107 protein-coding genes, 1 tRNA gene and 2 pseudogenes are annotated in these 105,486 nt (G+C 66.9%); 75 read left to right on the forward strand and 35 right to left on the reverse strand.

The annotated features are described in order from the left end of the window. From K1Y73_RS02715 to K1Y73_RS02775, 13 genes and pseudogenes are all read left to right on the forward strand, one after another. Window positions 1–615, forward strand: a pseudogene (locus K1Y73_RS02715) (hypothetical protein); the annotation flags it as partial. A gap of 147 nt (window positions 616–762) precedes the next feature. Then, the gene (locus K1Y73_RS02720) at window positions 763–1,794 is read left to right on the forward strand and encodes an MBL fold metallo-hydrolase (RefSeq protein ID WP_225026384.1); all 1,032 of its coding nucleotides are present in this window, start codon (window positions 763–765) and stop codon (window positions 1,792–1,794) included. A 2-nt stretch (window positions 1,795–1,796) separates the two neighbouring features. Beyond that, window positions 1,797–2,261 carry a DUF6173 family protein gene (locus K1Y73_RS02725; RefSeq protein WP_225026385.1) on the forward strand — a complete coding sequence of 155 codons (465 nt, stop codon included), beginning with the start codon at window positions 1,797–1,799 and terminating at the stop codon, window positions 2,259–2,261. 113 nt (window positions 2,262–2,374) lie between these two features. Continuing rightward, entirely contained in the window at window positions 2,375–2,524 is a 150-nt protein-coding gene (locus K1Y73_RS02730; RefSeq protein ID WP_225026386.1) for an aa3-type cytochrome c oxidase subunit IV, read from the forward strand. A gap of 45 nt (window positions 2,525–2,569) precedes the next feature. Then, window positions 2,570–3,193: a hypothetical protein gene (locus tag K1Y73_RS02735; RefSeq protein WP_225026387.1), complete on the forward strand. Its 624-nt coding sequence runs from the start codon at window positions 2,570–2,572 to the stop codon at window positions 3,191–3,193. A 50-nt stretch (window positions 3,194–3,243) separates the two neighbouring features. Next, window positions 3,244–3,843: a molybdenum cofactor guanylyltransferase MobA gene (gene mobA, locus K1Y73_RS02740; protein ID WP_225026388.1), complete on the forward strand. Its 600-nt coding sequence runs from the start codon at window positions 3,244–3,246 to the stop codon at window positions 3,841–3,843. Next, window positions 3,840–4,340, forward strand: coding sequence for a molybdopterin-guanine dinucleotide biosynthesis protein B (mobB, locus tag K1Y73_RS02745; RefSeq protein WP_225026389.1), 501 nt, complete (start codon window positions 3,840–3,842; stop codon window positions 4,338–4,340). The genes mobA and mobB overlap by 4 nt, the downstream gene beginning before the upstream one ends. After that, entirely contained in the window at window positions 4,330–5,238 is a 909-nt protein-coding gene (locus K1Y73_RS02750; RefSeq protein WP_225026390.1) for a molybdopterin guanine dinucleotide synthesis, read from the forward strand. The genes mobB and K1Y73_RS02750 overlap by 11 nt, the downstream gene beginning before the upstream one ends. Further along, window positions 5,226–5,816: a GNAT family N-acetyltransferase gene (locus K1Y73_RS02755; RefSeq protein ID WP_225026391.1), complete on the forward strand. Its 591-nt coding sequence runs from the start codon at window positions 5,226–5,228 to the stop codon at window positions 5,814–5,816. The genes K1Y73_RS02750 and K1Y73_RS02755 overlap by 13 nt, the downstream gene beginning before the upstream one ends. A 75-nt stretch (window positions 5,817–5,891) precedes the next feature. Next, a complete protein-coding gene (locus tag K1Y73_RS02760; RefSeq protein ID WP_225026392.1) occupies window positions 5,892–6,227 on the forward strand; it encodes a hypothetical protein in 336 nt (111 codons plus the stop codon). Next, window positions 6,224–6,748 (forward strand): HPP family protein, encoded by a 525-nt coding sequence (locus tag K1Y73_RS02765; RefSeq protein ID WP_225026393.1) that lies wholly within the window; start codon window positions 6,224–6,226, stop codon window positions 6,746–6,748. Before K1Y73_RS02760 ends, K1Y73_RS02765 begins: the two co-directional genes overlap by 4 nt. 4 nt (window positions 6,749–6,752) lie before the next feature. Then, window positions 6,753–7,199, forward strand: coding sequence for a GAF domain-containing protein (locus tag K1Y73_RS02770; RefSeq protein WP_225026394.1), 447 nt, complete (start codon window positions 6,753–6,755; stop codon window positions 7,197–7,199). Between the two features lie 4 nt (window positions 7,200–7,203). Next, window positions 7,204–8,106 (forward strand): LysR substrate-binding domain-containing protein, encoded by a 903-nt coding sequence (locus K1Y73_RS02775; protein WP_225026395.1) that lies wholly within the window; start codon window positions 7,204–7,206, stop codon window positions 8,104–8,106. 12 nt (window positions 8,107–8,118) lie between these two features. Here K1Y73_RS02775 and K1Y73_RS02780 read toward each other — a convergent pair whose 3' ends face one another. Then, a complete protein-coding gene (locus K1Y73_RS02780; RefSeq protein ID WP_225026396.1) occupies window positions 8,119–8,568 on the reverse strand; it encodes a CAP domain-containing protein in 450 nt (149 codons plus the stop codon). A 223-nt stretch (window positions 8,569–8,791) separates the two neighbouring features. Here K1Y73_RS02780 and K1Y73_RS02785 point away from each other — a divergent pair, with 223 nt between their 5' ends. The 5 genes from K1Y73_RS02785 (at window position 8,792) to K1Y73_RS02805 (ending at window position 14,313) form a co-directional block, all read left to right on the forward strand. Further along, complete coding sequence (locus K1Y73_RS02785; RefSeq protein WP_225026397.1) at window positions 8,792–9,958, forward strand: ABC transporter substrate-binding protein; 1,167 nt, start codon at window positions 8,792–8,794, stop codon at window positions 9,956–9,958. Window positions 9,959–10,061: 103 nt separating this feature from the next. After that, entirely contained in the window at window positions 10,062–11,051 is a 990-nt protein-coding gene (locus K1Y73_RS02790) for an ABC transporter ATP-binding protein (RefSeq protein WP_225026398.1), read from the forward strand. Window positions 11,052–11,124: 73 nt separating this feature from the next. Continuing rightward, window positions 11,125–12,060: an ABC transporter permease gene (locus K1Y73_RS02795; protein ID WP_225026399.1), complete on the forward strand. Its 936-nt coding sequence runs from the start codon at window positions 11,125–11,127 to the stop codon at window positions 12,058–12,060. Further along, entirely contained in the window at window positions 12,050–12,859 is an 810-nt protein-coding gene (locus tag K1Y73_RS02800; protein ID WP_225026400.1) for an ABC transporter permease, read from the forward strand. The genes K1Y73_RS02795 and K1Y73_RS02800 overlap by 11 nt, the downstream gene beginning before the upstream one ends. Before the next feature lie 29 nt (window positions 12,860–12,888). Continuing rightward, the gene (locus K1Y73_RS02805) at window positions 12,889–14,313 is read left to right on the forward strand and encodes a gamma-aminobutyraldehyde dehydrogenase (protein WP_404819054.1); all 1,425 of its coding nucleotides are present in this window, start codon (window positions 12,889–12,891) and stop codon (window positions 14,311–14,313) included. 47 nt (window positions 14,314–14,360) lie between these two features. Here the strand turns inward: K1Y73_RS02805 and K1Y73_RS02810 are convergent, their stop codons facing one another. The 5 genes from K1Y73_RS02810 to K1Y73_RS02830 all read right to left on the reverse strand — a co-directional run bounded on the left by K1Y73_RS02810 (window position 14,361) and on the right by K1Y73_RS02830 (window position 16,581). Further along, window positions 14,361–14,534, reverse strand: a complete 174-nt coding sequence (locus K1Y73_RS02810; RefSeq protein ID WP_263626499.1) for a DUF2513 domain-containing protein — start codon at window positions 14,532–14,534, stop codon at window positions 14,361–14,363. Window positions 14,535–14,723: 189 nt separating this feature from the next. Next, window positions 14,724–15,056 (reverse strand): type II toxin-antitoxin system HicB family antitoxin, encoded by a 333-nt coding sequence (locus K1Y73_RS02815; protein WP_225026403.1) that lies wholly within the window; start codon window positions 15,054–15,056, stop codon window positions 14,724–14,726. Next, a complete protein-coding gene (locus K1Y73_RS02820) occupies window positions 15,053–15,307 on the reverse strand; it encodes a type II toxin-antitoxin system HicA family toxin (protein ID WP_225026404.1) in 255 nt (84 codons plus the stop codon). The genes K1Y73_RS02815 and K1Y73_RS02820 overlap by 4 nt, the downstream gene beginning before the upstream one ends. A gap of 143 nt (window positions 15,308–15,450) precedes the next feature. After that, a complete protein-coding gene (locus K1Y73_RS02825; protein WP_225026405.1) occupies window positions 15,451–15,660 on the reverse strand; it encodes a hypothetical protein in 210 nt (69 codons plus the stop codon). 162 nt (window positions 15,661–15,822) lie between these two features. After that, entirely contained in the window at window positions 15,823–16,581 is a 759-nt protein-coding gene (locus K1Y73_RS02830) for a DUF1013 domain-containing protein (RefSeq protein WP_225026406.1), read from the reverse strand. A 124-nt stretch (window positions 16,582–16,705) separates the two neighbouring features. Between K1Y73_RS02830 and K1Y73_RS02835 the strand changes: the two genes are divergently transcribed. After that, complete coding sequence (locus tag K1Y73_RS02835) at window positions 16,706–17,347, forward strand: ribonuclease T2 family protein (RefSeq protein ID WP_225026407.1); 642 nt, start codon at window positions 16,706–16,708, stop codon at window positions 17,345–17,347. A gap of 15 nt (window positions 17,348–17,362) precedes the next feature. Here the strand turns inward: K1Y73_RS02835 and K1Y73_RS02840 are convergent, their stop codons facing one another. Both K1Y73_RS02840 and K1Y73_RS02845 read right to left on the reverse strand, forming a co-directional pair. Continuing rightward, window positions 17,363–18,355, reverse strand: coding sequence for an NAD(P)H-quinone oxidoreductase (locus tag K1Y73_RS02840; RefSeq protein ID WP_225026408.1), 993 nt, complete (start codon window positions 18,353–18,355; stop codon window positions 17,363–17,365). A gap of 21 nt (window positions 18,356–18,376) precedes the next feature. After that, on the reverse strand, window positions 18,377–19,087 hold the full coding sequence (locus tag K1Y73_RS02845; RefSeq protein ID WP_225026409.1) for a COQ9 family protein: 711 nt from the start codon (window positions 19,085–19,087) through the stop codon (window positions 18,377–18,379). Window positions 19,088–19,197: 110 nt separating this feature from the next. On the opposite strand from K1Y73_RS02845, the gene rpsU reads away from it, so the two are divergent. Further along, the gene (gene rpsU / locus K1Y73_RS02850; protein WP_023666753.1) at window positions 19,198–19,404 is read left to right on the forward strand and encodes a 30S ribosomal protein S21; all 207 of its coding nucleotides are present in this window, start codon (window positions 19,198–19,200) and stop codon (window positions 19,402–19,404) included. A 129-nt stretch (window positions 19,405–19,533) separates the two neighbouring features. Here rpsU and K1Y73_RS02855 read toward each other — a convergent pair whose 3' ends face one another. Further along, window positions 19,534–19,998 carry an Lrp/AsnC family transcriptional regulator gene (locus K1Y73_RS02855; protein WP_225026410.1) on the reverse strand — a complete coding sequence of 155 codons (465 nt, stop codon included), beginning with the start codon at window positions 19,996–19,998 and terminating at the stop codon, window positions 19,534–19,536. Between the two features lie 152 nt (window positions 19,999–20,150). Between K1Y73_RS02855 and ald the strand changes: the two genes are divergently transcribed. Beyond that, window positions 20,151–21,269 carry an alanine dehydrogenase gene (ald, locus tag K1Y73_RS02860; RefSeq protein ID WP_225026411.1) on the forward strand — a complete coding sequence of 373 codons (1,119 nt, stop codon included), beginning with the start codon at window positions 20,151–20,153 and terminating at the stop codon, window positions 21,267–21,269. Between the two features lie 89 nt (window positions 21,270–21,358). Beyond that, complete coding sequence (locus K1Y73_RS02865; protein ID WP_225026412.1) at window positions 21,359–21,964, forward strand: protein-methionine-sulfoxide reductase heme-binding subunit MsrQ; 606 nt, start codon at window positions 21,359–21,361, stop codon at window positions 21,962–21,964. Window positions 21,965–22,016: 52 nt separating this feature from the next. Here K1Y73_RS02865 and mscL read toward each other — a convergent pair whose 3' ends face one another. Then, window positions 22,017–22,388 carry a large conductance mechanosensitive channel protein MscL gene (mscL, locus tag K1Y73_RS02870; protein ID WP_225026413.1) on the reverse strand — a complete coding sequence of 124 codons (372 nt, stop codon included), beginning with the start codon at window positions 22,386–22,388 and terminating at the stop codon, window positions 22,017–22,019. Between the two features lie 158 nt (window positions 22,389–22,546). Here mscL and K1Y73_RS02875 point away from each other — a divergent pair, with 158 nt between their 5' ends. Next, window positions 22,547–23,242, forward strand: a complete 696-nt coding sequence (locus K1Y73_RS02875; protein ID WP_225026414.1) for a glutathione S-transferase N-terminal domain-containing protein — start codon at window positions 22,547–22,549, stop codon at window positions 23,240–23,242. Window positions 23,243–23,282: 40 nt separating this feature from the next. Here K1Y73_RS02875 and K1Y73_RS02880 read toward each other — a convergent pair whose 3' ends face one another. Further along, window positions 23,283–24,230 (reverse strand): L-threonylcarbamoyladenylate synthase, encoded by a 948-nt coding sequence (locus K1Y73_RS02880; RefSeq protein ID WP_225026415.1) that lies wholly within the window; start codon window positions 24,228–24,230, stop codon window positions 23,283–23,285. 104 nt (window positions 24,231–24,334) lie between these two features. Between K1Y73_RS02880 and K1Y73_RS02885 the strand changes: the two genes are divergently transcribed. Next, the gene (locus K1Y73_RS02885) at window positions 24,335–26,029 is read left to right on the forward strand and encodes an acyl-CoA dehydrogenase (RefSeq protein ID WP_225026416.1); all 1,695 of its coding nucleotides are present in this window, start codon (window positions 24,335–24,337) and stop codon (window positions 26,027–26,029) included. A gap of 10 nt (window positions 26,030–26,039) precedes the next feature. Here K1Y73_RS02885 and holA read toward each other — a convergent pair whose 3' ends face one another. From holA to K1Y73_RS02905, 4 genes are all read right to left on the reverse strand, one after another. Beyond that, window positions 26,040–27,053 carry a DNA polymerase III subunit delta gene (gene holA / locus K1Y73_RS02890; RefSeq protein WP_225026417.1) on the reverse strand — a complete coding sequence of 338 codons (1,014 nt, stop codon included), beginning with the start codon at window positions 27,051–27,053 and terminating at the stop codon, window positions 26,040–26,042. Beyond that, window positions 27,050–27,547 carry an LPS assembly lipoprotein LptE gene (gene lptE, locus K1Y73_RS02895; RefSeq protein ID WP_225026418.1) on the reverse strand — a complete coding sequence of 166 codons (498 nt, stop codon included), beginning with the start codon at window positions 27,545–27,547 and terminating at the stop codon, window positions 27,050–27,052. Before lptE ends, holA begins: the two co-directional genes overlap by 4 nt. Beyond that, window positions 27,534–30,167 carry a leucine--tRNA ligase gene (gene leuS, locus K1Y73_RS02900; RefSeq protein WP_225026419.1) on the reverse strand — a complete coding sequence of 878 codons (2,634 nt, stop codon included), beginning with the start codon at window positions 30,165–30,167 and terminating at the stop codon, window positions 27,534–27,536. The genes lptE and leuS overlap by 14 nt, the downstream gene beginning before the upstream one ends. A 162-nt stretch (window positions 30,168–30,329) precedes the next feature. After that, complete coding sequence (locus K1Y73_RS02905) at window positions 30,330–30,887, reverse strand: DUF3576 domain-containing protein (protein ID WP_225026420.1); 558 nt, start codon at window positions 30,885–30,887, stop codon at window positions 30,330–30,332. Between the two features lie 343 nt (window positions 30,888–31,230). On the opposite strand from K1Y73_RS02905, the gene K1Y73_RS02910 reads away from it, so the two are divergent. The 3 genes from K1Y73_RS02910 (at window position 31,231) to K1Y73_RS02920 (ending at window position 35,160) form a co-directional block, all read left to right on the forward strand. Next, complete coding sequence (locus K1Y73_RS02910) at window positions 31,231–32,148, forward strand: porin (protein ID WP_225026421.1); 918 nt, start codon at window positions 31,231–31,233, stop codon at window positions 32,146–32,148. Between the two features lie 161 nt (window positions 32,149–32,309). Continuing rightward, the gene (locus K1Y73_RS02915; RefSeq protein WP_225026422.1) at window positions 32,310–34,490 is read left to right on the forward strand and encodes a tetratricopeptide repeat-containing sulfotransferase family protein; all 2,181 of its coding nucleotides are present in this window, start codon (window positions 32,310–32,312) and stop codon (window positions 34,488–34,490) included. Between the two features lie 4 nt (window positions 34,491–34,494). Next, a complete protein-coding gene (locus K1Y73_RS02920) occupies window positions 34,495–35,160 on the forward strand; it encodes a YggS family pyridoxal phosphate-dependent enzyme (RefSeq protein ID WP_225026423.1) in 666 nt (221 codons plus the stop codon). On the opposite strand, the gene K1Y73_RS02925 is transcribed toward K1Y73_RS02920, so the two are convergent. After that, on the reverse strand, window positions 35,157–35,741 hold the full coding sequence (locus K1Y73_RS02925) for a transglycosylase SLT domain-containing protein (protein ID WP_225026424.1): 585 nt from the start codon (window positions 35,739–35,741) through the stop codon (window positions 35,157–35,159). The genes K1Y73_RS02920 and K1Y73_RS02925 overlap by 4 nt on opposite strands. Window positions 35,742–36,048: 307 nt before the next feature. Here K1Y73_RS02925 and hspQ point away from each other — a divergent pair, with 307 nt between their 5' ends. The 9 genes from hspQ to K1Y73_RS02975 all read left to right on the forward strand — a co-directional run bounded on the left by hspQ (window position 36,049) and on the right by K1Y73_RS02975 (window position 43,777). Continuing rightward, complete coding sequence (gene hspQ / locus K1Y73_RS02930) at window positions 36,049–36,375, forward strand: heat shock protein HspQ (protein ID WP_225026425.1); 327 nt, start codon at window positions 36,049–36,051, stop codon at window positions 36,373–36,375. 99 nt (window positions 36,376–36,474) lie between these two features. After that, window positions 36,475–36,810 carry an STAS domain-containing protein gene (locus tag K1Y73_RS02935; RefSeq protein WP_225026426.1) on the forward strand — a complete coding sequence of 112 codons (336 nt, stop codon included), beginning with the start codon at window positions 36,475–36,477 and terminating at the stop codon, window positions 36,808–36,810. 72 nt (window positions 36,811–36,882) lie between these two features. Next, a complete protein-coding gene (locus tag K1Y73_RS02940) occupies window positions 36,883–37,305 on the forward strand; it encodes an ATP-binding protein (protein WP_225026427.1) in 423 nt (140 codons plus the stop codon). A gap of 305 nt (window positions 37,306–37,610) precedes the next feature. Further along, complete coding sequence (locus tag K1Y73_RS02945) at window positions 37,611–39,185, forward strand: gamma-glutamyltransferase family protein (RefSeq protein ID WP_225026428.1); 1,575 nt, start codon at window positions 37,611–37,613, stop codon at window positions 39,183–39,185. Between the two features lie 15 nt (window positions 39,186–39,200). After that, window positions 39,201–39,653 carry a GAF domain-containing protein gene (locus K1Y73_RS02950; RefSeq protein WP_225026429.1) on the forward strand — a complete coding sequence of 151 codons (453 nt, stop codon included), beginning with the start codon at window positions 39,201–39,203 and terminating at the stop codon, window positions 39,651–39,653. Continuing rightward, the gene (locus K1Y73_RS22095; protein WP_318248214.1) at window positions 39,653–40,441 is read left to right on the forward strand and encodes a GFA family protein; all 789 of its coding nucleotides are present in this window, start codon (window positions 39,653–39,655) and stop codon (window positions 40,439–40,441) included. The genes K1Y73_RS02950 and K1Y73_RS22095 overlap by 1 nt, the downstream gene beginning before the upstream one ends. Before the next feature lie 68 nt (window positions 40,442–40,509). Next, on the forward strand, window positions 40,510–41,409 hold the full coding sequence (locus tag K1Y73_RS02965; protein ID WP_225026430.1) for a homocysteine S-methyltransferase family protein: 900 nt from the start codon (window positions 40,510–40,512) through the stop codon (window positions 41,407–41,409). Continuing rightward, on the forward strand, window positions 41,406–42,059 hold the full coding sequence (locus tag K1Y73_RS02970) for an RluA family pseudouridine synthase (RefSeq protein ID WP_225026431.1): 654 nt from the start codon (window positions 41,406–41,408) through the stop codon (window positions 42,057–42,059). Before K1Y73_RS02965 ends, K1Y73_RS02970 begins: the two co-directional genes overlap by 4 nt. Window positions 42,060–42,148: 89 nt before the next feature. Next, complete coding sequence (locus K1Y73_RS02975; protein ID WP_404819053.1) at window positions 42,149–43,777, forward strand: FMN-binding glutamate synthase family protein; 1,629 nt, start codon at window positions 42,149–42,151, stop codon at window positions 43,775–43,777. 106 nt (window positions 43,778–43,883) lie between these two features. Here K1Y73_RS02975 and K1Y73_RS02980 read toward each other — a convergent pair whose 3' ends face one another. Beyond that, complete coding sequence (locus K1Y73_RS02980; protein ID WP_225026432.1) at window positions 43,884–44,645, reverse strand: DeoR/GlpR family DNA-binding transcription regulator; 762 nt, start codon at window positions 44,643–44,645, stop codon at window positions 43,884–43,886. A 194-nt stretch (window positions 44,646–44,839) separates the two neighbouring features. Between K1Y73_RS02980 and K1Y73_RS02985 the strand changes: the two genes are divergently transcribed. The 5 genes from K1Y73_RS02985 to K1Y73_RS03005 all read left to right on the forward strand — a co-directional run bounded on the left by K1Y73_RS02985 (window position 44,840) and on the right by K1Y73_RS03005 (window position 52,276). Continuing rightward, window positions 44,840–45,796: an ABC transporter substrate-binding protein gene (locus K1Y73_RS02985; RefSeq protein WP_225026433.1), complete on the forward strand. Its 957-nt coding sequence runs from the start codon at window positions 44,840–44,842 to the stop codon at window positions 45,794–45,796. A 79-nt stretch (window positions 45,797–45,875) separates the two neighbouring features. Further along, window positions 45,876–46,889 (forward strand): quaternary amine ABC transporter ATP-binding protein, encoded by a 1,014-nt coding sequence (locus tag K1Y73_RS02990; RefSeq protein WP_225026434.1) that lies wholly within the window; start codon window positions 45,876–45,878, stop codon window positions 46,887–46,889. 8 nt (window positions 46,890–46,897) lie between these two features. Next, window positions 46,898–48,868 carry an ABC transporter permease gene (locus tag K1Y73_RS02995; RefSeq protein WP_225026435.1) on the forward strand — a complete coding sequence of 657 codons (1,971 nt, stop codon included), beginning with the start codon at window positions 46,898–46,900 and terminating at the stop codon, window positions 48,866–48,868. Between the two features lie 94 nt (window positions 48,869–48,962). After that, a complete protein-coding gene (locus K1Y73_RS03000) occupies window positions 48,963–49,835 on the forward strand; it encodes a phosphotransferase (RefSeq protein WP_225026436.1) in 873 nt (290 codons plus the stop codon). Then, complete coding sequence (locus K1Y73_RS03005) at window positions 49,835–52,276, forward strand: GcvT family protein (RefSeq protein ID WP_225026437.1); 2,442 nt, start codon at window positions 49,835–49,837, stop codon at window positions 52,274–52,276. The genes K1Y73_RS03000 and K1Y73_RS03005 overlap by 1 nt, the downstream gene beginning before the upstream one ends. Before the next feature lie 60 nt (window positions 52,277–52,336). On the opposite strand, the gene K1Y73_RS03010 is transcribed toward K1Y73_RS03005, so the two are convergent. Then, window positions 52,337–52,885 (reverse strand): NADPH-dependent FMN reductase, encoded by a 549-nt coding sequence (locus K1Y73_RS03010; RefSeq protein WP_225026438.1) that lies wholly within the window; start codon window positions 52,883–52,885, stop codon window positions 52,337–52,339. Between the two features lie 101 nt (window positions 52,886–52,986). Between K1Y73_RS03010 and K1Y73_RS03015 the strand changes: the two genes are divergently transcribed. Beyond that, complete coding sequence (locus K1Y73_RS03015) at window positions 52,987–54,645, forward strand: thiamine pyrophosphate-binding protein (RefSeq protein WP_225026439.1); 1,659 nt, start codon at window positions 52,987–52,989, stop codon at window positions 54,643–54,645. Here K1Y73_RS03015 and K1Y73_RS03020 read toward each other — a convergent pair. From K1Y73_RS03020 to K1Y73_RS03035, 4 genes are read right to left on the reverse strand one after another with little or no spacing between them, the layout of a single operon-like run. Next, window positions 54,632–55,336 (reverse strand): LrgB family protein, encoded by a 705-nt coding sequence (locus K1Y73_RS03020; RefSeq protein WP_225026440.1) that lies wholly within the window; start codon window positions 55,334–55,336, stop codon window positions 54,632–54,634. The genes K1Y73_RS03015 and K1Y73_RS03020 overlap by 14 nt on opposite strands. Next, window positions 55,333–55,695: a CidA/LrgA family protein gene (locus K1Y73_RS03025; RefSeq protein ID WP_225026441.1), complete on the reverse strand. Its 363-nt coding sequence runs from the start codon at window positions 55,693–55,695 to the stop codon at window positions 55,333–55,335. Before K1Y73_RS03025 ends, K1Y73_RS03020 begins: the two co-directional genes overlap by 4 nt. Then, complete coding sequence (locus K1Y73_RS03030; RefSeq protein WP_225026442.1) at window positions 55,692–56,162, reverse strand: GNAT family N-acetyltransferase; 471 nt, start codon at window positions 56,160–56,162, stop codon at window positions 55,692–55,694. Before K1Y73_RS03030 ends, K1Y73_RS03025 begins: the two co-directional genes overlap by 4 nt. Then, window positions 56,159–56,545, reverse strand: a complete 387-nt coding sequence (locus K1Y73_RS03035) for a GFA family protein (protein WP_225026443.1) — start codon at window positions 56,543–56,545, stop codon at window positions 56,159–56,161. The genes K1Y73_RS03030 and K1Y73_RS03035 overlap by 4 nt, the downstream gene beginning before the upstream one ends. A 169-nt stretch (window positions 56,546–56,714) precedes the next feature. Between K1Y73_RS03035 and K1Y73_RS03040 the strand changes: the two genes are divergently transcribed. Next, window positions 56,715–60,170 (forward strand): chromosome segregation SMC family protein, encoded by a 3,456-nt coding sequence (locus K1Y73_RS03040; protein WP_225026444.1) that lies wholly within the window; start codon window positions 56,715–56,717, stop codon window positions 60,168–60,170. A gap of 368 nt (window positions 60,171–60,538) precedes the next feature. Here K1Y73_RS03040 and K1Y73_RS03045 read toward each other — a convergent pair whose 3' ends face one another. From K1Y73_RS03045 to cbiB, 4 genes are read right to left on the reverse strand one after another with little or no spacing between them, the layout of a single operon-like run. Next, a complete protein-coding gene (locus K1Y73_RS03045) occupies window positions 60,539–61,093 on the reverse strand; it encodes an MOSC domain-containing protein (RefSeq protein ID WP_225026445.1) in 555 nt (184 codons plus the stop codon). A 33-nt stretch (window positions 61,094–61,126) separates the two neighbouring features. Then, entirely contained in the window at window positions 61,127–62,011 is an 885-nt protein-coding gene (locus tag K1Y73_RS03050; protein WP_225026446.1) for a glycosyltransferase family 2 protein, read from the reverse strand. Then, window positions 62,008–63,168, reverse strand: a complete 1,161-nt coding sequence (locus tag K1Y73_RS03055) for a lytic murein transglycosylase (RefSeq protein ID WP_225026447.1) — start codon at window positions 63,166–63,168, stop codon at window positions 62,008–62,010. Before K1Y73_RS03055 ends, K1Y73_RS03050 begins: the two co-directional genes overlap by 4 nt. Beyond that, window positions 63,147–64,073, reverse strand: a complete 927-nt coding sequence (gene cbiB, locus K1Y73_RS03060) for an adenosylcobinamide-phosphate synthase CbiB (protein WP_225026448.1) — start codon at window positions 64,071–64,073, stop codon at window positions 63,147–63,149. Before cbiB ends, K1Y73_RS03055 begins: the two co-directional genes overlap by 22 nt. Window positions 64,074–64,265: 192 nt before the next feature. On the opposite strand from cbiB, the gene K1Y73_RS03065 reads away from it, so the two are divergent. Then, on the forward strand, window positions 64,266–64,619 hold the full coding sequence (locus K1Y73_RS03065; RefSeq protein WP_225026449.1) for a hypothetical protein: 354 nt from the start codon (window positions 64,266–64,268) through the stop codon (window positions 64,617–64,619). Window positions 64,620–64,695: 76 nt separating this feature from the next. Here K1Y73_RS03065 and K1Y73_RS03070 read toward each other — a convergent pair whose 3' ends face one another. Continuing rightward, the gene (locus K1Y73_RS03070; RefSeq protein WP_225026450.1) at window positions 64,696–66,294 is read right to left on the reverse strand and encodes a phosphoenolpyruvate carboxykinase; all 1,599 of its coding nucleotides are present in this window, start codon (window positions 66,292–66,294) and stop codon (window positions 64,696–64,698) included. Between the two features lie 351 nt (window positions 66,295–66,645). On the opposite strand from K1Y73_RS03070, the gene K1Y73_RS03075 reads away from it, so the two are divergent. The 7 genes from K1Y73_RS03075 to K1Y73_RS03105 all read left to right on the forward strand — a co-directional run bounded on the left by K1Y73_RS03075 (window position 66,646) and on the right by K1Y73_RS03105 (window position 72,132). Continuing rightward, window positions 66,646–67,347, forward strand: coding sequence for a response regulator transcription factor (locus tag K1Y73_RS03075; protein WP_225026451.1), 702 nt, complete (start codon window positions 66,646–66,648; stop codon window positions 67,345–67,347). Window positions 67,348–67,363: 16 nt separating this feature from the next. Further along, a complete protein-coding gene (locus K1Y73_RS03080) occupies window positions 67,364–69,058 on the forward strand; it encodes a sensor histidine kinase (protein WP_225026452.1) in 1,695 nt (564 codons plus the stop codon). Between the two features lie 110 nt (window positions 69,059–69,168). Beyond that, the gene (locus tag K1Y73_RS03085; RefSeq protein WP_225026453.1) at window positions 69,169–69,606 is read left to right on the forward strand and encodes an HPr kinase/phosphorylase; all 438 of its coding nucleotides are present in this window, start codon (window positions 69,169–69,171) and stop codon (window positions 69,604–69,606) included. Between the two features lie 4 nt (window positions 69,607–69,610). Next, on the forward strand, window positions 69,611–70,519 hold the full coding sequence (gene rapZ / locus K1Y73_RS03090) for an RNase adapter RapZ (protein WP_225026454.1): 909 nt from the start codon (window positions 69,611–69,613) through the stop codon (window positions 70,517–70,519). Then, window positions 70,516–70,911 carry a PTS sugar transporter subunit IIA gene (locus K1Y73_RS03095; protein WP_225026455.1) on the forward strand — a complete coding sequence of 132 codons (396 nt, stop codon included), beginning with the start codon at window positions 70,516–70,518 and terminating at the stop codon, window positions 70,909–70,911. The genes rapZ and K1Y73_RS03095 overlap by 4 nt, the downstream gene beginning before the upstream one ends. Window positions 70,912–70,931: 20 nt before the next feature. Then, window positions 70,932–71,201 carry an HPr family phosphocarrier protein gene (locus tag K1Y73_RS03100; RefSeq protein WP_225026456.1) on the forward strand — a complete coding sequence of 90 codons (270 nt, stop codon included), beginning with the start codon at window positions 70,932–70,934 and terminating at the stop codon, window positions 71,199–71,201. A gap of 58 nt (window positions 71,202–71,259) precedes the next feature. After that, window positions 71,260–72,132, forward strand: a complete 873-nt coding sequence (locus K1Y73_RS03105; protein ID WP_318248215.1) for a lysophospholipid acyltransferase family protein — start codon at window positions 71,260–71,262, stop codon at window positions 72,130–72,132. 41 nt (window positions 72,133–72,173) lie between these two features. On the opposite strand, the gene K1Y73_RS03110 is transcribed toward K1Y73_RS03105, so the two are convergent. Beyond that, window positions 72,174–73,049, reverse strand: a complete 876-nt coding sequence (locus tag K1Y73_RS03110) for a 3-hydroxybutyryl-CoA dehydrogenase (protein ID WP_225026457.1) — start codon at window positions 73,047–73,049, stop codon at window positions 72,174–72,176. A gap of 166 nt (window positions 73,050–73,215) precedes the next feature. Between K1Y73_RS03110 and K1Y73_RS03115 the strand changes: the two genes are divergently transcribed. After that, window positions 73,216–74,037, forward strand: coding sequence for a DUF6473 family protein (locus K1Y73_RS03115; RefSeq protein ID WP_225026458.1), 822 nt, complete (start codon window positions 73,216–73,218; stop codon window positions 74,035–74,037). A 90-nt stretch (window positions 74,038–74,127) separates the two neighbouring features. Here the strand turns inward: K1Y73_RS03115 and K1Y73_RS03120 are convergent, their stop codons facing one another. The 6 genes from K1Y73_RS03120 to K1Y73_RS03145 all read right to left on the reverse strand — a co-directional run bounded on the left by K1Y73_RS03120 (window position 74,128) and on the right by K1Y73_RS03145 (window position 78,392). Further along, window positions 74,128–75,039, reverse strand: a complete 912-nt coding sequence (locus K1Y73_RS03120; RefSeq protein ID WP_225026459.1) for an electron transfer flavoprotein subunit alpha/FixB family protein — start codon at window positions 75,037–75,039, stop codon at window positions 74,128–74,130. Next, window positions 75,039–75,800, reverse strand: a complete 762-nt coding sequence (locus K1Y73_RS03125) for an electron transfer flavoprotein subunit beta/FixA family protein (RefSeq protein WP_225026460.1) — start codon at window positions 75,798–75,800, stop codon at window positions 75,039–75,041. The genes K1Y73_RS03120 and K1Y73_RS03125 overlap by 1 nt, the downstream gene beginning before the upstream one ends. 138 nt (window positions 75,801–75,938) lie before the next feature. After that, a complete protein-coding gene (locus K1Y73_RS03130) occupies window positions 75,939–76,520 on the reverse strand; it encodes a cob(I)yrinic acid a,c-diamide adenosyltransferase (RefSeq protein ID WP_225026461.1) in 582 nt (193 codons plus the stop codon). A 2-nt stretch (window positions 76,521–76,522) separates the two neighbouring features. Next, on the reverse strand, window positions 76,523–76,726 hold the full coding sequence (locus K1Y73_RS03135) for a twin transmembrane helix small protein (RefSeq protein WP_225026527.1): 204 nt from the start codon (window positions 76,724–76,726) through the stop codon (window positions 76,523–76,525). A 139-nt stretch (window positions 76,727–76,865) separates the two neighbouring features. Beyond that, a complete protein-coding gene (locus K1Y73_RS03140; RefSeq protein ID WP_225026462.1) occupies window positions 76,866–77,693 on the reverse strand; it encodes an SDR family NAD(P)-dependent oxidoreductase in 828 nt (275 codons plus the stop codon). A gap of 75 nt (window positions 77,694–77,768) precedes the next feature. Beyond that, window positions 77,769–78,392 (reverse strand): SH3 domain-containing protein, encoded by a 624-nt coding sequence (locus K1Y73_RS03145; RefSeq protein ID WP_225026463.1) that lies wholly within the window; start codon window positions 78,390–78,392, stop codon window positions 77,769–77,771. A 187-nt stretch (window positions 78,393–78,579) separates the two neighbouring features. Here K1Y73_RS03145 and K1Y73_RS03150 point away from each other — a divergent pair, with 187 nt between their 5' ends. Further along, window positions 78,580–80,883, forward strand: coding sequence for a DNA topoisomerase IV subunit A (locus tag K1Y73_RS03150; protein WP_225026528.1), 2,304 nt, complete (start codon window positions 78,580–78,582; stop codon window positions 80,881–80,883). Window positions 80,884–81,075: 192 nt separating this feature from the next. Here the strand turns inward: K1Y73_RS03150 and K1Y73_RS03155 are convergent, their stop codons facing one another. Then, window positions 81,076–82,437: a cytochrome P450 gene (locus K1Y73_RS03155; RefSeq protein WP_225026464.1), complete on the reverse strand. Its 1,362-nt coding sequence runs from the start codon at window positions 82,435–82,437 to the stop codon at window positions 81,076–81,078. A 140-nt stretch (window positions 82,438–82,577) separates the two neighbouring features. Between K1Y73_RS03155 and K1Y73_RS03160 the strand changes: the two genes are divergently transcribed. The 22 genes and pseudogenes from K1Y73_RS03160 to rpsL all read left to right on the forward strand — a co-directional run. After that, on the forward strand, window positions 82,578–83,273 hold the full coding sequence (locus tag K1Y73_RS03160) for a hypothetical protein (protein ID WP_225026465.1): 696 nt from the start codon (window positions 82,578–82,580) through the stop codon (window positions 83,271–83,273). A gap of 112 nt (window positions 83,274–83,385) precedes the next feature. Continuing rightward, complete coding sequence (tuf, locus tag K1Y73_RS03165) at window positions 83,386–84,561, forward strand: elongation factor Tu (RefSeq protein WP_225026466.1); 1,176 nt, start codon at window positions 83,386–83,388, stop codon at window positions 84,559–84,561. A gap of 166 nt (window positions 84,562–84,727) precedes the next feature. After that, on the forward strand, window positions 84,728–85,402 hold the full coding sequence (locus K1Y73_RS03170; RefSeq protein ID WP_225026467.1) for a CatB-related O-acetyltransferase: 675 nt from the start codon (window positions 84,728–84,730) through the stop codon (window positions 85,400–85,402). 409 nt (window positions 85,403–85,811) lie between these two features. Next, window positions 85,812–86,039, forward strand: a complete 228-nt coding sequence (locus K1Y73_RS03175; RefSeq protein ID WP_225026468.1) for a hypothetical protein — start codon at window positions 85,812–85,814, stop codon at window positions 86,037–86,039. A gap of 143 nt (window positions 86,040–86,182) precedes the next feature. Continuing rightward, window positions 86,183–86,413 (forward strand): hypothetical protein, encoded by a 231-nt coding sequence (locus tag K1Y73_RS03180; RefSeq protein ID WP_225026469.1) that lies wholly within the window; start codon window positions 86,183–86,185, stop codon window positions 86,411–86,413. A 114-nt stretch (window positions 86,414–86,527) separates the two neighbouring features. Next, window positions 86,528–86,603: transfer RNA gene (locus tag K1Y73_RS03185), tRNA-Trp, on the forward strand. A 159-nt stretch (window positions 86,604–86,762) separates the two neighbouring features. Beyond that, window positions 86,763–86,954, forward strand: a complete 192-nt coding sequence (secE, locus tag K1Y73_RS03190; protein ID WP_225026470.1) for a preprotein translocase subunit SecE — start codon at window positions 86,763–86,765, stop codon at window positions 86,952–86,954. Window positions 86,955–87,131: 177 nt separating this feature from the next. Continuing rightward, window positions 87,132–87,665: a transcription termination/antitermination protein NusG gene (gene nusG / locus K1Y73_RS03195; protein ID WP_225026471.1), complete on the forward strand. Its 534-nt coding sequence runs from the start codon at window positions 87,132–87,134 to the stop codon at window positions 87,663–87,665. A 99-nt stretch (window positions 87,666–87,764) separates the two neighbouring features. Further along, window positions 87,765–88,217, forward strand: coding sequence for a 50S ribosomal protein L11 (rplK, locus tag K1Y73_RS03200; RefSeq protein ID WP_225026472.1), 453 nt, complete (start codon window positions 87,765–87,767; stop codon window positions 88,215–88,217). Between the two features lie 5 nt (window positions 88,218–88,222). Further along, the gene (gene rplA, locus K1Y73_RS03205) at window positions 88,223–88,921 is read left to right on the forward strand and encodes a 50S ribosomal protein L1 (RefSeq protein WP_225026473.1); all 699 of its coding nucleotides are present in this window, start codon (window positions 88,223–88,225) and stop codon (window positions 88,919–88,921) included. A gap of 236 nt (window positions 88,922–89,157) precedes the next feature. Next, the gene (gene rplJ, locus K1Y73_RS03210) at window positions 89,158–89,673 is read left to right on the forward strand and encodes a 50S ribosomal protein L10 (protein ID WP_225026474.1); all 516 of its coding nucleotides are present in this window, start codon (window positions 89,158–89,160) and stop codon (window positions 89,671–89,673) included. 81 nt (window positions 89,674–89,754) lie between these two features. Then, entirely contained in the window at window positions 89,755–90,132 is a 378-nt protein-coding gene (rplL, locus tag K1Y73_RS03215; protein ID WP_225026475.1) for a 50S ribosomal protein L7/L12, read from the forward strand. Between the two features lie 252 nt (window positions 90,133–90,384). Further along, window positions 90,385–94,521 carry a DNA-directed RNA polymerase subunit beta gene (rpoB, locus tag K1Y73_RS03220; protein WP_225026476.1) on the forward strand — a complete coding sequence of 1,379 codons (4,137 nt, stop codon included), beginning with the start codon at window positions 90,385–90,387 and terminating at the stop codon, window positions 94,519–94,521. A 94-nt stretch (window positions 94,522–94,615) separates the two neighbouring features. Further along, window positions 94,616–98,854, forward strand: a complete 4,239-nt coding sequence (rpoC, locus tag K1Y73_RS03225) for a DNA-directed RNA polymerase subunit beta' (RefSeq protein ID WP_225026477.1) — start codon at window positions 94,616–94,618, stop codon at window positions 98,852–98,854. A 115-nt stretch (window positions 98,855–98,969) separates the two neighbouring features. Beyond that, the gene (locus K1Y73_RS03230; protein ID WP_225026478.1) at window positions 98,970–99,380 is read left to right on the forward strand and encodes a hypothetical protein; all 411 of its coding nucleotides are present in this window, start codon (window positions 98,970–98,972) and stop codon (window positions 99,378–99,380) included. Between the two features lie 374 nt (window positions 99,381–99,754). Beyond that, the gene (locus K1Y73_RS03235; protein WP_225026479.1) at window positions 99,755–101,002 is read left to right on the forward strand and encodes a flavin-containing monooxygenase; all 1,248 of its coding nucleotides are present in this window, start codon (window positions 99,755–99,757) and stop codon (window positions 101,000–101,002) included. Window positions 101,003–101,066: 64 nt separating this feature from the next. Next, window positions 101,067–101,957, forward strand: coding sequence for a DMT family transporter (locus K1Y73_RS03240; protein WP_225026480.1), 891 nt, complete (start codon window positions 101,067–101,069; stop codon window positions 101,955–101,957). A 49-nt stretch (window positions 101,958–102,006) separates the two neighbouring features. Next, a complete protein-coding gene (locus K1Y73_RS03245; RefSeq protein ID WP_225026481.1) occupies window positions 102,007–102,735 on the forward strand; it encodes a glycosyltransferase family 2 protein in 729 nt (242 codons plus the stop codon). Beyond that, window positions 102,735–103,043, forward strand: coding sequence for a lipid-A-disaccharide synthase N-terminal domain-containing protein (locus K1Y73_RS03250; RefSeq protein ID WP_225026482.1), 309 nt, complete (start codon window positions 102,735–102,737; stop codon window positions 103,041–103,043). Before K1Y73_RS03245 ends, K1Y73_RS03250 begins: the two co-directional genes overlap by 1 nt. Further along, window positions 103,033–104,466, forward strand: a complete 1,434-nt coding sequence (locus K1Y73_RS03255) for an ArnT family glycosyltransferase (protein WP_225026483.1) — start codon at window positions 103,033–103,035, stop codon at window positions 104,464–104,466. Before K1Y73_RS03250 ends, K1Y73_RS03255 begins: the two co-directional genes overlap by 11 nt. After that, entirely contained in the window at window positions 104,450–105,199 is a 750-nt protein-coding gene (locus tag K1Y73_RS03260) for a phosphatase PAP2 family protein (RefSeq protein ID WP_225026484.1), read from the forward strand. Before K1Y73_RS03255 ends, K1Y73_RS03260 begins: the two co-directional genes overlap by 17 nt. Window positions 105,200–105,413: 214 nt before the next feature. Next, a pseudogene (gene rpsL, locus K1Y73_RS03265) lies at window positions 105,414–105,486 on the forward strand (30S ribosomal protein S12); the annotation flags it as partial.

Consider the following 105,486-nt stretch of genomic DNA (forward strand, 5'->3'; position numbering starts at 1 on the left):
CCGGCGACCTTCACCTCGCGCCGCGATGCCGGGCTTACCCAGCCTTCGGCCGATCGCCGGGCAACGCTCGCCGCGCCGCGCCCCGATCCCGAGGCCGAGCAGCCCGCCCTGGCCCTGGGCACGCCCGCCGATGCCGAACGCCCGCCGCTGCCGGTCGATGCCTTCATCCGCGCGCTGCAATTCCCCGAAACGCCCGAGGACAAGGAAGGCTTCCGCGCCCTGCGCCTGGCGCTGGAAGACCGCGAGGTCGCCAGGTTGATCCGCGCCGCCCAGGATGTGCTGACCCTTCTCAGCCAGGAGGGGATCTATATGGACGACCTGCAGCCCGAACTGGCGCGGCCCGACCTGTGGCGCCGCTTTGCCGCCGGCGAACGCGGCCGGCCGATCGCCGCGGTGGGCGGGATCCGCGACCGCGCCTCGCTGGCGCTGACCGCCAGCCGCATGCGCGAAGACACGATCTTCCGCGACGCCGCGCATCACTTCCTGCGGACTTTCGACAAGGTCTTCCAGGCCTTCGAAAAGACCGCCAGCGATGCCGAGATCATTGATCTGGCCGATACCCGCACCGCGCGGTCCTTCATGCTGATCGGCCGCGTCGCCGGCGTCTTCGACTAGGGCGCGGCATCCGTCTCGGCCTGCCTTCCTCTCTGTCCAAATATCCCGGGGGTCCGGGGGCAGCGCCCCCGGCCTCTCTGCCGCCCGCCCCGCCTTCCGGCCGTTTCTGGGCTTGTCCTCACCGCGGCTCTCGCCCAGGACTGGGGCATGCAAGCCCCCATCCACCACCCTTTCCCCGAACCGCCGCCCGAAGGCGAGGCGCGCGAGGTTGCGCCTGGCCTGATGTGGATGCGCCTGCCGCTGCCGATGGCGCTGGACCATGTGAACGTCTATGCGCTGGACACGCCCGAGGGCTGGGTGCTTCTGGATACCGGCTTTGACAGCCGCCGCAGCCGGGCGATCTGGGAGCGGCTTCTGGCCGGGCCGCTGGCCGGCCGTCCGGTGGTGCGGGTGATCGTCAGCCATCACCATCCCGACCATGTCGGCCTGGCCGGCTGGTTCCAGGCCCGCGGCGCCGAGCTGATGATGACCCAGACCGCCTGGCTGTTCGCCCGCATGCTGGTGCTGGACGTGCAACCCACGCCCACGCCCCAGGCGATGGCGTTCTGGCGCCGCGGCGGCCTGTCGGCCGAGGCGCTGGCGCGGCGGGCGGCCGAGCGGCCGTTCAACTTCGCCGACATGGTCCATCCGATGCCGCCGGGCTTCACCCGCCTGGCCGAGGGGCAGCGCCTGACCCTGGCGGGGCGCGACTGGCAGATCCGCATCGGCCATGGCCATGCGCCGCATCATGCCACCCTCTGGTCCGAGGGGCCGGAGCCGATCGTACTTGGTGGCGACCAGCTTCTGCCCGGGATCTCGGCCAATATCGGCGTCTACCCGACCGAGCCCGAGGCCGATCCGCTGGCCGAATGGCTGGCCTCGTGCCGGGCGCTGGCCGTTCACGCAAGCGCCGACCAGCTGGTGCTGCCCGGCCACAAGCTGCCCTTCACCGGCCTGCCCTTCCGGCTGCGCCAGATGATCGAGAATCACGAAAACGCGCTGGCCCGCCTGCTCGAGGCGCTTGTCCGCCCCAAGACCGCGGTCGACTGTTTCCCGCTGCTGTTCAAGCGCCCGATCGGCCCCGCCGAAGAGGGGCTTGCCCTGGCCGAATCCATCGCGCATCTGAACCATCTGTGGCATCGCGGGCTTGTCCGCCGTGCTGCTGCCCCTTCGGGCGCCTGGCTTTGGGAAAGGATCTGATCATGGCGAAAGCCCCCGCTTCCCCCGCCGCGCCGGCCAAGTCAAAGACGAAGACGCCGGCTGCGAAGACGCCTGCCAAAACGGCGGCCAAATCCCGCAGCGCCAAGGCGCAGGCGGCCCAGAAAAGCCCGGCCGAATGGGCGCATGACCGGCTGGTGCTGTATATCCGCAACTTCGAAACCCAGCTGGATTCCGCGCAGGAAATCGCCATGGGCTTTGCCGGCAGCGAGGCGGGGGTTCTGCGCATCGAGGGGATCGGCTGGTTCGACCCCGATCTGCTGGCCTTCTACGGCCGCGACGAGGACGGGCTGAAGACCCAGCTGATCCAGCATGTCAGCCAGCTGTCGGTGATCCTGCGCGCCGTGCCGAAGACCCTGCCCGAGGAACCGCCGCGCCGCATCGGCTTTGCCCTGCAGCAGGGCGGCTGGGATGGCGGCGAATCCGGCGACGGCTCGGCCAGCGTCTGACGGCATGCGAGGGCGGGCCATGCGAGGGGGGGCCTTGCGGCGCTTGCCCCCGTGACAGGCCGGGATGAATCGGGTAAGGCTCTGCCAAACCACGCGATAACAGGGATTGCGCAATGGCCGACCACGCGACCACCGAATACAAGCCGGGCTCGATGGACATCCGCGAACAGGAAAAGACCTTCGCGGGCTTCGTGCGCATGTCGATCTGGACGGTTGCCGTCGTGATCGTGATCCTGGTGTTCATGGCGCTGGCCAATTCCTGATCCGGCCGGCTGATCCCGGCCCCGCCCCTGCAAGGAGCCCCCGTGATGCTGCGCCTTCTGGCCGCGCTGGCCTGCCTTCTGACGCTTGCCGCCTGCGGCGCCGACCGGACCTGGGCGCCTGATGACAAGGTGGCCGCCGCGCATTACGTGGCGGGGCCGCCGGCCTCGATCACGCTGATCACGGTGATCAATGACCGCAACGGCTCGGGTGCGCATTCGGGGCTGATCATCAATGGCGCGGAACGGGTGCTGTTCGACCCGGCGGGCACCTTCTACCACCCCTCGATGCCGATCCGGAACGATGTGCATTACGGGCTGACCGACCGGATGCTGGCCTTCTATCTGGACTATCACACCCGCGACAGCGCCGACGAGAAGTTCCACGTCATCGAAAGCACCAAGATCGTCTCGCCCGAAGTGGCGGCGCTGGTGATGCAGCGGGCCAAGGATTACGGCGCCGTGCCCAAGGCCTATTGCGCCAGCTCGATCTCGTCGATCCTGCGCGGGGTGCCGGGGTTCGAGGGCCTGTCGGCATCGATGTTCCCCAAGGCGCTGGGCCGGTCCTTCGACACGCTGCCGGGCGTTACCTCGCGCGTCATCACCCAACAGACCGATATCGGCCATCACGGCGTGAAGATGGTCGATGATGACGGCAAGCCGGTGAACTAGGCCTTGCCGCGGCCCCGGGCCGGGCTCAGTCTGGCCAGAGGGAGGGCCCGTTGCATATCGCTGCTGTGATCCTGGCCGGAGGAGAGGGCCGCCGCATGGGGGGCGCCGACAAGGCGCTGATCCGGCTGGCGGGCCGGCCGCTGGCGGCGCATCTGGCGGCAGCCTTAGGCCCGCAGGTGCAGGCGCTGGCGATCTCGGCCAATGGCGATCCGGCGCGTTTCGCGGATCTGGGCCTGCCGGTTCTGGCCGATGCGGCGCCGATGGGGCCGCTGTCGGGCATTCTGGCCGGGCTGCTCTGGGCCGCGGGGCAGGGGGCGCAGGCGCTGGTCTCGGCCCCGGTCGATACGCCCTTCCTGCCCGCCGATCTGGTCGCGCGTCTGGCCGCGCCCGGCCCTGCCGTCCCCGCATTGGCGCAGGCCGGCGGGCGGCTGCATCCAGCGGTGGCGCTGTGGCCGGTGGGGCTGGCCGCGCCGCTGGCGGCCTTCCTTGCCTCCGGCGCCAAACCGCGGGTCACCGATTTCGCCTTTGCCCAGGGCGCGCAGGCGGTTGAATTTCCCGATCCGGCCGCTTTCGACAATCTGAACACGCCCGAAGACCTGGCCGCAGCCGAGGCCCGGCTTGCGGCGCCCGCAGGCGAGGGCCGCGGATGAGGGTCTATGGCGTCATCGGCTGGAAGAACGCCGGCAAGACCGGGCTGATGGAGCGGCTGGTGGCCGAGATCACCGGGCGCGGCCTGACCGTGTCGACCGTCAAGCATGTGCATCACGATGTCGATCTGGACCAGCCCGGCAAGGATACCTACCGCCACCGCCAGGCCGGGGCGTCGGAAGTCGTGCTGGCCTCGGCCCATCGCTTCGCGCTGATGCGCGAACATCGCGGGCCCGAGCCGGATCTGGCGCAGGTTCTGGCCCGGCTGGCGCCGGTCGATCTGGTGCTGGTCGAGGGCTACAAGCGCGACGCCCACCCGAAGATCGAGGTCTGGCGGGCCGAGACCGGCCATCCGCTGATCCAGCCCGTCGATCCGCTGGTGCGGGCCATTGCCACCGATGCCGCCCTGCCGCAGCCGGTTGCCGTGCCGGTGCTGGACCTGAACGATACCGCCGCGATTGCCGATTTCATCCTGCGGGAGGCGGGGCTTGCGCTTTGACCGCGTCATCGTGGCCGATTGGTCGGCGGCCAACCTGCCCACCTCGGCCCGCCATCGCGCCAATGCGATCTGGATCGGCTGCCATGACGCCGAAGGCGGCGCCGAATGGCATCACCGCACCCGCGCCGAGGGCGAGGCGCAGCTGGGCGCGCTGATCGATGCGGCGCGGGCGGCGGGGCAGCGGCTGCTGTTGGGGTTGGATTTCGCCTTCGGCTATCCCCGCGGTTTCGCCGCGGCGCTGACGGGCGAGGCCCGCGCGCCCGCCGTCTGGCGCTGGCTGGCCGCGGCGATCGAGGATGGCCCCGACAACCGCAACAACCGCTTCGCCGTGGCCGCGCAGATCAACGCGCTGATCCCGGGCGGGCCCGGCCCGTTCTGGAGCCATCCGTCCAAGCAATCCTGGCCCGGCCTGCCGCCGCGGCGCGAGGGCATCGACCTTGCGGCGCTGGGCCTGGCCGCGACCCGGGTGACCGAGGCGCTGGCGCCGCCGGCGAAATCGCCCTTCATGCTGTTCAACCCGGGCGCCGTCGGCTCGCAATCCCTGCTGGGCCAGCCGATGCTGCACCGGCTGTCGCAGCGCCCGGGCGTGGCGGTCTGGCCCTTCGATCCGGTCGAGGAGGCGCCGGTGGTCGTGGCCGAGGTCTACCCCTCGCTTCTGGCCGGGCCGGTGGCGCGGCTGGCGCTGGCCGAAGAGATCCCGGCCGATCAGGCGCAGGTGCGGCTTCTGTCGCGGGCGCTGTGGCGGCTGGGGCAGGAGGGGCGGCTGGCGGCTCTGTGGCAGGCCCCGGATCCGGCCCCGGAAGAGGGTTGGATCCTGGGCTGCGGTCAGGCGGCGCTGCTGGCCTCGGCCCTGGCCGAGCCCGCCGTCGCGGTGGAGGCCGGACCATGCCCAGCCTGATCCGCGGCTTTCCCGAAGCGCAGCGCGACCAGGCGGCGCGGCTGTACTGGGAGGCGTTCGGTGGCAAGCTGGGCACGGTTCTGGGCCCCGAGCCGCGGGCGCTGGCCTTCCTTGGCCGCATCCTGCGCGCGGATCACTGTTTTTCGGTGCTGGATGACGACGGGCAGCTGATCGGCATCGCGGGGTACAAATCGCCCCAGGGCGGCTTTGCGGCGGGTGGGTTCCCCCAGATGCGCGCGGCCTATGGCGGTTTCGGCGCGCTGTGGCGCAGCCTGGCCCTGTGGACGCTGAGCCACGAGGTCGACAATGAACGCTTCCTGATCGACGGCATCGCGGTGACCCGCCGCGCCCGCGGCCTGGGCGTCGGCACCGCGCTGATCGAGGCGCTGTGTGCCGAGGCGCGGCAGCGTGGCTACAAGGCGATCCGGCTGGAGGTGATCGACAGCAATATCCGCGCCCGGGCGCTGTATGCGCGGCTGGGATTCGTGCCGCTGCGCACCGACCGGCTGGGGCCCTTGGCGCTGCTGTTCGGCTTCCGCGCCGCAACGACGATGGTTCGCGGGCTTGACGAAGATTGACCCGCACGTCACGGAGGGCCATGGCTTGACGCCGCCGACCCCGGGCGCGACTGTGGCGCCAGACAGGACAGACCGATGACAGGCAAGCAGAAAAACTCTGGCGTCGAAGGCTTTCTCGCCCCGCTTTCCGCGCGTCTGGCGCGGCTGCGCGGGCTTGAGGCGGCCGTGTTCTGGGAAAGCGGCGGCTGGCCCGACGCGCCGGCCGAGATCCTGGAACCGGAAGAGATCGTCTTCTATCTGGAAGGCCTGGTTGAGGAAGGCTTCTGCCTGGAATGGCGGCTGGTCGGCCTGGCCGATGCGCCCGCGCAGCCCGATCATCTGCGGATCTATGTCTGGGAAAATGGCGCCGCACCGCCGGGCCCCGAGGCCGAGAGCCTGGTGGTGATCGCGGTGCAAAGGCAGGACGGATGAAATTTCTGCGCGGTTTCGGCCCGGTCCATCCGCAGATGAGCCTGCGCGAAGTGGTGCTGGCGGCGCTGGGCGCGGGGGTCTTGCTGGTGGTGACCGCGCTTGGCCTGTCGCTGACCGCCGGCAAGGCCGCGACGCTGGCCCTGCTGGCGCCCTTTGGCGGGACGGCGCTGGTCCTGGTGGCGCTGCCGGAAAGCCCGCAGGCGCAGCCCTGGCCGGTGGTGCTGGGCCTGTTCCTGTCGGCCCTGTCGGCCGAGATCGTGATCCACCTTGCCCCCTCGCCCCTGCCGCTATGGGGTCTGCCGCTGACGGTGATGCTGGCGACGCTGCTGATGGCGGTGACCCGGTCGCTGCATGCGCCGGGCGGGGCCATGGCGCTGTGCGTGGGGCTGATGGGGGCGGAAGGCCGGAAGGCCGATTTCCTGTTTCCCTTCCTGCAGGCCGGGGCGGGCGCTGCGATGCTGGTCGCGCTGGCGATCTTCTGGCACTGGCTTATGAACAACCGCTATCCCGGCAAGGGCTGATCCGATGACCGACCCCAAGGCCTTTTCCGATCTGCACGCCGCCTGCGCGGCCGAGGGCACGATCCTGTTCACCCTCTCGATCCTCGATCCGGCCGCCGGCGTCTCGCGCCGCGCCTATACCTCGCATCCGGTGGAATATCCGGTGCAGGGCACCAAGCCGATGGAGCGGGACGCCTGGTTCATCGACTGTGTCGAGGGCCGCAACACCTTTGTCGCCAACACGCCCGAGGGCTTTCGCGACCATTTCTTCGACCATGCGCTGATCGAAAGCATGGGCCTTGGCTCGGCGGTGAATATCCCGCTGGCGGCCAGCGCACAGGCGCCGGTGACGGCGACGGTCAACCTGCTGGCGGGGCCGGGCCATTTTAGCGCCGAAAAGCTGGCGCGCTATGCGGCGCTGACCGAAGCCCACCGCCCGGCCATTCTGGCCGCGCTGTCGGACCTGACCTAGGCCCATGGCCTTCACGCTGCGGCAGCTGCAATTCTTCGTGGCCGCAGCCGAGGCCGGATCGGTAACCGGCGCCGCCCGCGCCCTGTCGATCAGCCAATCCTCGATCACCGAGGCGATCCGCGCGCTGGAAGACGATCTGGGTGTCTTGCTGTTTGACCGCCAGGCCCGGGGACTGCTGATCACCCAGAAGGGCAGCGCCTTCCTGCGCCATGCCCGCACCATTCTGGCCGATGTGGCCGCCGCCCGGTCAGCCTTTCGCGACGAGACCGAACAGCCGCCCGGCCGGCTGGCGCTGGGGGTCACCTCGCTGGTCGCGGGCTATGTGCTGTCGGATATCCTGTCGCGCTACCGCCGCGCCTTTCCGCGGGTCGAGCTGAACGTGACCGAGGACAATGGCGATTACCTGCAGCATCTGCTGATCGGCGGAGAGCTGGATGTTGCGGTGCTGCTGACCTCGTCGGTCAAGGATCGCATGGCGCTGAATGTGGAAACGCTGGTCGTTTCGCCCTATCGGCTGTGGCTGCCGCTGGGCCATCCCCTGGCCGATCAGGAATCGATCGCGCTGGAGGACATGGCGGGCCAGCCGCTGATCCAGCTGATGGTGGACGAGATCGAGGAATCGACCCGCCGGCTTACCGCCGCCCTGCCGGTGAAGCCGCAGATCGCCTTCCGCACCCGCAGCGTCGAGGCGGTGCGCAGCCTGGTCGCCACGGGCGCGGGCCTGGCGATCCTGCCCAGCCTGGTCTACCGGCCCTGGTCCCTGGAAGGCGACCGGATCGAGATCCGCGATGTCTCGGGCGACCTGCCCTCGGTGCAGGTCGGACTGGCCTGGCGCCGGGGCGCGCCGCTGTCGCGCCCGGCGCATGATTTCATTCGCTCGGCCCAGGGGGCCATTGCCGAACGCTAGAAGGCCAAGGCCTTAGCGGGATCCGGCCATGAACACGTAATAGGTCCGCCCGCCGGCCGTGGCCGTGCCCAGCCCCATGCTGCGCGCACCGCTGTTCAGGATATTCTCCCAATGCTTGGACGACCCCTTCCAGATCCGCACCGGGGCCGAGGCCGAGCTTTCGGTCGACCGGGCGACATTCTCGACGCCCGATCCGAAGCCCGCGCCCCTTAGGCGCGACGGGAAGCCCGCATGCGACAGTTTCGCATCCGCCGCCATCTTGCAGGCATGCTTTGCCGCCGCCGCGCCCAGATCGGCATTCACCGACAGCCGGGGCAGGCCCTTCTTGGCGCGTTCGCCATTGATCCAATCGGCCAGGCTGGCCTCGATCGCGGCCGCATCCTTCGGCTTCGAACAGGCCAGGGCAGCCCCGCCCAGTGTCACTCCCAGCACAGCGGCGGCCAGCGCCAATCGGATTCGCATCGTTTCAACTCCCTCACCAAGCCTTGGGTCTTGCCGCACCATAGCGCGCTCGCCCGGGGACGGAACGCCCGGTTGGGGCAGATGGTTCCTGCCATCGGTTTTTCCGAATGCAGGCTTCCGGGTTTTGTTATTGCGAAACGCGGCGGCGCGGAAGAGGCTTGCGGCATGACCGGATCACCGGCGCCCCGCCCGTTGCGGCGGGTTATCCAGCAGGGAGCCCCAGATGACGATCTCGAAGACCATGAAGCTGATGGCCGGCACCGCGCTTTCTGCGCTGACCGGCCTTACCCCCGTTCTGGCCCAGGTGAGCGAACTTGGCACCGGCGAAGGCGCGGTGAACATCGTCGCCTGGCCCGGCTATATCGAGCGCGGCGAAACCGACAAGGCCTTCGACTGGGTGACCAAGTTCGAAACCGCGACCGGCTGCAAGGTCAACGTCAAGACGGCGAACACCTCGGACGAGATGGTGGCGCTGATGAACGAAGGCGGCTTCGACCTGGTCACCGCCTCGGGCGATGCCTCGCTGCGGCTGGTGGCCGGCAAGCGGGTGCAGCCGATCAACACCGATCTGATCCCCTCGTGGTCGAAGGTGGATGACCGGCTGAAGGATGCCGGCTGGCATACGGTTGGTGGCGTGCATTACGGCGTACCCTACATGTGGGGGCCGAACGTGCTGATGTACAATACCGAAGTGTTCAAGGAACCGCCGACCTCGTGGAAGGTGGTGTTCGAGAAGATGGACCTGCCCGATGGCAAGTCGAACCAGGGCCGGGTGCAGGCCTATGACGGGCCGATCCACATTGCCGATGCCGCGCAATATCTGATGGCGCACAAGCCCGAACTGGGCATCACCAACCCCTATGAGCTGAACGAAGACCAATATGCCGCGGCGCTGGATCTCTTGCGGGCGCAGCGCGAACTGGTGGCGCGCTACTGGCATGACGCCTTCATCCAGATGGATGATTTCAAGAATGAGGGCGTGGTCGCCTCGGGCTCCTGGCCGTTCCAGGTCGGGCTGCTGAAATCCGAGGGTCAGCCGGTCGCCTCGACCATCCCGGAAGAGGGGGTGACGGGCTGGGCCGACACCACGATGATGCATGTCGATGCCGAACATCCGACCTGCGCCTATCTGTGGATGGAACATTCGCTGTCCTCGAACCTGCAATCCGACCTGGCGGTCTGGTTCGGCGCCAACCCCTCGGTGCCGACCGCCTGCACCGACGGCTCGGGCATGTCGACGGCTGAAAGCTGCCATGCGAACGGCATGGACGATTTCGACAAGGTCCGGTTCTGGACCACGCCGGTTGCGAATTGCAGCCAGGGCGAAGGCGCCTGCGTGCCTTATTACCGCTGGGTCAGCGACTATATCGGCGTGATCGGCGGCCGCTGAGCGGCGGTCGCCCCCCCTGACCCCGGGGCCCGTCTGCGGCCCCGGGGCGGATCCAAAGCCCGGCGCTTCCGCCGGGGCCCCTTCCTGTTGCCTGGACCTCAGCATGACCTCAGCCGTCGAATTCCGCAGCGTCTCACGCCATTTCGGCCCGGTCAGGGCCGTGGACGGGGTGGATCTGACCATCGCGGAAGGGTCTTTCTTCGCGATGCTCGGCCCCTCGGGTTCGGGCAAGACCACCTGCCTGCGGCTGATCTCGGGCTTTGAACAGCCCAGCGCCGGGGCGATCCGCATCTTCGGCGAGGATGTGTCGCGCGTGCCGCCGCATCTGCGCAACGTGAATACGGTGTTTCAGGATTACGCGCTGTTCCCGCATCTGAACGTGCGCGACAATGTGGCCTACGGGCTGATGGTCAAGGGCGTGGGGCGCGGGCCGCGCCATGCCCAGGCCGAAGAGATGCTGGCGCTGGTCAAGCTGGACGGCTACGGCGACCGGAAACCCGCGCAATTGTCGGGCGGGCAACGGCAGCGGGTGGCGCTGGCGCGCGCGCTGGTGAACCGGCCGCGGGTGCTTCTCTTGGACGAACCCCTGGGCGCGCTGGATCTGAAACTGCGCGAGGCGATGCAGGATGAGTTGAAGGCCCTGCAGCACCGGCTGGGCCTGACCTTCGTCTTCGTCACCCATGACCAGCATGAGGCGCTGTCGATGGCCGACCACCTGGCGGTCTTCAACGAGGGGAAAATCGCCCAGATCGGCACGCCGCAAGACATCTACGACCGCCCCGCCACCCGCTTCGTCGCCGATTTCGTCGGGTCTTCCAACGTCCTGCCCCCGGCGCTGACCCGGGCGCTGGGCGGGCCCGAGGCCTGGGCCTCGCTGCGCCCCGAGGCGGTGCGCCTGGCGGCCGCGGGGCCGGTCACCGGCCCGGTGACGGCGCTGCGCTATCTGGGCGTCGGCACCCGCGTGGCGGTAAGGCTGGGCGAGACCGAAGTCGCCGCCCTGATCCCGGCCGGCCAGCCCCTGCCCGCCGAGGGCGAGATCGTGGCGCTGGCCTTCGACCCGTCGGCCCTGCATGTGATGGAGGGCGCCCGATGATCCGACCCTGCACCTGGCCCAACCGGCAGAGGGGGGCTCTGCCCCCTGCGTCCTTGGCTCTGGGGGAAGCGGCATGAGCGGCGCGGTCCTTCCCGCCCGCGGCCCGGGCGACCGGCTGACCGGCCTGTTCTGGCGCCGGCCCTGGCTGCTTCTGCTGCTGCTGATCGCGCCGCCGCTGCTGTGGCTGGGCGTGGTCTATATGGGATCGCTGGCCGCGCTTTTGCTGCAAAGCTTCTATTCCATCGACGAGTTTTCCGGCATCGTCGTGCCGGAATTCACTCTGAAAACCTATGCCGAGCTGTTCCGGGCGCAGAACCTGGACATCATCCTGCGCACCGTCACCATGGCGGCGGCGGTGACGCTGGCCTGCGCGGCGCTGGCCTTCCCGATCGCCTATTTCGCCGCCCGCTATGCCAAGGGGCCCTGGAAGGCCGCCTTCTATCTGGGCGTCATGCTGCCCTTGTGGTCCAGTTACCTGGTCAAGGTCTATGCCTGGAAGCTGATCCTTGCCAAGGAAGGCATCCTCGGCTGGGCCGCCGAGCGCACGCATACCGGCTTCGTCATCGACGGGCTGCTGTCGATCCCGGGTCTGCAGGGATCCAGCCTGTCGACCTCGCCCATCGGCACGTTTCTGGTCTTCGTCTATATCTGGCTGCCCTACATGATCCTGCCGATGCAGGCGGCCCTCGAACGCGTGCCGCAATCGATGCTGGAAGCCTCGGCCGATCTGGGCGCCACCTCGCGCCAGACCTTCCGCTCGGTGATCCTGCCCCTGGCGCTGCCGGGGGTGGTCGCGGGATCGATCTTCACCTTCTCGCTGACGCTGGGCGACTACATCATCCCGCAGATCATTGGCAATTCGGCGAATTTCATCGGCATGGCGGTTTATCAGCTGCAGGGCACGGCGGGGAACATCCCCTTGGCCGCTGCCTTCGCCGTGGTGCCGATCGGGATCATGCTGGTCTATCTGTGGCTTGCCAAACGCGCGGGGGCTTTCGATGCGCTCTGACCGATCCCCGCTGGCGCTGAAACTGGCGGCCTTTGGCGGCTTGCTGTTCCTGCATCTGCCTATCCTCTTGATCTTCCTCTACGCCTTCACCACCGAGGAGCGCAGCTATCAGTTCCCGCCGCCAGGGCTGACCACGAAATGGTTTGCGGTGGCCTGGTTCGACCGGCCCGACATCTGGCCGCCGCTTTACCTGTCGCTGAAGGTCGCGGCGATTTCCACCGTGATGGCGTTGATCCTGGGCACGTTCTGCGCCGCGGCCATGAGCCGGGCCCGGTTCTTCGGCCGCGACCAGATCACCTTGCTGGTCCTTCTGCCCATCGCGCTTCCGGGCGTGATCACCGGCATGTCGCTGCGTTCGGCCTTTGGGGTGATGGACATCCCCTTCTCGACCTGGACCATCGTTCTGGGCCACGCCACCTTCTGCATCGTCATCGTCTACAACAATGCCGTGGCGCGGTTCCGCCGCCTGTCGGGCGGGATTCTTGAGGCGAGCGCCGATCTGGGCGCCAACAGTTTCCAGACCTTCCGCCATGTGCTGCTGCCCAATCTGGGCTCGGCCCTGCTGGCGGGCGGCATGCTGGCCTTCGCGCTGTCCTTCGACGAGGTCATCGTCACCACCTTCACCGCCGGCCAGCAATCGACCCTGCCGATCTGGATGCTGAACGAACTGGTCCGCCCGCGCCAGCGCCCGGTCACCAATGTGGTGGCGATCGTCGTCTTCGCCGCGACCTTCCTGCCGATCCTGGCCGCCTATTACCTGACCCGCGGCGGGTCCGAGACCGCTGGCATGGGGAAATGAGGGAGACATTCATGGACACGCTTGCCACCATCGACACCGCCCTGCTGATCGGTTCCGCCTTCGAGCCGGGGCAGGAAGCGGCAGAGCCGATCCTGAACCCGCGCACGGGCGGGCTGATCCTGGATGTGGCCGAAGCCTCGACCGGGCAGATCGACCGTGCCGTCGCCGCCGCGCGCGTGGCCTTCGAGACCTGGTCGCGCACCACGCCCGCCGAACGCTCGGCCGCGCTGTTGCGCATCGCCGACCGGATCGAGGCCGAGGCGCAGGGCTTTGCCGCGCTGGAGGCGCTGAACTGCGGCAAGCCGATCAATGCCGCGCTGAATGATGAACTGCCTGCCGTGGTCGATTGCTTCCGCTTCTTCGCGGGCGCCGTGCGCACCCAGCAGGGCCAGGTGGCAGGCGAATATCTGGCGGGCCATACCAGCATGATCCGCCGCGATGCGGTGGGCGTGGTGGCCAGCATCGCGCCCTGGAATTACCCGTTGATGATGATGGCCTGGAAGCTGGCCCCGGCCCTGGGGGCCGGCAATACGGTGGTGTTCAAACCTTCGGAACAGACGCCGCTCAGCGCCTTGAAACTGGCGCGCATCCTGGCCGAGGAATTGCCGGAAGGCGTGGTCTCGGTGCTGACGGGGCGGGGCCAGACCGTGGGCAATTACCTGATCCACCATCCGGGCATCGACATGATCAGCCTGACCGGCGATGTGGCGACCGGCCGCAAGATGCTGGATGCGGCCGCCAAGACGGTGAAGCGGACGCATCTGGAACTGGGCGGCAAGGCGCCGGTCCTGGTCTTTGACGATGCCGACATCCCCGCGGTGGTCGAGGGGCTGCGGGCGTTTTCCTTCTACAATGCCGGGCAGGATTGCACCGCCGCCTGCCGGGTCTATGCCGGGCGCAAGGTCTATGACCGGCTGGTCGCCGATCTGACCGCCGCGGCGGGCGCCATCCCGCTGGGCGAGGCAGACGATACGCTGAACGAGATCGGCCCGCTGATTTCCCAGCGCCAGCGCGACCGCGTGGCCAGTTTCGTGAACCGCGCCCGCGAGTTGAACCATGTCGAGGTGACGACGGGCGGCGAGGCGATGGAGCAGGGCTTCTATTACCGCCCCACTGTGGTGGCCGGCGCCCGCCAGGAAGACGAGATCGTGCGGCGCGAGGTTTTCGGGCCGGTCGTTTCCGTGACGCCGTTTTCCGACGTGGATCAGGCGGTGGTCTGGGCGAATGACAGCGATTATGGGCTGGCGTCCAGCGTCTGGACGCGTGACGTGGGCCGCGCGATGGCAACCGCGGCGCGGCTGCGCTACGGCTGCACCTGGATCAACACCCATTTCATGCTGGTCAACGAAATGCCGCATGGCGGGCTGAAACAGTCGGGCTATGGCAAGGACATGTCCAGCTACGCGCTGGAGGATTATTCCGTGGTGCGGCATGTGATGGTGAAGCACGGGTGATGGGCCCGCGAATGTGCATGTCGCGCTTCTTAACTGGGTGGTCAGGTTTAACCTAGTGAAATGCCAAGCTTGGCGGCGGTCTCCTGCTTCAAATATGCAACGGCCAGGTCTTTGAGCATTCCAAGTGTCATGCCTCCGACCGCGGCGGCGCCGCTCTTTGCCTTATTCCAAACGGTATCATTGCGGATTGCGTCGAGAAAGTCGTGCCCTTTCGCTGTCATGCGCATGGTCCCGCGGCCGACTTCCGTCTACATGCCTTCGTCCGCCAACAGAAGCATATGGTACCTGCGTCTACGCTCCTCCTCTGATGAGCTATGTGTCGTGCCTGGCACAAGGATCAGCCAATCGTCTTGCTTTTCGAACTCGAAAAGCAGAGTGCGAATAAGATCGTCATCTCGTTTCATGACTATTCACCCCGCCGCCTTCTCCAGCACCTCTTCCGCCCAGGCATTCAGGCTTTTGCCCGCCAGTTCCGCGGCCAGTGCCGCCTTGCGATGCACTTCCGGGTCCACGCGGAACATCATCTGGCCGGAATAGGCCTTTTGCGGCTCTTTCCCGATCTTTGCACAGGTTTCGAGATAATCATCCACCGCTTCGCGAAATGCCTCGCGCAGGCCTTCTACCGTGTCGGCATGAAATCCTACCCCATCGCGGATGCCGGCAAGCTTTCCGGTGAAGATGCCGTCTTCGTCATCGTATTCGATTCGGGCTGAATAGCCCTTGTAGCTCATCGCATTGCTCATGGTTTCACCCCGATGCGCTCCAGAAAATCTCGCGCTGCCCGCACCTGATAGCGCTTCGCCTCTTTCGCCGGATGCGGCCGGTGAAACGTCTCGACCTCGGCCCCACACAGGAAGCGCACCCGCGATCCGCGGCCTTCCACCAGTTCCGCCCCCGACCAGATCAGCAAGCTTTCGATATCGGCCCAGACAAGAGTGCCCGAGACCGGATCGGTGAAAACAGCCTCTAGCGTGCGGCGATGCTTGCTGTTCATGCTTGCAAGATAGCAAAGCTTGCAGTTTTTGCAAGCGCAAGGTGGGGCGAAGCCCTCGACGCGCCGTTTCGAGAAATGAAAACCCCCGGTCCGGGGAGGGCGGACCGGGGGTGGTTTCGGCTGACCGACAGGGGGGGGATATGTCAGCCGGTGACGCGGCGGATCAGGCTTTCGCCCAGGAACAGCGGGACCAAAGTCGCATGCGCAGCCGCGATCACGAAAAGCGCCGCCCCCGTCCCGACCCCGCAGCGCCCGGTCTGGCGGGCCAGACCGAAGGCGCCGGCGGCAAGGCGGCCGGGAAAATCCGCCGGGGCAGACCAATTGCCGGTGTTGGCGGAACGGGGGGCAGTCATCGTCATCTCCAAGGAATTCAGTATGTTGCGATCAATCTTGATGGGATGACTATGGCCCGGCCCGATGGGCGGGTCCAATGACAAAGCCTGTCATCCGGGCGGGAATGCAAAAGACCCCGGCCGCGGGGCCGGGGTCTTTGCCAGATCCGAAAGATCAGGGCCTCAGCGGCGGTGATCGTCGTCTTCATCCTCGTCATCGGCACCGCCGGCGGGCAGGTTGAAGAAGCTGTCGGCATCCGAGAAATCGGCCGGCGAGGCCTCTTTCTCGTCGGCGCCGAACACTTCCAGCCCGGTCAGCGCATCGGGCATCTTCGGCTCGTCCGCCGACATGCCCAGCGAGGTTTCGGTCGACACCAGCTTGCGCCGCTCGTCATCCGACATGACCGAACCCTCGGCCGCCTTCTTGCGCGCCGCGGCCTGCACGGCGGCATCCAGTTCCGACTGCCGGCACAGGCCCAGGGCGACCGGGTCGATGGGCGTCATGCTTTGGATGTTCCAATGCGTGCGCTCGCGGATCGACTGGATCGTCGGCTTGGTGGTGCCAACCAGCTTGCCGATCGCGCCGTCGGACAGTTCGGGATGGAACTTCACCAGCCACAGGATGGCATTCGGCCGGTCCTGGCGCTTGGACAAGGGCGTGTAGCGCGGCCCGCGGCGCTTGTCTTCGCCCACGGCGGCGGCGTTGTATTTCAGCTTCAGCCGGTACAGCGGATCGGCCTGGCCGCGCTCGATCTCGCCCGGATCCAGCTGGTTGTTGGCGATCGGATCAAAGCCCTTGACCCCGCCGCCCACGTCGCCATCGGCAATGCCCTGCACTTCCAGCTCATGCATGCCGCAGAAATCGGCGATCTGCTTGAAGGTCAGCGTCGTATTGTCCACGAGCCAAACGGCAGTGGCGCGCGCCATGATCGGCTTGTTCATCATCCGGCTCCTTTACAAATCTCTCCCGTGCCGGGAAAACGGCTGCGGACCTGGCCCGCGGTTCTCCTGATGTCGGGGAATTGGGCGCCCATATAGACGGTTTCACAGCCCAGGGGAAGTGAAAATGACGCGAGCCCTGGTGGCGCTTCTGACCCTTGTCCTGCTGTCGGGCCCGCTGCGGGCCGAGGGCGAAAGGGCGGGCGATTTCGACTATTACGTGATGTCGCTCAGCTGGTCTGCGGGCTGGTGCGCGCTGGAAGGCGATGGGCGCGACGATCCGCAATGCGACCCGGGCCGCGGGCTGACCTTCGTGCTGCACGGGCTTTGGCCGCAGCACGACCAGGGCTGGCCCAGCTATTGCCGCACGCCTGAGCGCGATCCGACCCGCGCCGAAACCGCCGCCATGGCCGATATCATGGGCGGGGCGGGGCTGGCCTTCTATCAGTGGAAAAAGCATGGCCGCTGTTCGGGCCTGACCGCACCGGCCTATTACGCCAAGGCGCGGGCGGCCTATCGCAGCATCACCCTGCCGCCGGTCTTCGCCAGGATGACCAAGACGCTGAAAGTCCCGGCCGAGGTGATCGAGGGCGCGTTTCTTGAGGCGAATCCAGGGCTTGCCCGCGACCAGATCACTGTGACCTGCAAGGCCGGCCGGATCGAGGAGGTGCGCATCTGCCTGACCAAGGACCTGCAGCCGCGGCGCTGCGGCGCCGATGCGATCCGCGATTGCCGGCTGAAGGACGCGGTGCTGGATGCGGTGCGGTAAGGGCGGCCTGCGGGCTTAATCCTCGACCTTCAGCACGATCTTGCCGACATGGCCCGGCGTCTCGATCCGCCAATGGGCCGAAGGCGCCTCGGCCAGCGGATATTCGCTGTCCATCACCACCTTGAACGCCCCGCGTTCGATCATCGGCCAGACATGGGTCTCCACCGCCGCGGCGATCCGGGCCTTTTCATTCTCGGATTGCGGCCGCAGCGTCGATCCGGTGATCGTCAGCCGCCGCATCATCACTTCGGCAAAGCTGACCTCGGCCCGGGCGCCCTGCAGGAAGGCGATCTGCACCAGCCGGCCATCATCGGCCAGGGCCTTGATGTTCTTCTCGATATAGGGCCCGCCCACCATGTCGAGGATCACATCGGCCCCGCCCTGGCCGCGGATGATCTTCGACCAGTCCTGACTGCGGTAGTTCAGCGCCAGATCGGCGCCCAGATCGGTGCAGACCTGGCATTTCTCATCGGTGCCGGCGGTGGCAAAGACCCGCGCGCCCAGGGCTTTGGCGATCTGGATCGCGGTTGTGCCGATGCCCGAGGTTCCGCCATGGACCAGAAAGGTCTGCCCCGCCTTCAGTTTGCCGCGCATTACCATGTTCGACCAGACGGTGAAGCAGGTCTCGGGCAGGCAGGCGGCTTCGCGCAGGGGCACGCCCTGCGGGATCGGCAGGGCATGCGCCTCGGGACAGGTGGCATATTCCGAATAGCCGCCGCCCGGCAGCAAGGCGCAGACCTTGTCGCCGATCGCCCAGCGCGTGACGCCCGGCCCGCATTCGACCACCGTGCCCGAACATTCCAGCCCCGGAATGGGCGAGGCATCGGGCGGCGGGGCATAGGCGCCGGCGCGTTGCAGCGCATCGGGGCGGTTCACGCCGGCCCAGGCGATGCGGATCACGATCTGGCCATGGCCCGGCACCGGCACCGGCACCGAGACCGGCTTCAGCACGTCGGGCCCGCCGGGGGCGCTGATTTCCATCGCCAGCATCGAATGCGAAAGCGTCATCGCGGTGTCTCTTTCCTGATCTCAGAACGCGCGCGGGCCCGTATCGCGAACAGGGTCGCGCGGGGCTTGGCGGCCGGGAAGGTCGTCGGGCTGTTTTGGCGCCCGAATCCTTTCCATGATCTTTAGCGGCCCCGCAAGCAGGGCCTTTCCCAGCGGATTGCCCAGAAAAGCGGCCTTCGCCTTTTCAAAGGCCATCACCCCCTCGATCCGGCGATCCAGGAAATCCCAGGTCGCCTGGTGGTCGGGGCTGTCATCGCCCAGCCAGTACAACACGGTCGAGCCATAGACCGCCGCCAGGCTGGCGCGTTTGGTGTACCAGTTCAGATCGTCCGAGCTGTCGCCCAGCGCGCGCCAGATCGCATCGGCACTGGCCCAGACCGCCGCCGCGCCTTCGGCCGCATGCTGGGGCAGGGCGAACAGCGTGGCGCCGCGGCGCACCAGCTCGCGATCGGCCAGATCCAGCCGCAGCCGCACCGCCCGCGCGATCCTGTCGCGAAAGCGCAAGCCGGACAGGTCTTCGCCCGCCAGCGCCGCTTCCATCGCCCGGTCGCCGGCGCGGTGATAGGCCATGGCCAGATCCACCCCGCCGCGCGGAAACAGCGCCCGCGCCAAAGCCGGGTCGGCGCCCGAATCGGCAATCGCGGCCAGAAACGTGGCTTCGGACCAGCCTTCAAAGGGTACATGCGGCAGGGCGGCCGCCAGAATCCGGGATTTCACGTCGTCATCTTGCATTTCGGCCTCCGTTTCGGCGCCACAGGTGGACAAGCGGGCGCCCGGCTGCTATGGGCTGCCCCGCCTGCACATGTCGTGCAACTCTAGCTTAGGAAGGTGGTGACAACCACATGCAGGTCAGCGTCCGCGACAATAACGTCGAACAGGCCCTTCGGGCCCTGAAGAAAAAGCTCCAGCGCGAAGGCGTGTTCCGCGAAATGAAGCTCAAGCAGCATTTCGAAAAGCCTTCGGTCAAGAAGGCGCGCGAACAAGCCGAAGCGGTCCGCCGTGCGCGTAAACTCGCACGCAAGAAGGCTCAGCGCGAAGGCGCGCTCTGATTTCTGGCGGAACGGCGCTTTTCATGGCGTCACGTCCGAACACTGGGGCCGCAAGGCCCGTCAAGGTCAGCCCCCGTCCCGCAAGGCCGGGGGTTTTCCATTTCCGCTAAAGCGGCTTTTCGATCTCCGCTAAAGCGGCAGGGCGGTGGTCTTGACCACGGTTTTCAGCGCGAAGCTGGACTGCATCTTGGCGACGCCGGGCAGCCGCGCCAGCGCGCTGCGATGCAGCCGGGCGAAATCCTCGGTATCGCCGACCGCGATCTTCAGCAGGTAATCGGCCGTGCCCGCCGTCAGATGGCATTCCAGGATCTGCGGCACTTTCGCCACCGCGCGTTCGAAGGCATCCAGCAGCTCTTCGGCCTGCGAATCCAGCGTGATTTCGACAAAGACCGTGCTGGGCAGGCCCAGCCGCCGCGGATCCAGCAGCGCCACATAGCCGGCGATGAACCCGTCTTCTTCCAGCCGCTGCACCCTGCGGTGACAGGCCGAGGGTGACAGGTTCACCCTTTCGGCCAGATCGGCATTGGTGATGCGGCCATCCTGCTGCAATGCAGCAAGAATCCGGCGGTCGGTTGCGTCCAGATCGGAGTTCACGGAAGACTCCTTCACGCCTGAGCGATTTCTTCGAAGATTATTCGAAGGGCAGGCCCGCGCGCCAGCGAGATTTCAAAGCATCGCCGGCGATTTCGCGTCACGCTGCGGGCCTGGGGCCGCTGCGGCTGCGGCCCGCCACAGGGAGAGAGACGATGAAGATCGGATGTCCGAAAGAAATCAAACCGCAGGAGTTCCGCGTGGGCATGACCCCCGACGCCGTGCGCGAGGCGGTGGGTCATGGTCACGCGGTTCTGGTCGAAACCGGCGCCGGCCTGGGCGCGGGGTTCAGCGATGCCGATTACCAGGCGGCGGGCGCGCAGATCGCGGCAAGCGCGGCCGAAATCTTTGCCGCGGCCGAGATGGTGGTGAAGGTGAAAGAGCCGCAGCCGGCGGAACGGCGGATGCTGCGGCCGGGGCAGGTGCTGTTCACCTATCTGCATCTTGCCCCCGATCCCGACCAGACCCGCGACCTTCTGGCCTCGGGCGCGACCTGCATCGCCTATGAAACGGTGACCGACGATCGCGGCGGCCTGCCGCTGCTGGCGCCGATGTCCGAGGTCGCGGGGCGGCTGGCGCCGCAGGTCGGGGCCTGGACGCTGCAGAAGGCCAATGGCGGGCGCGGGGTTCTGCTGGGCGGCGTGCCGGGGGTTCTGCCGGCCAAGGTGCTGGTGATCGGCGGCGGCGTCGTGGGCACGCATGCGGCGCGGGTCGCGGCTGGCATGGGTGCCGATGTCACGGTGATCGACCGCTCGATCGCCCGGCTGAAATATCTGGACGATGTGTTCGCAGGCCAGTTCCGCAACGCCTTTGCCAGCGCCGCGACCACGCTTGCGCTGGCGCGTGAGGCCGATCTGATCATCGGTGCGGTGCTGATCCCCGGCGCCGCGGCGCCGAAGCTGATCAGCCGGGCGCAATTGGCGCAGCTGAAGCCCGGGGCGGCATTGGTGGATGTGGCCATCGACCAGGGCGGCTGCTTCGAAACCTCTCGCCCGACCACCCATCAGGACCCGATCTATACGGTCGATGGCATTCTGCATTACTGTGTGGCGAACATGCCCGGCGCGGTGGCGCGCACCTCGACCCAGGCTTTGGGCAATGCGACGCTGCCCTTCCTGCTGGCGCTGGCCGACAAGGGCTGGAAGCGCGCCTGCGCCGAGGATCGCCATCTGCTGGCCGGGCTGAACGTGCATGCCGGCCGGCTGACCTATGCCGCGGTCGGCACGGCGCTGGGCCTGCCGGTGACCGATCCGGCCGAGGCGCTGGCGCTGTAGCCCGCGACAGGGCGTCGCAGCGGGTCGCGCCGGCAACGGAGCGGCCCGGTTCCCGGCGTATCACGGGCAGCCAAGCAAAAGGGTGCGCCATGCGACTGCTCAGCCAGAAACCTTCGACCCTGATCCTCTGGATCGTCCTTGCCCTGCCAGGGGTGACCATGCTGCCGGCGCTGTTCGGCGAGGATGCCAAGGCTTTTCACCGCTTGCTGCATCCGACCGGCGAATTCGCCGCGCGCTTCATGATCATCGGCATGATGGCTTCGGGGCTGGTGCTGCTGTTCCGCGGCTGGCGCGGGCCGCGCTGGCTGCTGCATCACCGGCGCGACATCGAGGTGGCGGCATTCGCCTATGCCGCGCTGCATACGCTGGTCTATCTGATCGACCGCGGCACGCTTGACCGCGTTCTTGCCGCCCTGCCGCATGTGGAGATCTGGACCGGCTGGCTGGCGATGCTGATCTTCGTGCCGCTGGCGATCACTTCGAACGACGCGTCGCAACGCTGGCTGCGCCGGGGCTGGAAGGGCCTGCAGAAACTGGCCTATCCGGCGGCGGTTCTGGTGTTGATCCATTGGGCGGCGCTGCACAACTGGGGCAGCTGGCCGGTGGCGGCGGTGCATTTCGGACCGCTGATCGGGCTGTGGGCCTATCGCGCCTGGTATTGGTATCTCAGGCCGCGGAACGCGGCGGCGGCCTGAGAGGTGAAGCCTGGCGGCAACGGGGGGCGGGCGCGGGCCTGCCCCCTTTGGCCTATTTGCTTTTCAGCTCGGCCAGGATTTCCTTCAGCAGGTCGGTCTCGCTGGGCCCGGGAGGGGCCGCCGGCGCCTCGGCCTTCTTCGGGACCAGCCGGTTGACCGCCTTGACCAGAAGGAAGACCACCCAGGCGATGATCAGGAACTTGATCACGGCATTGATGAAATTGCCGATCATGAACTGGGCCTCGCCCAGGCCGACGCTGATCGAGCTGAAGTCGATCCCGCCGATCACCAGCCCCAGAAGCGGATTGACCAGATCGTCGACCAGCGAGGTGACGATGGCGGTGAAGGCCGCCCCGATGATGATCCCGACGGCAAGGTCAAGAACATTGCCCTTCGCGATGAAGGCCTTGAACTCATTTAGCATTATTTGCCCCTTCTGCGGCCCGGAACCACCCCCGGGCATTCCCAAAACGCGCCTGCACAGGCGTGAGGCGACTATCGCACAGAGAAGTCTGCTTCTTCACGGGGAATTTCTGCTTATGTGAGAATGAGATCAGCCCGAATCCAGCCGCGGAGGCCCCGATGTCCGACCTTGCCGATTTTCCGATCACCCGCCGCTGGCCGCCGCGCAGGCCCGACGCGATCCAGCTGTATTCCCTGCCGACGCCGAACGGCATCAAAGTGTCGCTGATGCTGGAAGAGACCGGGCTGCCTTACGACGCGCATCTGGTGAACTTTGCCAGCAATGACCAGTTCAGCCCGGAATTCCTGTCGCTGAACCCCAACAACAAGATCCCGGCGATTCTGGATCCGCAGGGCCCGGGCGGCAAGCCGCTGGCGCTGTTCGAAAGCGGGGCGATCCTTCTGTATCTGGCCGAGAAGTCGGGGCAGTTCCTGCCCGAGGCGCAGCGCTGGGAGGTGATCCAGTGGCTGATGTTCCAGATGGGCGGGATCGGGCCGATTTTCGGCCAGCTGGGGTATTTCCACCATTTCGCCGGCAAGGAGATCGAAGATCCGCGCCCGAAGGAACGCTTCCGCGCCGAGGTGGAGCGGCTGTTGAAAGTGCTGGATGGCGCGCTTGAGGGGCGCGACTGGATCGCGGGCGACTATTCCATCGCCGATATGGCGATCGGGCCCTGGCTGCGCGGCTTGCGCGATTTCTACAAGGCGGCGGATATCGCGGGCTGGGGCAGTCTGAAGAATGTTCCGCTTTATCTGGATCGCTTCCTGGCCCGCCCGGCGGTGCAGCGCGCGATCAACATTCCCGCCCGCGGCTGACCGCTGGGGCGCGATCCTTCGACGAAGGATCGCAGCGCCCCTAACGGGGCGCCGCCGCCCGGCGCAGCCGGTCGTTGATCGCCCGGCCCAGCCCCTTCTCGGGGATCGGTGCAAAGGCGATGCGGCCCTCGGGCCCGGCCAGCGCGTCGGCCTCGCGCAGGATGTGGAACAGGCTCGCCGCGGCCTCGACCAGATCGCCGCTGGCCGACAGGGTCAGATCGCCCTTCACCGGGCCGAACCCCACCAGGATCTCGCCGGTCTCGGCCGCATGCGCGCCCAGCCGCACCGGCGCGCCGGGCGCGTAATGCGAGGCAAGCTGGCCGGGCGCATTGGGCGCCGTTTCGCTGCCGCCGGCCGGCAGGGGCTGACGCAGCGCCGCCTCCAGCGCTTCGGCCGGCACCCCGCCCGGGCGCAGAAGCCGCGGCTCGGGCCCCAGGCTGACGATGGTGCTTTCCACCCCCACCGCGCAGGCCCCGCCATCCAGCACCGCGGCGATCCGGCCCGACAGGCCCGCCCGCACATGGTCGGCCCGCGTGGGCGAGACCCGGCCCGACGGATTGGCCGAGGGCGCCGCCAGCGGCCCGCCAAAGGCGCGCAGCAGCGCGCTTGCCACCGGATGGGCGGGCAGGCGCACGGCAAGCGTGTCATGCCCGGCGGTGACCAGGGCCGAGATCCCGGCCTCGGGCCGCAGCGGCAGCACCAGCGTCAGCGGCCCGGGCCAGAAGGCCTGCGCCAGCGCCCGCGCCTGGGCATCGAAGACCGCCAGCGTCTCGGCCATCTCAAGATCGGCGACATGGGCGATCAGCGGGTTGAAGCGCGGCCGGCCCTTGGCCTCGAAAATCCGCGCCACCGCCTGATCGTTCCGCGCATCGCCCCCCAGCCCGTAGACCGTCTCGGTCGGGAAGGCGACAAGCTGCCCCGCGCGCAGCAAAGCGGCGGCCCGGGCGATCCCGGCATCGTCGGCGGAAAGGGTCTCGGTCGGTTCCATGTGACGCAGCGTCCGGCGGGCCGGGCGGTGATAAGGGGGTTGCGAAGGCGGCCCGGCTTGGTCCTAGTCGAGCCGACCTGCCTTAACAAGCCGGAGGAATTGCCATGCCCGCCCCCGCCCGTGACCAGCGCTTCATCCTTGACCATGTCGTGGGCTTTGCCGAAGTGGCCGCGACCCCGCGTTTCGCCGAGGCAAGCGCCGATATGGTGACCGCGATCCTGGCCGAGGCGGCGCGGATGTGCGACGACGTGGTCGCGCCGGTGAACCGCGCGGGCGATCTGACGCCGGCGCGGCTTGAAAACGGGGTCGTGCGGTCCTCGCCCGGGTTCGACAAGGCCTATCAGGCGATCGCCACCGGCGGCTGGATCGGCGTTTCGGCCAACCCGGACCATGGCGGCATGGGCCTGCCGCATGTTCTGGCGACCTGCGTGAACGAGATGCTGGCCGGGGCCTGCCTGTCCTTGCAGCTGAACCCCCTGCTGACCCAGGGCCAGATCGAGGCGCTGGACCACCATGCCAGCGACGATCTGAAGGCGCTGTATCTGCCCAAGCTGATCTCGGGCGAATGGTCGGGCACGATGAACCTGACCGAGCCGCAGGCCGGGTCGGATGTGGGGGCGCTGAAATCGCGGGCCGAGCCGCTGGGCGACGGCACCTATGCGGTGACGGGGCAGAAGATCTTCATCACCTGGGGCGACAATGACCTTGTGTCGAATGTCTGCCATCTGGTCCTGGCGCGGCTGCCCGACGGGGCGGCGGGAACGCGGGGGATCTCGTTGTTCCTGGTGCCGAAATTCCTGCCTGACGATCAGGGCAATCCCGGCGTGGCCAACAGCCTGAAAGTGGTCAGCCTGGAACACAAGCTGGGCATCCATGGCAGCCCGACCTGCGTGATGCAGTTCGACGGCGCCAAGGGCTGGCTGGTGGGCGCGCCGCACAAGGGGATGGCCGCGATGTTCACCATGATGAACAATGCCCGGCTGGGCGTGGGCGTGCAGGGCGTGGGCGTGGCCGAAGCGGCGCTGCAAAAGGCCGTTGCCTTCGCGCAGGACCGCGTGCAGGGCCCGACGCCGGAAGGCGTGGCGGGGATCATCGGCCATGCCGATGTGCGCCGCATGCTGGCCGAGGCGCGGGCCGAGGTTTTCACCGCGCGCGCCATCGCCTTGGCCTGCGCGAAGGCCATCGACATGGCCACCGCGACAGGCGCCCCGGAATGGCAGGCCCGCGCGGCGCTGCTGACGCCGATCGCCAAGGCCTATGGCACCGATGTCGGCATCCGCGTCGCCGATACGGGCGTGCAGGTCCATGGCGGCATGGGCTTCATCGAGGAAACGGGTGCCGCGCAATATCTGCGCGATGCGCGGATCACCGCGATCTATGAAGGCACCAACGGCATTCAGGCGATGGATCTGGTTGGGCGCAAGCTGGCCGATGGCGGCGAGGCGGCGTTCCGGCTGATCGGCGAGATCGAGGCGGATGCGAAATCCGCCCGCGACGCGCTGCCCGATCTGGCCGGCGATCTGTGGCAGGCGGCCGAATCGCTGCGCGAGACGACCGAGGCGCTGCTGGCGCTGGCGCCGAATGACAGATTCGCAGGGGCCGTGCCCTATCTGACCGCCTTCGCGCTGGTTCTGGGCGGGCAGGCGCATCTGAAAGCGGCGCTGGCCGATGCGGCACGGCTGCCCTTGGCGCGGGTCATGATCCGCCGGTTGCTGCCCCGCCATGCACCCCTGCTGACCGAAGCCCGCGAAGGCGCCGAGGGGCTGTATGCGCTGACGCCCGAGGCTTTGGCGGGCTAAGGTCCGGGCCTTAGCGCCGGGTCATCGCGATGCGGATCAGCGCGCGTTCCATCACCGCGTAAAGCGGCGCGCGCGACGAAGATCGCAGCGTCAGATCCGCCTCGACCAGCTGCTGCAGCGCCGATTCCAGCGCGCGCAGCGGCCATTGTCCGACCTGGCGCTGCATCCGGTCGCGCCTTGGCCCGAAGACGCGCGCCTTCATCAGCCCGGCCTGCAGCCCGCCCGGGTCGATCTTGGCGGTGTGCAGCGCCCGGAAATGCCGCGTCGCCTGGATGCACAGCCCCACCGGCTGCACGCCCTGACCTTCCAGCCGCCGCATCAAAAGCCCGATCGCGGGCGTGTCGCGCTCGGCCACCGCATGCAGCAATTCATCGGTTTCCGCCTCGATCGAGGCCGGCGCCATCGCCGCCACTTCGGCCGGCGTCAGCGGGCTGTCATCCTGCCATTTGTACAGCGCGATCTTCTGCAGCGTCTGGCGGAAATCGCCCGGATCCAGCGCACGGGCCAGGGTGGCCAGATCCGCCATCGTCTCGGGCGGGATGCGCGACAGGCCGGCACGGGCCAGCTCGGCCTCGATGTCCTCGCGGCTTGGCGGCTCGTCATAAAGCCCGATGCACACGGCGTTCGAGTGTTTCTCGAACAGGGTTTTCAGCGCCGATTTGCCGGTCAGTGCGCCGGCCGTGACCACGATCGTCGCATCGCCCGGCACCCAGGCCGCCAGCGCCGCGGCAATCGGCGGGGCAAGCCCGTCGGTCGCATCCTCGGCAAAGGCCACGCGCGGGCCCGGGAAGAAACCGATCTCCTTGATCGCATCGGTCAGAAGCGAGGGCGTGCGTCGCAGATCGCCGGCACTGATCCGCGACAGGCGCATCTCGGCCTCGCCTTCGGGCCCGACCAGCGCCAGGATCGCATCCTGCCGCTTCAGCGCGACCCGCATCGCATTTTCGCCGAAGATCAGCAGACCGGCGCGGGCAGGGTCGGGCTTGGCGAGAAAGCGGTTCGCCTCGGCCCCGCGCAGGATCATGGCCCCGCCGCCGTCTCTGCCGCCATCGCCGCCACCAGTCGCGCCACGATCTGATCGGCCAGAATGCGCATCAGCCGCGTGCCGGCATCTTCCTCGGCCGCCAGCCCCGCCACGGTCGATCCGGTCGAGGCCCAGGCGGTGAAGCTGTGCACCCGGCCCGAGGCCACGGTCTTGCCCGTCTCGCGCTGCACAAGCGCATAGTCGATGGCGCCCTTCAGGTTGTAGCGGGTGATCTTGCTGTCCGAGGTCAGGCCGACGCCCACCGTTTCGGTCTGGATGCGATAGGTCAGGTCATAGACCGTCGCATGCGGCCGGCCGAGCCGTTCCTCGATCCGTTCGACGAAATCGAATCCGTTGCGGTCGGTCGGGTCGGCGGCGCGTACCGTGCCGGTCAGCGCCGTCGCCGGCCCGCCCGGCGCATAGGCCGGAGTGAAGCCGCAGGCGGCCAGCGCCAGCGGCGACAGAAGAAAAAGGCGGCGGTTACACGACGACATTCACGATCCGGCCCGGCACGACGATGATCTTCTTCACCGGCTGCCCGGCAAGGAACTTGATCACATCCTCATTCGCCAGCGCGCGTTTTTCAACCTCGGGCGCGGCCATGTCCTTCGGAACCACGATTTCGCCGCGCCGCTTGCCGTTGATCTGGATCGGCAGCGTCACGCTGTCATCGACCAGCAGCGCCGGATCGGCCTTGGGCCAGGGCGCCTGGGCGCAAAGCCCGGCACCGCCCTGATAGGACCAGATCGATTCGGCGATATGCGGCACCATCGGCGACATCAGCTTGGCCAGGGTGCGCATCGCTTCCTTCATCGCCGGCGTCGAGGCATTGGCCCGCGCCAGCGTGTTGGTAAAGGCGTAAAGCGAGGCGATGGCCTTGTTGAAGGCAAAGCCTTCGATGCCCTTGGTGATCTCGTCGATGGCGCGCGCGGTCGCCCGTGCCAATTCGTCATCGCCCGTGCCGGTGTGATCGGCCGGCATTTCGCCGATGCGCGAACACAGGCCCCAGACCCGCGACAGATGCTTGTAGGCGGCTTCGGCGCCCGAGGCCGTCCATTCCACGTCCCGCTCGGGCGGCGAATCGGACATCACGAACCAGCGCGCCGTATCGGCGCCGAACTGGGCGATGATGTTCATCGGATCGACGACATTCTTCTTCGATTTCGACATCTTGGCCGAGGGGATCACCTCGACCAGCGACCCGGCATCGGCAAGTTCCTGCAGCCAGGCATCGACATCGGCGATCAATTCGGGGTCCGGCGGCGGCACGTCGCCCAGAACCACGACCCGCCGGTCGCCCAGCGTGAACGAAGTCACGTCCTCGGGCAGGTGATAGACCGGCCGGCCGCGTTCGTCGGTGGTCTTGTAGATCTCATGCGTGACCATGCCCTGCGTGAACAGCGCATTGAACGGCTCGATCGCCTTCTGCGGCAGATGGCCGGTCGCATGCATCGCCCGGGCGAAGAAGCGGCTGTACAGCAGATGCAGAATCGCATGCTCGATGCCGCCGATATACTGGTCGACATTCATCCAGTACTCGACCTCGGCCTTGTCGGTCGGCGTGGCCGCGCGGGGCGAGGTGAAGCGGGCATAGTACCAGGACGAATCGACGAAGGTGTCCATCGTATCCGTCTCGCGCCGGGCCGGGGCGCCGCAGGCGGGGCAGGGCACGTCGCGCCAGGTCGGGTGACGGTCCAGCGGATTGCCCGGCTTGTCGAAACTCACGTCATCGGGCAGGCGGACGGGCAGGTTTTCCTTCTTCTCCGGCACGACGCCGCATTTGGCGCAATGCACGACCGGAATCGGGCAGCCCCAATAGCGCTGGCGGGAAAGCCCCCAGTCGCGCAGCCGGAACTTGGTGACGCCCCGGCCATAGCCCTGCGCCTCGGCATGGGCGATGGCAGCAGCCACGCCCTCGTCGCCGGTCTGGGTCTCTACCCCCGCGAAGCCGCGGATATAGCGGACCTTCTCCGACTTCATCGGCACGAAGGCCGCGTCCAGTACGGCGTCCTCGGCGCCTTCCGCCACGAAGACCGGCCGGATCGGCAGCCCGTATTTGGTGGCGAAGTCGAAGTCGCGCTGGTCATGCGCCGGGCAGCCGAAGATGGCGCCGGTGCCGTAATCCATCAGGATGAAATTCGCGATCCAGACCGGCAATTCCCAGGCCGGATCCAGCGGATGCTTCACCTTGATGCCGGTGTCATAGCCGATCTTTTCCGCCGTCTCGATTTCCTCGGCCGAGGTGCCGCCCTTGCGGCATTCGGCGATGAAGGCGGCCACGGCCGGATCCTTCTCCAGCTCTTTGGCCAGCGGGTGATCCGGGCTGATCGCGGCGAAGGACGCCCCCATCAGCGTATCGGGCCGCGTTGTATAGACCTCAAGCTTGTCAAAGCCTTGCGGCGCGCCGGCCGTTTCAAAGCCGAATTGCATCCCGCGCGAGCGGCCGATCCAGTTGGCCTGCATCAGCCGCACCTTCTCGGGCCAGTCCTTCAGCCCGTCCAGCGCGGTCAGCAGCTCTTCGGAATAATCCGAGATCTTGAAGAACCATTGCACCAGCTCGCGCCGTTCGACCGCCGCGCCGGACCGCCAGCCCTTGCCGTCGATCACCTGTTCGTTCGCCAGCACGGTCATGTCGACCGGGTCCCAGTTCACCACCGCGGCCTTGCGATAGACCAGGCCCTTTTCCAGCATGTCCAGGAACATCGCCTGCTGCTGGCCGTAATAGTCGGGGTCGCAGGTGGCAAATTCGCGCGACCAGTCGATCGACAGGCCCAGGGGCTTCATCTGCGCCTTCATGTCGGCGATATTGGCGTAGGTCCAATCCTTCGGATGGCCGCCCCGCTCCATCGCGGCATTCTCGGCCGGCATGCCGAAGGCGTCCCAGCCCATCGGATGCAGCACCGAATGGCCCTTGGCGGCCATGAAGCGCGCCACGACATCGCCCATCGTGTAATTGCGCACATGGCCCATATGGATGCGCCCCGACGGATAGGGGAACATCTCAAGCACGTAATATTTCGGCTTCGAGGGATCGTGCCGCGCGGTGAAGGCCCCCGCTTCGTCCCAGGCCTTCTGCCATCTGGGCTCGATCACCGAAGGGTCATAGCGCGACATTCAGGACACCTCATTCTCAGTCAGGCGCGGGATACACCCGGCCAAGGCCCAAGGTAAAGCCACCCCGGCTCGGGCGGCCTTCCTCTCTGTGCAAATATCCCGGGTTCCGGGGCAGAGCCCCGGCGGTCGGCCAGGGGGCGCGATGGCCCGAAGGGTCAGGGCCTAAAGCTTGGAATCGCGCAGACGCAGTTGGCGGGCGCGGGTCAGGATCGCATCCTCGACCGCCCGCGTCGTCTCGGGCGAGACGGCACCGCCGCCCTTGGTCTGCAGCGCGATCTTCAGGCTGCGCGCATCAAGCGCCGGATCCTGCACATAGATCGTGGCGCGATAGGCGCGGCCGCCGCCCGGAGGCGCGCCATAGCCGGTGACGATCACCCCGGTGAACGGGTCCACCGTCTCGATCGGCAGGAAGTTCAGCACTTCCAGGCTGGCCTGCCAGATATACTTGTTCACCTCGACCGTGGTGTTGGGATTGTCCGAATTGCTGAACAGATCCCAGATCGTGCCATTGCTGCGCTTGCCATCGGCGCCCAGCTTTTCCATCGCCGCGCGCTTGTCATCGGCCGCCTGGCGCGAGGCCATTTCGTCCGCGGTCACCACGCCATCGCGGGCACCGCGCCCGAACAGGCCGGAATCGCCGCCGCAGCCGGCCAGGAACAGTGGAAGGCTTGCGGCAAGAACAAGGCGCGCAAAGGCGGGCGCGGTCAGGGTCGGGGGCATCAGGCTCTCCGGTCGGTCACAGGGGTTCTCTATCCGAGCCCCCGGGGCGGAACAAGGATTTTCCCCGCGGGCCTGCGCGCTTCCGCCCGCGGGACGCGCGAAAATCCTTGCAGCACACGGGTCTGGCCCGGGGCGGGGCGGCAAGGCGTCGCGGCCCGTCTTTGGCCTTGGTGGGGCGCCGGGGCGGAAAACCCGACTGTGGCATAGCTGCACCATCGCCACAGGCTTTGCCCGATCCTGCCCCGGAAACGTTGCAATTGAGGCCGCAAGGACCGAAACACAGCCCATACCCAATTCGGATTCCCCTGAGTTGGGCCATCCTTGAGTCAAACGAGGGAAAACGATGAAAAAGATTCTTCTTGCCACCACCATGCTGGCTGGCACCGCGGGTCTCGCCGCCGCCGAAGTGACGGTGAAGGGCGAAGCCGAAATGGGTATCTGGTCGAACGCGGCTGGCGACGTTGCCTTCTGGCAAGACGTCGAAGTCAAGTTCTCGATGTCGGGCACCACCGATGGCGGCCTGGAATTCGGCGCCGCGATCGACCTGGACGAAGGCAACGTTGCCCTGAATGACGACTCGGGCACCACTGTCTACATCTCGGGCGCCTTCGGCAAGCTGACCCTGGGCGACACCGATGGTGCGCTGGACTGGGCTCTGGCCGACATGGACAGCGGCATGACCTCGATCGCCGACGACCACACCACGCACGTGGCTTGGTTCGGTGGCAATGACATGGACGGCTCCAGCAACGGTGCTGGCGATGGCCAAATCCTGCGCTACGAAAACACCTTCGGCCAGTTCGGCTTCGCGGTGTCGTTGGAGCAAGGCGACGATGGCGTCGGCGTTGAAGACGACATCTATGGCGTCGGTATCAAGTACACCGCGAACCTGGGTGGCACCGACGTGAACCTGGGTCTGGCCTACCAAGACGCCGGCGACAATGGCTCGGCCATCGGTGTGTCGGCTGCTGCGACCTTCGGCGGCGCGTTCACCGGCAAGATCGGCTATATCTCGTTCGACGACGACTGGGACAACCGCGACAACAAGATCGGTGCTGAACTGACCTACGTGTCGGGCCCGATCGGCGTGGGCGTCAACTACGGTAAGGTTGAGCAAGTCGTTGGCGACTCGTTCGACTCCTTCGGTGTGGTCGCCAACTATGACCTGGGCGGCGGCGCCAAGGTCGAGTTCGGCTACGGCTCGGACGTCGATGGCCTGGACAACGACCAATGGTCGCTGGGTATCGGGATGTCGTTCTAATCGAACGATCCTCTGATCAGGGAAGGGCGGGCCAATGGCCCGCCCTTTTCCTTTGGCGGCCCCCCTGCGGCATCGCTTTCTCCTTGCCCTTCCTTCCCTTCCGCCGCCCCGGCCGCTAGTGTCGGCGCGACGATTGCGAAGATGATCAGCCGGAGATCCCCATGGCCAGCCCGACGGCGCCCGCTGCGACAGATGCGAAAGCCGCCTATGCCCGCGCCATGACCGCGCTGCAGGCCGGACGCTTTGCCGAGGCGCTGGACCTGTTCCGCGCCCTGCATGAGGCCAATCCGAGGATTGCCGAGGTCGAATATCAGATCGCCCGCATCTTCACCCGTTTCGACCGCTTCGACCGCGCGCTGTTCCATGCCCAGGCCGCGGCACAGCTGGCCCCTTCCCAACCCGCCGTCTGGACCGCCTGGGCCGATGCCGCCGCGCTGGACGGCAGCCCCGCCGCCCGCCGTGCCTTCACTGCCGCGCTGAAATCGTCGCCGCTGCCGTCCGAGGCGAAGCAGCCGCTCTTGGCCCGCTTCGGCGCCCATTCCGGCATGAACCGGCCCGCAACCGGCGGCGTTCCGGCCGATCAGCTGAAAGCGCTGCTGGCGCTGGAAACCTCGGGCCGCCACGCCGAAGCCGAATTGCTGGCCAAGCGGCTGCTGACCGCCCATCGCGGTGCGGCGCTGGTGGCCAATGTTCTGGGCTCGGCCCTGGCCGCCCAGGGCAAGCTGGACGAGGCGCTGCAGGCCTATCGCGCCGCCCAGGCCGCCGATCCGCGCTATGCCGAGGCGCTGGCGAACATGGCGCCGGTGCTGCTGCGGCTGGGCCGCGCCGACGAGGCGCGCCAGGCTTTCCGCGCCGCGATCGCGCTGGCGCCCGATCTGCTGCCGGCCCTGGCCGGGCTGGGCAATCTGGCCTTGGCCGAGGGGCAGGCCAAGGCCGCGCTGCTTTGGCTGGACCGCGCCGCCACCCTGGCGCCGACGCGCGCCGATCTGCAATTGGCCCGCGGCAATGCGCTGACCCTGCTGCGCGATTACGAGGCCGCGCGCCAGGCCTTTGCCGCCGCGGTGAAAAGCGCCGGTGGCAAGGATGCGCTGCCGCTGATGATGCTGGCCCAGGCCGAGGCGCATCTGGGCCAGGATGCCGAGGCCGAGGCGCATTTTGCCGCCGCCCTGGCGCTTGCGCCGGGCCATGCGTCGATCCTGGGCGCAAGGGGCGTCTTCCTGCAGGGCTTGGGCCGCTTTGCCGAGGCCGAGGCGGATTTCCTGCAGGCCATCGAGGCCGATCCCGCCACGGGTGAGCCCTACCGGCTGTATTACGCCTCGCACAAGGCCAAGCCGGGTGAGCCGTTGATCGCCGAGATGCAACGCCGCTTTGCCGACCCCGGCGCCAGCGACCGCGACCGGATGGCGCTGGGCTTCGCGCTGGCCAAGGCGCTGGAGGATGCGAAGGACTATGGCCGGGTCTTCGACTATCTCGATCCCGCCAATGCGCTGATGCGCAAGGCCAATCCCTATGACATCGCCGAACGCGAGGATCAGGTTGCCCGGCTGATGGAGGCGATGGCCGGCATGGATTGGCAGGGCGCGACGATCCCCGGCGCCACCGAGGCCGCGCCGATCTTTGTCACCGGCATGCCGCGGTCGGGCACGACGCTGGTGGAACAGATCATCGCCAGCCATTCCAGCGTGACCGGGGCGGGGGAACTGGCCGACGGCACCGTCTCGGCGCTAAGGCTGCTGTTCGGCGGCAAGGGCGGCGGCTTCCGTCCGGCGCTGTCGATCGCCCCGGCCGAATTCGCGGCGCTGGGCCAGGATTATGCCGCGATGATCCGCAGCCGCTTTCCCGATGCCGAGCGGATCACCGACAAGTCGATCCAGACCTATCTGACGTTGGGACTGGCCAAGCTGGCCATGCCGAAGGCACGGTTCATCGTGGTGCGCCGCGATCCGCGCGACACGCTTTTGTCGATCTACAAGAATGTCTTCCCGGCCGGCACCCATTTGTACGGCTATGACCAGGTCGATCTGGCGCGCCATTACACGACCTTCGTCAGGATGATCGACTTCTGGCGCAGCCTGGTTCCCGACTGGTTCCACGAGATCCAGTACGAGGATCTGGTCGCCGACCCCGAACCGCAAAGCCGCGCCCTGATCGCGGCCTGCGGGCTGGACTGGCAGGATGCCTGCCTGAATTTCCACCAGAACACCCGCAAGGTCGAAACGCTCAGCGTCTTCCAGGTGCGCCAGCCGATCTCGACCGGATCGGTCAAGGCCTGGGCGCGCTATGGCGACCGGCTGAAGCCGATGCTCGACCAGCTGCGTGCCGACGGACATATCAAGGACTGAGACGATGGGACTTGTCGAAATCACGGCGCGGCTGCGCGCGGCGGAACGGGCGGCCGGCCGGGCCGAAGGCGCGGTGACGCTGATCGCGGTGTCGAAAATTCAGCCGGCCGAGCGGGTTCTGGCGGTGCTGGATCAGGGCCAGCGCGTCTTTGGCGAGAATTACGTGCAGGAAGCGGCGGGGAAATGGCCGGCCTGGCGCCAGGCCTATCCCGGGGTCGATCTGCATATGATCGGGCCCTTGCAGACCAATAAGGCCAAAGTCGCGGTGGAATTGTTCGACGCGATCCACACCGTCGACCGGCCCTCGCTGGCCGAGAAGCTGGCGCGTCTGGCCCAGGGGCGCGGCACCAGCCCGCAGCTGTTCGTGCAGGTCAATACCGGGGCCGAGCCGCAGAAGGCTGGCGTCCTGCCCGAGCAGCTGGATGATTTCGTCGCCGCCTGCCGGATGATGGACCTGCCGGTGGCGGGGCTGATGTGCATCCCGCCCGAGGCCGAAGCGCCGGGCCCGCATTTCGCCCTGCTGCGCGACATGGCGGGCCGCAACGGCCTGGCGGGTCTGTCGATGGGCATGAGCGCCGATTTCGAAGCGGCGGTGGCGGCGGGCGCCACCCATATCCGCGTCGGCAGCGCGATCTTCGGCGACCGGGTCAAGCCGCCGGCGGCCGGCTAACGCCGGCAGCCCGACAGCTGGACGCGGTACATCTCGGCCCGGGTGCCGACGCGCGCCGCGACCTCGACCAGCCAGGGCTTGGCCAGATGGCTTTTGTTGACAAAGCCGGTCCGGCCTTCGTGATAGGCAAGATACTGGTTCTCGGCATCGTTCAGCGCGATGCCCAGATTCATGTTGGTCTGGTTGAAGTACCAGCCCATGAAATCGGTCGCGGCGCGAATGTCGTCGCGCTTGGCGCCGCGCCCGCCTTCGGCCTTCTGATATTCCTCCCAGGTGCCGTTCAGCGCCTGGCTGTAGCCATAGGCGGTGCTTTGCCGGCCCATCGGGATCACCCCAAGCGCGAAGCGATGCGGGGTCTGGGCATTGCCGATGAATTTCGATTCCTGATGGATCACCGCCATCTGAACCCAGACCGGCACGCCCCATTTCCGCTCGGTCGCGCGCATCGCCGCGCGATATTGCGGCCTTTCGCGCAGAATCTCGCAGGCGTCATCCAGCTGCCGCGGCGCCGAATAGCGCCCGCCTCCGCCGCATGACGCAAGGAAAAGCAGCACCAAAGCTGCCCGAAAATACCTGCTCATCTGCCCCTCGATTGCCTGGTGGGCTTTTTCTTTGCCGAAACCATAGCGCATCCCGGGCGCGGGGAAAACCGGGGAAACCGGGCCGAACCGCCTGAGGCGGATCAGAAATCCGCGAGGCCCGGCGAAAGCCTGCCGCCCGAGCCCGGCGCCGCTGGTCGCCGCCGGGCATCACCGGGCGCGGCGCAGGGGGTAGAACACTGTGACTCAGCAGACCACAGTTTGTTTCCCTGATTCGCCGCTGCCGCAGCGCAAGGCCGGTAGACATCCGGCCTTTTCTGGCAATATGACGGAACGGGGGCCAGACGCCATGCTTACGACACACGCGAAATATCATATCGGCCAGGTTCTGCGGCACCGGAAGCATCCGTTCCGCGGCGTGGTCTTTGACGTCGATGCGATGTTTTCGAACACCGATGAATGGTACGAAAACATTCCCGAAGAAAGCCGGCCCTCGAAGGACCAGCCCTTCTACCACCTGCTGGCCGAGAACGACCAAAGCTATTACGTCGCCTATGTGTCCGAGCAGAATCTGGTCCCGGACGAGACCGGAGAGCCGGTCGATCACCCCGATCTGGGCGATCTGTTCGGCGATTTCGAGGATGGGCGCTATCCGCTGCAGTTCCAGCTGAACTAGCGCGGCGGCCGAAAAATCCCCTTTGCGGCGTCAGGCGGTTACGGCTTGCTAACCCTTCGCCCCTAGTCTCGGACCAGCGAGAAACCGGGGATGAAACCAATGCCGCTGAAAGCCTCGATGCAAGGGACGACGCTTGTCATCCGCGCGCTGGATGACCGGATCGATGCCGCCGGCGCGATCCAGTTCAAGGAACAGATGCGCGATCTGACCGCCACGCCATCGGCGCGGGTGATCCTGGATCTGTCAAATGTGCAATTCCTTGATTCCTCGGGGCTTGGCGCCGTGGTCGCGGTGATGAAGCTTCTGGCACCGCAGCGGAAGCTGGAACTTGCCGGGCTGACGCCCACGGTGGAAAAGGTGTTCCGGCTGACGCGCATGGACACGGTCTTTACCATCCATGCCGGCGTGGATCAGGGGCTTCGGCAGGTCGGCTGACGGCCGGCCGGCGGGGGCGCCTGGGTCGGGCGCCCCGGGGCAGGACGTCCGGGGCAGGACGGGGGCAGAAAGGTGACCGGCGCCGCGATGATCGAGATGACGGGAGAGCCGAGTTCGGTGCGCGACGGGTTGCGCCGCGCCATGCACAGCCCGCCGCTGGTGGCGCTGGCACAGGAAGACCGCTCGACCGCCGAAATCGTTCTGGCCGAGATTCTGAACAACATCGCCGAACATGCCTATTCCGCGGGCGAGGGGCCGATCCGGCTTTGGCTGGGCTGGGCCGAGGGGCGGCTGTCCTGCCGGATCGAGGATGAGGGTCTGCCCATGCCCGGCGGCAGCCCGCCCGTGGGCCGCCCGCCCCGGCCCGAAGACCTGGCCGAGGGCGGATTCGGCTGGCACTTGATTCGCAGCCTTGCGGCGGATCTGGCCTATGAACGCGCGCGCGGGGTGAACCGGCTGTGCTTCACCCTTCCGGCGGAACAATCCGTGGGCTGAGCGGGGATCGTTTCGAATTCATCCGAATTGACGCGATCATGCCCCATTTCCCCCTAAATTCTGCCAGTTCCGGGCGCCATACAGGACTTGTAGCTGCTAAAGGCTTCACCTCGGCGCCAGGATCAACAGCCCCCACCCAGTCCTGGCGCCGAGGTTCCATTCCCCCAGAAATCGCGACGGATCCGGCCGCCCGCACCCTTGGGGCCTGCGCCGCCCGCGGGTCCAACCTGCTGCCCCGCCTTCGGGCCAAGCCACCTTGGCAGCTTCGCCGCATCGCCCTAGGCTTCTGCACAAAGGAGCCCTGCATGCGCGATTTTCACCTTCCCGGCCGCTCGGCGGTTCATGCGACCAATGGCATGGCCGCGACCTCGCATCCTCTGGCCGCGCTGACGGCGATCGAGGTGCTGAAGGCGGGGGGCAATGCCGCCGATGCCGCCATCGCCGCCGCCATGGTGCTGAACGTGGCCGAGCCGCAGATGTGCGGGCTGGGCGGCGATTGTTTCGTGCTGCTGAAGCCGCCGGGCGACGAAAGGGTGATCGCGCTGAACGGCTCGGGCCGGGCGCCTTTGGGCCTTGATGCCGATCAGATCCGCGCCGAAGGCCATGCCACCGTGCCGATCCATGGCATCCATTCCGTCACCCTGCCCGGCGCGGTCGACGCCTTCTGCCGGCTGAATGCCGATTGGGGGCTTCTGGGCCTGGACCAGTTGCTGGCCCCGGCGATCCATTATGCCGATGCGGGCATCCCGGTCAGTCCGCGCACGGCCTTTGACTGGGCCACCGACATTGCCGATCTGCAGGGCGACGCGCTGGAATTCTACAGTCTGGGCGGCAAGGCGCCGGTGGCGGGGCAGCTTTTCCGTGCCCCCGGCCTGGCCGAGGTGATGCGCCGGATCGCTGCCGAAGGGCGCCAGGGCTTTTACGACGGCGAAGTGGCCGAGGACATGATCGCCTCGCTGCAGGCGCTGGGGGGGCGCCACACGCAGGAAGACCTGGCCGTCACCCGCTGCGATCTGGCCGCGCCGATCGAGGGCAGTTATGGCGGCGTCGACCTGCTGGAGCATCCGCCGAACGGCCAGGGCGCGACGGCGATCCTGATGCTGAACATCCTGGCGCAGTTCGACCTGAAATCGCTTGATCCGCTTGGGGCGGCCCGCGCGCATCTTGAAGCCGAGGCCGCGAAACTGGCCTATGACGCGCGCAACCGCTTCATCGCCGACCGCACGGCGCGGCTGGACCATATGCTGTCGGTCGAGACGGCGCAGCGTCTGGCCGCGCTGATCGACCCGAAACGCGCGATGCCCGATGCGCATCCGGTCTCGGAAGCCGTCCACAAGGACACGGTCTATCTGACCGTCGTCGACCGTGACCGCATGGCGGTGTCGCTGATCTATTCGGTGTTCTGGGGCTTCGGCTCGGGTCTGGCCTCGCGCAAGTTCGGCATCAATTTCCAGAACCGCGGCGCGGGCTTCACGCTGGAGCGTGGCCATCCGAACGAGGCCGGGCCCGGCAAGCGGCCGATGCACACGATCATTCCGGCCATGCTGCGGCAGGGCGGGCGGGTGATCATGCCCTTCGGCGTGATGGGCGGCGCCTATCAGCCCAACGGCCATGCGCGCGTGGTGTCGAACCTGACCGATTACGGGATGGAGCTGCAAGAGGCGCTGGATGCCCCGCGCTGTTTCGCGGCCGGCGAGGAGGGGATGCAGGTCGAACGCGGCTATTCCAATGCGGTGCGGGCCGAACTGGCGGAGATGGGCCATCCGGTGACGCTGCCCGACACGCCGATCGGTGGCGCTCAGGCCATCGTGATCGGGCAGGACGGGGTGCTGACCGGCGCCTCGGACCCGCGCAAGGATGGCTGCGCGCTGGGCTATTGAAGGCGGAAACAGACAATGAATTACGATGAGGCGACCCAGGCGATCCTGGCGCTGACGCATGGCGAAACCGATGCCGTGGCGCTGATGGCGACGCTGGCCTGCGAGATCCACGCCCGCCATCCGCTGTCGGACTGGACCGGGTTCTACCGCGTGGTCGCGCCCGAATTGCTGAAGATCGGCCCCTATCAGGGCGGCCATGGCTGTCTGGTGATCCCCTTCGCGCGCGGGGTCTGCGGCGCCTGCGCGCGCACGGGCGAGATCCAGAACGTGCCCGATGTCGATGCCTTCCCCGACCATATCGCCTGCGCCTCGTCCACACGGTCGGAACTGGTTCTGCCGGTCTGGAACGGGCAGGGGCGGCTTCTGGGCGTGCTGGATCTGGACAGCGACACGCCCGCCGCCTTCACCAAGGCCGATGAAGACTGGCTGGTGCCGCTTCTGGCGCAGGTCTTCCGGGATGCGGCGTGATGCGTGGCGCCTGCCTGTGCGGCGCGGTGGCTTTTGAGGTCGACCCGCCGCTGCGCGATGTGGTCGCCTGCCATTGCCGGCAATGCCGCAAGACCTCGGGCCATTACTGGGCGGCATCGGCCGTGCCGCTGGCGCGGTTCCGGCTGATCCGGGCGCAGGGGCTGCGCTGGTTTCGGTCGTCCGACAGCGCCTCGCGCGGGTTCTGTGTCGGCTGCGGGGCCAGCCTGTTCTGGCAGCCGCATGGCCGCGACCAGATGTCTTTCGCGGCGGGCGCGCTGGAGGGCCCGACCGGGTTGAAGACCCTGGCGCATATCCTGACCGAGTTTGCCGGCGACTATTACCGCGCCGAAGGCCCGCCGCCCGATCCATCCGGCCGCGCGGCGCAGCTGCAGGGCGGCTGTCTGTGCGGGGCGAACCGCTTCACACTGCCGGGGCCGATGGGAGAGGTCGGCGCCTGCCATTGCACGCAATGCCGCAAGCTGTCGGGCCATTACTCCGCCAGTTTCGATGCCGCGGAATCCGATCTGGCCTGGTCCGCCCGGCATCTGGCGGAATATGTCACCCCGGGCGGCGGGCGGCGCGGCTTCTGCCCGGATTGCGGATCCTCGCTGTTCTTCCGGGCGGCCGATGGCGGCTTCTCGGTCGAGGCCGGCTGCATCGACAGCCCGACCGGCGGGCAGCTGCGCAGCCATATCTTCGTGGCCGACAAGGGCGATTACTACGACATCGACGACGGCCTGCCGCAATTCCCCGCCTGGGACCGCGCCGAGGGCTGGCGCGGGGACTGACCCGGGCCTGACCCTTGCGCCCCGCCGCCCCGGGGCTTACCTCGGGCGGCGGCACACAGGAGCGACAGATGACCGAAATCACCCTTCTCGACGGCGGCATGGGCCAGGAACTGGTCGCGCGCAGCGGCGGCACCGATCCGGGCCCGCTTTGGGCGACGCGGGTGATGATCGACCATCCCGGCATGGTGGGCGCGATCCATGACGATTACTTCGCCGCCGGCGCCTCGGTCGCCACCACCAACACCTATGCGATCCTGCATGACCGGCTGGTCCGCGACGGGATGGATGCCTATTACCACGCCCTGCATCTGCGCGCCCTGGCCGAGGCGCATGAGGCCCGCGCGCGCGCCGGCCGCGGCATCATCGCGGGCTCCATGGGCCCCTTGGGCGACAGCTACCGCCCCGACCTGACCCCCGGCGTCGATGTCTCGGCCCCGCTTTACGCCGAAAAGGCCGCGCTGATGGCGCCGCATGTCGACGTGATCCTGATCGAGACCATGTCCTCGCTGGATCTGGCCCGCGGGGCGCTGAAGGGTGCGCAGGCGGCGGGCAAGCCGGTCTGGCTGTCGGTCTCGGTGCATGACCGCGATGGCACCCGGCTGCGCTCGGGCGAGCCGCTGGCCGATCTGCGCGGCGTGCTGGACGCGGCGCCGGCAGCGGCGGTTCTGGCCAATTGCTCGATGCCCGAGGCGATGGAAGCGGCCATGGGCGTTCTGGCGACGCTGGGCCTGCCCTTCGGCGCCTATGCCAACGGCTTCTCGGAAATCTCGCATCTGCCGCTGCCCGAAGACGGCACGGCGCCGGCCTATTGCGCCCGCCACGACCTGACGCCCCAACGCTATGCCGAATTCGCGCTGCGCTGGGTGGGGCAGGGCGCAACCATTGTCGGCGGCTGCTGCGAGGTGGGCCCGGCCCATATCCGCCATCTGGCCGACCGGCTGCGGGCCGAGGGCCACACGATCGCATGATCGCCGATTTCGACTATCGCCCCCCGGATGTGCCGCTGAAGATCCTGTTCGAGGATGCGCATCTTCTGGTGCTGGACAAGCCCGCGGGCCTGTTGTCGGTGCCGGGCAAGCTGGAGGGGCGGCAGGATTGTCTGCTGTCGCGGCTGCAGGCGGCGCGCTGGGACGCGCTGCTGGTGCATCGGCTGGATTGCGACACGTCCGGGGTGATGATCTTTGCCCGCACGAAACAGGCCCAGGGGTTCCTGAGCCAGGAATTCGAAAAGCGGCGGGCGCAGAAGACCTATATCGCGCGGGTGGCGGGCGAGATGGCCGAAGACAGCGGCCATGTCGACCTGCCGCTTTGCGCCGATTGGCCGAACCGGCCGCGCCAGATGGTCAGCCCCGAAGGCCGCCCGGCCCAGACCGACTGGCAGGTGATCGGCCGCGCGCCGGGCGAAACCCGGCTGCGGCTGACGCCCCATACCGGCCGCAGCCACCAGCTGCGCGTGCATATGCTGGCGCTGGGCCATCCGATCCTGGGCGATCCGATCTATGCGACCGGCCCCGCCCGCGACGGCCATCCCCGCCTGATGCTGCATGCGGAAACCCTGTCGCTCCACCATCCCGCAACCGGCCAGCGCGTCGAATTCGCAGCACCCGTGCCGTTCTGATGCGGCGGCCCCGCGCGGGCTCGCACAGTTTTTAACGCATCCGACAAGAAAGCCGGTTAATCCTGCGCCAAACCGCCCAAGGAGGCTTCATGCTTTCCGCCGCCTTCCAGACCCGTTTCGCCCTGATCACCTGGCCCGCCATCGCCCTTCCGGTTCTGGGGGTGGTGATGCTGATCTTCCCGGGGCAGGACTGGTGGCTGATCCCCCTGGCGCTGCTGTGCCTGGGGCTGGTCCTTCTGGGCATTCACGACCTGCGCCAGACCCGCCATGCGGTGTTGCGCAACTATCCGGTCGCGGCGCATCTGCGCTTCATCCTGGAAGGCATCCGCCCCGAGATGCGGCAGTATTTCTTCGAAGGCGACAAGGACGGCGCGCCCTTCCCGCGCGACCAGCGCGCCATCGTCTACCAGCGCGCCAAGCACGAGCTGGAAACCCGGCCCTTCGGCACGCAATACAATGTCTATCAGGAACAATATGAATGGCTGCACCATTCGATCGCGCCGAAGCCGGCCCTGCCGCATGACCACATGCGCGTGACGGTGGGCGCCGAGACCAAACAGCCCTATTCCGCCTCGCTGCTGAACATCTCGGCCATGAGCTACGGCTCGCTCTCGGCCAATGCGATCCGGGCGCTGAACAAGGGCGCGGCGCAGGGCGGCTTCTTCCATGACACGGGCGAGGGCGGGGTCTCGCCCTATCACCGCGAGGCGGGCGGCGATCTGGTCTGGGAAATCGGCTCGGGCTATTTCTCGTGCCGCGCCAAGGATGGCAGTTTCGATCCGGCGCTGTTTGCCGATGTGGCCGCCGATCCGCAGATCCGCATGGTCGAATTGAAGCTTAGCCAGGGTGCCAAGCCCGGCCATGGCGGCGTCTTGCCGGCGGCGAAGATCACCGAGGAAATCAGCCGGATTCGCGGCGTGCCGATGGGGCAGGATTGCGTCTCGCCGCCCTTCCATTCCTGCTTCTCCACCCCGCGCGGCCTGTTGGAACAGGTGGCGCGGATGCGCGATCTGTCGGGCGGCAAGCCGGCCGGGTTCAAGCTGTGCATCGGCCATCCGTGGGAGTTTCTGGCGATCTGCAAGGCCATGGTCGAGACCGGCATCACCCCCGATTTCATCGTGGTCGACGGCAAGGAAGGCGGCACGGGCGCGGCACCGCTGGAATTCATGGACCATATCGGCATGCCTTTGCGCGACGGCCTGACCTTCGTTCACAATGCGCTGGTGGGCGTGGGCCTGCGCGAGCGGGTGAAGATCGGCGCCTCGGGCAAGATCACCTCGGCCTTCGACATGGCCAAGGTGCTGGGTCTGGGCGCCGATTGGTGCAATGCCGCGCGCGGCTTCATGTTCGCGATCGGCTGCATTCAGGCGCAAAGCTGCCATACCGGCACCTGCCCCACCGGCGTCGCCACCCAGGATCCGCTGCGCCAACGCGCGGTCGTGGTGCCCGACAAGGCGATGCGGGTGGCGCAATTCCATCGCGGCACGCTGCATGCTTTGGCCGAGCTGACCGCCGCCGCCGGCCTTGCCCATCCCTCCGACCTGCGCCCACACCATTTCCTGCGCCGCACCGACAGCGACCGCGTGCTGTCCTTCGCCGAATTGTATGAACAACTGGCCCCCGGCCAGCTTCTGGCCGACCCCGCCTCGTCGCCGCTTTACGGCAAGGCCTGGGCCCATGCCAGCGCCGACAGCTTCGCCCGGGTCGAAGCCGCCTGAGCCCGCGCCTTCCGCCGCCGCCTTCCTCTCTGCAAAAATATCCTGCGGGGGTCCGGGGGTGCAAAACCCCCGGCGGCCGGCCCCGCGGCGCTCAGCCCGGGGCCATCTAATCCGCCAGCACCAGCGCCACCCCTGCACTCTCCAGCGCCTCGGCCAGCGGCGGCGGGGGCGGCTGATCGGTGACCAGATGGGTGAAACGGCCGGTCGGCCCGATGGCAATCGGCGCCGTGCGGCCGAATTTCGACGCATCCGCCGCAACGATCCGCGTCTCGGCCCGGTCCAGCAGGGCCCGGCTGAATTCGGCCTCGCGCAGGTCCTGCAGCAGAAACCCGTCGCGCGGGTCGATCGCCGCCACCGAAAACACCGCATGGCTGACCCGGAACTGCTGCACGAAGGCCAGAGCCTCGGCCCCGAACGCCCCGCCGTCATGGCTGCGCAATTCGCCCCCCGCCATGAACACCCGATTGCCGTTCACCCCGGTCAGCGCCTGCGCCACCGCCAGCGAATTCGTCACCACCAGCAGGTCCCGCCGGATCCGCAGCGCCTGCGCCACATAGGCGGTGGTGGAGCCCACATCCAGAAAGACCGAGGCGCCATCGGGCACCAGCCCCGCCACCGCCTGGGCGATCCGCCGCTTGGCGCCGGGGTTCTGCACCATGCGCTGGGCGAAACTGGCCTCGGGTCCCCAATCCTTCAGCACCACCCCGCCATGCACCCGGGTGACCAGACCCTGCGCCTCAAGCCGCTTCAGATTGCGCCGGATCGTTTCATCCGTCACGCCCAGCCGGTTGGCCAGCGCCTCGACCCGGGCCGAGCCGTGATCCTGCAAAAGCTCAAGAATTGCGCGCTCGCGCTGGCTGGACAACATGGCATGAGGGCTTGTCGTGGTTTCCCACAAAGCCTGCGTGGAAAACCACAGAAACTCAACCAAAACCCACAAAACCCCACAAATGTTTTGACAGGGGCAGGGATTCGGCCGCAGCCTTGCAGCCCAGAAGCGCGCCAATCCCGCAGCCCGGACCAACCGGGCGCGGCGGGCGCCGGACAGGAGAGGATGACGAAATGAAGAAGGTTTTCGGGACTTCCTGCGTTCTTGGTTCGGCGGCGGCCTTGGCGCTGCTGGCCGGCGCCGCCACGGCCGAGGTGGAATCGACCGATCCGATCAAGCTGACGCTGCATGACTGGACCGGCCAGCTGATCACGACGAACATCATGGCCGCCGTGCTGGAAGAGGCGGGCTATAATGTCGAACTGGTCCAGGCCGATTATCTGGCGCAGTTCGCCGGGCTTGAAACCGGCGATCTGGACGTGGCGATGGAAATCTGGGCCACCACGGGCCAGGAGGCCATGGATGCCGCCGTCGCCACCGGCAAGGTGGTGAACCTGGGCGAGACCGGAATGGTCGCCAAGGAAGAATGGTGGTACCCGCTTTACATGAAGGAAAAATGCCCCGGTCTGCCCGACTGGAAGGCGCTGAACGACTGCGCCGCGGCCTTCGCCACCCCCGACACCGCGCCCAAGGGCCGCTATCTGGGCGGGCCCGTCACCTGGGGCGGCTTCGACGAGGAACGCATCGACGCGCTGGGCCTGAATTTCGAAGTGATCCATGCCGGCACCGATGCCGCCATGTTCGCCGAGCTGGAATCGGCCTATCAGCGCCAGGACCCGATCCTGCTGTGGATCTATGCGCCGCATTGGGCGCCGCAGAAATACCAGGGCGAATGGGTCGAATTCCCCGCCTACGAGCCGGCCTGCTACACCGACCCGGCTTGGGGCGGCAATCCCGACAAGACCCATGATTGCGGCAAGCCCTTCGGGCCGATCTGGAAAGTGGGCTGGGCCGGGCTGGAAGGCAAATGGCCGGGCGCTGCCAAGGCGGTCAAGGCCTTCACCATCGACAATGCCACCATGGGCGACATGATCACCAAGGTCGATCTTGACGGCCAGTCGATCGACGATGTGGTCGACGAATGGATGGACAAGAACGAGCCGGTCTGGTCGGCCTGGATCGCTCCCTAAGCCCTTGCGGCCTTTTGCGGCATCGGGCCGGGCTGCAGGGCCCGGGCCGGTCCCCGCGCCGAACAGATCCGAATCCCCCATGACCCGACCCGTCAAACTGGCCTGCCGCGCCGTCTGGAAACTTTACGGCCCGCATCCGGCCCGCCTGCTGCAAAGCGGTGCCCCCACGCTGGATGCGATCCGCGCCTCGGGCCATGTCGGCGCGGTGCGCGATGTCTCGCTTGAGGTGGGCGAGGGCGAGATCTTCGTGATCATGGGCCTGTCGGGGTCTGGCAAATCCACGCTGGTGCGCTGCCTGTCGCGGCTGATCGAGCCGACGGCGGGCGAGATCCTGTATGATGGCGAGGATCTGCTGAAGGCCAGCCCGGCCCGGATGATCGAGATCCGCCGCCACCGCATGGGCATGGTCTTCCAGCATTTCGCCCTGCTGCCGCATCTGACCGTGCTGGAAAACGTGGGCTTCCCGCTGGAGGTTCAGGGCGTGGCGCGCCCCGCGCGTGAGGCAAGGGCGCGTGAGGTGATCGCGCTGGTCGGCCTTCAGGGCCGCGAGGGCCATTATCCGCGGCAATTGTCGGGCGGCCAGCAGCAGCGGGTGGGCATCGCGCGGTCGCTGGCGGTCGAGCCCGACCTGTGGTTCCTGGACGAACCCTTCTCGGCCCTGGACCCGCTGATCCGGCGCGAGATGCAGGAGGAATTCCTGCGCATCCAGCGCCAGCTGAAAAAGACCATCGTCTTCATCACCCATGATTTCGACGAGGCGATCCGCCTGGCCGACCGGATCGCGATCATGAAGGATGGCGCGCTGGTGCAGGTGGCCACGCCCGAGGATCTGGTTCTGGCCCCGGCCGATGATTACGTGCGCGCCTTCACCGCCCATGTCGCCCGCGCCAAAGTGGTGACGCTGGGCCGCATCGCAGCACCCCTGTCGGGCCCCGCGCCGGATCTGGCCCTGCCGGCCGAGATGCGGGTGGACGAGGCGGCCGAGCGGATCGTGACCGAGAACCGGCCTGTCGCCGTCACGCGCGACGGCCAGATCCTGGGCGAGGTCACCCCGCAGGCGGTGATCGCGGTCCTGATCGGGCGGCAGCCATGAGCGGGGGCATGACTGGCGCGATGCGCGGCCTCTCGGCCCTGGCCTTCCTGGCCTTGGCGCTGCTGCTGGCCCGTGCCTCGGCCGATCTGCCGCCGGGGCTTTTGTGGCCGCCCGAGGCGCTGCATCTGCCGATGGCGGGCTGGATCAGCGCCGCCATGGCCTGGTTGACCGACAGCGCCCATCTGGGCCCGGTCAGCTTCAAGGACCTGACCCGCGGCTTTGCCGCGCTGGTCGAGGCGCCCTATCAGGCGCTGCGCGTCCTGCTGGTTGAAGGCATCACCGAAGGCCGCGGCCGCCGCGCCACGGTGATCGTGCCGCCCTTGTCCTGGCTGGCCGTCACCGTCGCGGCGGTGGCGCTGGGCCATTACGCCAGGAACCTGGGCCTTGGCCTGATCGCCGGGGCCCTGATGTTGTACCTGGCCGTCTTCGGCCAATGGGAAAGCGCGATGGTGACGCTGTCGTCCATCGCCATCGCGGTGCCCTTGGGCGTGGCGGGCGGGTTGGCGCTGGGCATCGCCGCCTGGCGCTGGCGCGGAGTGGAGCGCGCTTTGGCCCCGCTGCTGGACCTGATGCAGACCGTGCCGACCTTCGCCTATCTGGTGCCGGTTCTGGTGCTGTTCGGCTTCGGCCCGGTCGCGGCTTTGCTGGCAACCGTGATCTACGCCATGCCGCCCATGGTGCGGGTCACGCTGCTGGCGCTGCGCGCCGTGCCTTCGGAGATCATGGATTTCGCCGCCATGGCCGGCTGCACGCCCGGGCAGAGGCTGCGCAAGGTGATGCTGCCGGTCGCGCTGCCCGATCTGATGGTGGGGGTGAACCAGGTCATCATGCTGAGCCTGAACATGGTGATCATCGCCTCGATGATCGGGGCGGGGGGCCTGGGGTTCGACGTGCTGAACGCGCTCAGGCGGCTGGATATCGGCGGCGGGATCGAGGCCGGAATCGCCATCACCGCCCTGGCCGTGGTGCTGGACCGGCTGGGCCAGGCGCTGGCGGCACGGCCGGGCGGGCAGCTGCGGGCCGTCGGCCCCTGGTGGCGGCGCCATCCCCGCACCGCGCTGGTTCTGGCGGTGATCCTGGCCACCACGGCGCTGGGCTATCTGATCCCGGCGCTGCAGATCTATCCGAAGGACTGGCAGCTGACGACCCGCACCTTCTGGGCCGATCTGATGAAAGCGATCAATGTCAATTACTTCGACCAGCTTGAGGCGCTGCGCGCCTGGCTTTTGGAATATCTGATGATCCCGGTGAAGAGGTTCTTCCTGGCGCTGCCCTGGCCCTTCGTGCTGGGCCTTGCGACCCTGGCCGGCTGGCGGCTGGGCGGCCTGCGGCTGGCCGCGCTGGCGCTGGCGCTGACCGGCTTTCTGGCCGCGACCGGGCTTTGGGAACAGGCGATGACCACGCTGTATCTGTGCGGGCTGGGCGTGGTTCTGGCCATGCTGATCGGCGTGCCGCTGGGCGTGCTTGCGGCTTCGTCCGAGGCGGCGGGCAAGGCGATTGGCGCGGTGATCGACACGCTGCAGACCCTGCCCTCTTTCGTCTATCTGATCCCGGTGGTGATGCTGTTCCGGGTCGGTGATTTCTCGGCTTTGATCGCGGTGGTGCTTTATGCGCTGGTGCCGGCGGTGCGCTATACCGCGCATGGGCTGCGCGGCGTGGCGCCGGAACTGGTCGAGGCGGCGGTGGTCTGCGGCTGCACGCGGGGGCAGATCCTGCGCAAGGTGCGGCTGCCTCTGGCGGTGCCGATGGTGCTTCTGGGGCTGAACCAGACCATCCTTCTGGCCCTGTCGATGCTGGTGATCACCGCGCTGGTCGGCACGCGCGACCTGGGCCAAGAGGTCTATATCGCGCTGACCAAGGCCGATATCGGCCGCGGCATCGTGGCCGGCCTGGCGGTGGCGGCGATTGCCATTCTGGCCGACCGGCTGATCGGTGCCGCCGCGCAGGGCGCGCGGGCAAGGCTGGAGGGCGCGGCATGAGCGGGGCCGATTTCTTCGAAGAAATCGGACCGGAGCCTTCAAAGGCTCCGGCGCGGAGTTTTCGAAAACTCCGCCACCCCCGGGAGGGCGCGCAATGACCCCCGAAGACCGCGTTCACCGCCTGCCGATCTGGTCGGGTCCGATCCGGATCGAGCCGCTGGGCGGCGGCATCACCAACCGCAACTTTCTGGTGCAGGACAGCGCCCGCCGTGCCGTGGTGCGGATCGGCGACGATATTCCCGTGCATCAGATCATGCGCTTCAACGAATTGGCGGCCAGTCGCGCCGCCCATGCGGCCGGCGTGTCGCCGGCGGTGCTGCATCATGAACCCGGCGCGCTGGTGATCGACTTCGTCGAGGGCCGCACGCTGGCCGCCGAAGATCTGCAAAGCCGGCCGATGCTGGAACAGGCCTTGGCGCTGGTGGCGCGGGCGCACCGCGAGATCCCGCGGCATCTGCGCGGGCCGGCGCTGGCCTTCTGGGTCTTCCACGTCCTGCGCGACTATGCCGCCACGCTGCGCGACGGCGCCAGCCCCCATGCGCCGCTTCTGCCCGGGCTTCTGGCCCAGGCGCAGCGGCTGGAAGCGGCCGTGGGCCCGGTCGATCTGGTCTTCGGCCACAATGACCTTCTGCCCGCGAATTTCCTGCATGACGGGGCGCGGCTCTGGCTGATCGACTGGGATTATGCCGGCTTCAATTCGCCGCTGTTCGATCTGGGCGGGCTGGCGGCCAATAACGGGCTCAGCGCCGCCGATGAGGGCTGGCTGCTGCAGGCCTATTTCGGCCAGCGCCCCGATGCCGATCTGTGGCGGCGCTATCGCGCGATGAAGGCCGCAAGCGCCCTGCGTGAGGCGCTGTGGTCGATGGTGTCGGAACTGCATTCCGATCTCGATTTCGACTTCGCGGCCTATACGGCGGCCAATCTGGAAACCTGGCATGCGGCGCTGGCCGCTTTTGAGGCTTTGTGATGGTGGACCTTCCCCAAACCGCGAAGGCGGTGATCATCGGCGGCGGCATCGTCGGCTGTTCGGTGGCCTATCATCTGGGCAAGCTGGGCTGGACCGATACGGTGCTGCTGGAGCGCAAGAAGCTGACCTCGGGCACGACCTTCCATGCGGCCGGGCTGGTGGGCCAGCTGCGCACCAGCGCCAATATCACTCAGCTTCTGGGCCATTCGGTGGCGCTGTATCGCAGTCTGGAGCAGGAAACCGGGCTGCAGACCGGCTGGAAGATGAATGGCGGCCTGCGGCTCGCCTGCAATGCCGAGCGCTGGACCGAGGTCAAGCGCCAGGCCACCACCGCGCATAGTTTCGGGCTGGAGATGCATCTCTTGACCCCGCGCGAGGCGCAGGATCTGTGGCCCCTGATGACGATCGACGATCTGGTCGGCGCGGCCTATCTGCCGACCGACGGGCAGGCCAACCCCTCTGACATCACCCAAAGCCTGGCCCGCGGCGCCCGCATGGCCGGGGTGAAGATTTTTGAAGATACGCCAGTGACGCGCATCCTGGTCGAAGATGGCCGCATCCGGGGCGTGGAAACCCCCTTCGGAACGGTGGAATGTGAAAAACTGGTGCTGTGTGCCGGGCAATGGACCCGCACGCTGGCCGCGACCGTGGGGGTGAACGTGCCCCTGGTCTCGGTCGAGCATCAATATATGATCACCGAGCGGATCGAGGGCGTAACGCCGGGCCTGCCGACGCTGCGCGACCCCGACCGGCTGACCTATTGGAAGGAAGAGGTCGGCGGGCTGGTCTGGGGCGGATACGAGCCGAACCCCAAGCCCTGGGCGGTGGAGGGCATTCCCGAGGGCTTCCATTTCGAGACCCTGACCCCCGATTTCGACCATTACGAGCAGTTCATGGACAATGCCATCGCCCGGGTGCCGGCGCTGGCCACGGCCGGTGTGAAGCAGCTGTTGAACGGGCCGGAGAGTTTCACCCCCGACGGCAATTTCATTCTGGGCGAGGCGCCCGAATTGCGGAACCTGTTCGTCGGCGCGGGCTTCAACGCCTTCGGCATCGCGAGCGGAGGCGGGGCGGGCATGGCGCTGGCGGAATGGGTCGCCAAGGGCGAGCCGCCCTTCGACCTTTGGCCGGTCGACATCCGCCGCTTCGGCCGCGTCCACCGCGCGACCGACTGGGTGCGCAACCGTACGATGGAGGCTTACGGCAAGCATTACACCATCGCCTGGCCGGCCGAGGAAATGCGCAGCTGCCGGCCCACGCGCCGCAGCCCGCTTTACGCGCATCTGACGGCGGCGGGGGCCTGTTTCGGCGAGAAACTGGGCTGGGAACGGCCGAACTGGTTTGCCGATCTGGCGGCGGGCGAGGCGCCGGTCGACCGCTATTCCTATCAGCGGCCGGGCTGGTGGGCTGCTGTGCGGCGCGAACATCAGGCGGCGCGCGAGGCGGCGGTGCTGATCGACCAAAGCTCTTTCGCCAAGTTCCTGCTGACCGGGCCGGGGGCGGCGGCGGCGATGTCGCATATCGCGGCGGGGCGGGTCGAACGCGCGCCGGGCGCGCTGACCTATACCCAGCTTCTGAACCGCAAGGGCGGGATCGAGGCGGATGTGACCGTGGCGCGGCTGGCCGAGACAGAATTCTACATCACCACCGGCACCGGCTTTGCCACCCATGATTTCGACTGGATCCGCCGCAACCTGACCGGCGATTGCCAGCTGGTCGATGTGACCTCGGCCTATGCGGTTCTGTCGCTGATGGGCCCCGAGGCGCGGGAAATCCTGTCGCGGATCTGCCCCGACGATCTGTCGAATGCCGGCTTCCCCTTCGGCACGGTGCGGCAGATTTCGGTGGCCTCCTGCCCGGTCACCGCCTTGCGGGTGACTTATGTGGGCGAGCTGGGCTGGGAATTGCACATGCCCGTGGATGTGGCGGTGACGGTCTACGAGGCGCTGATGGCGGCGGGTGCGCCGCTGGGCCTGGCGAATGCGGGCTACCGCGCCATCGAGACGCTGCGGCTGGAAAAGGGCTATCGCGCCTGGGGGGCCGAGATCGGGCCGGATCACAGTCCGGTCGAGGCGGGGCTGGCCTGGGCGGTGAAGGTGAAATCCAATGCCGATTTCATCGGCCGCGCCGCGATCGAGGCGCAGCTGGCGGGCGGGGTGAAGAAGCGCATGGCCAGCTTCACCGCCGCGCCCGACGTGGTTCTGCTGGGCCGCGAGACGATTTATCGCGACGGGCAGCGGGTGGGCTGGCTGTCCTCGGGCGGCTATGGCCATACGGTCGAAAAGGCGATCGGCATGGGCTATGTGCGCGATCCGGCCGGCGTGACCGAGGATTTCGTCTTGTCGGGGCGGTATGAGCTGGAAGTCGCCTCGGAACGCGTGCCGGCCGAAGTGCATCTGGCGCCGCTTTACGATCCGAGCGGCGCGCGGGTGAAGATCTGAGGACCGGGGGCGCTTCGCCCCCCGGACCCCCAGAGGATATTTTTGCAGAGAGGAAGGCTGTCAGGCCTTTTTGTGCAATTCCGCTTCGCTGCGCAGAAGCTGCATCATCTCGTCCAGCGCCTTCTGGTAACGCGCGTCCTTCAGCTTGCCATCGGCATCGAAGGCGTTGGAACTGTCGGCCACCATCACCTCGGGCCCGGTCAAGAGCAGCGGCTGGAACGGCGTCAGCATCAGCCGCAGCGCGAATTGCGACCGGTCGCCGCCGCCGCGCCCGCCAGCGGCGGAAATGATCGCGACCGGCTTGCCCTTCCAGGGATTGCCCTTGGTGCGGCTGACCCAGTCGAGCGCGTTTTTCAGCACGCCGGGCGGGGCCTTGTTGTATTCGGGGGTGGAAATGACGATGGCATCCGCCGCGGCGATCTGATCGGCCAGGCTCTGCACCTCGGCCGGAATGCCTTGTTCGCTTTCCAGATCGCCATCGTAAAGCGGCAGGCGCAGGTCGGCCTCGGTCTGTTTGGCCTTGCCGAAGGCGATCCGGGCCTGGGCCAAGAGAAGCCGGTTGGTCGAGCCCTGGCGCAGCGCACCGGGAATGCCAAGAAGGGTAAGCATGGGCGAGGTTCCTTGTTTTCCGTTACCTTCCCCAACCGCGCGGTCTTGTGCAAGGTTCCATGACCCGGCAGGAAGGAGCCAGGGCTGGTGCGGAGGCGGACATGCGGCAGGGCGGGCGGATTCTGGCGGATCATCTGGCGGCTTACGGGGTGGACCGGGTGTTCTCAGTGCCCGGCGAAAGCTTTCTGGCGGCGCTGGACGGGCTGTATGAACGCGGGATCCCCAATATCGTCTGCCGGCATGAGGGCGGGGCCGCGATGATGGCCGAGGCGACGGGCAAGCTGACCGGGCGGCCGGGCGTGGCCTTCGTGACGCGCGGGCCCGGGGCCACCAATGCGGCGGCGGGCGTACATGTCGCGCGGCAGGATTCGACGCCGATGATCCTGTTCGTGGGCCAGATCGCACGGGGGCATCGCGACCGCGAGGCGTTTCAGGAAATCGACTACCGGCAGGTCTTTGGCGGGCTGGCGAAATGGGCAACCGAGATCGACCAGGTCGAACGTCTGCCGGAATATATCAGCCGCGCTTTTCATGTCGCCATGTCGGGCCGGCCCGGGCCGGTGGTGCTGGCCTTGCCGGAAGACATGCTGACCGACCTGGCCGATGTGCCCGACCTGCCGCCGCCGGCCTTGCCGGCAAGCCAGGTGGCGCCGGCGCAGGCCGAGGCGGTGGCGGCGCTGCTGCGCGGGGCCGAGCGGCCCCTGGTCGTCGTGGGCGGGCCGCATTGGGATGCGGCGGCCGCGGCCGAGTTGCAGGGCTTTGCCGAAAGCTGGGGCCTGCCGGTCGCGGTGTCGTTCCGGCGGCAGGACCGGCTGGACAACCGGCTGTCCTGCTATGTGGGCGATCTGGGCGTGGGCGGCAATCCGAAGCTGCAGGCGCGGTTGAAAGCGGCCGATCTGATCCTGGCGATCGGCACGCGCTTTGGCGATATCGTCACTGGCGGCTATGAGATCGTCGATCCGGCGCATCCTCCGCGGCTGGTGCATGTCCATGCCGATGCGGGCGAGCTGGGCCGGGTGTTCCGGCCCGAACTGGCGGTTCAGGCGACGGCCCCGGCGATGGTGGCGGCGCTGGCCGCGCTGACGCCGCCAAATGCGCGGCCCTGGGCCGAGTGGGCCGCGCAGGCGCGGGCCGAGTATCAGGCCTGGCAGAAGCCGGTGGCGACCCCGGGCGCGGTGCGGATGGAAGAGGTGATCGGGTATCTGGCCGAGACCCTGCCCGATGACGCGGTGGTGACGAATGGCGCGGGCAATTACGCGGCCTTCCTGCACCGCTATTACCGCTATCGCCGCCCCGGCACCCAGCTGGCGCCGACCTCGGGAAGCATGGGTTACGGCTTTCCGGCGGCGATTGCGGCCAAGCTGCATGATCCGGCGAAGGTGGTTGTCTGTCTGGCCGGTGACGGCTGTTTCCAGATGACGCTGAATGAGATGTCGACCGCCCGCCAGCATGGCGCTGCGGTGATCACCATCGTTGCGAATAATGGCCGCTACGGCACGATCCGCATGCATCAGGAGCGGGAATATCCGGGCCGCGTGTCGGGCACCGATCTGTTCAACCCCGATTATGCCGCGCTGGCCCGCGCCTATGGCGGCCATGGCGAGACAGTCACGGCACAGGACGAATTGCCCGCGGCCTTTGCCCGGGCGCAGGCTTCGGGCCTGCCGGCGGTGATCGAATTGCGGCTGGATCCGCAGATGCTGACCACCGGGCAGACCGTCGATCAGGTGCGGGCGGCGGCCCTGGCTAGAAAAGCCTGAGCAGGATCGGCGCCAGGATCGCGGTCATCATCGCATTCAGCCCCATGCCAAGCCCGGCAAAGGCCCCGGCGGTGGGGTGAACCTGAAAGGCGCGCGCCGTGCCAAACCCATGCGCGGCCACGCCCACGGCAAAGCCGCGCGCCCGCCAGTCGCGAATGCCCAGCAGGTTCAGCAAGGGCGTCGCCACCATGGCGCCGGTCAGCCCGGTCATCATCACCATCATCGCGGTCAGCGTGGGCGAGCCGCCCAATTGCTCCGACACGCCGATGGCGACCGCGGCCGTGGCCGATTTCGGCGCCATCGAAGCCAGGATCGCCGGGGCCAGGCCAAAGGCCTTGCCGATGGCCAGGACGGCGACGATCCCGGTGACCGCGCCGACCAGCAATGCGGCAAGCAGGGGCAGCGCCGCCTGCCGGACCTTGGGCAGATTGTCGTACAAGGGCAGCGCCAGGCAGACCGTGGCGGGGCCCAGCAGGAAATGCACGAATTGCGCGCCTTCGAAATAGGTGGCGAAAGGCGTGCCGGTTACCGCCAGAAGCACGGCCAGCAACCCCATCGCGATCAGCGAGGGATTGGCAAAGGGGCTTTGCCCCGCGGCCCGAAACAGCGCCATCCCGATCAAGAACGCCGCCAGCGTTGCCGTCAGCCACAGCAGCGGCTGCTGCGCCAGATAGGACCAGATCTCGGTCATGGGCCTTCCTCGGGCCGCAGGCCGCTGAGCGCGGCCACCGCCTTGAAGGCCAGCGCCCCGGCGATGATCGCAAGCACCGTCGATCCGGCCACCGCCAGAACGACCGGCAGGGTGTTGGCGCCCAGCGTCACCAGATGCCCTGCCGCCCCCACGCCCGCCGGCACGAACAGCAGAAGCAGGTTGCGCAGGATGCCCTCGGCCACCGGGCGCACCGTCTGGCGCAGCCAGGGCGACAGGCGCAGGCCCAGAAGCATCAGGGCCATGCCCAGGACCGGGCCGGGAATGGGCAGGCCGGTGGTCCGGCTGAAGACCTCGCCGGCAAGCTGGCAGGCCAGGATGATCAGGAAGGCTGCGATCATGGCGCGGTCGAAAGCCCCTTTCGGTAGGTGATCGAGGTGGGCCGGTCATAGCCCGGATGCGCGGTCCGGCCGGTTTCACGAAAGCCCAGCGCCGCCCAGGCGGCCTGGTTTTCCACCAACTCCACCCGGGTCTGCAATTCCAGCGCCGGCAGCGACAGGGCCTGCGCGCGGCGTTCGGCCAGGGCGATCAGCGCCGCCGCCAGCCCCTTGCGGCGGTGGCTTAGGGCCACGGCCAGCTTGCCGATATACAGCGCCCCCGGCTTTGGCGTGAAGAAGACACAGGCCAGCGGCGGATCGCCGATCGCCCAGACCTCGCCCGCTTGGGCCTGCGCAAGAATATCGGCCTCGGTCAGCCGGGCCAGCGACGAGGGCGGATCGACCCGCCCCTCCATATAGGCGAATTCGGCGCGCAGCAGCGCCAGGATCGCCGCGGCGTCGAAGGGCGGAAGGCAGCGCCGGGGGGTCATCGCTGCGCCAGCCCGTCGGCCAGATGGATCCAGGGCAGGGCCTCGGCGCTGTGGTAATGGACGCTGGGCAGATACTCCTCGGGGCGGTCCAGCGTGGCGGCGTAGAAATGCGTCTCGCCCGGAAAACGGTCGGCGCGGAAGGCCATCTGCGTGCCGCAGGTCGGGCAGAAGCTGCGCGTCACCCCGGGGCTGGAGGCATAGGTGGCGGGGGCGCTTCCGGTCCAGGCCCAGGCGCCATCCCTGACACCCAGAAACGAGGTCATGGGCGAGGCCGTCGCACGCCTGCAGCTTTCGCAATGGCAATGGCCCTGCCACAAAGGCGGCTCGGTACAGCGGAAGGTCACGGCACCGCACAGGCAGCGGCCGGTGAAGGGCGGGGTCATGGGGCACCTCTTTTCCACATCCGGCGCCGGATTTCGATCGGATGCAAGAGCCCTGCGTGCCCCAAGATGTTGTGGATAATCCAGCCGATTCAGCCATGGATTGAAGCCCGCTGATTGACTCGGGCCCCGAATCCCCGACCATGGGCCGAATGCGAGTCGAGAGGCACAGGTGCGCTTCACCAAACTGCGGCTGAACGGGTTCAAATCCTTTGTGGACCCGACGGATCTGGTGATCCATGAGGGGCTGACCGGCGTGGTCGGCCCGAACGGCTGTGGCAAATCGAACCTTCTGGAAGCGCTGCGCTGGGTCATGGGCGAGAACCGCCCCACCGCCATGCGCGGTGGCGGCATGGAAGACGTGATCTTCAACGGCGCCGCCACCCGCACCGCGCGCAACTTCGCCGAAGTGTCGCTGGTGATCGACAATCAGGACCGGCTGGCGCCCTCGGGCTTCAACGATGCCGACCAGATCGAGATCATCCGGCGCATCACCCGCGATGCGGGATCCGCCTACAAGGCGAATGCCCGCGATGTGCGGGCGCGCGACGTGCAGATGCTGTTCGCCGATGCCTCGACCGGGGCGCATTCGCCGGCTTTGGTGCGGCAGGGGCAGATTTCGGAACTGATCAACGCCAAACCCAAGAACCGCCGGCGGATTCTGGAAGAGGCGGCGGGGATCTCGGGCCTTTACGCGCGGCGGCACGAGGCCGAGTTGAAACTGGCGGGGACGGAACAGAACCTGACCCGCGTCGATGACGTGCTGGAACAGCTGGCGCAGCAATTGTCGGTGCTGACCCGGCAGGCCAAGCAGGCGGCGCGCTACCGCGAATTGTCGGAAGATCTGCGCCGGGCCGAGGGCACGCTGCTGTACCGGCGCTGGCGCGAGGCGGATGAGGCGCGGGCGGCGGCCGAAGCGGTGCTGCGCGAAAGGCTGATCGAGGCGGGCCGGGCCGAAGGCGCCTCGCGCGCAGGCACCAAGGCGCGGGAGGCGGCGGAAGATGCGCTGCCGCCCCGGCGCGAGGAAGAGGCGATCGCGGCGGCGGTGCTGCAGCGGCTGATCCTGCAGCGCGACGCGCTGGGCGACCAAGAGGCGCGGGCGCTGGCGCTGATTGAAACGCTGCGCGGCAGGATCAACCAGCTGGGCGCCGATATGGAGCGCGAGGCCGGGCTGAACCGCGATGCGGGCGAGGTGATCGCCCGGTTGGATTGGGAAATCGCCCAGATCGCCCGCGCGCATGAAGGCCATGACGACCGGCTGGCCGAGGCGGTCGAGGCGGCGAAAGTGGCGGGCGCCATCCTGACCGACCGCGAGACGCTGCTGTCGGAAGCCACCGAGGATGCGGCGCGGCTGGCGGCAAGGCACCAGTCGGCCGCGCGGCTTCTGGCCGAAACCCAGTCCGGGCTGGACCGGGCCTTGGCCGAGGCCGACCGTGCCCGGGCTGCCGTGGAAGCTGCGGATGAAGCGGTCGAGCGGATGGACGAAGGCTTTGCCGCGGCGGAAGAGGCGCGCGAGGCGGCGGCCATGCTGACCGAACGCACCGAAGAGGCGCTGGAGGCGGCGGAAACCGCCCGGGCCGAGGCGCAGATCCGCGAATCCGACGCCCGCGCCGCCCGCAGCGAGGCCGAGGGCGAGGCCTCGGCGCTGCGGGCCGAGATGCAGGCGCTGGCGCGTCTTGTCGACCGCGAGGCGCAGGCGGGGCATCAGATCCTGGACCGGCTGACGGTGGCGCCGGGCTATGAAAAGGCGCTGGGCGCGGCTTTGGCCGACGATCTGCGCGCGCCTGAGGCGGGCGAGGGCGACCGCTCGGGCTGGGGCCTTTTGGAACCCTATCTGTCGCCCCAGCCCCTGCCCGCCGGGGTCACGCCGATCAGCGCCCATGTCGAGGCGCCCGATGTGTTGGCGCGGCGGCTGTCGCAGATCGGGCTTGTTGCCCGTGAAAAGGGTTTCCAGCTGCAGGATGCGCTGCTGCCGGGTCAGCGGCTGGTCTCGGTCGAGGGCGATCTGTGGCGCTGGGATGGCTATCGCGCCGGGGCGGAAGATGCGCCCTCGGCCGCGGCGCTGCGGCTGCAGCAGCTGAACCGGCTGCAGCAGCTGAAGGGCGATCTGTCGCAGGCCGAGGCGCAGGCCGCGGGCGCGCGCGCGGCGCATGAGGCGCTGCAGGGGCGGCTGGCTGATCTGGCGCGTGCCGATCAGCTGGCGCGCGAGGCGCGGCGTTCGGCCGACCAGCGCCTGGCCGAGGCCGACCGGGCCCTGTCGCGGGCCGAGGCGGACCGCACGCTGGCCCAGGGCAAGCGCGAGGCCGCGCAGGCCTCGGTCGCGCGCTTCGAGGACGAGGTCCTGTCGGCCAAGGCCCGCGCGCGTGAGGCCGAGGCGGCGGCCAAGGATCTGCCCGATCTCGATCAGGCGCGCAGTGCGGTGGAAGCCGCGAAGATCACCGTCGAGGCGGCGCGGATCGCCATGCTGACCCGCCGCTCGGCCCATGACGAGGTGCGCCGTGAGGGCGAGGCGCGCACCCGGCGCCGGCAGGAGGCGCTGAAGGAACTGTCGGGCTGGAAGCACCGGCTGGACACGGCGGAAAAGCGCAGCGCCGAACTGGCCGAGCGCCGGGCCGAGGCCGAGGCCGAGCTGGACGATGCCAGCGCCGCGCCCGAGGAAATCGCCGCCAAGCGCGAGGAACTGGCCGATGCCATCGCCGAGGCCGAGACCCGCCGCGCCGCGGCTGCCGAGACATTGGCCCGGGCCGAACTGACCCTGCGCGAAGCCGCCATGGCCGAACGCGAGGCCGAACGCCTTGCCGGCGAGGCGCGCGAGGCCAAGGCGCGGGCCGAGGCGCGTCTGGATGCGGCGCGCGAAGCCGTCAGCCTGGCGGCCGAGCGGATCGCCGAAGAGGATGACCGGACCCCGCAGGATCTGCTGGCCTCCTTGCGCACCGATCCCGACAAGATGCCCGATGCCGAGGCGCTGGAAATCGAGGTCGCGCGGCTGAAGCGCGGGCGCGAGGCGCTGGGTGCGGTCAACCTGCGCGCCGAGGAAGACGCCAAGACCGTGGCCGAGGAACATGACGCCCTGGCCAAGGAAAAGAACGATCTGGAAGAGGCGGTGCGCAAGCTGCGCGCCGGAATTGCCGGGCTGAACAAGGAAGGCCGCGAGCGGCTTTTGACCGCCTTCGAGCAGGTCAATACGAATTTCGGCGCGCTGTTCACCCATCTGTTCGGCGGCGGCGAGGCGCGGCTGGTGCTGGTCGAATCCGATGACCCGCTGGAAGCGGGGCTGGAAATCATGTGCCAACCGCCGGGCAAGCGTCTGGCCACGCTGTCGCTTCTGTCGGGTGGCGAGCAGACGCTGACTGCGCTGGCGCTGATCTTCGGCGTCTTCCTGGCCAATCCGGCACCGATCTGCGTGCTGGACGAGGTCGACGCGCCGCTGGACGACGCGAACGTCACCCGCTTTTGCGACATGATGGACGAGATGACCCGCCGCACCGAAACGCGCTTTCTGGTCATCACCCACCATGCCGTGACCATGGCGCGGATGGACCGGCTGTTCGGCGTGACGATGCAGGAACAGGGCGTCAGCCAGCTGGTCTCGGTCGACCTGAAACGCGCCGAGGCGCTGGTGGCCTGACCCGGTCGCGGGGCGTTGCGGCCGGGACGCGCGGGTTACACTTCCGCCCAGATCGTTAAGACTTTAGTGAAATCTGTCCAGCTAGGCTGCCCCCGCCGCGATCCTTCGCGGTGAAAGGGAGTGAGCGGCTTGAGCGACTGGGAATACCGGAAGTGGATGGTGGCCTTGGCAGTGGCGACACTGATCCTGGGCATCATCCGGCTCTGGATCGGGCTGTAGCCCGCAAAAGAGAAGACCCGGCGGAGAGGCACCTCCGCCGGGTCACTTTGGGAATGAGTATGCTTGAGCAGCAATACCGGATGGCCAGAATGATGGGGATTTCCTAACAAAAAGTAAAGACTCGGCGGGGGACGGCCAAGAACCTGACCTTAATCTCCGGGCCGGGCCAGAACCCGCAGCGTGTCGCCCCGCTGCACCTCGCCATCCTGCACCACCGCGCACAGAATGCCGCGCAGGCGCAGTTCGGGGTGGCCGGGCGCGGTGATCCAGTCTTTCGCGGCCTGGCCATAGCGGACCTTCCACTTCACGCAGGCATCGTTGAACACCGACGACACCCGCAGCCGCGCCGTGCCGGCCTGCAGCAGCGTGCCCGGCGGCAGGTTTGCCAGCCCGCAATCCAGATCGGCGACGATCGTATCGCCCGGATGCGGCTGGCTGCGATCCTGCCAGACCAGATCCATCACCCGCAGCGGCAGGATCGAGACCTGAATGTCAGGATCGGGCCGGCCATCGGGCAGCTTCAGCCAGGGCGCGGTCAGCCAGCGCTCGCCCGGGACGCCCTCGGCCACGGTCAGGCGCAGCCGGTCGGGATGCTGGCGCTGGCCATAGCCCGGCCGGAAGGTCAGATGGTCGATCAGGGTTGAATCCTTCGGCGCGGCCAGAACGCCGGGAAGAGCCTGGGCCAATGCCTCAGCGGTGATCATCTTGCGCCTTTCTGCAGCCGCGCTGCGCCGGGGTCAGAACAGGGTGGCAACCTTTTCGCGCAGGGCAAGCCGGGCCTGGATCAGCCGGCCTTCGCTGCGCAGCAATTCGCTTTTCTGCGGCGTCAGGCACTGGGTTTCGTCATAGAAGGCGGCGATCTCGCCGGGCGAGGCCGCGCTTAGAAAATCCTGCAGGGCGGGGTGATACTGATAGGCGCCGCGGGTCAGGCGGAAGGGCAGGGCGCTTTCCCAGGCGCCGCGGTCCTGGGCATGGAAATGCAACAGCGCCAGCCCGGGCTGGAAGGCGGGGCCGTCCAGCCGCTGGCCATCGCGGAAGGCACCATGCAGGCGGGGTTGCAGCCCGGGCACGCCGGTGCGGAAGAAGGATTTGCCATTGGCATGGCTGAGCATCGCCTCGGGCAGCACGCCGGCAAACCGGCCCAGCACCGGCACCCGCAGCGCGGCATGGCGCGGCTTCAGCGCGCCGCGAAAGGCGGTGGCGGTATAGATGTCATCGGGCAGGCGCGGGTCATGCATCGCCTCGAACGGCTCGGCCCGGCACAGGATCTGGTCGGGCATCAGCCCCTCCAGCATTTCGGCGATGCGCCGGTCGGGCCAGAGGAATTCATCCACGTCGATATGCGCCAGCCAATCCACCCCGGCGCGGCGATAGACCATCGCGGCGTTCTTGGACTGGCGGTTCTGATGCCGGTCGGGCCGCCCGCCCAGGGCCTGCCAATGCGCGGCATCGCAGCGGATGCGGGTTATGCGCGGATGGTCCAGCTGGGCGAAGGCCGGGTCGTCGGGTTCATCGAAGCACAGCCAGATCCGCGCCGCGCCCTGGGACAGATGCCAGGCGGCAAAGGCCCAAAGCTTGCCGATGGGCGCCCTGGCGGTGGCGACAATGCCCCAGCTGGTCACAGCAAAGCCAGCAATTCGGCCGTGGGCCAGGCATCGGCGGGCAGGCCCAGGCGGATCTGTTCCTTCTGCACCGCGTCGCGGGTGCCGGCGCCCAGGATCCCGTCGATCTGGCCCACATCATAGCCGCGCGCCGCCAGCTTTTCCTGCAGGGCCTTCATCTGATCCAGGCTCAGCGCCGGGTCGGGCTGGCCCGCCGCATAGGGCGCGGCCCCGTCGATGCGGGTGGCGAAATAGGCGGCGGTCAGCACATAGGTGAAGCTCTGGTTCCAGTCGAACAAGACGCGGAAATTCGGATAGGCCAGGAAGGCCGGGCCCTTGCGGCCCTGCGGCAGCAGGATGAAGGCGCCATCCATGGCAGGCAGCCCGCCTGCGCGGGCGGTCACGCCCAGGGCCGCCCAGTCGGCGGTGGACTTCTCGGTCCCCAGCCCGGTCAGCGCCCAGTCGAAATCGGCGGGCAGGGTGATCTCGGTCAGCCAGGGCTGGCCCGCCTGCCAGCCGTGATGGCGCAGCAGGTTGGCGCCTGACAGCAGCGCATCGGCGGCCGAGGTCTTCAGCCGCACATGGCCGTCACCGTCGCCATCGACGCCGCGTTCCAGAATGTCGTGCGGCAGCATCTGCACCTGGCCGATCTCGCCCGCCCAAGCGCCGGTGGTGGCCGGGTCGAAATCGCCCTGCGCGTAAAGCCGGGCGGCGGCGAGCAACTGCGGCTGGAACATCTCGGGCCGACGACAGTCATGGGACAGCGTGGCCAGCGCATCGCGGGTGTTGAAATCGCCCTGGACCTTGCCGAGATCGGTCTCGAAGGTCCAGAAGGCCAGCAGCACCCCGCGCGGCACGCCATAGTCGGCCTCGGCGCGGGTGAAGATCGCGTCCAGCTCGGCCGATTTGGCGCGGGCGGCGGAAAGCCGGGCCTTCGAGATCAGCGATTGCGAGAAATCCAGAAAGGTCTTGCGGAAGACGCCCTGCGCCCGGTCAGCCTTCAACACTTTCGGATCCTGCCGGGCGCCGCCGATAAAACCCTGCGCGGCTTCTGGCGGCACGCCCGCGGCCACCGCCTCGGCCACCATCGCCTGCAGGAACGCCTCGAAATCGCCGCCACAGGGGGCGGCAGCGGCGGGGCCGGACAGGGCCAAGGTCAGAAGAACAGCGGCACGCATGCAGGCGAGACTAGGGTGAGAAGGCAGACCAGGGCAAGCATCAGCCCCCATGCGCGCCACAGCGCACGGGCGGCGGCCTCGATCTCGGCGGGGCCGGGGTCGCGCCGGCCTTCGGGCCAGACCCAGGGGTAATCGGTCATCACGCCCTCATAGCTGCGCGGCCCGGCCAGCGAGACATTCAGGATCGGCGCCAGCACCGATTCCGGCCATCCGGCATTGGGGCTGCGATGCTTGGGCGCATCGCGCAGCACCGGGCGCGGATCCAGCCAGCCATGGCTTGCCGCCAGCAAAAGCGCGGTCAGCCGGGCCGGGATCAGGTTCAGCAGATCGTCCCAGCGCGCCGAGGCCCAGCCGAAGTCGCGATAGCGCGGGGTCATATGGCCGACCGTGCTGTCGGCCGTGTTGGCGATCTTGTAGATCAACAGCCCCGGCAGCCCGCCGACCAGATACCAGAAGGCCGGCGCGATCACCCCGTCCGACAGGTTCTCGGCCGCGCTTTCGATTGCGGCGCGCGCCACATCGGCCTGGCCCATCGGCGCGGTGTCGCGCCCGACGATCATCGCCACGGCGCGCTTGCCCTGATCCAGCGACTGGCGCAGGCCGCGCGCAACGGCCAGCACATGATCCGACAGGCTGCGCTGCGCCAGCAGCACTGCAACGAAAAGCGTTTCCAGAATGCCGTGGTCGGGGATCAGATGGATCAGCCAGCCCAGAAGCCCCGCCCCCAGCGCCAGCCCCACGGTCATCACCACGCCAGCCGCCTTGCGCGACGGGCCGCGATTCATCCGCGCCTCCAGCGCCCCGATCAGCCGGCCCATCAGCACGGCGGGATGCGGCAGGCGCGACCACAGCCAGGCGGGCTCGCCAAAGGCGGCATCCAGCAGCAAAGCGAGAATCAGGATCACGTCAGGCTCCGTTCCGGCGGGCAGGCGCAAGGGTTGGACCGGAAGCCGCGCCCCGGCGCAAGGGGCGTGCGCGTGCCGGGGCGCGGCAAAGACGCAACGCTGCGGTTACATCTGGGTGATAAGCGTATCGCATCAAAGGCCTGCCTTGATTTTGGCCGGATCGTGGCGAGAGTGAAAGACAGGAGGTCGATCATGCTGGAACATCTGCCGAATGAGATACGCGAGGGGCTTGAGGCGGCGCGGCTGCGCGAGCTGAAGAAACGCGCCAAGCTGCGGGTGCAGGTTGGAGAGGCGGTCTTTCCGGTGCTGCGCTTCTGGCATGACGGCTTCGCGCTGGATGCCTCGCTGGCGCCGGGCAAGCTGCGTGGGCTGGTCGACATCTATGACGGGCCGCGCCATGTGTTCCAATGCCTGATCGTGGCCTCGGCCATCGAGCGGGGCGAACTGGTCTGCGATTTCAAGCGCGTCACCGCGGTGTCGGACCGCGCGGCGCTGGATTACTGGCGCGCCGAAGATGCGCCGGTGGGCTATCTGCCCCGCAGCTGACCTTCTTTGAAAACCGTTTCCGCCAAATGAAAACGCCCGGGAAATTCCCGGGCGTTCTGCTGTGGGGTGGGCCGGCTCAGCCGATGGCTGCGGCCTTCACGTCCTCGTCGATATAGGGGACGTATTGGGCGAAGTTCTTCGAGAACATGTCGACCAGCTTCTTCGCCTGGGCGTCGAAGGCGGCCTTGTCGGCCCAGGTGTCGCGCGGGTTCAGAAGCTTGCTGTCGACATCATGCACCGCGACCGGCACTTGGAAGCCGAAGAACGGGTCCTTGCGGAACTCGGCCTTTTCCAGCGAGCCGTCCAGCGCCCCGGTCAGCAGCGCGCGGGTGGCCTTGATCGGCATCCGCTTGCCGGTGCCATAGGCGCCGCCGGTCCAACCGGTGTTCACCAGCCAGCACGAGGCGCCGGTGGCCAGGATCTTTTCCTGCAACAGCTTGCCATAGACTTCCGGCCGGCGCGGCATGAAGGGCGCGCCGAAGCAGGTCGAGAACGTGGGCTGGGGCTCGGTGATGCCACGCTCGGTCCCGGCGACCTTCGAGGTGAAGCCCGACAGGAAGTGATACATCGCCTGCGCCGGCGACAGCCGCGCGATCGGCGGCAGCACGCCGAAAGCGTCGCAGGTCAGCATCACCACATTCTTCGGCTGCCCCGCCAGCGAGCTGGCCGAGGCGTTCGAGATCGCTTCCAGCGGATAGGCGCAGCGGGTGTTGTCGGTCAGCGAATTGTCGGTGAAATCCAGAACCAGGGTTTCCGGGTCGAAGACCATATTCTCGACCACGGTCGCGAAACGGCTGGTCGTGGCGTAGATTTCCGGCTCGGCCTCGGCCGAGAGGTTGATGGTCTTGGCGTAGCAGCCGCCTTCGAAGTTGAAGATGCCGTTGTCGCTCCAGCCGTGTTCGTCATCGCCGACCAGCGTGCGGTCGGGGCTGGCCGAGAGCGTGGTCTTGCCGGTGCCCGACAGGCCGAAGAACACCGCCGCGTCATCGGGATTGCCGATCGCATGGTTGGCCGAGCAGTGCATCGCCATCACGCCCTTGCCGGGCAGGATGTAGTTCAGGATGGTGAAGACCGACTTCTTGTTTTCGCCCGCATAGGCGGTGTTGCCGATCAGCACGAGCTTTTCGTCGAAATTCAGCGCGATCACGGTGTCGGTGCGGCAGCCGTGCTTTTTCGGGTCGGCCTTGAACGAGGGGCAGTTCACGATCGTCCAGTCGGCGGCGAAGCCTTCCAGCTCGTCCCGGGCAGGGCGACGCAGCAGGTGGCGGATGAACAGGCCGTGCCAGGCCAGCTCGGTCACCACGCGGACGTTGATCTTGTGCTCCGGATCGGCCCCGGCATAGAGATCCTGCACGAACAGCTCACCACCGTTCATATGCGCGAACATGTCGGCTTTCAGTGCGGCAAAGCCTTCGGGCGACATCGGCGCGTTGTTTTCCCACCAGATCGTATCTTCGACCAGGGGCGTGCGGACGACGAACTTGTCCTTGGGAGAGCGGCCGGTGAACTGGCCGGTGGTGCAGAGAAATGCGCCGCCAAGACCCAGCGTCCCCTCGCCGCGCTTGATGGCGGCCTGGACCAGCGCAGGCTCGATCAGATTGTAATGGACGGTGGAAGCGCCCTTGATCCCCTGTTTCTCCAAGGTTTGCTCCGGGTTCACGCGACCGGTCATCATCCTGCAAACTCCCTCATCCGCGCCTGACGCGGCCTGAATTTCGATTGAATTCGCGGCCTCCGGGCCAATCGGAGGCCGACCATACGCCCTGCTCCGGCGTCGGTCAGCCGCGTATAACATGCCAATTTTCCACAAGAACAGAACGCTTTGGCGCAGTTAGCGCAACCACGCACAAGTTAGCGCAATCAAACGCAGGTCCTGCGCGGGACTGAGGCAAATTAGTCATTGGTTGAAGAATTTGCGCTTCCCTGAAGCCATGCGGCACTGGGGTGATTCGCTTTTGTGTTGATTCCAGGGGCCGCTTTGCGGAGAATGTGGCAAAACGATAATAGAGCAGAGCAGGAACAGCAGATGTCGAGGATCGCCCTGGTGGACGACGACAGGAATATCCTGACGTCGGTATCCATGACCCTTGAGGCCGAGGGCTTCGAGGTCGAGACCTATAACGACGGCCAGTCCGCGCTGGATGCCTTCAACCGACGCATGCCCGACATGGCCGTGCTGGACATCAAGATGCCGCGGATGGACGGGATGGATCTGCTGCAGCGGCTGCGCCAGAAGACCTCGATGCCGATCATCTTCCTGACCTCGAAGGATGACGAGATCGACGAGGTGCTGGGCCTGCGCATGGGCGCGGACGATTACGTCAAGAAACCCTTCTCGCAGCGGCTGCTGGTCGAGCGCATTCGCGCGCTGCTGCGCCGGCAAGAGGCGATCGCCACCGGCGAGGCGCCGGTGACCGAAGAAAACAAGATCATGGAACGCGGCAGCCTGCGGATGGACCCGCTGCGTCACGCCGTGGCCTGGAAGGGCCGGGACGTGTCGCTGACGGTGACCGAATTCCTGCTGCTGCAGGCCCTGGCGCAGCGGCCGGGCTTTGTGAAAAGCCGCGACCAACTGATGGATGTGGCCTATGATGATCAGGTCTATGTCGACGACCGCACCATCGACAGCCATATCAAGCGGCTGCGCAAGAAGATGCGCTCGGTCGACGAAGAGTTCTCGGCGATCGAAACGCTGTACGGGATCGGCTATCGGTACAATGAAGAATAGGTCCGGCGACTAGGAAATGACCGTCTTGCCGCGTCTTGCCATGGACGACCCCAGGCCCCGGAAATCGGGTGAAGTCCTTCTGGGTGAGGATTGGGTCTCGCCCGACACGACATCCGAAGAACTGCGCGAGGCGCGGCCGCGCGGCGGCATCGTCGGGCTGAACCGCAGCCCGCTGGCGCGCAAGATCATCATCTTCAACCTGATGGCCCTGGTGATTCTGGTCGCCGGGGTGCTGTTTCTGAACCCGTTCCGCGACGGGCTGGTCGGTCTGCGCGAATCCATGCTGGTGCGCGAGGCCGAGCTGATTGCCGAGATCTACGAAGCGAAGCTGCCGCAATCCGACCCGGGCTTCAGCACGGCCACCCTGCTTGACGAGTTGAAACTGTCGGGCGGGGTCGAGGCGATGATCTTCGATCCCGCAGGCCGGGTCACGGCGCGGCGCACGGGCCCCGCCGATCGCGACCTGTCGCTGGGCGTCGATTCGCATTCGACGGTGATCACCGATTTCCTGAACGCGGTCTGGGATGGTGTCTCGGGCCTGCTGACCTTCAGCTCCAACCCGTCCGGCGTGACCGACGGCTCCAGCCTGGCGCATGAGGTGTTTCCCGAGGCGCTGTCCGGCAAGACCGCCTCGCTGACCGGGCAGGACACGAATGGCAGCACGCTTTTCGCGGTTGCCACGCCGATCTGGTCCAAGGGCGAGGTGGTGGGCGTGGTTGCCCTGACATCGGCCGCCGGCGAAATCGACCGTCTGGTGCGGTCGGAACGCGAACAGATCCTGCAGATGTTCCTGGTCGCGATCATGGTCTCGATCGGGCTGAGCCTGGTCCTGGCATCGACCATCGCCAATCCGCTGTCCGACCTGGCCGCCGCGGCCGAGATCGGGCGCGACCGCGACAGCCGGCGGGTGGCGCCTGGCCGGGTGCGCATTCCCGACCTGGCGGCGCGGCCCGACGAGATCGGCCGCCTGTCGGTGGCGATGCGCGGCATGGTGGCGGCGCTGTATGACCGGATCGACGCGAATGAACAATTCGCGGCCGATGTGGCGCATGAGATCAAGAACCCGCTCGCCTCGCTGCGTTCGGCCGTGGGCAGCCTGCGCTTCGTCAAGAAGGACGAACAGCGCGAGAAGCTGCTGGATGTGATCGAACATGACGTGCGCCGGCTGGACCGGCTGGTCAGCGACATCTCGAATGCCTCGCGGCTGGACAGCGAACTGGTCAAGGAAGACGAGGAAGAGTTCAATCTTCTCAAGACCATCTCGAATCTTGGCCAATATCTGGGCGAGCAGGCGGCCGAGAAGGGCGTGGATTTCATCACCGACCTTCCGGCCGAACCGATCGTGATCCGCGGGCTTGAGGCGCGGCTGGCGCAGGTCTTCGTCAACCTGATCACCAATGCGATTTCCTTCTGCGAAGAAGGCGATGCGGTGCGGGTCTGGGCCCGGCGGCGCGACAATCGGGTGCTGGTCGTGGTGGAAGACACCGGCCCCGGCATCCCCGAACAGGCGCTGACCAAGATCTTCAAGCGCTTCTATTCCGAACGGCCCTCGGGCGATTTCGGCAATCATTCCGGCCTGGGCCTGGCGATCTCGAAACAGATCATCGAGGCGCATGGCGGGGTGATCTGGGCCGAGAACATCCGCCCGACCGCGGCCGACATCACCTCGGAACCGCTGGGCGCGCGCTTCGTGGTGGGCCTGCCGGTGTGAGCCGGCCCTCTGCCGCGCCGCCGTCCGATCGCAATGCGGCTTCGCCAGCCGGGCCGAAGCCCGCCGCCGACCCCGGCCCGGGTGCGGCTGCGGATGCGGGCCTTGCCCGGGTGGCCGGCCACGCTGCGCAGCCGCTGATCCTGCATGCCAGTTGCATTGCCCTTGCCGATCGGGGCCTGCTGATCCTTGGACCGTCGGGGGCGGGCAAGTCGACCCTGGCGATCCAGATGATCGCCCGCGGCGCCCGGCTGGTCTCGGATGACCGCACGGCGGTGACCGCCGAAGCCGGCCGGCTTTGGGCCAGCTGCCCCGCGCCGGCGATCCGCGGGCTGGTCGAGGCGCGCGGTCTGGGCCTTTTGCGCGCGCCCCTGCAGGATCGCGCCGCTCTGGCCCTGGTGATCGACCTTGGCCAGGACGAAACCGAACGTCTGCCGCCCCCACGCAGCACTGTGATCGCGCAATGCGAGCTTCCGCTTGTGCTGCGCCCGCAAAATCCCCATCTTGCGGACGCCCTTTGCCTTTATCTTCAAGGCGGGCGGCAGGAGTAGGCGCATGGCCGAGCCCGTGCAGGAACATCGTCTCGTACTGGTCACCGGCCCCTCGGGCGCCGGGCGGACCACGGCCATCCGCGTTTTCGAGGATCTGGGCTTCGAGGGGATCGATAATATCCCGCTCAGCCTGGTGCCGCGGCTTCTGGATGGCGACCCGCTGGGCCGGCCCATCGTGCTGGGCCTGGATGTGCGCAACCGCGATTTCAACGCCACCGCGCTGATCGAGCTGATCGACAGGCTGACCCGTGACCCGCGCGTGGCGCTGGAGGTCCTGTATCTCGACTGTGCCGCGGCCGAGCTGATCCGGCGCTTTTCCGAAACCCGCCGCCGACATCCGCTGGCCCCCGCCGACACGCCCGCGCTGGGGATCGAGCGCGAGATCGACCTCCTGGCGCCGGTGCGGGTGCGCGCCGATCACCTGATCGACACTTCGGATCTGACGCCGCATGACCTGAAGGCGGAAATCGCGCGCTGGTTTGCGCCGGATGCCACTGGTCGGCTGGCGGTCTCGGTGCAAAGCTTCAGCTACAAGCGCGGCGTGCCGCGCGGGGTCGACATGATCTTCGACTGCCGCTTCCTGTCGAATCCCCATTGGGAGCCGGCGCTGCGGGCGCTGGACGGGCGCGATGCGCCGATCGCGGCCTTTGTCCGGGCCGATCCGCGATTCTCGGAATTCTTCCAGAAATTGCAGGACCTGCTGCTGTTTCTGCTTCCGGCACATCTGGAAGAGGGCAAGGCGCATCTTTCCATCGGCTTTGGCTGTACCGGAGGGCAACACCGCAGCGTCGCTGTAGCGGAAATGGTCGGTGCAGCCCTTGCAGAGGCCGGCTGGCCAGTGTCAAAACGGCACAGGGAACTGGAACGCAAGGCCGCCGTCACGGCCCCAGCTGGCAAGGTGTCTGTCGCGTGATCGGAATCGTCATCGTCGCCCACGGGGGCCTGGCGCGGGAATATCTTTCCGCCGTCGAGCATGTGGTGGGCAAGCAGGCGGGGATGCGTGCGATCACCATCGAGGATGATCACGACCGCGCCGCCAAACAGGCTGAAATCAGCGCCGCGGCGGATTCGGTCGATACCGGCCGTGGCGTCGTGGTGGTGACCGACATGTTCGGCGGCAGCCCGGCGAATCTGTCTCTGCCGGCCTGCGGCAAGGGGGGGCGCCGGATTCTGTACGGCGCGAATCTTCCGATGCTGATCAAGCTGGCCAAATCGCGTGAGCTGGACCTTCCCGAAGCCGTCTCGGCCGCGCTGGATGCCGGCCGCAAATACATAAACAGCCTCGACCTTGGGGGCGGGGCCTGAACGGGGGACGGTCGGGAAGCATGACCAGCCGCAGCCTGCGCATCGTCAATGAAAAGGGCCTGCATGCGCGGGCCAGCGCGAAATTCGTGGAAGTGGTCGAGGCGCATGATGCGCGCGCCACTGTGGCGAAGGACGGAATGGAAGTGTCCGGCGATTCGATCATGGGGCTTCTGATGCTGGCCGCCTCGCGCGGGACGTCGATTGACGTGACGACATCGGGCGCCGAGGCGGCGAAACTTGCCGATGCGCTGGAGGCGCTTGTTGCGGCCCGCTTCGGAGAAGACTATTGAGCGCTGAAGCCCCTGCCGCCCCTGCGGTGGGCGCGCAGACGTGGGGACACCGGCTCTCGTGACCGAACACGGCCAGATCGCTGCTCAGGTGCGGCCTGCCAGCCCGGCCGACCGGCGCTATGACATGCGCCGCCTCAGCTATGCCGGCACGTTCAAGAACCCGTTCAAGGCCGGAACGATCCGGGCGATCGAATGGCTGACGGCCAAGGTGCAGCTGCTGCGGCTGATCCGGGCGTTCGAAAAGTCGGGGGCGCCGCACGGCGCGCCGTTCTGGCCCAAGGCGATCAAGCATATGGGCATCCGCATCGACACGCCGGCCGAGGAGATCGCCCGGATTCCAGCGACCGGCCCGCTTGTGGTGGTGGCGAACCACCCGTCGGGGCTGGTCGATGGCATGGTCATGGCCGAGATGATCAACCGGGTCCGGTCGGATTTCAAGATTCTGACCCGAAGCCTGCTGACCGGCATCCCCGAGGTCGAGGAATTCATGATTCCCGTCCCCTTCCCGCATGAGGACAATGCCCGCGAACTGGGCCTGCAGATGCGGCAAGAGACGATGGCGCATCTGAAGGCGGGCGGGACGATCATCCTGTTCCCGGCCGGCAAGGTGGCCATGTCGGAAGGCTGGTGGGGCCCGGCGGTGGAAGGCGAATGGAACGTCTTCACCCACAAGATCGTCAAATCCTCGGGTGCGACGATCCTGCCGATCTATTTCCCCGGCCAGAATTCCCGCGCTTTCCAGATCGCCAACCAGCTTTCTGACACCATCCGCCAGGGCCTGCTGCTGTATGAAATCAAGCGCAGCCTGTTCAAGCCGACCCGCCCGGTGATCGGCCAGCCGATCCCGGCCAGCGAGTTGGCGAAATGGGAGGGCAACCCGCGCGGTTTCCTGGCCTGGCTGCGCGAGCATACGCTGGCGCTTCGGAAATAACCCTTCACGGTCGAGGTCGCCTTCTGCGCGGCGCGCCCGCGCTAGCGGGTCGGCACTGGCACCTCGCCACGATAATCGTAGAAGCCGCGCTGGGTCTTGCGGCCCAGCCAGCCCGCCTCGACATATTTCGTCAGCAAGGGGCAGGGCCGGTATTTCGTATCGGCCAGCCCGTCATACAGCACGTTCATGATCGCAAGGCAGGTGTCCAGCCCGATGAAATCGGCCAGTTCCAGCGGCCCCATCGGATGGTTGGCGCCCAGCTTCAGCGCCGTGTCGATCGACTGCACATTCCCCACGCCTTCATACAGCGTATAGACCGCCTCGTTGATCATCGGAATCAGGATGCGGTTGACGATGAAGGCCGGGAAATCCTCGGACGAGGACGCCGTCTTGCCCAGCTTTTCCACCACGCCCTTCAGCGCCTCATAGGTCGGCTTGTCGGTGGCGATGCCGCGGATCAGCTCGACCAGCTGCATCACCGGCACCGGGTTCATGAAATGGAAGCCCATGAACTTTTCCGGCCGGTCGGTGCGGCTGGCCAGCCGGGTGATCGAGATCGACGAGGTGTTCGAGGTCAGGATCGTTTCGGGTTTCAGATGCGGCAGGATGCCGTCGAAGATCTTCTGCTTGACGGTTTCGTTTTCGGTCGCGGCCTCGATCACCAGGTCGCTGGGCCCCAGTTCGGCCAGGACCGGCGTGGTGCGGATCCGCGCCAGCGCCGCTGCCTTGTCCTCGGCCGAGACCTTGCCGCGCGACACCTGCCGCTCAAGGTTCTTGTCCACCGTCGCGAGCGCCTTCTGCAGGCTGTCGGGATTGATGTCGTTCAGCAGCACGTCATAGCCTGCCAGCGCGAAGACATGCGCGATGCCATTGCCCATCTGGCCTGCCCCAATGATCCCGACCGTCCGGATAGTCATCACGCCGCACTCCATGCTGTCTTGCGGCGAAACCATACGGGGGCAACGGGGGCAGGGCAAGGATGGCAAATCCCCGCGCCTTCGATACAAATGCCGCAGCTTAGGCCTTTGGAAAGGCCCTTTGCGCTAGTCTGCCCCCGGGTGTGAGACGACAAGGGTGCAAGGGATGGCTTTCGTTCAGCCGAGCGATGGGGCGCTTAACTATTTTCTCTGTCATTATGGCCGATCCCGGCTGACCTATCGCGGGCCAAGACGGGATCTCAGCGGCGAATATCTGGCGGTGCTGGGCGGAACGGAAACCTATGGCCGCTTCGTCATGGCGCCCTATGCCGCGCTGGTCGAGGAACGGCTGGGCATTCCGGTGGCCAATCTGGGCTGCCAGAATGCCGGGCCCGATGTCTATCTGTGCGATCGCGGCGCGATGGAGGTTGCGGCGGGTGCGCGGGTTGCGGTGCTGCAGGTCATGGGGGCGCAGAACCTGACCAACCGCTATTACACGGTGCATCCGCGCCGCAATGACCGGTTCGTCGCCGCGACGCCGCTGCTGCGGTCGATGTATCGCGAGGTGGATTTCACCGAATTCCACTTCACCCGCCACCTGATCAGCGCGCTTTGGGCGCTGGGGGAAGAGCGGTTTGCCCCGATCCGGGCCGAGCTGAAGCTGCTTTGGGTGGAACGGATGATCGCGATCCTGGCCCGTCTGCCGAAGCGCAGCATCCTGTTCTGGACCGCGGATCACCCGCCGCCCGAGGGGGATGCCGGCCCCGAGATCCAGCCGATGTTCGTCGACCGCGCGATGATCGAGGTGCTGAAGCCGCATGCTTCGGCCTATGTCGAACATGTGGTCACCCCGGCTGCCCGGGCCGAGGGGCTTAGCGCGATGCGCTTTCTGCCGCAGGAAGAGCCCGCGGCCGAGGGGTTGCCCGGGGCCGCGGTGCATCAGGAAGCGGCCGATCGGCTGATGCCGCTGGTCGAGCGGCTGCTTTGAACGGAAAAGGGCGCCCCGGGGGGCGCCCTGTCGACCGGCACGGCGCCTGCGCGCCTGACGATCAGATTGCAGAGACCGGGGCTTGCCCGCTTACAGCTTGGCGGTCAGTTCCGGCACCAGCGTGAACAGATCGCCCACCAGGCCGTAATCGGCGACCTGGAAGATCGGCGCCTCTTCGTCCTTGTTGATCGCGACGATGACCTTGGAATCCTTCATCCCCGCCAGATGCTGGATCGCGCCCGAGATGCCGACCGCCACATAAAGCTGCGGCGCCACGACCTTGCCGGTCTGCCCGACCTGCCAGTCGTTCGGCGCATAGCCCGAATCGACCGCCGCCCGCGACGCGCCCACCGCGGCGCCCAGCTTGTCGGCCAGGGCCTCGATCACCGCGAAGGATTCCTTCGAGCCGACGCCACGGCCGCCCGACACCACGATCTTCGCGCTGGTCAGGTCCGGCCGGTCGCTTGCCGCCACCTTGTCCTCGATCCAGTTCGACAGATCGGAAGCCTTGGCCCCCACCGTCTCGACCGAGGCCGCGCCGCCGGTGCCCGCTGCCGCGAAAGCCGCGGTGCGCACCGAGAAGACCTTCGTCGCATCGGCGGATTTCACCGTCTGGATCGCGTTGCCGGCATAGATCGGGCGTTCGAACGTGTCGGCATCGACCACCGCGGTCACATCCGAGATCACCATCACGTCCAGGAGCGCCGCCACGCGGGGCAGCACATTCTTGGCAAACGCCGTCGCCGCGCCGGCGATATGGCTGTAATCGCCCGCCAGCGACACGATCAGATCGGCCAGCGGCTCGGCCAGGCCATGGCCCGCATCCTCGGCATGCAGCACCTTGGCCACGCCGGCCAGGCCCGCCGCCTCGGTTGCCGCCGCCGCGGGGCCCGCGACCAGCACGGTGACCGGGCCCAGGCCCGCCACCGCCGTCAGCGCCTTGGCCAGCTGGTCGGTCGCCAGTTCGGCGCCGTTCACATCTGCCAGAAGAAGAACCGCCATCACAGAACCCCCGCTTCGTCTTTCAGCTTCGCGATCAGCTCGTCCACCGAGCCGACCTTCACCCCGGCCTTGCGGCCCGCGGGTTCCGAGGTCTTCACCACCGACAGGCGCGGCGCAACATCGACGCCGTAATCGGCCGGCGTCTTGGCAGCCAGGGGCTTGGCCTTGGCCTTCATGATGTTCGGCAGCGAGGCATAGCGCGGCTCGTTCAGCCGCAGGTCGACGGTGACGATGGCCGGCAGCTTGACCGAGATCGTCTGCAGGCCGCCATCCACCTCGCGGGTGACCGTGGCCTTGTCGCCTTCGACCGCCAGCTCGCTGGCAAAGGTCGCCTGCGCCCAGCCCAGAAGCGCCGCCAGCATCTGGCCGGTGGCGTTCATGTCATTGTCGATCGCCTGCTTGCCGCACAGAACCAGGCCCGGCGCCTCTTCCTTGACCACGCCGGCCAGCAGCTTTGCCACGGCCAGCGGTTCGATGTCCTGATGCACATCCGCGGTGGCTTCGATCAGGATCGCCCGGTCGGCGCCCATCGCCAGCGCATTGCGCAGGGTTTCCTGCGCCTGCTTGACGCCGATCGACACCACGACGACCTCGGTCGCGATGCCCTTTTCCTTCAGGCGGATCGCCTCTTCCACCGCGATCTCGTCGAACGGGTTCATCGACATCTTCACATTCGCAAGATCGACGCCGCTCCCGTCCGCCTTCACGCGAACCTTCACGTTGTAGTCGATCACACGTTTGACAGGTACAAGGACCTTCATCGGTGCATATCTCCACTGAAAGGGGGCCTTGCGGCCCCGGCCAAGCTCTCTGCAAGGGGTGTTAGCCTGTCAGCGGCGGCATGGACAGAGGAAATGCGACGGAATTCCGCGCCCCGACGTCGCGTTTTGGCTTTGGTTTCAGGCCTTGGGGCGGGTCAGTCCGGGCACCCACAGCACATCGGCGCGGCCATCGTCATTGGCGATCCGGCCGGCGACGAAGAACCAGTCCGACAGGCGGTTCAGGTAGCGCACGGCCTCGGGGTTCACGTCTTCGGCGGCGGCAAGTTCCACCACCAGACGTTCGGCCCGCCGGCAGACGGTGCGGCACAGATGCAGCTGCGCGGCCAGCGCCGAGCCGCCGGGCAGGATGAAGCTGCGCAGGGGCGTGAGCCGGGCATTCATCGCGTCGATTTCCTGCTCCAGCCGGTCGACCTGCGGCGCGATCATCCGCAGGGGCGTGTAGGTCAGGGTCGCATCCAGATGGCGGTCGGGCGTGCAAAGATCGGCGCCCAGATCGAACAGATCGTTCGAGATCCGGGCCAGCGCCTCATCCATCTCGGCCCGGGCATGCAGGCGCGCCAGGCCCACGGTCGCGTTGGTTTCGTCGACCGTGCCATAGGCATTGACCCGCGCGTCATGTTTCGGCACCCGGGTGCCATTGCCCAGCGCGGTTTCGCCCTTGTCGCCGGTGCGGGTGTAGATCTTCGACAGAACGACCATGGTCAGCCTTTCGAGCGCAGCCAGGCGAAGGCCACGATGACCACGACGGCGATGAATTGGGCGTAAAGCCGCCAGCGCATGATCCGGTTGCCATTGCGCCGGTTGAACTCGCCGCCGCGCGCGAATGTGCCGATGCCGAAGATCAGGATGGCCGCGACGACCAGCACAAGGGCGGTCGCAACCAGGAACAGGGGATCGTGCAGCAGCATGGCAGCCTCCTGAGGGGATGGTCCGGATTTTACGGCAGGCCGCGCCGAAAGCGAAGCGCGAAAGCGGAACGGCCGAAGGGGGGCGCCGATTTTCGACGAAAATCGGCTGCGGAAATCCGGGGATTTCCGCCCGCGCTCAGCCCTTGGCGACCAGCCAGTCCAGCGCGCGCGTGGGCAGGATCCGCCGCGCGATGCCGGAAATGCGCGTCGGCAGCGTGACATAGTAGCGCGGCCGCGGCCGGGGGCTTTCCAGCGCCCGGATCAGCTGCGCCGTCACCGCCGAGGGCGGCAGTTCGAACCGGTCGGGCGCGTTCTTCGACCGATACAGCCGATGCAGCAGGCCGCGATATTCCTCGGCCCGGGCCGAGCCTTCCCAGTCGATCCATTTCTCGAAATGCGGCACCGAGTTTTCGCGGATCCGGGTGCTGATCGGCCCCGGCTCGATCAGGATGATCTCGATTCCCGTGCCCTTCATCTCAAGCCGCAGCACGTCGCTGAGGCCCTCCATGGCGAATTTCGTCGCCACATAGGCCCCGCGCCATTTCGCGCCGACCAGCCCCAGCACCGAGGAACAGTTGACGATCCGCCCCGCGCCGGCCGCCCGCATCATCGGCAGAACCCGCCGCGTCAGGTCATGCGTGCCGAACAGATTTGTCTCGAAGATCTCTCGCAGCGCGCCGCGCGGCAGGTCCTCGACCGCGCCGGGGCAGGCGAAGGCGCCATTGTTGAACAGCGCGCCCAGCCTGCCGCCATTCACCGCGGCGATATGGTCGACCGCCGCCGCCAGACTGTCTTCGTCGGTGTAATCCAGCCGGAAGCTTTCCAGCCCCTCGGCACGCAGCCGGTCGCAATCCGCCTCTTGTCGGCAAGTGGCGAAGACCCGCCAGCCGCGCGCCTTCAGGCCGCGTGCGGCGTCAAGCCCGATGCCCGAGGAACACCCGGTGATGAGAATCGATCTGTCCATATCCCTGCCCGCAATTTCGCCGCAGGCTGGGGCAAAGCGGGGCCGGCGTCAAACCCGCCCCCGATGGGCGCGCGGTCAGGGCGTCAGCAGCCGGGCGGCAATGTAGCCTTCCAGACCGTCGCCCTCGATGCGGATATGCGCCCAGTCGCCGGCTTCCATCCCGACCACGGTCACCGCCTCGCCATTCTGCAGCCGGCCGACCACGCCCGTAGCGGTCGACGGCCCCTGCCGCACATTCGCCGAGCGCGCGGCGACATACCAGATCTGGCCTTCCTCGGCGCTGGCGGCGGGGGCAGGGCCTTCCGCGACCAGTTCGGGCGTGGGCTCGGCGCGGTCGCTGCCGATCGACGGCAGGGTGGACAGGGTGAAGATCGGCGCCGGCGCACCGGCACCCGGCACGGTGCTGGCGACAGCCGGGGCGGGCGCTGCATCAAGCGGGGCGGCCGGTTCATAGGCGGCGGTCACGACCTGGGCCGGGGGCTCGGGCGTGGGCGCGGCAGGGGCCAGCGCGGCACGTGCGACCGAAGCCTCCGGGGTCGCGGCTTCAGGCGCGGGCAAGGATGCAGACGCGGTGGGCGCGGCAAGCCGGGCCTCGGCCTCGGCGCGCAAAAGGCCGGGGCGTTTCTGACCATAATCTTCACCGGCAAGAAGCAGGGTCACATAGATCCCGGCAGTCAGAAGAAGGGTCAGTCGCAGCATATGTATCACCCAAGGCATGCGGCACAGGGAACACGGGCGGAAATGCCCGGTACAGACAGCAATCCCCTGTGACTTACCATGAGTCGCTGCCGTCTGGTGAGGGGAAAACGCAGGCGCATTCCCCCGGTTCCCTGTCCGCACGCAAAACGACTGGACCATGTCGGCGCCCGGAATTACACGGGGGGCCATGGCGCAGGACGATGACGAACCCACCACTTATGGCCAGACCACGGCCGAACCGCTGTCGCGCGCCATTGGCGAGCGCTATCTGACCTATGCGCTGTCGACGATCATGCACCGGGCGCTGCCCGATGCGCGTGACGGGCTGAAGCCGGTCCATCGCCGCATTCTTTACGCGATGCGCGAATTGCGCCTGTCGGCGACCGGGGGCTTCCGCAAATCGGCCAAGATCTCGGGCGACGTGATGGGGAACTACCACCCCCATGGCGACGCCGCGATCTATGACGCGATGGCGCGTCTGGCGCAGGATTTCAACGTCCGCTACCCGCTGGTCGACGGGCAGGGGAACTTCGGCAATATCGACGGCGACAATCCGGCCGCCAGCCGCTACACCGAAGCCCGCCTGACCGCGATCGCCGAGACCTTGATGGAAGGCCTGGCCGAGAACGCGGTCGACTTCCGCCCGAATTACGACGGCACCCTGGAAGAGCCGGTGGTGATGCCGGCGGCCTTTCCGAACCTGCTGGCGAACGGCTCGTCCGGGATCGCGGTGGGCATGGCCACCAACATCCCGCCGCACAATCTGGACGAGCTGATCCAGGGCTGCCACCTCTTGCTGGCCAATCCCGAAGCCTCGACCGCCGATCTGGTCGCCCATATCCCGGGGCCCGATTTCCCCACCGGCGGCGTGCTGGTCGAGCCGAAAGCGGCGATCCTTGAAGCCTATGAAACCGGCCGCGGCGCCTTCCGCACCCGGGCGCGCTGGCATGTCGAGGATCTGGGCCGCGGCACCTGGCAGATCGTGGTCACCGAGATTCCCTATCAGGTCGCCAAGTCGAAGCTGATCGAGAAGCTGGCCGAGGTGATCCAGCTGAAGAAGGTGCCGCTTCTGGCCGATGTGCGCGACGAATCGGCCGAGGATATCCGCATCATCCTGGAACCGCGGGCCCGCACCGTGGACCCCGAGGTGCTGATGGGTGCGCTGTATCGCAACAGCGATCTGGAAACCCGGTTCAGCCTGAACATGAACGTGCTGATCGACGGGCGCGTGCCCAAGGTCTGCGGGCTGAAAGAGGTGCTGCGCGCCTTCCTCGACCACCGGCGCGAGGTGCTGCGGCGGCGCAGCGAGCACCGGATCGAGAAGATCGACCACCGGCTGGAGATTCTTGAAGGGTTCATCATCACCTTCCTGAATCTTGACCGGGTGATCGACATCATCCGCTACGACGACGATCCGAAAGCCGCGCTGATGCGCGAGCATTGGGGCAAGCCGCATAAGCGCGCCGCGTCCGAGAAGGATTATGTCAGCCCGCCCCCGGGCGAGGGCGAATTGTCGGAAGTTCAGGCCGAGGCGATCCTGAACATGCGGCTGCGGTCCTTGCGGCGGCTGGAAGAGATGGAGCTGGTCGCCGAACGCGACGCGCTGACCAAGGAACGCGCCGACCTGGCCGATCTTCTGGACAGCGACCGGCGGCAGTGGAAGAAGATCGGCGAAGAGCTGGAAGAGATCCGCAAGAAGTTCGGCAAGGGCATGCCGGGCGGCGACCGCCGCACCACTTTCGCCGAGGCGGGCGTGGTCGAAGAGGTTCCGTTCGAGGCGATGATCGAACGCGAGCCGATCACGGTTCTCTGCTCGAAAATGGGCTGGATCCGGGCGCTGAAGGGCCATGTCGATCTGTCGGCCGAGCAGAAATACAAGGATGGCGACGGCGCGCGCTTCGCCTTCCATGCCGAAACGACCGACCGCATCCTGCTGGTCGCCGAAAACGGGCGATTCTTCACGCTTCTGGGCGCGAACCTGCCTGGCGGGCGCGGCATGGGGGAACCTGTGCGGCTGATGGTCGATCTGCCGAACGATACCGGCATCACCGATCTGATCCTGCATCGGCCGGGGGCGAAATATCTGGTCGCCTCGACCGCGGGCGACGGATTCGTCGCGCCGGCCGACGAGCTTTTGGCCCAGACCAAGGCCGGCAAGCAGGTGCTGACGGTGCGCGACGGGGTGAAGGCGGCGGTCTGCCGGCCGATCTTTGGCGATCATGTCGCGGTCGTCGGCGACAATCGCAAGCTGCTGGTCTTCCCGCTGGCCGATCTGCCGGAAATGGCCAAGGGCAAGGGCGTGCGGCTGCAGAAATACAAGGATGGCGGCCTGTCCGACGCGATCACCTTCGCGCTGGCCGATGGTCTGTCGTGGAAAGACCCCGCCGGCCGCACCCGCACCGAGACCCTGCTGACCGAATGGCTGGGCCCCCGCGCCGGCGCCGGCAAGATGGCCCCCCGCGGCTTCCCGCGCGACAATCGCTTCAACTGAGCGGCTGCGCCGCAAGGTTTTTTCTCGCCTCTGGCCTGCGGCCAACCGGCTCGGGCGCGCGCGGCCCGCGCGGGGATATTTGGGCAGAGAGGAAGGCCATGCCGCTTCTCTGCCCTGTGGCCTTCCTCTCTGCAGAAATATCCCGGGGTCCGGGGCAGAGCCCCGGGTCTCGATGCGGGGCGGAAACGCGAGTCAGGCGCGCGCCACCTCCAGCCAGACCCCGCCTTCGGGGCGCAGCGTCAGGATCATCACCGGCTTTGGCGCGCGGCCCGGGATCGGGCTGAACCGGAACCGCGCCAGCAGGGTGGCCAGGATGATCACCGCCTCTTGCAGCGCGAAAGAGGCGCCGATGCAGACCCGCGGCCCGTCGCCGAAGGGCAGGTAGTGAAAGCGCGGCACGGCGCGCGGGTCGGCGAAACGCTCGGGGCGGAAGGCGTCGGCATCGTCCCACAGTTTCTTGTGCCGGTGCAGCGCGTAGATCGGCAGGATCACCGTATCGCCGCGCCGCACCTCGCGCCCGCAAAGTTCGTCCGGCGCCTCGGCCGTGCGCGACAGGAAGGCCGCCGGCGGGTAAAGCCGCAGCGCCTCGTCGACGATTCGGCGGGTCAGGTTCAGGGCGGGCAGGTCGGCCACCCCGGCCGCACGATCGCCCAGCACCGCCTGCGCCTCGGCCCGGGCGGCCGCCTGCACGGCCGGATCGAAGGCGCAAAGATACAGCGCCCAGGACAGGGTCAGCGCCGTCGTCTCATGCCCGGCCACGATGAAGGTCAGCAGATTGTCGCGCAATTCGTCGGTGGACATGCGCCGGCCGCTTTCAGGATCGGCCCCGGCCAGCAGCAGATCCAGAAGGTCCGGCGGCCGCTGCGCCCCCTCGGCCCGCCGCGTCTCGATCGCCCGGTCGGCCAGCTGCTTGGTCTGCCGCATCGCGGCCCCGGCCACCATCCGGTGTGGTCTGGGCACCCAGCCCGGCGCGCCCAGGATGTCCAGCACCGAAACCTTTGCGGTCTGGCCGATATATTGCTCGATCGCCCGATGCACCGCATCGCGGTCGAACCCGGCGCCGCGGCTGAAGGTCACATCGGCGATCACTTCGAAGGTCGCGGTCACCATTTCATCGAACAGATCCGCCGCCCGTCCGACCGAGGCGGCGATCCGGGCCGAGGCGCGGTCGGCCGCCGCCGTCATCACCGGCCCCAGCGCCGCGACGTTGCGATGCGAAAAGACCGGCGCGGCAGTGCGGCGCTGCCAGTGCCAATTCGCGCCTTCCGCCACGAACAGGCTGTCGCCGATCGCCGGCCCCAGGATCAGCTTCGTCACCAGGGATTTCGGATAATTCTCCAGATTGTCGCGCAGGATCCGCTTCAGCGCCTCGGGGTCCATCACCATATGCCAGCGCTTGCCGGTCTTGCCCGACAGGATCGGCGCATGGGTGGCGATTTCGGGGATCAGTTCCAGCACATTGCGCCGCCCGGCCGCCAGCGATCCCCAGATGCCCAGGGGTTCGGTCGCCAGCGGCACGCGCACGGGAAGGGCGGGTCTGTCCAGCACGGTCATCGCGGTTCTCCGGTCATCCAGGGGGCGCGCGCCCATCCTACGCTGCCCGCCGGGAAAAGCGACAGCGGCCGGGCCCGTTGCGCGGCTTCCGGCAAGCCTGTATCCCTGACCCCTGCCACCCGCCCTTCCTGGAGCCGCCGATGATCCTTCGCCCCGCCCGCCTTGTCGCGCTTTGCCTGGGGCTTGCCGCCCTTGCGGCCTGCGCGAAGAACGATCTGGCCGAGCCGCCGGTGCCCCTGGGCGAATTCGGCCTGGGGCTGAACATCGTCGTGGCCGACAATATCCAGATGGTGCCGATCTCGCGCCCGGCCGATCCGAAGGATTGGGAGGCGGCGATCCAGAAGGCGATCGACGACCGCTTCGGCGAAAAGCGCTATCAGGGCAGCAAACTGTACAATGTCGGCATCAATATCGATGCCTATGCCCTGGCCCCGCCCGGCATCCCGCTGGTGGCGGCGCCGAAATCGGTGGTGGTGATCAGCGCCAATATCTGGGACGACGCCGCGCGCAAGAAGCTGAATCCCGAGGCCGAGCAGATGACGGTCTTCGAAGGCCTGTCGGGCGATACGATGATCGGGTCGGGCCTGACCAAGACCAAGAAGCAGCAGATGGACACGCTGGCCTATAATGCGGCGAAACGGGTCGAGGACTGGCTTCTGACCCATCCCGAATGGTTCGGCATGACGCCCGAGCAGCTGAAGGCGGCGCTGGCGGCGCGCGATGCCCAGATCGCGGCCGACAAGAAGGCCAGCGCGGCCGCGGCGGCCCCGGCAACCCCCGCTGCGGCCCCTGCGCCGGCGGCAGGCGCGGGGCCGGTGGCGCCGGCCAGCAACTGACCGCCTTCGCCAGCCCGATCAGGCTTGATTTTCTGCGCTTTCGGCTTTAATCCGCCGCGCCAGTGAAGGAAGGGGTCTCCATCCCGGGCCCCGCGCAAGGAAGGGCTGCCCCATGGCCAAGGCCAAGTTTGAACGCACCAAGCCGCATGTGAACATCGGCACGATCGGTCACGTCGACCACGGCAAGACGACGCTGACGGCGGCGATCACGAAGTATTTCGGCGAGTTCCGCGCCTATGACCAGATCGACGGCGCCCCGGAAGAGCGGGCCCGCGGCATCACCATCTCGACCGCCCATGTCGAGTATGAAACCGCGAACCGCCACTACGCGCACGTCGACTGCCCCGGCCACGCCGACTATGTGAAGAACATGATCACCGGTGCCGCCCAGATGGACGGCGCGATCCTGGTTGTGGCCTCGTCGGACGGCCCGATGCCGCAGACGCGCGAGCATATCCTGCTCGGCCGTCAGGTGGGCATCCCCTACATGGTCGTCTACATGAACAAGGTCGACCTGGTCGACGATCCGGAACTGCTGGAACTCGTCGAGATGGAAATCCGCGAGCTGCTGTCGTCCTACGAATATCCGGGCGACGACATTCCGATCATCAAGGGCTCGGCCCATCAGGCGCTGATCGGCGAGCGCAAGGACATTGGCGAAGATTCGGTCCGTGCGCTGCTGGCGGCGGTTGACGAATACATCCCGACCCCGGCCCGCGCCGTGGATCAGCCCTTCCTGATGCCGATCGAAGACGTGTTCTCGATCTCGGGCCGCGGCACCGTGGTGACCGGTCGTGTGGAACGCGGCGTGATCAACGTTGGCGACGAAGTCGAAATCGTCGGCATCCGCGACACCAAGAAGTCGGTCTGCACCGGCGTGGAAATGTTCCGCAAGCTGCTGGACCGCGGCGAAGCCGGCGACAATATCGGCGCGCTGCTGCGTGGCGTCGACCGTGAAGGCGTGGAACGTGGCCAGGTGCTGTGCAAGCCCGGTTCGGTCAAGCCGCACACCAAGTTCGAAGCCGAGGCCTACATCCTGACCAAGGAAGAAGGCGGCCGTCACACGCCGTTCTTCGCGAACTACCGCCCGCAATTCTACTTCCGCACCACGGACGTGACCGGGACCGTTCAGCTGCCGGAAGGCACCGAGATGGTGATGCCGGGCGACAACCTGAAGTTCGTCGTCGAGCTAATCGCCCCGATCGCGATGGAAGAGAAGCTGCGCTTCGCCATCCGTGAAGGCGGCCGCACCGTCGGCGCCGGCGTCGTCTCGAAGATCATCGCCTGATCTGTCGTTCGGGGCCCTCCCGAACGCGCAAGCCAGGAAGGGCCGTCCCGCAAGGGGCGGCCTTTTCCTTTCGGCCCGAAGGGCCTATCCTGGTCGGGCAGCGATGGAGGGCGACATGGATCAGACCGCGAAGTGACAGTCTGAAACCCTTCGCAAAGGTCATCCCATGCCCGAACTTTTTCCCGCTGGCTTTCCAAGCCCCGATACGCTTCACCCCATCGTCACCCGCGACGGCCAGCCGCATCGCGGCACGGTCTTCCTGAAGCCGGCGCTGCGCCATCCGCGCATCGAGGTGGGCGATTACAGCTATGCCAGTTGCCATGTGCCCCCCGCCGACTGGGCGGCCCAGATCGCGCCCTATCTGTATGACTTCTCGCCCGAGCGGCTGGTGATCGGCCGGTTCTGCCAGTTTGCCGATGGGGTGCAGTTCATCACCGCCTCGGCCAATCACCGCCATGACGGTTTTTCCACGTTCCCCTTCCTGGCCTTCGGTGCCGATCCGGCGCAATCGGCGTCGATGCCGCCGCCGGGGCCCGATACGGTGATCGGCAATGATGTGTGGCTGGGGCAGGGGGTGCGGGTGCTGCCGGGCGCGCGGATCGGCGATGGCTGCATCGTCGGGGCCGGGGCGGTGGTGTGCGGCACGCTGGCGCCCTATTCGGTCGTTGCGGGCAACCCTGCCCGCCTGCTGCGCCGCCGCTTCCCCGCGCCTGTGATCGCGCGGCTGTTGCAGATCCGCTGGTGGGATTGGCCAATCGACGACATCCTTGACGCCGAAGCGGCGATCTGTGGCGCGGATCTGCCGGCGCTGGAGCGCGTCGCGGCGCGACTCAGCCGGTAAAGACGCAAGCCGCCCGCGCTTGGCAGGCCCGGTCTTCGCGGCCTGCCATGACGCGCATCACCCTTCGGACATGTCGCTTTCGAGCCTTTCTTGTCGAGAAAGCGCGATTTTTGGCAAAAACCCGTCAAGGGTGCGAAAACGCACATAGCGGGTGCAACATGTATGATTTTTAACGGTTTTCTCGGAACATCACAGCGCCGTGATGGTTTTGTAACCGAAATGCCCTGAAAACCGCCCAAACTTCCCTTTCCGGCCGGTTCTGTACTTCACGGTTTAGTAAAATCGGCGTGATCCGCAGCGATCCGAGCGTGATTTCACAACCCCCGATCCGCGTCCCATCTTGGCTTCACCGGAGGCGAAACGCTCCGGACAACCCGGGCCGCAACGGCCGCAAAAAAGGACTAAGATCATGAAACGGACTGCTCTTTTCGCTCTCGCCCTCTCGGCTCTGGCCCCGGCCGCCTTCGCCTACTCGCCCACCGCCCTGACCGACGCGCAAGTTTTCGACGTGAAGCGCTACGTGCCGAATGCTGACCTGTCGAACCTGACCGCCGCCCAAGTGCAAGCCATCGGCAATGTGCTGAACAGCGGTGACTCGGGCATCGGCCACTCGATCTACTCGATCCTGAACGACTGATCCGGCATGACCGGACCCGCTTGCGCTCGCCCGTTCTCCCTCGGGCGGGCGCACTGCGTTTCTGGCGCAGCGTTTCGGGCTTGCACAGCCCCCAAGCAGCGCTTCTAGTCGGCCGCGATCCGCCCCGACGACAGGAGCCCCGCATGCGCCTTTCCCTTCTGACCCTTGCCTGCATCCCGCTGCTTTGCGCCTGCGTGCCGCAAAGCCCCGGCCTCAGCCCGGCCGACCGCGCCGATGTGCTGCGCTATGCCCCCGGCGCCGATCTGGACCACCTGACCCCGGCGCAGGAACAGCAGCTGGCCAGCGCGCTGCACGATGGCGAGGGGCTGGACATCTCGCGCCAGATCGCCTCGATCCTGATGCAGACGCCCTGAGGGCGCCCCGGCCTGTGAGGGCGCCTGTGACGGCCCTGTGACGGCGCCTGCACCAGGGCTTGCGAGAAGCCCTTGACCTTGGCCGCGCCCTGCCTTAACCCGCATCCCGACCACAGGGGTATAGCTCAGCTGGTAGAGCGACGGTCTCCAAAACCGTAGGTCGCGGGTTCGAGCCCTGCTGCCCCTGCCAAGGTCCTTCTGCCGGCCCACGCCGCCGGGACCATCCCCGCAAAGCCCTGATTTTCCCGGCATCTGCCCCGCGCAGGATCAAGATACCGCCCTGCGCTTGAATTCCTGCCGGAATGGCCGTATCTCCGCCGGCGACCCTTTTGCCCGGAAAGACCGACCGATGGCCCGCACCAATCCGCTTCAGTTCCTTCAGCAGGTCCGCGCCGAAGTGGCCAAGATCCACTGGCCCTCGCGCCGGGAAGTGGTTCTGACCACGATCATGGTCTTCATCCTGGCCGCGCTGACGGCGGCCTTCTTCAGCCTGGTCGATGTGGCAATCCGCTACGGATTGGCGCTGGTGATCGGCGCCTAAGCCAGGTTTCCCCCGCCGCCGGACCATTCCCCTCTTGATCTGAGGGGGGCAAGCAGGTAATCCCGCCCCCGACCAAAGGGCAGCCGGCGCGCATCGATTCGGGGTGCGCGCTGTTTTTTGTTCCCCCGGGACCGGGGGGCAAGCGGCTTTCGGACGAAGGAAAAGGTAAGGCAGACCATGGCAAAGCGCTGGTATTCGGTGAGCGTCCTCTCGAACTTCGAGAAGAAGATTGCCGAACAGATCAAGACCGCTGTTGCCGATGCGGGCCTTGAGGAAGAAATCGACGAAGTGCTGGTGCCCACCGAAGAGGTGATCGAGGTGCGGCGCGGCAAGAAGGTGACGTCCGAGCGGCGATTCATGCCCGGCTATGTGCTGGTGCATATGGAAATGTCGAATCGCGGCTATCACCTGATCTCGTCGATCAATCGGGTGACCGGGTTCCTGGGCCCGCAGGGCAAGCCGATGCCGATGCGGGATTCGGAAGTGAACGCGATCCTGAACCGCGTCGAGGAAGGCCAGGAAGCCCCGCGCAACCTGATCCGCTTCGACATCGGCGAGAAGGTCAAGGTCACCGACGGGCCCTTCGAGGGCTTCGACGGCATGGTCGAGGAAGTCGACGAACAGGCAAGCCGCCTGAAGGTTTCGGTCTCGATCTTCGGGCGCGCGACGCCTGTGGAACTGGAATTCACCCAGGTGTCGAAAGGCATCTGAGGCGAGCCGCGGAAGGCGAGCGCGTTTCCCGACAGGGGCGTGACGGACCGCACCGCTAAACCGCACCTTCCTGGTGCTGTGACATGAGGAGAAGGCCAGATGGCCAAGAAGATTATGGGCAGCCTCAAGCTGCAAGTGAAGGCGGGTCAAGCGAACCCCTCGCCGCCGGTCGGTCCGGCGCTGGGTCAGCGCGGCCTGAACATCATGGCCTTCGTGAAGGAATTCAACGCGAAGTCCGCCGATCTGCCGCCCGGCACGCCGACGCCGGTGATCATCACCTATTATCAGGACAAGTCGTTCAGCCTTGAGCTGAAGACGCCGCCGGCCTCGTTCCTGGTCAAGCAGGCCGCCGGTCTGCCGCCGGTGGGCAAGCGCAACCGCGCCAAGGGTTCGGCCAAGCCGGGCCGCGAAGTGGCCGGCACGATCACCGCGGCGCAGGTCCGCAAGATCGCCGAAACGAAGATGAAGGATCTCAACGCCACTTCGATCGAAGCGGCGATGAACATCATCCTTGGCTCGGCCAAGTCCTGCGGCATCGATGTGAAGGGCTGAACCAGATGGCCAAGATTGCAAAGCGTGTGAAGAAGGCTCAGGAAGCCTTCGAGGGCAAGTCGAACCTGTCGGTCGAGGATGCCGTGAAGCTGATCAAGGACGCGGCCTCGGCCAAGTTCGACGAGACGCTGGAAATCGCGATGAACCTGGGCGTTGACCCGCGTCACGCCGACCAGATGGTCCGCGGCGTCGTGCTGCTGCCGAATGGCACCGGCAAGACCGTGCGCGTGGCGGTGTTCGCCCGTGGCGCCAAGGCCGATGAAGCCAAGGCGGCCGGTGCGGATATCGTCGGCGCCGAAGAGCTGATGGAAACCATCCAGTCGGGCAAGATCGAGTTCGATCGCTGCATCGCCACCCCGGACATGATGCCGCTGGTCGGCCGTCTGGGCAAGATCCTGGGCCCGCGCAACCTGATGCCGAACCCCAAGGTCGGCACGGTGACGATGGATGTCGCGAACGCGGTCAAAGCCGCCAAGGGCGGTGAAGTCCAGTTCAAGGTCGAAAAGGCCGGCGTCATCCATGGCGGCATCGGCAAGGTGTCGTTCACCGAAGAAGCGCTGGCGCAAAACGTCCGCGCCTTCGTCGACGCCGTGACCCGCGCCAAGCCCGCCGGGGCCAAGGGCACCTATGTGAAGAAGGTCTCGCTGTCTTCGACCATGGGCCCGGGCGTCTCGGTCGATCTGGCCACGACCGCGCAGGCCTAAGGCCGGCAAAGAATTCCCGACCCTTCGGGGAAGGGATGGCAGGGCCAGACCACCGGCCCTGTCCTGTCCGAGACGGTGGGTGGCGCGCAAGCGCCTTAATCTCCTGCCTGAGATGGGGAACGGGACGAATGTCACCCTCGGGTGATCTTGGCCTCGGGAACCTTCGGACCCGAACGCATTCCCACCTGGGGATGCTGACATGAGCCGGGGGGAAACCCCCAACTTGGAGTGAAACTGTGGATAGAGCCCAGAAAGAGAAAGTGGTCGAGGAACTCGGCCAGATCTTCGAAAGCTCTGGCGTCGTGGTGGTTGCCCACTACGAAGGCATGACGGTTTCTCAGATGCAGGACCTGCGCGCGAAAATGCGCGAAGTTGGCGGGTCCGTCCGTGTTGCCAAGAACAAGCTCGCCAAGATCGCCCTGGATGGGAAGCCCGCTGCGAAGATGGGTGACCTGCTTACGGGCATGACCGTGTTTGCCTTCTCGGAAGATCCTGTGGCTGCGGCCAAGGTCACCGAGGCCTATGCCAAGGGGAACGACAAGTTCGTGATCCTGGGCGGGGCCATGGGCGAAACGGTTCTGGACCAGGCCGGTGTGAAAGCCGTGGCCGCCATGCCGTCGCGCGAAGAGCTTATCGCTCAGATCGTGTCGTGCATCGGTGCGCCCGCCTCGAACATCGCTGGTGCCATTGGCGCGCCTGCTGCAAACATCGCGGGCATTCTGAAGACCATCGAGGAAAAGGCTGCGGCCTGATCCTGCCCTTCGCGGGCCGGTCCCATCCCGGGATTGACCTTGCGACGTTGGAACCCCATCTTAACGAACGGAATGAGCAAAATGGCTGATCTGAACAAACTCGCGGAAGAGATCGTCGGTCTGACCCTTCTCGAAGCGCAAGAACTGAAGACCATCCTCAAGGACAAGTACGGCATCGAGCCCGCCGCCGGCGGCGCTGTCATGATGGCCGCTGCTCCGGGCGGCGCTGCTGCTCCGGCCGAGGAAGAAAAGACCGAATTCGACGTCGTGCTGAAAGAAGCCGGCCCGAACAAGATCAACGTCATCAAGGAAGTGCGCGGCATCACCGGCCTGGGCCTGGTCGAAGCCAAGAACCTTGTCGAAGCTGGCGGCAAGGTGAAGGAAGGCGTCTCGAAGGCCGACGCCGAAGCGATGAAGAAGAAGCTGGAAGAAGCCGGCGCCAAGGTCGAGCTTCAATAAGCGCGGATGCGGGGTTTCCCGCCGCGTTGACACAGGACGGGGGCAGAGCGATCTGCCCCCGCTTCGCGCGTCTTGAAAGACGCTTCGGCCCGGGATCGGCCCCGAAGCCTCTTTCAAGGTGCGATGCAGGTTCGGGAGCCGCCTGACGGGACAGGTGGCAGGTATGGAACCGACATCCCCTATCGCCAAGCGGCGCAAGGTCTGGCCCCCGACGGGCCTTGGCGCCGGCGAAAATGAAAGGTGACGACGAGCATGGCGCAGCAAGCCCACGTTGGCCAGAAGCGTATCCGCCGCTACTACGGCAAAATCCGCGAAGTCCTGGAAATGCCGAACCTCATCGAGGTTCAGAAATCCTCTTACGACCTGTTCCTGCGCTCGGGCGATTCCGAGAAGCCGCTGGACGGCGAAGGGATCCAGGGCACCTTCCAGTCGGTCTTCCCGATCAAGGATTTCAACGAGACCTCGGTTCTCGAATTCGTCCGCTACGAGCTGGAAAAGCCGAAGTATGACGTCGACGAATGCATGCAGCGCGATCTGACCTATGCGGCGCCCCTGAAGGTGACGCTGCGTCTGATCGTGTTCGATGTCGATGAATCGACCGGCGCCCGCAGCGTCAAGGACATCAAGGAACAAGACGTCTACATGGGCGACATGCCCCTGATGACGCCGAACGGCACGTTCATCGTGAACGGGACCGAACGGGTGATCGTGTCGCAGATGCACCGCTCGCCGGGCGTGTTCTTCGACCATGACAAGGGCAAGACCCATTCCTCGGGCAAACTGCTGTTCGCCTGCCGGATCATTCCCTATCGCGGCTCGTGGCTGGACTTCGAGTTCGACGCCAAGGATATCGTCTTCGCCCGCATCGACCGCCGCCGGAAACTGCCTGTGACGACGCTTTTGTACGCGCTTGGTCTCGACCAGGACGCGATCATGAAGGCCTATTACGACACGGTGAACTTCACCTATGTGAAGAACAAGGGCTGGGTGACCAAGTTCTTCCCCGAGCGCGTGCGTGGCACCCGGCCGACCTATGACCTGGTCGATGCCGCCACCGGCGAAGTCATCCTGAAGGCGGGCGAAAAGGCCACGCCGCGGATGGTCCGCAAGTGGATGGAAGAGGGCACGATCACCGAGCTGCTGGTCCCGTTCGACCACATCCTCGGCCGCTTCGTGGCCCGTGACATCGTCAATGAAGAGAACGGCGCGATCTGGGCCGAGGCCGGCGAAGAGCTGACCTGGGAAGTCGACCGCGACGGCGATGCCAAGGGCGGCACCGTCAAGCTGCTGCTGGATCAGGGCATCACCGAGATTCCGGTTCTCGACATCGACAACATCAATGTCGGCCCCTACATCCGCAACACCATGGCGGCGGACAAGAACTGGAACCGCGACACCGCGCTGATGGATATCTATCGCGTGATGCGCCCCGGCGAGCCGCCGACCGTCGAGGCCGCCTCGACGCTGTTCGACACGCTGTTCTTCGACCGCGAGCGCTACGACCTGTCGGCCGTGGGTCGCGTGAAGATGAACATGCGTCTGGATCTGGGCAAGCCCGATACCCAGCGCACGCTGGACCGCGAAGACATCGTCGCCTGCATCAAGGCGCTGGTGGAACTGCGCGACGGCAAGGGCGAGATCGACGATATCGACCACCTCGGCAACCGCCGGGTGCGCTCGGTCGGCGAGCTGATGGAAAATCAGTATCGCGTCGGCCTGCTGCGCATGGAACGCGCGATCAAGGAGCGCATGTCCTCGGTCGAAATCGACACGATCATGCCGCAAGACCTGATCAACGCCAAACCGGCCGCGGCGGCGGTGCGTGAATTCTTCGGCTCGTCGCAGCTGTCGCAATTCATGGACCAGACGAACCCGCTGTCCGAAGTCACCCATAAGCGCCGTCTTTCGGCGCTTGGGCCGGGCGGTCTGACCCGTGAACGCGCGGGCTTCGAAGTGCGCGACGTTCACCCGACCCACTATGGCCGGATGTGCCCGATCGAGACGCCGGAAGGTCAGAACATCGGTCTGATCAACTCGCTGGCGACCTTCGCCCGCGTGAACAAGTATGGCTTCATCGAGACCCCGTATCGCAAGGTCATCGACGGCAAGGTCACCGACGAGGTGGTCTACATGTCGGCGACCGAAGAAATGCGGCACACGGTGGCGCAGGCGAATGCCGGTCAGGACAAGGACGGCAAGTTCACCGACGACCTGATCTCCAGCCGCAAGGCCGGGGAATTCATGCTGAACCCGCCGGATGCCGTCGATCTGATCGACGTGTCGCCCAAGCAGCTGGTTTCGGTCGCGGCCTCGCTGATTCCGTTCCTGGAAAACGACGACGCCAACCGCGCGCTGATGGGGTCGAACATGCAGCGGCAGGCCGTGCCGCTCTTGCAATCCGACGCGCCTTTCGTCGGCACCGGGATCGAGGCCGTCGTGGCCCGCGACTCGGGGGCCGCGATCATGGCGCGCCGCTCGGGCGTGATCGACCAGGTCGACGCGCAGCGGATCGTTATCCGCGCGACCGAGATGATGGAGCCGGGCGAGCCGGGCGTGGACATCTACCGTCTGCGCAAGTTCAAGCGGTCGAACCAGTCGTCCTGCATCAACCAGCGCCCGCTGGTGAAGGTGGGCGATGTGGTGAAGCGTGGCGAGGTGGTGGCCGACGGCCCCTGCACCGACATGGGCGAACTGGCCCTGGGCCGGAACGTCATCGTCGCCTTCATGCCCTGGAACGGCTACAACTACGAGGACTCGATCCTGATCTCGGAGCGCATCCTGAAGGATGACGTCTTCACCTCGATCCATATCGAGGAATACGAGGTCGCGGCGCGGGACACCAAGCTGGGGCCGGAAGAAATCACCCGCGACATCCCGAACGTCGGTGAAGAGGCGCTGCGCAACCTTGATGAGGCTGGCATCGTCTATATCGGCGCCGAGGTGAACCCGGGCGACATCCTGGTCGGCAAGATCACCCCCAAGGGCGAAAGCCCGATGACGCCGGAAGAAAAGCTTCTGCGCGCCATCTTCGGCGAAAAGGCTTCGGACGTGCGCGACACTTCGCTGCGTCTGCCGCCGGGTGCCTATGGCACGATCGTCGAAGTGCGGGTGTTCAACCGTCACGGCGTCGACAAGGACGAACGCGCCCTGCAGATCGAGCGTGAGGAAGTCGAACGTCTGGCGCGGGACCGCGACGACGAGCTGGCGATCCTGGAGCGCAACATCTACTCGCGTCTGAAGGCCCTGTTGATGGGCCGCGAGGCGGTGAAGGGTCCGAAGGGCATCAAGTCCGGTTCGACCATCGACGACGAACTGCTGGGCACGCTGTCGCGCGGCCAGTGGTGGCAGCTGGCGGTGGCCGAGGAAGCGCAGGCCAAGGAGATCGAGGCCCTGCACGACCAGTACGAGCAGCAGAAGCGCGCGCTGGATCTCCGTTTCGACGACAAGGTCGAAAAGGTGCGCCGTGGCGACGATCTGCCTCCGGGCGTCATGAAGATGGTCAAGGTCTTCGTCGCGGTGAAGCGCAAGCTGCAGCCGGGCGACAAGATGGCCGGCCGTCACGGCAACAAGGGTGTCATCTCGAAGGTCGTGCCTTCGGAAGACATGCCCTTCCTGGCCGATGGCACCCCGGTCGACCTGGTGCTGAACCCCCTGGGCGTGCCCTCGCGGATGAATGTCGGGCAGATCCTTGAGACCCATATGGGCTGGGCCGCGCGCGGTCTGGGCCTGCGGATCGACGAGGCGCTGCAAGACTTCCGCCGCTCGGGCGACCTGACCCCGGTCAAGGAAGCCATGCGCTTTGCCTATGGCGACGAGACCTATGAGGATGCGTTCGGCGAAATGGGCCCCGAGGATCTGGTCGAAAAGGCCGCCCTGGTGACCAAGGGCGTTCCGATCGCGACTCCGGTCTTCGACGGCGCCAAGGAAGCCGATGTGAACGACGCGCTGCGGCGGGCCGGCTTCGACACGTCGGGTCAGTCCGATGTGTTCGACGGCCGCACCGGCGAGAAGTTCCAGCGCAAGGTGACGGTGGGCGTGAAATACATGCTTAAGCTGCACCACCTGGTCGACGACAAGCTGCACGCCCGGTCCACGGGCCCGTACTCTCTGGTCACCCAGCAACCGCTGGGCGGCAAGGCGCAGTTCGGTGGCCAGCGTCTGGGGGAAATGGAGGTCTGGGCTCTGGAAGCCTACGGTGCCGCCTATACCCTGCAGGAAATGCTGACCGTGAAGTCGGATGACGTGGCGGGCCGGACCAAGGTCTATGAATCGATCGTCAAGGGCGAGGACAATTTCGAGGCGGGCGTTCCCGAGAGCTTCAATGTGCTCGTCAAGGAAGTCCGCGGCCTCGGCCTGAACATGGAACTCCTGGATGCGGAAGAAGAGTAGGGAACGAGTTTTCGTCGAAAACTCGGGACCCAATTTTTCGACGAAAAATTGGGTCTCCCCGCTCTGATCCCCGCGCCCTTTCAAGGATTTGAAAATGAACCAGGAACTGACCAACAACCCGTTCAACCCGGTTGCGCCCGTCAAGACCTTTGACGAGATCAAGATCTCGCTGGCTTCGCCCGAGCGGATCCTGTCGTGGTCCTATGGCGAGATCAAGAAGCCGGAAACCATCAACTACCGGACCTTCAAGCCGGAACGTGACGGCCTGTTCTGCGCCCGGATCTTCGGGCCGATCAAGGATTACGAATGCCTCTGCGGCAAATACAAGCGCATGAAGTATCGCGGCGTCGTCTGCGAGAAATGCGGCGTTGAAGTCACGCTGCAGAAGGTGCGCCGCGAGCGCATGGGCCATATCGAACTGGCCGCGCCCGTGGCCCATATCTGGTTCCTCAAGTCGCTCCCCAGCCGGATCGGCCTGATGCTGGACATGACGCTGCGCGATCTGGAACGCATCCTCTATTTCGAGAACTATGTCGTCATCGAGCCCGGTCTGACGGATCTGACCTATGGTCAGCTGATGACCGAAGAGGAATATCTGGACGCGCAGGATCAGTATGGCGCGGATGCCTTCACCGCCAATATCGGCGCCGAGGCGATCCGCGAAATGCTGGCGGCGATCGACCTGGGCCCGCTGGCCGACCAGCTGCGCGAAGAGCTGAAGGAAGCCACGGGCGAGCTGAAGCCGAAGAAGATCATCAAGCGGCTGAAGATCGTTGAATCCTTCCTGGAATCCGGCAACCGCCCGGAATGGATGGTGCTGACCGTGCTTCCGGTGATTCCGCCGGAACTGCGCCCGCTGGTTCCGCTGGATGGCGGCCGGTTTGCGACCTCGGACCTGAACGACCTGTACCGTCGGGTCATCAACCGCAACAACCGCCTGAAGCGGCTGATCGAACTGCGCGCGCCCGATATCATCGTGCGCAACGAAAAGCGCATGCTGCAGGAAGCCGTGGACGCGCTGTTCGACAACGGCCGTCGCGGCCGCGTGATCACGGGCACCAACAAGCGCCCGCTGAAATCGCTGTCGGACATGCTGAAGGGCAAGCAGGGCCGCTTCCGTCAGAACCTTCTGGGCAAGCGGGTCGACTTCTCGGGCCGGTCGGTCATCGTGACCGGGCCGGAGCTGAAGCTGCATCAATGCGGCCTGCCGAAGAAGATGGCCTTGGAACTGTTCAAGCCCTTCATCTATTCGCGGCTGGAAGCCAAGGGTCTGTCCTCGACCGTCAAGCAGGCCAAGAAGCTGGTGGAAAAGGAACGTCCCGAGGTTTGGGATATCCTGGATGAAGTCATCCGCGAACACCCGGTCCTTCTGAACCGCGCGCCGACGCTGCACCGTCTGGGCATCCAGGCGTTCGAACCGCAGCTGATCGAAGGCAAGGCGATCCAGCTTCACCCGCTGGTCTGCTCGGCCTTCAACGCCGACTTCGACGGCGACCAGATGGCCGTGCACGTGCCGCTGAGCCTTGAGGCCCAGCTGGAAGCGCGCGTCCTGATGATGTCGACGAACAACGTTCTGTCGCCCGCCAACGGCGCGCCGATCATTGTTCCGTCGCAGGACATGGTTCTGGGCCTGTACTACGTCACCATGGAACGCAAGGGCATGGTCGGCGAAGGCAAGATCTTCTCGGATATCGACGAGGTCGAGCAGGCCCTGGCCGCCGGTGCGGTGCATCTGCATGCCAAGATCACCTCGCGCCTGCGCCAGGTGGACGAGGAAGGCAACATCGTCTGGAAGCGCTACACCACGACCCCCGGCCGTCTGCGTCTGGGCAACCTGTTGCCGCTGAACGCCAAGGCGCCTTTCGAACTGGTCAACCGTCTTCTGCGGAAGAAGGATGTGCAGACCGTCATCGACACCGTCTACCGCTACTGCGGTCAGAAGGAATCGGTGATCTTCTGTGACCAGATCATGGGTCTGGGCTTCCGCGAAGCCTTCCGGGCCGGGATCTCGTTCGGCAAGGACGACATGGTCATCGCCGAGAACAAGTGGGATCTGGTGAACGAGACCAAGGATCTGGTCGCCGGGTTCGAGCAACAGTATCTCGACGGCCTGATCACCCAGGGCGAGAAGTACAACAAGGTCGTGGACGCCTGGTCGAAGTGCAACGACAAGGTCACCGAGTCGATGATGTCGACGATCTCGAACGTCAAATATGACGACAACGGCGCCGAGAAAGAACCGAACTCGGTCTATATGATGGCGCACTCCGGGGCCCGGGGTTCGGTGACGCAGATGAAGCAGCTGGGCGGGATGCGCGGCCTGATGGCCAAGCCGAACGGCGAAATCATCGAAACGCCGATCATCTCGAACTTCAAGGAAGGTCTGACCGTTCTTGAATACTTCAACTCGACCCACGGCGCCCGGAAGGGTCTGTCGGACACCGCGTTGAAGACGGCGAACTCGGGCTACCTGACCCGCCGACTGGTGGACGTGGCGCAGGATTGCATCATTCGCGTGCCGGATTGCGGCACCGAGAATGCGATCACCGCTTCGGCCGCCGTGAAGGAAGGCCAGGAAACCGCGCCGCTGTCGGAACGCATCCTGGGCCGTGTGGCTGCGGATGACGTGCTGGAACCCGGCACCGACAATGTGCTGGTCGAGCGCGGCGAGCTGATCGACGAACGCAAGGCCGACATGATCCAAAGCGCCGGGGTGGCGTCGCTGCGCATCCGCAGCCCGCTGACCTGCGAGGCCGAGGAAGGCGTCTGCGCCGCCTGCTACGGGCGTGACCTTGCCCGCGGCACCCAGGTGAACATCGGCGAAGCGGTGGGCATCATCGCCGCCCAGTCGATCGGTGAACCCGGCACCCAGCTGACGATGCGGACCTTCCACATCGGCGGCGTGGCCCAGGGCGGTCAGCAGTCGTTCCTGGAAGCCAGCCAGGAAGGCAAGATCGAGTTCCGCAACGCCAATCTCCTGTCCAATGTGGCGGGCGAGCAGATCGTGATCGGCCGGAACATGTCGATCGCCATCGTCGACGAGAATGGTGGAGATCGGGCGGTCCACAAGCTGACCTACGGCGCGAAGCTGCATGTCAAGGATGGCCAGACGGTCAAGCGCGGCGCGAAGCTGTTCGAATGGGACCCCTTCAACCTGCTGATCGTGGCCGAAAAGGCCGGGGTTGCGCGGTTCAAGGACCTGATCTCGGGCATCTCGGTCCGCGAGGACACCGACGACGCCACCGGCATGACGCAGAAGATCGTCTCCGACTGGCGCGCCGCGCCGCGCGGCAACGATCTGAAGCCGGAAATCCTGGTGGTCGATCCGACCACCGGCGATCCGGTGCGCGGCGACAGCGGCAACCCGATCACCTACTCGATGTCGGTCGACGCCATTCTGTCGGTCGAAGACGGGCAGGAACTGCGTCCGGGTGACGTGGTGGCGAGGATCCCGCGCGAAGGCGCCAAGACCAAGGACATCACCGGGGGTCTTCCCCGCGTGGCGGAACTGTTCGAAGCCCGTCGTCCGAAGGATCACGCGATCATCGCCGAGGCCGATGGCTATGTGCGCTTCGGCAAGGACTACAAGAACAAGCGCCGCATCACGGTTGAACCCGTGGATGAGACGCTGCAGCCCATGGAATACATGATCCCGAAAGGGAAACATATTCCTGTGCAGGAAGGCGACTTCGTGCAGAAGGGCGATTACATCATGGACGGCAATCCCGCTCCGCATGACATCCTTCGGATCATGGGGATCGAGGCTCTGGCCAATTACATGATCGACGAAGTGCAGGACGTGTATCGACTGCAGGGCGTGAAGATCAACGACAAGCATATCGAAGTGATCGTGCGGCAGATGCTGCAGAAACTTGAAGTGCTGGATTCGGGTGATACCACGCTTCTGAAGGGCGAGCAGGTCGAGAAGATCGAGCTGGACGAGGAAAACGCCAAGGCGCGCAACCGCGGCCTGCGCGAAGCCAAGGCCGAGCCGGTGCTTCTGGGCATCACCAAGGCGTCGCTGCAGACCCGCAGCTTCATCTCGGCGGCGTCCTTCCAGGAAACCACGCGGGTCCTGACCGAGGCTTCGGTTCAGGGCAAGCGCGACAAGCTGGTCGGTCTGAAGGAAAACGTCATCGTCGGCCGGCTGATCCCGGCCGGGACGGGTGGGGCCACGAGCCGCGTCAAGCGGATCGCGACCGAGCGCGACCAGACGGTGATCGAAGCCCGCCGGTCCGAGGCCGAAGAGGCCGCGGCTCTGGCCGCCCCGATGGACATCGTCGAGCCCGATTTCGATGCCGGGCTTGTCGACACGGTGGAAAGCCGCGACTGAACTGCGGTCTGATCGAATGACCGAACCCCGCCGGTGGTGACACCGGCGGGGTTTTTCTTTGCCAGAGACCAAATGTGTGCTGATACAGTCAGCGCGCGGGTTTCGAGGCACAATTGTGAAATCAGTCGATGAGGCAATTCTTGCGTTGGTAAACGGCGATTTGTCCGCCCTACAGATTGTCACGGAGGCAGAGCATCAAGACCTTCTGGCCGCCTCCCAACGCCTGCCAAAACTGACACTCTCCCGCCACGCATTGGCGCGGGTTCTACGTTCATTGCGGGATGGTGCCTGGGATCCAAAAGACGTCCAGTTATGGTCCTCGTTCATGCGCCGTGGATATGTAGCGGGGAATCTCGTTGGCGGCCAACCGTCGATCAGCATCGATTACGATGAACAGGACGAAGAACTGATCATAGAAGTCCAGTCGAGGCTTGATGAGATTGGCGACATGATCGATGGCCTGATCAGCCGCGCCGAGTTGGAACAAATGCTCCGCAATCTGGAAGCAGTCCGAGCTGAAAGATAGATGGCGCCGCTGGATGGACACCCAGATTGCCTATGACCTCCTGACCGCCGAGCGCAACACTAGCTCGCGCCACATGCCGACAGAAGGAACGCGGCCGCATCCGCGGTGTGGTCACCCGCACAGATTTGATTCCGGCGCTGGCGCGTCAGACCCTGGACCCGGATGCGACAGGCGCGGCGCAGGGTTGAAACCGCCTCTTCCGCCCGCGCAGGGCACCGAAAAGGGAAAGACGGAAGGAAGACAAAAGCAAGACGAATGCAAGACAGTATCTGCTTAGCGCCCGCCTAATCACCGGCGAAACAGATGATGATTTTCCCTATCCTGCATCTCATCTACATCCTTGCCCTGTGATCCCCGAACCGGAAGGACAGCCCATGGCGGCCGAGACCATCGACACTCTGATCATCGGCGGCGGCCAGGCCGGGATCGCGATGAGCGAGCATCTGTCGCGCCAGGGCATCGGGCATCTGGTGCTGGAACGCGACCGGATCGCCGAACGCTGGCGGACCTGCCGCTGGGACAGTCTGGTGGCGAATGGCCCGGCCTGGCATGACCGCTTTCCCAACATGTCCTTCGAAGGTGTCGATCCCTTTGCCTTCGCGACCAAGGATCGGATCGTCGCCTATTTCGAGGAATATGCCCGGCGTATCGAAGCGCCGATCCGCTGCGGGGTGACTGTGACCGCCCTGACCCAGTGCCCGGGCGGCGGGTTCCGCGCCGAAACCTCGGCCGGCCCGGTCGAGGCCGCGCGGGTCGTGCTGGCCACCGGCCCGTTCCAGCGCCCGCTGATCCCGGCGCTGATCCCCGACAGCGCCGGCCTGTTCCAGACCCATTCCGCCGGCTACCGCAACCCGGGCCAATTGCCCGAAGGCGCGGTGCTGGTGGTGGGCGCCGGCGCCTCGGGCGTGCAGATCGCCGATGAGCTGTTGCGCGCCGGCCGCCGGGTCTTCCTGTCGGTCGGCCCGCATGACCGCCCGCCGATCCGCTACCGCGGCCGCGATTTCGTCTGGTGGCTGGGCGTCCTGGGCAAATGGGATGCGCCCACGCGGGAGCCGGGGATGGAACATGTGACCATCGCGGTTTCGGGCGCGCATGGCGGCCATACCGTCGATTTCCGCGCATTGGCGGGGCGCGGCATGACGCTTCTGGGCCGGACCGAGGCCTATGCCGAGGGCCGCCTGCGGATTGCCGGCGATCTGGCCAGGAACCTGGCCGCGGGCGATGCGAATTACCTGTCGGTTCTGGACGAGGCCGATGCCTATCTGGCCGCCCAGGGCATAGAATTGCCCGAGGAACCCCAGGCCCGGATCATCCCGCCCGATCCGGCCTGCGTGACCGATCCGATCCTGTCGCTGGATCTGGCGGCCGAGGGGATCTCGGCCGTGGTCTGGGCCACGGGCTATGGGCTGGATTACGGCTGGGTGCAGATCCCGGCGGCCTTCGACGCCCAGGGCCGCCCGGCGCATGATCGCGGCATCAGCCCGGTCGAGGGCCTGTATTTCCTTGGCCTGCCTTGGCTGACCCGCCGCGCCTCGCCCTTCATCTGGGGCGCCTGGCACGATGCGGCGCATCTGGCGGCGGCGATCGCCGCACCGCAGACCGCCGCCACGGCGGCGCGCTGAACCAGGGTTCCGCCAGGCCCGCAGCCCTGCTAGACCGAAGGCTGCAGCGGGGTCGAGGACCGAGATGAAGCTTTCCGATACCGCGCGCGGCGCGCTGCTGATGAATGCCGCAATGGCCGTGTTCACCCTGAACGACACGGTGATGAAGGCGGTGATGCAAAGCGTGCCGATGTTTCAGGCCATGTTCCTGCGCGGCATCCTGGCCACGGCGCTGCTTTTGCTGCTGGCTTGGCATATGGGGGCGCTGTCGGTCCGGCTGTCGCCGCGCGACCGCCGCTTCGTGGCCCTGCGCGCGCTGTTCGAGGTTCTGTCGACCCTGACCTTCTTCGCCGCCCTGCGCCACATGCCGCTGGCGAACCTGTCGGCGATCATGCAGGCGCTGCCGCTGGTCGTCACCCTGGCCGCGGTGCTTCTGCTGGGCGAGAAGGTGGGCTGGCGGCGCGGGCTGGCCATCGGCGTCGGGCTGATGGGGGTGCTGATCATCATCCGCCCGGGGCCCGAGGGCTTTTCGATCTGGTCGGCCATGGGGCTTCTGGCGGTGCTGAGCGTGATGGGCCGCGACCTGTCGACCCGGCAGATGAGCCGCGCGGTGCCCTCGGTTCTGGTGGCCGCCAGTGCCTCGGGCGTGGTGCTGCTGACCGGGGCGGCCGGCATGGCGGTGCAGGGCTGGGCGCCGGTCACCGCGCGCGAGGCGGGGCTTCTGGTTCTGGCCGCGGGGCTTCTGGTGCTGGGGTACCTGACCATCGTGGGCGCCATGCGTCAGGGCGAGATCGGCGCCATCGCGCCGTTTCGCTATATGGCGCTGGTCTGGGCGATCCTCTTGGGCTGGCTGATCTTCGGCACGCTGCCCGATGCGCTGACGCTTTTGGGCGCGGGGATCGTCGTGGCCTCGGGCATCTATGCGCTTTTGCGCGAAACGCGTCTTCGCCGACGGGCTGCGCAGGCGTCTGGATGATTCCGCCGCGCCGTGCTAGGGCGCGGGCAGGATTGAACGGACCCATCCGATGCCCAGCCTGTCAGTCGTGATCCCTGCCCGCAACGAGGCGCAGAACCTGCCCGCCCTGATCGAGGGGATCGAGGCGGCGCTGGCGTCTTTGGCGGCGTTCGAGATCATCGTGGTCGACGATGCATCGACCGATGACAGCGTGGCGGTGGTGACCGCGCTGCAGGCCGCGCGTCCGCATCTGCGGCTGTTGCGCCATGACCGGGCCGGCGGGCAATCGGCCGGGGTGCAATCGGGCGTCCGCGCCGCGCGCGCGCCGATCTGTCTGACGCTGGATGGCGACGGCCAGAACCCGCCCGAGGAATTGCCGAAACTGGCCGCGCCCCTGCTGGCGCCCGGATCGCAGGCCATTGGCTTGGTCGCGGGGCAGCGGGTCGGTCGGCAGGACACGCTTGCGAAAAAATGGGCCTCGCGCTTTGCCAATGGGCTGCGGTCGCGCCTGCTGAAGGACGGCACGCGCGACACGGGCTGCGGGCTGAAGGGCTTTCGCCGTGACGCCTTTCTGGCGCTGCCCTATTTCGACCATATGCATCGCTACCTGCCGGCGCTGTTCGCGCGGGACGGCTGGCAGGTGGTGCATGTCGATGTCAGCCACCGCCCGCGCGGGGCGGGGCGGTCGAATTATTCCAACCTGCAGCGCGGTCTGGTCGGGATCGTGGATCTTCTGGGGGTGATGTGGCTGATCCGGCGCCGGAAGAAGGCGCGGGTCGTGGCGGGCGAGGACATGTGATGGAAGCCTGGCTGGAAGAGGTTTTCCACGTCGCAAGCCGGACCGAGCTGCTGTGGGTGCTGTTCGGCCTTGCCGCGCAGCTGATGTTCACGGCGCGCTTCCTGGTGCAATGGATCGCGTCCGAGCGGCAGAAGAAATCGGTCGTGCCGCTGGCCTTCTGGTATTTCTCGATGCTGGGCGGCGTCATGCTGCTGGCCTATGCGCTGTACCGCGCCGACCCGGTCTTCATCCTGGGCCAGGCCCTGGGCGTGGTGATCTATTCGCGCAATCTGTGGCTGATCTACAGCGAGCGGCACCGTGCGGGCTGAGGCGGCGGCGGGCTGGCTGCGGCCGGTTCTGGGCCTTGTGGCGGCGGTTGTGGCGCTGCGCTGGCTGGCGCTGGCCTTCGACGGCACCGATCTGTTCGTGGACGAGGTGCAATACTGGCTTTGGGGCCAGCATTTCGACTTCGGCTATTACTCCAAGCCGCCCCTGATCGGCTGGCTGATCGGCGCGGTCACCTGGGCCGCGGGCTCGGACGCGCCGTTCTGGGTGCGGATGCCGGGCGCGGCGCTGCATGGGGCGACGGCGGTCATTCTGGCGGCGCTGGCGGCGCGGATCTGGGGCAGGGCGGCGGCGGTCTGGACGGCGGCCTTCTACCTGTCGCTGCCGATGGCGGCCCTGGGATCGATCCTGATGTCGACCGATACGGTGATGGCACCGTGTTTCGCGCTGGCGCTGCTGTTCTGGCAGCGCTGCACCGAGGATCGGCGCGGGATCTGGGCCGGGGCGGCGGGGCTGGCGATCGGCGCCGGGTTCATGGCGAAATATGCCGCGGTCTATTTCCTTCTGGGCGCCGGGCTGGCGGCGCTGGTCTTTCCGGCGGCGCGCGTCGGCTGGCGCAATGCCGGCCTGCTGCTGGCGGGTTTCGCGCTGGTGATCCTGCCCAATATCCTGTGGAACCTGGGCCATGGCCTGGCGACCTTCAGCCATACGGCCGACAATGTCGGTTGGGTGGCCGGGGCAGGGCGCCCGGCGCCGGGCCTGGCCGGGTTGGCCGAGTTCTGGGCCAGCCAGTTCGCCGTGGCGGGGCCGGTGGTCTTTGCAGCGCTTGTCGCCGCACTGTTCCGCGCGCGGCGGATGGGCTGGCTGGTCGCTGTCGCGCTGGTGCCGCTGGCGGCGGTGTCGGTGCAAAGCCTGCTGGACCGGACCAACGCCAATTGGGCGGTGGCCGCCTATTTCGCCGGATTGCCGCTGGCGGTGGCGGTACTGGCCGGCTGGCCGCGGCTGCGGGCGGCGGGGCTGGCCGTGAATGTCCTTCTTGCCTTGGCCCTGCCGGCCCTGACCCTGATGCCGGGGCTGAGCCTGGGGGGCGACCAGCCGCTGCTGAAGCGCTATCTCGGCCGGGCCGCGCTGAGCGAAGAGTTGATCGCCCTGGCCCGGGCGCAGGGCGATGTTCCGATCTATGCCGAAGATCGCGACGTGCTGGCCGATCTGTTCTATACCGGCCGCGATGCGGGCCTGGCCTTCTATGCCCGCAATCCGGCCGGCGCCAAGCCGCGCAGCCATTACGAACAGGCCTATCCGCTGCCTGAAGGCCTGACCGGCCCGGTGCTGGCGGTGCTGGACGCCGCACCCGCCTGCCCGCCTTTGGCCGATCCGCAGCCGGTCGGGCGGACCCCCGGCGCCTATGCCAGCCGCGGCCTGACCGCCACTTTGGTTGACGGAGCCTGCCTTGCTGCCCAACGCTGAGTTGCGCCGCGCCGCCGCTCTGGCGCTGGCGCTGATCGCCACCTGCGCGGTCTTCGCGCTGTGGCCGCGGCTGGATCTGGCCGCGACCGGGGCCTTTTTCGATCCCGTGACCCGCAGCTTTCCGGTCAGCGCCGATGCACGGGCTAGCCTGTTGCGCAAGGCGATCTGGGGGGCTTCCATCGCCATGGTGCTGGGCGCGCTGGGCCTGGGCGTGGCGGCACGGCTGCGCGGCGGCTGGGCGCTGGGTCTGCCCGCGCGGGCCTGGGGCCATGTCGTGGCGCTGTATCTTCTGGGGCCGGGCCTTCTGGTCGAGACCCTGCTGAAGGGCCATTGGGGCCGCGCCCGCCCCTCGGACACCGCCGAATTCGGCGGCACGGCGCTGTATACCCCGCCCGGGCTGCCGGTCGCGCAATGCGCGAAGAACTGCTCCTTCGTCGCCGGCGAGACGGCGGGCGGGCTGGCGCTGATGCTGGCGATGCTGCTGATCCTGGCCTGGCACCGCCACCGGCTGGGCCCGGTCGCGCGGCTGGCGGTCGGCGTCCTGGCCGTGGCGATGCCGCTTGCGGCTTCGGCCCAGCGGCTGGCGGCGGGGCGGCATTTCCTGTCGGATATCCTGGCCGCGATCCTGCTGATCCTACTGGTCGAGGCACTGCTCGCGCTGCTGAGCCGGGCCTGGCCGACGGCCGGTCCGCCCCGGGCCGGGGCAGTTGACATTCCCCGCGACTCTGCCTAGAAGCCGCACACCTTGACGGGCCATCGGTCCGCCGGGGCTCACATGCTGCATGTGGTCATGATCCGGGCCGACAGCCCCGATCCTCTGGAATTCCACCGCCTCGCCCCCCTAAAGGGGCGGACGCGGATTTTCTTGCTTTGCGATGGGCGCAAGGTGGGTATCGAGAAGCGGCGCCCCGGGTGGCATGGGGCGAGTATCGAAACGAGGACCGTGAATGCCGACGATTCAACAGCTGATCCGGAAGCCCCGGGAAGCGAATGTACGCAAGTCAAAGTCGCAGCATCTGC

It is taken from the genome of Xinfangfangia pollutisoli (genome assembly GCF_020179405.1).
GTDB lineage: Bacteria > Pseudomonadota > Alphaproteobacteria > Rhodobacterales > Rhodobacteraceae > Pseudogemmobacter > Pseudogemmobacter pollutisoli.

What these genes read in the sequence shown, in the direction of transcription:
- K1Y73_RS02885 (WP_225026416.1), top strand. Translation starts at nt 24,335, where the DNA reads ATGCCCGCCCCCGCCCGTGACCAGCGCTTCATCCTTGACCATGTCGTG.
- K1Y73_RS03160 (WP_225026465.1), top strand. Translation starts at nt 82,578, where the DNA reads ATGATCCTTCGCCCCGCCCGCCTTGTCGCGCTTTGCCTGGGGCTTGCC.
- K1Y73_RS02910 (WP_225026421.1), top strand. Translation starts at nt 31,231, where the DNA reads ATGAAAAAGATTCTTCTTGCCACCACCATGCTGGCTGGCACCGCGGGT.
- K1Y73_RS03235 (WP_225026479.1), top strand. Translation starts at nt 99,755, where the DNA reads ATGGCGGCCGAGACCATCGACACTCTGATCATCGGCGGCGGCCAGGCC.
- K1Y73_RS02765 (WP_225026393.1), top strand. Translation starts at nt 6,224, where the DNA reads ATGAAATTTCTGCGCGGTTTCGGCCCGGTCCATCCGCAGATGAGCCTG.
- K1Y73_RS02950 (WP_225026429.1), top strand. Translation starts at nt 39,201, where the DNA reads ATGAATTACGATGAGGCGACCCAGGCGATCCTGGCGCTGACGCATGGC.
- K1Y73_RS02775 (WP_225026395.1), top strand. Translation starts at nt 7,204, where the DNA reads ATGGCCTTCACGCTGCGGCAGCTGCAATTCTTCGTGGCCGCAGCCGAG.
- K1Y73_RS03100 (WP_225026456.1), top strand. Translation starts at nt 70,932, where the DNA reads ATGACCAGCCGCAGCCTGCGCATCGTCAATGAAAAGGGCCTGCATGCG.
- K1Y73_RS02790 (WP_225026398.1), top strand. Translation starts at nt 10,062, where the DNA reads ATGACCTCAGCCGTCGAATTCCGCAGCGTCTCACGCCATTTCGGCCCG.
- K1Y73_RS02785 (WP_225026397.1), top strand. Translation starts at nt 8,792, where the DNA reads ATGACGATCTCGAAGACCATGAAGCTGATGGCCGGCACCGCGCTTTCT.
- K1Y73_RS03075 (WP_225026451.1), top strand. Translation starts at nt 66,646, where the DNA reads ATGTCGAGGATCGCCCTGGTGGACGACGACAGGAATATCCTGACGTCG.
- rpsU (WP_023666753.1), top strand. Translation starts at nt 19,198, where the DNA reads ATGCAGGTCAGCGTCCGCGACAATAACGTCGAACAGGCCCTTCGGGCC.
- ald (WP_225026411.1), top strand. Translation starts at nt 20,151, where the DNA reads ATGAAGATCGGATGTCCGAAAGAAATCAAACCGCAGGAGTTCCGCGTG.
- K1Y73_RS03150 (WP_225026528.1), top strand. Translation starts at nt 78,580, where the DNA reads ATGGCGCAGGACGATGACGAACCCACCACTTATGGCCAGACCACGGCC.
- K1Y73_RS03020 (WP_225026440.1), bottom strand. Translation starts at nt 55,336, where the DNA reads ATGACCGAGATCTGGTCCTATCTGGCGCAGCAGCCGCTGCTGTGGCTG.
- K1Y73_RS02915 (WP_225026422.1), top strand. Translation starts at nt 32,310, where the DNA reads ATGGCCAGCCCGACGGCGCCCGCTGCGACAGATGCGAAAGCCGCCTAT.
- K1Y73_RS03070 (WP_225026450.1), bottom strand. Translation starts at nt 66,294, where the DNA reads ATGATGACCGGTCGCGTGAACCCGGAGCAAACCTTGGAGAAACAGGGG.
- K1Y73_RS02990 (WP_225026434.1), top strand. Translation starts at nt 45,876, where the DNA reads ATGACCCGACCCGTCAAACTGGCCTGCCGCGCCGTCTGGAAACTTTAC.
- K1Y73_RS02720 (WP_225026384.1), top strand. Translation starts at nt 763, where the DNA reads ATGCAAGCCCCCATCCACCACCCTTTCCCCGAACCGCCGCCCGAAGGC.
- K1Y73_RS02795 (WP_225026399.1), top strand. Translation starts at nt 11,125, where the DNA reads ATGAGCGGCGCGGTCCTTCCCGCCCGCGGCCCGGGCGACCGGCTGACC.
- K1Y73_RS03130 (WP_225026461.1), bottom strand. Translation starts at nt 76,520, where the DNA reads ATGGTCGTTCTGTCGAAGATCTACACCCGCACCGGCGACAAGGGCGAA.
- K1Y73_RS02780 (WP_225026396.1), bottom strand. Translation starts at nt 8,568, where the DNA reads ATGCGAATCCGATTGGCGCTGGCCGCCGCTGTGCTGGGAGTGACACTG.
- lptE (WP_225026418.1), bottom strand. Translation starts at nt 27,547, where the DNA reads ATGTCGTCGTGTAACCGCCGCCTTTTTCTTCTGTCGCCGCTGGCGCTG.
- K1Y73_RS02995 (WP_225026435.1), top strand. Translation starts at nt 46,898, where the DNA reads ATGACTGGCGCGATGCGCGGCCTCTCGGCCCTGGCCTTCCTGGCCTTG.
- secE (WP_225026470.1), top strand. Translation starts at nt 86,763, where the DNA reads ATGGCCCGCACCAATCCGCTTCAGTTCCTTCAGCAGGTCCGCGCCGAA.
- rpoC (WP_225026477.1), top strand. Translation starts at nt 94,616, where the DNA reads ATGAACCAGGAACTGACCAACAACCCGTTCAACCCGGTTGCGCCCGTC.
- leuS (WP_225026419.1), bottom strand. Translation starts at nt 30,167, where the DNA reads ATGTCGCGCTATGACCCTTCGGTGATCGAGCCCAGATGGCAGAAGGCC.
- K1Y73_RS02925 (WP_225026424.1), bottom strand. Translation starts at nt 35,741, where the DNA reads ATGAGCAGGTATTTTCGGGCAGCTTTGGTGCTGCTTTTCCTTGCGTCA.
- K1Y73_RS02945 (WP_225026428.1), top strand. Translation starts at nt 37,611, where the DNA reads ATGCGCGATTTTCACCTTCCCGGCCGCTCGGCGGTTCATGCGACCAAT.
- mscL (WP_225026413.1), bottom strand. Translation starts at nt 22,388, where the DNA reads ATGCTAAATGAGTTCAAGGCCTTCATCGCGAAGGGCAATGTTCTTGAC.
- K1Y73_RS02875 (WP_225026414.1), top strand. Translation starts at nt 22,547, where the DNA reads ATGTCCGACCTTGCCGATTTTCCGATCACCCGCCGCTGGCCGCCGCGC.
- K1Y73_RS03030 (WP_225026442.1), bottom strand. Translation starts at nt 56,162, where the DNA reads ATGACCCCCCGGCGCTGCCTTCCGCCCTTCGACGCCGCGGCGATCCTG.
- K1Y73_RS03145 (WP_225026463.1), bottom strand. Translation starts at nt 78,392, where the DNA reads ATGCTGCGACTGACCCTTCTTCTGACTGCCGGGATCTATGTGACCCTG.
- K1Y73_RS02815 (WP_225026403.1), bottom strand. Translation starts at nt 15,056, where the DNA reads ATGAGCAATGCGATGAGCTACAAGGGCTATTCAGCCCGAATCGAATAC.
- K1Y73_RS02975 (WP_404819053.1), top strand. Translation starts at nt 42,149, where the DNA reads ATGCTTTCCGCCGCCTTCCAGACCCGTTTCGCCCTGATCACCTGGCCC.
- K1Y73_RS02985 (WP_225026433.1), top strand. Translation starts at nt 44,840, where the DNA reads ATGAAGAAGGTTTTCGGGACTTCCTGCGTTCTTGGTTCGGCGGCGGCC.
- K1Y73_RS02880 (WP_225026415.1), bottom strand. Translation starts at nt 24,230, where the DNA reads ATGGAACCGACCGAGACCCTTTCCGCCGACGATGCCGGGATCGCCCGG.
- K1Y73_RS02965 (WP_225026430.1), top strand. Translation starts at nt 40,510, where the DNA reads ATGACCGAAATCACCCTTCTCGACGGCGGCATGGGCCAGGAACTGGTC.
- K1Y73_RS03110 (WP_225026457.1), bottom strand. Translation starts at nt 73,049, where the DNA reads ATGACTATCCGGACGGTCGGGATCATTGGGGCAGGCCAGATGGGCAAT.
- K1Y73_RS03170 (WP_225026467.1), top strand. Translation starts at nt 84,728, where the DNA reads ATGCCCGAACTTTTTCCCGCTGGCTTTCCAAGCCCCGATACGCTTCAC.
- K1Y73_RS03005 (WP_225026437.1), top strand. Translation starts at nt 49,835, where the DNA reads ATGGTGGACCTTCCCCAAACCGCGAAGGCGGTGATCATCGGCGGCGGC.
- K1Y73_RS03065 (WP_225026449.1), top strand. Translation starts at nt 64,266, where the DNA reads ATGCTGGAACATCTGCCGAATGAGATACGCGAGGGGCTTGAGGCGGCG.
- rplK (WP_225026472.1), top strand. Translation starts at nt 87,765, where the DNA reads ATGGCCAAGAAGATTATGGGCAGCCTCAAGCTGCAAGTGAAGGCGGGT.
- K1Y73_RS03120 (WP_225026459.1), bottom strand. Translation starts at nt 75,039, where the DNA reads ATGGCGGTTCTTCTTCTGGCAGATGTGAACGGCGCCGAACTGGCGACC.
- K1Y73_RS02845 (WP_225026409.1), bottom strand. Translation starts at nt 19,087, where the DNA reads ATGCAAGATGACGACGTGAAATCCCGGATTCTGGCGGCCGCCCTGCCG.
- K1Y73_RS02935 (WP_225026426.1), top strand. Translation starts at nt 36,475, where the DNA reads ATGCCGCTGAAAGCCTCGATGCAAGGGACGACGCTTGTCATCCGCGCG.
- K1Y73_RS03125 (WP_225026460.1), bottom strand. Translation starts at nt 75,800, where the DNA reads ATGAAGGTCCTTGTACCTGTCAAACGTGTGATCGACTACAACGTGAAG.
- nusG (WP_225026471.1), top strand. Translation starts at nt 87,132, where the DNA reads ATGGCAAAGCGCTGGTATTCGGTGAGCGTCCTCTCGAACTTCGAGAAG.
- K1Y73_RS02760 (WP_225026392.1), top strand. Translation starts at nt 5,892, where the DNA reads ATGACAGGCAAGCAGAAAAACTCTGGCGTCGAAGGCTTTCTCGCCCCG.
- K1Y73_RS02865 (WP_225026412.1), top strand. Translation starts at nt 21,359, where the DNA reads ATGCGACTGCTCAGCCAGAAACCTTCGACCCTGATCCTCTGGATCGTC.
- rplA (WP_225026473.1), top strand. Translation starts at nt 88,223, where the DNA reads ATGGCCAAGATTGCAAAGCGTGTGAAGAAGGCTCAGGAAGCCTTCGAG.
- tuf (WP_225026466.1), top strand. Translation starts at nt 83,386, where the DNA reads ATGGCCAAGGCCAAGTTTGAACGCACCAAGCCGCATGTGAACATCGGC.
- K1Y73_RS03055 (WP_225026447.1), bottom strand. Translation starts at nt 63,168, where the DNA reads ATGCGTGCCGCTGTTCTTCTGACCTTGGCCCTGTCCGGCCCCGCCGCT.
- K1Y73_RS02970 (WP_225026431.1), top strand. Translation starts at nt 41,406, where the DNA reads ATGATCGCCGATTTCGACTATCGCCCCCCGGATGTGCCGCTGAAGATC.
- K1Y73_RS03035 (WP_225026443.1), bottom strand. Translation starts at nt 56,545, where the DNA reads ATGACCCCGCCCTTCACCGGCCGCTGCCTGTGCGGTGCCGTGACCTTC.
- K1Y73_RS03175 (WP_225026468.1), top strand. Translation starts at nt 85,812, where the DNA reads ATGAAACGGACTGCTCTTTTCGCTCTCGCCCTCTCGGCTCTGGCCCCG.
- K1Y73_RS03080 (WP_225026452.1), top strand. Translation starts at nt 67,364, where the DNA reads ATGACCGTCTTGCCGCGTCTTGCCATGGACGACCCCAGGCCCCGGAAA.
- K1Y73_RS03155 (WP_225026464.1), bottom strand. Translation starts at nt 82,437, where the DNA reads ATGACCGTGCTGGACAGACCCGCCCTTCCCGTGCGCGTGCCGCTGGCG.
- K1Y73_RS02735 (WP_225026387.1), top strand. Translation starts at nt 2,570, where the DNA reads ATGCTGCGCCTTCTGGCCGCGCTGGCCTGCCTTCTGACGCTTGCCGCC.
- K1Y73_RS03240 (WP_225026480.1), top strand. Translation starts at nt 101,067, where the DNA reads ATGAAGCTTTCCGATACCGCGCGCGGCGCGCTGCTGATGAATGCCGCA.
- hspQ (WP_225026425.1), top strand. Translation starts at nt 36,049, where the DNA reads ATGCTTACGACACACGCGAAATATCATATCGGCCAGGTTCTGCGGCAC.
- K1Y73_RS02755 (WP_225026391.1), top strand. Translation starts at nt 5,226, where the DNA reads ATGCCCAGCCTGATCCGCGGCTTTCCCGAAGCGCAGCGCGACCAGGCG.
- K1Y73_RS02905 (WP_225026420.1), bottom strand. Translation starts at nt 30,887, where the DNA reads ATGCCCCCGACCCTGACCGCGCCCGCCTTTGCGCGCCTTGTTCTTGCC.
- holA (WP_225026417.1), bottom strand. Translation starts at nt 27,053, where the DNA reads ATGATCCTGCGCGGGGCCGAGGCGAACCGCTTTCTCGCCAAGCCCGAC.
- K1Y73_RS02820 (WP_225026404.1), bottom strand. Translation starts at nt 15,307, where the DNA reads ATGAACAGCAAGCATCGCCGCACGCTAGAGGCTGTTTTCACCGATCCG.
- K1Y73_RS03140 (WP_225026462.1), bottom strand. Translation starts at nt 77,693, where the DNA reads ATGGACAGATCGATTCTCATCACCGGGTGTTCCTCGGGCATCGGGCTT.
- K1Y73_RS02980 (WP_225026432.1), bottom strand. Translation starts at nt 44,645, where the DNA reads ATGTTGTCCAGCCAGCGCGAGCGCGCAATTCTTGAGCTTTTGCAGGAT.
- K1Y73_RS03115 (WP_225026458.1), top strand. Translation starts at nt 73,216, where the DNA reads ATGGCTTTCGTTCAGCCGAGCGATGGGGCGCTTAACTATTTTCTCTGT.
- K1Y73_RS03000 (WP_225026436.1), top strand. Translation starts at nt 48,963, where the DNA reads ATGACCCCCGAAGACCGCGTTCACCGCCTGCCGATCTGGTCGGGTCCG.
- K1Y73_RS03180 (WP_225026469.1), top strand. Translation starts at nt 86,183, where the DNA reads ATGCGCCTTTCCCTTCTGACCCTTGCCTGCATCCCGCTGCTTTGCGCC.
- K1Y73_RS02835 (WP_225026407.1), top strand. Translation starts at nt 16,706, where the DNA reads ATGACGCGAGCCCTGGTGGCGCTTCTGACCCTTGTCCTGCTGTCGGGC.
- K1Y73_RS02810 (WP_263626499.1), bottom strand. Translation starts at nt 14,534, where the DNA reads ATGACAGCGAAAGGGCACGACTTTCTCGACGCAATCCGCAATGATACC.
- K1Y73_RS02770 (WP_225026394.1), top strand. Translation starts at nt 6,753, where the DNA reads ATGACCGACCCCAAGGCCTTTTCCGATCTGCACGCCGCCTGCGCGGCC.
- K1Y73_RS02725 (WP_225026385.1), top strand. Translation starts at nt 1,797, where the DNA reads ATGGCGAAAGCCCCCGCTTCCCCCGCCGCGCCGGCCAAGTCAAAGACG.
- K1Y73_RS02920 (WP_225026423.1), top strand. Translation starts at nt 34,495, where the DNA reads ATGGGACTTGTCGAAATCACGGCGCGGCTGCGCGCGGCGGAACGGGCG.
- K1Y73_RS03250 (WP_225026482.1), top strand. Translation starts at nt 102,735, where the DNA reads ATGGAAGCCTGGCTGGAAGAGGTTTTCCACGTCGCAAGCCGGACCGAG.
- mobB (WP_225026389.1), top strand. Translation starts at nt 3,840, where the DNA reads ATGAGGGTCTATGGCGTCATCGGCTGGAAGAACGCCGGCAAGACCGGG.
- K1Y73_RS02800 (WP_225026400.1), top strand. Translation starts at nt 12,050, where the DNA reads ATGCGCTCTGACCGATCCCCGCTGGCGCTGAAACTGGCGGCCTTTGGC.
- K1Y73_RS22095 (WP_318248214.1), top strand. Translation starts at nt 39,653, where the DNA reads ATGCGTGGCGCCTGCCTGTGCGGCGCGGTGGCTTTTGAGGTCGACCCG.
- K1Y73_RS02730 (WP_225026386.1), top strand. Translation starts at nt 2,375, where the DNA reads ATGGCCGACCACGCGACCACCGAATACAAGCCGGGCTCGATGGACATC.
- rplL (WP_225026475.1), top strand. Translation starts at nt 89,755, where the DNA reads ATGGCTGATCTGAACAAACTCGCGGAAGAGATCGTCGGTCTGACCCTT.
- K1Y73_RS02840 (WP_225026408.1), bottom strand. Translation starts at nt 18,355, where the DNA reads ATGACGCTTTCGCATTCGATGCTGGCGATGGAAATCAGCGCCCCCGGC.
- rpoB (WP_225026476.1), top strand. Translation starts at nt 90,385, where the DNA reads ATGGCGCAGCAAGCCCACGTTGGCCAGAAGCGTATCCGCCGCTACTAC.
- K1Y73_RS03245 (WP_225026481.1), top strand. Translation starts at nt 102,007, where the DNA reads ATGCCCAGCCTGTCAGTCGTGATCCCTGCCCGCAACGAGGCGCAGAAC.
- K1Y73_RS03015 (WP_225026439.1), top strand. Translation starts at nt 52,987, where the DNA reads ATGCGGCAGGGCGGGCGGATTCTGGCGGATCATCTGGCGGCTTACGGG.
- K1Y73_RS03045 (WP_225026445.1), bottom strand. Translation starts at nt 61,093, where the DNA reads ATGATCACCGCTGAGGCATTGGCCCAGGCTCTTCCCGGCGTTCTGGCC.
- K1Y73_RS02830 (WP_225026406.1), bottom strand. Translation starts at nt 16,581, where the DNA reads ATGAACAAGCCGATCATGGCGCGCGCCACTGCCGTTTGGCTCGTGGAC.
- K1Y73_RS02825 (WP_225026405.1), bottom strand. Translation starts at nt 15,660, where the DNA reads ATGACTGCCCCCCGTTCCGCCAACACCGGCAATTGGTCTGCCCCGGCG.
- K1Y73_RS03025 (WP_225026441.1), bottom strand. Translation starts at nt 55,695, where the DNA reads ATGATCGCAGCCTTCCTGATCATCCTGGCCTGCCAGCTTGCCGGCGAG.
- rapZ (WP_225026454.1), top strand. Translation starts at nt 69,611, where the DNA reads ATGGCCGAGCCCGTGCAGGAACATCGTCTCGTACTGGTCACCGGCCCC.
- K1Y73_RS03010 (WP_225026438.1), bottom strand. Translation starts at nt 52,885, where the DNA reads ATGCTTACCCTTCTTGGCATTCCCGGTGCGCTGCGCCAGGGCTCGACC.